The sequence below is a fragment of the Acidovorax sp. T1 genome, assembly GCF_002176815.1.
Taxonomy (GTDB): domain Bacteria; phylum Pseudomonadota; class Gammaproteobacteria; order Burkholderiales; family Burkholderiaceae_C; genus Acidovorax.
Genome location: NZ_CP021648.1, coordinates 1,367,672 through 1,481,965, shown reverse-complemented (window position 1 = coordinate 1,481,965; position 114,294 = coordinate 1,367,672). Strand labels below are relative to the sequence as shown.

The following is a 114,294-nucleotide window of genomic DNA, read 5'->3' as shown; positions in this document are numbered from 1 at the left end:
GGCTTGTGGCCCAACCAGTAGGCCAACTCTGCAGCCTCCCCCACGGGCCACAGCACAAAATTGGCGGGTCGGCCCGACGCAATGAGCCCCTGCGAATCCTGCAGCCCCAATGCGCGCGCGGCATGGGTGGTGATGCCTGCCAGCGCCTCGGGCACCGTCAGGCGGAACAGCGTGCAGGCCATGTTGGCCATGAGCAGCAGGCTCAGTGCAGGCGAGGTGCCCGGGTTGTGGTCGGTGGAGACGGCCATGGGCACGCCCGCTTCGCGCAACTGCGCGATGGGGGGCAGCTGCGTGTCGCGCAGCGTGTAGTAGGCGCCCGGCAGCAGCACGGCCACGGTGCCGCCCGCCTTCATGGCGGCGATGCCGTCGGCCGATAAGTGTTCGATGTGATCACACGACAGCGCGCCATAGCGCGCGGCCATCACTGCGCCGCCCATGTCCGACAGTTGCTCGGCGTGCAGCTTGACGGGGATGCCAAGCTTTTGTGCCGCCTGAAACACTTGCTCCGTTTCCGCCAAGGTGAAGGCGATGCGTTCGCAAAACACGTCCACTGCATCCACCAGGCCCTCGGCCGCCAGCGCGGGCAGCATCTCGTGGCAGACGAGGTCGGTGTACGCCTGGCTGCGGCCCGCGTACTCCGGTGGCAACGCATGCGCGCCGAGAAAGGTGGTGCGTACCGTCACGCCGAACGCCTCGCCCAGGCGGCGCGCCACGCGCAGCTGCTTGCGCTCATGGGCCAAAGCCAGCCCATAGCCAGACTTGATCTCGATGGCGCACACGCCCTCTGCCAGCAAGGCCTGCAGGCGCGGCAAGGCCAGCGCGAACAGCTCGTCCTCCGACGCCTCGCGCGTGGCCTTGACCGACGACACGATGCCCCCGCCCGCCTTGGCCACCTCTTCATAGGTGGCGCCGGCCAGGCGCATGGCGAATTCGTTGGCGCGCTGGCCGCCGTAGACCAAATGGGTGTGGCAATCGACCAGGCCGGGCGTGGCGATGGCGCCCTGGCCGTCAAACCGGGGCAAAGCGCTGAAGGCCGATGGCAACTGCGCGTGCGGCCCCACCCAGCGCACCATGCCACTTTGCACCACCACGCTGGCGGGTTGCCCCTCAGGCACCGCCACATCGGCCACCCACAAAGGGGCAACGGGTCGCAGGCCCGACCAGACGCCGTCCGCCATGGGGGCCGATGAAAGCCGGGAGAGCTCGCCCTGAATCTGCGGGTTTGCAAACGTGTTCATGGATGTAATTGCTACTCAATTAATAGCTGCTTACGCTTATAAATAAAGCGCTAGCGGCCATTTTTAATCATATTTCTGTCGAAATGAAAGGCTGCAGCGCCACAAAAGCCAGAACGGGGTCTGCACCTTGCTGCCGCACACCGCTCGTGTCACCGAGGGGTTCGAGGCGGGTGCTCGCAACCCCGCCGTCGCCCACCTGCGCGCCATTGCCATTGGCTTCGGCAGGTCCATTGACCCACCAGGCCCCCTGCCCCGCCATCAGCGAACGCGGGTTACCACCGTCGCCGCAAAAAACCCAGGTGCCCTGCAGCACCATACAAAGGCCAGCAGGGGCGTGGGCAAGCTGCTGCGCGTCACGCACCACTTGCAGCGTGCCGCGCCAGGCGCCCCGGCGCAGCATGAGATTGAAGTCGGTCGAGGCGCCACCCCGCATGCGGCAATCCACGGGCTCATCGCCCGAGAAGGCAAACGGGTGCCAACGCTGGTCCAGCGTATGCTCCCAACGGCCACCAGCACCCTGCAGATGCACACCATCGCCCCCCAGCAGCATGATCTGCCGATCCACCCCGGGGAAAGCCGAGAAAGGCCCGGGGGTGGCAATGGTGGCCACACTCACACGCCATTCAAAGCCGTCCATGCCGGCACCGGGTGGCCAGCAAACCAGCTCCTGCGTGCTACCGCCACCGTTCTTCCAGGGCACAGAAGATAGGTCGGCCAGGTCAAAAAACGCCATCATGCGACGTTACCCCGCTGCGTCGGCGCACCATCCACCAGCAGCGGGAACAGCGGGTGATTCATCTCGGCCCCGGCGGGCAGCTCATCGGCCAGGCCAGGAAACTCGGGCGATGTCTTCCACGGGCGGGGCGCATGGCGCGTGTCGTCACCGAGGAATCGCACCGAGAACACGCGGCGGCGGTTGGTGCCTTCCACCCCACCCGCCGCATGCAGCGTGAGCATGTGGAAACACACCACGTCGCCGGGCTCGATCTCCCAGCCCACGATGGGGAAGGCGTCGCGGTCGGCCTCGACATTGGGCAAGTCCTGCAGGCTGCCTTCGGGGAACCACTTGGCCTGGTTGTCCATGAAGGTGCGCGGCATGAGCCAGGGGCCCTTGTGTGAACCGGCCACGAATTCAAGCGTGGCAGCGCGGGACACCGGATCGACCGGAATCCACATGCTCACGTTCTGTTTGCCGTCGATGTTGTAGTAGGGCTGGTCCTGGTGCCACGGTGTGCGCTGGCGCGTGCCCGGCTCTTTCACCAACACATGGTCGTGGTACAGCCGCACGGTGCGCGATTGCATAAGCCGCTGCGCGACCAGGGCCAGCGGCGTCTCGTGCACGAAGCGGCCAAATTGCGGGATGTCTTGCCAGTTGCAGAAGTCCTCGAAGAAGCGGCCCGGGTCATCGGGGCGGCTGGCCACCTTGGCGCGCAGGCTGGGTGCGGCCAGGTTGGCATCGATGCCGTCGCGCAGCAGCGCTACCTCTTCGGGCGTGAGCAGCTGCTTGATGCAGATGGCGCCGTCGCGGGCGAAGTCTGCCACCTGCGCGTCGCTCAGTCGCTCCTGCAGGCGTTGTGCAAAGCTGGCCATTCACTTCACCATCGGCAGCTTCAGCCCCTGCTTCTTGGCCGTCTCCACCGCCAGTTCATAACCCGCGTCGGCATGGCGCATCACACCGCTGCCGCAGTCGTTGACCAGCACATTGGCAAGGCGCTGAGCCGCTGCTTCGGTGCCATCGGCCACGATGACCATGCCCGAGTGCTGCGAGTAGCCCATGCCCACGCCGCCGCCGTGGTGCAGGCTGACCCAGGTGGCGCCGCCCGAAGTGTTGAGCAGCGCATTGAGCAGCGGCCAGTCGCTCACGGCGTCGGTGCCGTCCTTCATGCCTTCGGTCTCGCGGTTGGGGCTGGCCACGCTGCCAGTGTCCAGGTGGTCGCGGCCGATGACGATGGGCGCCTTGAGCTCGCCGCTCTTGACCATCTCGTTGAAGGCCAGGCCCGCGATGTGGCGCTCGCCCAGGCCCAGCCAGCAGATGCGCGCGGGCAAGCCCTGGAAGGCGATGCGCTCGCCCGCCATGTCGAGCCAGCGGTGCACGTGTTTGTTCTCGGGGAACAGCTCCTTGATCTTGGCGTCGGTCTTGCGGATGTCCTCCGGGTCCCCCGACAGCGCCACCCAACGGAACGGCCCTTTGCCTTCGCAGAACAGCGGGCGGATGTAGGCAGGCACGAAGCCAGGGAAGTCGAACGCGTTCTTAACGCCTTCATCAAATGCCACTTGGCGGATGTTGTTGCCATAGTCCACCACCGGGATGCCCATCGACTGGAAGTCGAGCATGGCCTGCACATGCACGGCGCAGGATTTGGCGGCGGCTTTCTTCAGCGCTTCGTGCTGCGTCACGTCCTGCTGCGCGGCGCGCCACTGCGCCACGGTCCAGCCTGCGGGCAGGTAGCCGTTGACGAGGTCGTGGGCCGAGGTCTGGTCGGTTACCAAATCGGGCTTCAAGCCACCTGCCTGGGCACGCTTCACCAGTTCAGGCAGCACGTCGGCCGCATTGCCCAGTAGCGCGATGGAGATAGCTTCCTTGGCCGCCGTGTGCTGCTGGATGAGTTCAAACGCATGGTCGATGTCACGCGCCTGCTTGTCCACGTAGCGTGTGCGCAGGCGAAAGTCGATGCTGCTTTGCTGGCACTCGATGTTGAGCGACACCGCACCCGCAAAGGTGGCGGCCAGTGGCTGCGCGCCGCCCATGCCGCCCAGGCCCGCAGTCAGGATCCACTTGCCCTCCAGCGAGCCGCCGTAGTGCTTGCGGCCTGCCTCGGCAAAGGTCTCGTAGGTGCCCTGCACGATGCCCTGCGTGCCGATGTAGATCCAGCTGCCCGCCGTCATCTGGCCGTACATGAACAGGCCCTTCTGGTCCAGCTCGCTGAAGTGCTCCCAGTTGGCCCACTTGGGCACCAGGTTGGAGTTGGCCAGCAGCACGCGGGGCGCGTTGGCGTGGGTCTTGAACACGCCCACGGGCTTGCCGGACTGGATGAGCAGGGTTTCGTCGTCGTTCAGGTCCTTGAGCGAGGCGAGGATCTGGTCATAGCACTCCCAGTTGCGCGCGGCGCGGCCGATGCCGCCGTACACCACCAGGTCTTGTGGGCGCTCGGCCACTTCGGCGTCCAGGTTGTTCTGGATCATGCGGTAGGCGGCCTCGGTGAGCCAGCTCTTGCAGGTGAGCTGGTTGCCGCGCGGCGCGCGGATCACGCGGCTGGCGTCGTGGCGCGGGTCGGTGCTGGGGATGGAGGAAGCTGCGGCAGCGATGATGGCGTCGTTGGCGTTCATGGTGGGCTCCTGGGAATCGATGGGTGTGAATGGAAGGAAATCAGGCGTGGCTGGGCAGGCACTGCAGCAGCGGCGCAGGCCACGGCGTGTGCATCGCCCACTCGCGCATCGCTTCGATGTCGGTGGCGAGGTAGCGGTCCTGCTCCAGATACGCCACGCGCTGGCGGATGGCGGCGAACTGGTCTTCCACCAAAGGCGATGACTTCAAGGCACGGTCGAACTCCATGCCCTGGGCAGCGGCCATGGCTTCGATGCCCACCATCACCGCCGCATTGCGCACCATGTCGCCCAGGCGCCGCGCGCCGTAGGTGGCCATGGAGACATGGTCTTCCTGGTTGGCCGATGTGGGCAGGCTGGTCACGCTGCTGGGGTTGGCCAGGCATTGGTTCTCGGCCGCCAGCGCTGCAGCGGTGACCTGGGCGATCATGAAGCCTGAATTGACGCCGCTGTCGCGGATCAGGAAGGCGGGCAGGCCTGAGAGACCTGGGTCCAGCAGCAGCGACAGGCGGCGCTCGGAGATGGCGCCAATCTCGGCCACGGCCAGTGCGATGATGTCTGCCACGAAGGCCACGGGCTCGGCGTGGAAGTTGCCGCCGGAGATCACGTCGCCGTTGTCAAAAACGAGCGGATTGTCAGACGCCGCATTCGCCTCGATGGTGAGCACGCGTGCGGCATGGTGCAGGTTATCGAGGCACGCGCCCATCACCTGCGGCACGCAGCGGATGGAATACGGGTCTTGCACGCGGCCGCAGTTGGGGTGCGAGGTATCGATGGCGCTGCCATCGAGCAGCGCGCGCACGGCAGCGGCCACGGCGATCTGCCCGGTCTGGCCGCGTGCCTCGTGGATGCGTGCATCAAACGGCTTGACCGAACCCTTGATGGCTTCGAGCGACAGACAGCCTGCCACCAGCGCGGCAGCGAACACGCTCTCGGCACCAAACAGCCCGGCCAGCGCGAGCGAGGTGGACACCTGCGTGCCGTTGAGCAGCGCCAGCCCTTCCTTGGGACCCAGCACGAACGGTGCAAGGCCGATAGAGCGCATGGCCTCGGCCCCCGACACCACCGTGCCATTCACCTTGGCCTGCCCTTCACCGATTAGCACACAGGCCAGGTGGGCGAGCGGCGCCAGGTCACCCGACGCGCCGACCGAGCCCTTGGCCGGAATAACAGGAAGCACATTGGCGTTCGCCATGGCCAGCAGCGCATCCACGATTTCAGGCCGGATGCCGGAGTGGCCGCGCGCCAGGCTGATGGCCTTGGTCGCAAGGATGAGGCGCACCACATCGTCCGCCAGCGCATCGCCCGTGCCCACGCTGTGCGACAGCACCAGGTTGCGCTGCAACTCGGCCAGGCGCGCGTGGGCGATCTTGGTGCTGGCGAGCTTTCCAAAGCCGGTGTTGATGCCATAGACCACCTGGTCTTCGTCCACGATGCGCTGCACCGTGGCCAGCGACGCCTGCATGAGGGCGCGCGCGGACGGGTCCAGCGACAATTGCACGGGCGCGGCATAGATGCTGCGCAGAGCGGCCAACGACACATGGCCGGGGAGCAGGGTCAGGGAGGAAGTGGTGGCTTTTGTCATGGTGTTGATCCTGTATATACAAGTAGGTACAAGCGAAAGAAATTCTGGGGCTTTTGACCAACAGCCATCAACCAGCGACGGGGTTGCCGTCGGCCCGGAAGCGGCTGCCCAAACGGTAGCGGGTGGCGGGGTGCAAACACCGCACCACGGTGATGGGCACCCCGCGCGACCAGGTGCGGCGGGTGAGCAGCAGGCAGGGCTCCTGCGGAGACATCTCCAGCAGCGCGGCCTGCTCGGCGGTGGGCATGACGGCATCGACCACATGCTCGATCTGGTCGAACGGCACGTTGCGCACCAGGTATTCGGAGGGTTGCAGTTGCGTGAAGTCCTGCGCGGCGAACTGGGGCACCTGGCGCGGGTTCACGTGGCGGTCTTCCAGTTGGACGGGCAGGCCATCCTCGCGGTGGACGCACAGCGAGTGGAACACCGACTCGCCCGTGCGCAGGTCCAGCGCTGCCGCCACTTCGAGCGTGGCCGAGATGCGCTCCACGGCCAGCACGTCGCATCGGTAGTCGTGCCCCCGCTGGCGGATTTCGCTCGCGAGGTTGGCGATCTGCAGCAGCGTGGACTGGGGCTTGTCTTCCGCCACGAAGCTGCCCACACCTGCCACGCGCACGATGCGGCCCTGCTCCACCAGTTCGCGCAGCGCGCGGTTCACCGTCATGCGCGAGATGCCGAACTGGGTGACCAGCTCGTTTTCGGACGGCAGGCGGTCGCCCGCGCGCCAGATGCCTTCCTGGATCTTGCGCGAGATGTGGTCCTTGATCTGCTCGTACAGCGCCATCGCCGGTGCGGGCGCAGCCACGGCTGCCACGGCCTTGGCAGGCGAGGCTCTGCGGGGTGCAGTGGCTACGGTGCTGCGGGAAAGACGGGCGCTCATGGGATGTGCGTTTTCAGATCAATGCAGATCCGCCGCCATGGATTCGGCGCGGATCTCTTCCGTGAGGCGCGCCTTGAGGTCCATGAACTCAGGGCTGGTCTTGATTGTGTAATGGCGCGGGTGCGGCAAGTCCACCGCCAGCTCGGTCTTGATGCGGCCAGGCCGGGCGCTGAACACGGCCACGCGGTTGGCCATGAAGATGGCTTCGTCGATGTCGTGGGTGACGAAGAGCACGGTCTTGCGCTCCGCTTCCCAGATGCCGAGCAGCAACTCTTGCATCAGCACGCGGGTCTGGTTGTCGAGCGCGCCAAAGGGCTCGTCCATCAGCAAAATCTTGGGGACGTTGGCCAGCGCGCGTGCAATGGCGGTGCGCTGCTGCATGCCGCCCGACAGCTGCTTGGGGAAATGCTGCTCGAAGCCGCGAAGGCCGACCTTAGCAATGAAGTACGCCGCGCGCTCCTTTTGCAGGGCCTCGGGCATGCCCCGCTCGCGCAGGCCAAAACGGATGTTCTGCTCAATGGTGAGCCAGGGGAACAGCGTATAGCTCTGGAACACCATGCCGCGCTCTGCGCCAGGGCCCTTCACTGGCATGCCGTCGAGCAGCACACGGCCGCTGGTGGCGTGGTCCAGCCCCGCCACGATGCGCAGCAACGTGGACTTGCCGCAGCCCGAGGGGCCGAGGATGGTCACGAAGTCGTTGTCACGCACTTCAAAATCCACCGGCTGCAGCGCCTGTGTGCGCTGGCCTTTGGCGGTCTCGAAGACGCGCGAGACGGCTTGAATAGATACGCGGCTCATCGCACAAAACTCCAGGCAAACAGACGGTGGTTGAGCGCCTTGAAGGCGAAGTCGGACACCAGCCCGATGAGGCCGATGATGATGATGCCGAAGATGATCTGGCCGGTGTTGAGCAGCGACTGGCTGTCGGTGATCATGTGACCGATGCCGCTGGATGAGCCGATCAGCTCGGCCACGATCACATAGGTCCAGGCCCAGCCCAGCACCAGGCGCAGGGTCTCGGCGATCTCGGGCGCAGCGCCAGGGATGAGCACGCGCGTGACGATGCCCTTGTGGCCCGCGCCCAGGGTGTAAGCAGCTTCCACCAGGTCGCGCCGCGCCCCCCCCACGGTGACGGCCACCATCAGCGTGATCTGAAAGACCGAGCCGATGAAGATGACGAGGATCTTCTGTGCCTCGCCAATGCCCGCCCACAGGATCAACAGCGGGATGAAGGCCGATGCAGGCAGGTAGCGGCAGAACGAAACGAAGGGCTCAAAGAAGGCCTCAATGCCCTTGTAGGCACCCATCGCGATGCCCAGCGGCACGGCGATGACAGCGGCCAGGATGAAGCCGCCGAACACGCGCCACACCGTCATGCCGATGTCTTTGTGAAAGCCGTATTCGCTGAACAGTAGCCAGCCCTCCTTGGCCATGGTGACGGGGCTGGCCAGGAAGGTGGGTGACACGAAGCCGCCCAGCGTGAAGAACGCCCACACCAGCACGAACAACACAAAAAAACCAAAGCCCAGCAGCCAGCGGGCACGGGCGCTCACAGGCTCCAGAGGGGCCAGTGAGCGTCGGCGCCCGGGGGCCTTTGGCGTGGTCACAGACAGGGGTTGCACAGCAGACATGGCGCGTTCTTCTTCCTGCTCTTATTTGATGAAGCTCGCGTCGAAGGTCACTGCCAAATCTTCATTCGCCTTGCGGATGATGCCCGCCTCCAACAAGATGGCCGTGGCGTCCTTCATGAAGGTGGTCAGCTCGCCCGCAAAGAACTTCTGGTTGGCAGCCTTGTCCTGCCAGCGCAGGAAGGACGACGACTTGGCGAACTGCTCGCCCGTCTGCTTGACGGCAGCACCCATGATCTCGTTGGACTTGGCAGGGTCGGCCTTGATCATGTCCAGCGCCTGGAAGTACGAGTTGGCCAGCGCCTGCGCGGCCTTGCCGTTGGCCTTGAGCCAGGTAGGGTCGCAGCCCACGGTGTCCATCACCATGGGGTAGTCAAGCGTGGTGGCCAAAATCTTGCCCGCAGCAGGGTTGTCGCGCACGGTGGAGAGGTACGGCTCGTAGGTCATGGCGGCATCGTTCTGGCCCGCCACAAAGGCTTGTGCAGCCGCCTGGGGCGACAGCGTGGTGGTCTTCACGTCCTTGAGGCTCATGCCGTTCTTGCTCAGCATCCAGGCCAGGCCAAAGTACGGGGCGGTGCCGGGCGCATCCACGCCGATGGTCTTGCCCTTGAGGTCGGCAAAGCTCTTGATGTCGCCGCGCACCGCGATGCCGTCAGCGCCATAGGACTTATCCATCTGGAAGATCTGCACGATGGGCACGCCATTAGCGTTCCAGGCCACATGCGTTTCGACCGTGGTGGCGGCGCACTGGATGGACTTGGATGCCAGGGCGAGGTGGCGGTCCTTTTGCGGAATCATCTTGATCTCCACGTCCAGCCCATTCTTCTTGAAGATGCCCGCTTTGTCGGCCAGGGTGAGCGGCGCAAAGCCCGTCCAGCCGGACATGCCCAGCACGATTTTGGTGTCCTGCGCCTGGGCCGGTGCGGCCAGGGCCATCATGCATGCCGTTGCCGCTGCCAGCGACGTCCATTTCACAACCGATCGAGTCATCATCTGCTCCTGTTTGAAGAAAGTACCTTGCCCCACTCCAGCCGGTGCACCCGTGCACATCGGCCGCCATCATGGCACCCTGGTATACCTGTCTATACAGGGTAAACACCAAAAACAGCTGAAAGTGATGCTGCCAATACACAGCAAGAAAAGGGCCAACCTGTGGCAACGGCTATTGGGTGGGGTTTTCAACACAATCAACTATCAAATTTATAGCTGCTTGCGCTTGTGCAACAAGCGTAAGAACCCAATTTGATATAAAAAGCGCCGCTGCAGACCCCCTGCATGGTTCGGTGACGACAAACCAAAACGCACCAGCGGTGTGCAGACAAAGCGCCCCTCAGCCTTAGCCCCCCTTTCAAGGTGTTACCCGCGGTGACCTTGCCCCTGAAAAGTGGGATTCTTAGCCCTATCGACCGTCAAAAAAGCAGGGGTTGGACAAAGGTCTGAAACCGAATTTCAACGGGCATGCCATTGAGGCGCCTGGTTTTTCAGGTGATCGCTGACAAAGTCCATGAGTGCTTTCGTTGCAAGGGTGGGATAGCGATTGGACGTTGTCAGCATGTAAATACTGTCGCCCACACCGACAGCTTCACAATTTTCGAAAACTTCCCTCCCCGATGGCCAGGTCAAATTCCCCCACCCTTGGCCACCCCAAATTCCCCCAGGCAGGACGGTCGGATTATGACGACTCGGGTGTGATGGCGATGCGTGCAGCGGCCTCCTTGAGGCGGTAGCTCTTGCCCTCGAACTCCAGCATCGCGCAGCGGTGCATGAGGCGATCCAGGATGGTGCTGGCCATGGTGGCGTCGCCGAGGTATTTGCCCCAGTCCTGCACCACGCGGTTGGACGTGATGAGAACAGCGCGGCGCAGCTTGTAGCGCTGGTGCACGATGGCCTGTAGGACTTCAGCGGCATGCTCGCTGATGCGTCTGGCCAGGAACAGGTCATCGAGGACGAGCAGGTCCGGCGCGACCCAGTCCTTGAGCAGCTCGGTGCGCTCTGCCGTAGTGGCCAGCGCGTAACGGGCGAACTCGGTGTCGGCTTCCAGGTAACGCACGTCATAGCCCTGCAGCGTGGCCTGGTAGGCCACGGCCTTGGCCACATGGCTCTTGCCGGTGCCCGGCTTGCCGATGATCAGCGCGTTGGCCCCCTCGCCGATGAACTTCAGGGTGTGCAACTCGAAGCAGGCGCTGCGCGGCAGCTTCGGGTTGAAACGCCAGTCGAAGTCAGCCAGCGAGGGGCGCTCATCCAGACCCGAGCGCTTGAAGCGGCGCTCGGTCAGGCGAGAGCGCCGGCGGTCCAGCTCGTCTTGCAGCATGGCGGCGAAGGTCTCCAGGAAAGGCTGCTGGGCGGCCTGGGCCTGCATCACGCGGGTGGACAGGGTCTCGGCGATGCCGGACAGGCGCAGCTCGCGCAGCGCGCGTTCGATCTCGATCATGTTCATGGCTGAACTCCCGGTGCGTTGGTTGGTGTTGTTGGTTGGTGGTGGTGGTGGTGGTGGTGGTGGTGTTTGCCGTGGCGGCGGCGAGCGCGAAGAGATCGCTGTACTCCTCAGCGTCTCGGATGAGCTCATGCTGCTGCGTCAGCGCGTGGGCACCGGCGGCGGGTGCTTCGCCGCAGGTAGCCTCGATGGCCGCCATCGCCTGGGCAAAGAGGGCTTCGGTCAGCGCCAGCACGCGCTTGTAGCTGTAGACCCCTTGCTCCAGGGCCTGGGCGCAGGCGGCATTGATGCAGTGCGCCGGGTAACGGCGCATGAGTCCCACAATGCCCCAGAGCTTGCGCTGCCCGACACGACCCTCGATGGCAAAGAGCAGCTCACACAGCCGGCTGGCGTGCTCACCAATCTCGCCGGCCTGACGCAGGATCAGGCGGGTCTCGCGAGACGGATTGAACACCCGCTCCTCCATGGGCAGAATCACCGTGCCGGGACGCTCGGCCTTGGCGTGGGTGCGCAGCAAGGCACGGGTGTGCATGTCACGAATCTCGATGCGCTGGGCGTAGATGCGCACCAACACCTTGGAGCCGATGTTCGCCGGGCGAGCGGCGTAGCTGCTGTGATCCACCCGCACACAGCTGTCGTCGCAGACGGTGCGCACCGCCTCGTCGAAATACTGCATTCCCAGCACTGGCAGGGGTTTGAGGTGGCTGCGCTCTTCCTCGAACATGGCCTGCACCTGGCGTCGCTCGGTGCCGTGGATGCGCTTGGATGCCCAGCTCTTCTCCCAGTGCGCCAGGAACTCGTTCTGGGCCTCGATGGACTCAAAGCGCCGGCCCTTCAAGGCCGTGGCCTGGGTATGGCCGATGGCATGCTCCACCGTGCCCTTGCGGTTGGGGTCTCGCACCCGCGCCGGGTCGGCCACCACGCCGTAGTGCGCCAGGGCGGCGGCGTACACCGGGTTGAGATCGGGCTCGTACAGGTCGGGCTTGAGGACGCCTTCCTTCAGATTGTCCAGCACCACGTACTGGGGGCAGCCCCCGAAGTACCGCAGGGCCCGCTCGTGCAGCTCGGCCCAGATCTGCTGGCTGGACTTCCAGACCACGCACCGGAAACTGGCACGGGAATACCGCAAGGTGGCCACGAACAGGCGGGGCTTGCGGTACCGGTCGCTGCCGGGCACGCGGGTGGGCGCGCCCTCGCCGTAGTCCACCTGCATCTCCTCGCCGGGCAGGAAGGACAGGCGATCGAACTGCTCGGGCTCCTTGTGCCGCAACTTTGCACAGAAGCGTTTGACCGAGTTGTACTGGCCATCAAAGCCGTGCTGGTCGACCAGGTCCTGGTAGATGGCCGTGGCGTTTCGCTTCAGCCGCAGCTGGGCTTCGATGAACTCGCGCCAGGGTTCGCACAGGGAGGTGGCCACCGGCCCAGGAGCCGGTGGCCAGGGTGGGGGAATTTGACCTGCCGAGCCGGTGGCCACCCCGGGGGAATTTGACTGCAGTTGCTCCAGCCAGCGCTGGTGGTAGCTCCTGACCGTCTTGCGGTCGATGCCCGTGATGCGGGCGATCTCGCGTTGCGATGTGTTGCGCTCCAGCAGTGTCTCTATGGTGGCGCGTTGGTTGGACTTCAAGACATTCACTCCTTGGCCTTCCCTCGGGGAAGACTGGATCAATGTCCTGCCAACAGGTGCCGACGACGCCGGCGTTAAACCCCTATCCCCGATCAGTTCAGGTGGGGGAGTTTGAGGTGGCCATAGACGGGGGAATTTGGGTGGCCATCAGGGCCCTCGCCCCGCCCGCTTGAATCGCCCGCCAGACCGCATACCGAGGCAGAAGGGCAACGCCGAGCCCCGCCATCATGGACTCGAACAAGAAAGGATAGTCTCCAGACTGGATTCTCGGATTTGCCCGAAGGGTGTGAGACACGCCGTCTATCCGCAGTTTCATGTTGAACCGACGGCCCAGGGATTGGGGTGTTATCAGGTCGCATCCTTCCAGGTCTGCCAGTTGTGTGATTGGAGGCCGGGCATTCAAAAAAGCGGTGGATGCGCACAGGCACCAACTGACGTCGCAAATCCGTTTTGCGACATGGTCTTCCGGCGGCTGCGAGGTTACCTTGAGGGCGACATCGACTTCCGCCGAGATAAGGTCGCCGATACTGTCGTTAATCGCGACCCGCAAGGAAATCTGCCGGTGGCTTTTGGCGAATTCGAGGAGGACTGGGGTGAGATACAGATGCGCCAGCCCTGTCGGCACACGTATTCGGACATCGCCTCTCAATGTCTGCCCGAGGCTATCGATCGAACTCCTGGCCGCGTCCAACTCTTCCTGCATTCGCAGGGCGTGCGTGTAAAGAAATTGTCCTGCCTCGGTCAATTCCACATGGCGGGTGGTACGCCGCATCAACTGCGCCCCGACCGCGTTCTCCAATAGCTTCAAACGTCGCGACGCGTTGGATCGCGTCATGCCGCTGGCTGCGGCCGCTGCTGTCAGCGACGGCGACTCCACCATCGTGATGAACAGCCGCAGCAGGTTCAGGTCCAGCTGATTGTCAATCATGGGTCAACATATGTGGCACAAATTGCGAGATTGTCGCCGACGCGATGCACGAATAAGATTTGCGCTGCAAATGGGCCATCGCGCATCCGCCACCGGCGGCGGGCGACGGGCGGCCATGACCAAGGAGACAAACATGAACGATTTATTGAATGGCCTTTCCCGGCGCCGTGCGTGGATTACGCTGCCCCTGCTGAGCGCTCTTGGCGCATTGCCGTTATCGAGCCACGCGCAGGATTACCCCCGTCAATCGATCCGCCTGGTATTGCCCTTCCCGCCGGGCGGCCCCACCGACCTTCTGACCCGGCTTGTCGCCGTGAAGATGGGCGCTGCGATGGGCCAGACCTTCGTCATAGACAACAAGCCGGGCGCAAGCGGAATGATCGGGGCCGAAGCAGTGGCACGCGCCACTCCAAATGGCTACACCCTTCTCTCGAACGCTTCGCTGCACATCATCACGCCGATCGTCCAGACGAAGATGCGATACGACGCCGTGAAAGACTTTGAGCCCATCACGCAACTGGCCGAGGTGCCGCTGGTCCTGGTGGTCAACATCAACTCGCCGATCAAGACGGTCGCCGACCTGATCGCGCTGGCCAAGTCCGGACGCGAGCGCTTGAATTTCGGATCTCCAGGCAATGCTTCCTCGCAGCATCTGGCGGGCGAATCCTTCAAGCTCGCCGCCAAGGTGGCCATGCAGCACGTGCCATACAAGGGCAGTGCCCCGGCCTTGACCGACCTGATGGGCGGGCAGATCCAGCTGATGTTCGACTCGATGCCTTCGGCGATGCCGTTCATCAAATCGGGCAAGCTGCGCGCCATTGCCGTGACTACCGCCAAGCGCTCCTCCGCCTTGCCGGACGTGCCCACCGTGGCCGAGTCGGGCCTGCCCGGTTTCAACATCAGCACCTGGTATGGCCTGTGGGCGCCCCACGGCACTCCGGGCCCGATCGTCGCCCAACTGTCGAAACAGGCCGCCCTGGCCCTCAAGCAGCCCGACATTCACAAGCAATACGTCGAGATGGGAGCCGAGCCGGTGGGCTCCACGCCGGAAGAATTCGCCAGGTACATCCTGGCGGAGCGGGCCAAGTGGGAAGACGTGGTCCGCCGTGCGGATGTAAAGGTCGGCGAATGAACGCCGAACTGACAAGCGGCACCGGGAATTCGGTCGTCCGCACGGAAATCTGCGCGTTAGCTTCAGCAAGGCGGGTTGCGGCCATGCTGGATCAGGACCCAGACCTCCTGCGCGAAGGCGCCTCGCTGCCACGGGGCTGGCAATTCATCCTGATGGGTGCGGATACGCAGCGCAGCGCACTGCGCGGCGACGGTTTTCCAGGCTTGGGGGTCCCTCTTCCTGACCTGGGCCTGCCGCGCTTGATGATCGTCGGGCGCGCCGTGAGCTGCGTCTCGGACATCCCAATCGGCGCCGTTGTACAGCGGCTCAGTTCGGTAGAGAAGATTGTGGAAAAGGAGGGCGCTGGCGGACGCATGGCGCTCGTCACCATCGGGCATCGGCTCATGCGCGAGGGAGTGCTCGCCTTGAGCGAAACGCAGACTTATGCCCTCCTGGGGGCTGCACCCGCAACGGCCGCTGCGGCCACCAAAAGCATTCCGGCGTCACCGGTTCCGGGCGAAGTGTTGGCGAAGAAGACCTTGGTCGCCGACGAAACCCTGCTGTTCCAATACTCTGCCTTGGGCTTCAACTCGCACAAGATCCACCTCGACAGGCAGTACGCAAGGGACGTCGAAGGTCTGCCCGACCTGGTGGTCAACGGTGGCCTGACGAACCTGCTGATGACCGAGTTCGCATTGCGCGAAATGCAGTTGGCGCCCCGCCACTGGAAGACGCGGCATGTCGCGCCGCTGTTTTGCAATCGTCCACTGAACCTGGTCGGAGCGAAGGTTGCCGACCATTTCGAGGTCCATGTGCTGGACGACGACGGGCGCCTTTGCGCGGTGATGGAGGTGCAAACATCATGAGTTTCGAACCACTCAAAGGCATCCGCATACTGGACCTGACCAGCGTGGTGGTCGGGCCGGTATGCACCTGGCGATTGGGCCAGTACGGTGCGGAAGTCATCAAGGTCGAAAGCCCGGGCGGAGACCTGATGCGTGGCCTCGGCGGACTTTCGCCCACCGGCGAACACTCCGGCACTTACCTCCACCTCAACCGTGGCAAGCGGAACGTCTGTCTCGACCTGAAGGCGAAGGAGGCACGCGCGGCGCTCAACCAGCTGTTGGAAACAGCCGATGTCATCGTCGCGAACATGCGGCCGGACGCGCTGGCCCGGCTGGGCCTGGACGCCGAGACCGTGCGGGCGCGCCACCCCGACAAGATCCATTGCCTGATCACGGGGTACGGAACGGATGGGCCATATGCCGGCCTGCCGACATACGACAGCGTCATTCAGGGCGCCACCGGCATGGCGGGCCTGGCACTGCGCCGCGACGGCGCACCGGCCTATGTCCCCATGCTGATCTGTGACCATGTCGCTGGAGAAATCGCTGCAGGCGCGATCCTCTCTGCGCTCGTCCAGCGCGGCGTGAGTGGCGAAGGCTGCAGCATCGAAGTCCCGATGTTCGAGACGATGGCCGCGTTTGTCATGCAGGAGCACCTGGCGCAGCACAGCTTCGACCCGCCGGTCGGACCGGCCGGCGATCTGCGATTGCTCAGTCCGCACAACAGGCCGGTCGCCACCGCGGACGGCTGGATCTCCTTTACCGTCAACACGGACTCGCAAGTACGGGCATTCCTGACCGCCACCGGGCGAGACGACCTGCTGGACGACCCCCGGTTCAACACCGTCGCGGCACGGGCCCGCAATGTATCGGAGTGGTTCGAGATCCGGGGCGCGCCGCTTGTTGCAAAGACGAGCGCTGAATGGCTGGCGCTTTTCCGTGCCGCCGACATCGCAGTCCAGCCCTGCAACACCCTGGAGTCGCTGCCAGAGGATCCGCACCTCGTCGCCGTGGGTCTTCTGCGGGAAGAAAACCATCCCACGGAAGGCAAGACAAAGGTCATCCGCGCATCGATCCGTTTCGACGGCGACTACCCATCGACCCGGGGCGCCGCACAGCCCCGCGGCTGGGAAACGTCGAAGGTCCTCGCCGAGCTCGGTGTCGAAGGCGAAGCAGTCGAGCGGATGCTCACGAGCGGCGCGGCGATCCAGGCCGCCAACAAAAGCCAGACCGCCGGGTTTTCGCTGGAGGAATCGGGCAAGGCCACCGATCCAACATAGCGGGCAACTTGCGTTCGTCGTCGTTGGCGGAGAAGCCTCAGCTTCAAGTGTCGGCATCGAAGCAACCTCGAAACCGCCCCCTACGATTCGGGACTCAACAACCACCGGCTAAAGCCGGTGGGTTGAGACCCAGGCGCTGAAAGTGCACCGCCCACGCGTCGACTTCAGAAAACGTCAGACCCAGGTGGCTCTGCCCTGAAGTTGTCATTTGGGCTCGGCTCAAAGTGATGCTCCAGGTATGCAATGGAGCGCCGCCGTTTAAGAAAGGTGCCGTGCAGGAGGTGCGTCGCATAAACGTTTAGCTACATGATTCCGGGCGAGCTTATGTGCTCGCCCTTTTTTTGGGACCAGCTACGCTGGAGGTTAGGGAGAGTCAGACGCTGAACGGACCGCGCTTGACCGGTTTCGAGCGCTTGGCCCTTACATTCGCGAAGCAGTTTGCATCAAACCCCATGCGTTGGGTCAGCCACGTCGTCACGGCGCTTTCCGCGCCGCTTGTTCTGTCGGCCTGCCCTCTCCCAGGGTCCTGCCGGTGTCCCATGGGACACTGGTAGGACACTAACCAGCGAAAAACTACAACAATCAGCAATCATTCGCAAAAACCGGTCCCATAAAACAGTAGCAAACTTACTATACAATCAGGGCTTCAACGTGTGTTGAACAGCATATTCCTCGATAGCTCAGTTGGTAGAGCGCCGGACTGTTAATCCGTAGGTCCCTGGTTCGAGCCCAGGTCGAGGAGCCATCTATTGGCAGCTAAAGGCTACCCTTACGGGTGGCCTTTTTGCTTTGCGGCACCGGGTGTTGACGCCGACGGAGAACTGAGCCACTTTTTGAGCCTGATACCAACGCAAAACTGAGCCAGGTGTTTTACCTACTCCCCTGACACGTAGCAATATGCCCCCTCAACTGCCCTGGCTGGAGCCAGAGGATTCTTTGCCAGATCCTTCCACCGCATGGGGAGCGGACAGCCCTGCTCCTGGCCTCTTGGCAGCGGGCGGGACCCTCGACGCAGCGCATCTACGCGCTGCCTACACTCAGGGCACATTTCCATGGTTCAGCACCGGCCAGCCCATTCTCTGGTGGGCACCGGATCCTCGCATGGTGCTGGAGGCGGCAGCATTCCGATTGCATCGTTCCCTGCGAAAAACCCTGCAGAGATTTCGCACAAACGCAGCCTGTGAAATCCGTATCGACTCCGCCTTTGGCAAGGTCATCCGGGCATGCTCCAGCACCCCACGGGACGGACAGAACAGCACCTGGATCGTCCCCGACATGGTGGCTGCCTACGAAGCGCTGCACGCACAAGGAATGGCGCACAGCGTCGAAACATGGGTGGAAGGAAAGCTGGCGGGTGGGCTGTATTGCGTGGCAATCGGCCACGCCGTATTTGGCGAATCGATGTTTGCCCATGCCACGGACGCCTCCAAGATCGCGCTGGCCGCGCTGGTGTGCATGTGCCGTCGCAATGGCATCGAACTGATTGACTGCCAGCAAAACACATCGCACCTGGCATCCCTCGGCGCTCGCGAAATGCCACGCGCGGAGTTCGTGCGACATGTCCAAAGACAGTGCAGTCGGCCACCCATTCCTTGGCATTTTGAACCCGTATACTGGAACGAGCTGTTGTAATCCCCGGTGCCCACGGCATGACGCAACTCAACGACCTCCCGCTGCAAACGCTTCAGTTCTACGCAACAGCCCCCTATCCGTGCAGTTATCTGCCTGACAGGCAGGCGCGGTCACAGGTCGCCACGCCCAGCCATCTGATTCAAACCGATGTCTATTCGGCCTTGGTGGCCCAGGGATTCCGGCGCAGCGGCATGTTCACATACCGCCCCTACTGCGACGGTTGCCAGGCTTGTGTGCCCCTGCGCATCAAGGTCCACGATTTCAAGCCCGATCGCAGCCAGCGCCGCGCTTTTGCCCGCCATGGGCACCTGCAGGCCAGGGTACTGAGGTTGTGCTTTGTTCCCGAGCATTACCAGCTGTACCGGCTGTACCAGAATGCCCGCCACCCCGGCGGTGGCATGGACCATGACAGCATCGACCAATACACACAGTTTCTGCTGCAAAGCCGCGTGAACTCCCGTCTCGTCGAATTTCGTGAGCTCGATGCGTCTGGCGAGGTGGGGGCACTCAAGATGGTGTCCATCCTGGACATCCTGGAAGATGGTCTCTCGGCCGTCTACACGTTCTATGCGCCAGACGCACAGTGCAGCTATGGCACCTACAACGTGATGTGGCAGATTGACCAGGCCAGGTCCTTGGGCCTGCCCCATGTGTACCTGGGTTACTGGATCCAGGAAAGCGCAAAGATGAACTACAAAGCCCGGTTCATTCCCCATGAAATCCGGGTGGCAAATACATGGATCTGCCCGCCAGATCAGCGCGTGTCCGGGGCTCTGTAGCGCCCATCAAATTTCACAAGATAAAATGCACAGACACCCCTTTCATCGCACCCCATGAAGAAAAAAGATCCAGGCATTCCCGTGAAACCCAGCGTTCAGGTGCTCGAACGCATGTTCACGCTGATCGATGTCCTGGCATCTCGCGAAGAAGCCATTTCGCTCAAGGAAATCAGCGAGAAAACCGGCTTGCATCCTTCCACCACCCATCGCATCCTGAACGATCTGACCATTGGCCGATTCGTTGACCGGCCAGAATCGGGCAGCTACCGGTTGGGCATGCGGCTGCTGGAGCTGGGCAATCTCGTCAAGGCCCGCCTGAGTGTGCGCGACGCGGCACTTGCGCCCATGCGCAATCTGCACAAGCTGATTCAGCAGCCGGTGAACCTGAGCATGCGCCAGGGCGATGAAATTGTGTACGTCGAACGCGCCTACAGCGAGCGATCTGGAATGCAGGTGGTACGTGCCATCGGCGGGCGGGCGCCGCTGCACCTCACATCCACCGGCAAGCTGTTTCTGGCGCTCGATGATCCGCAACGTGTGCGCGCCTACGCCACACGCACCGGGCTGGCAGGGCACACCCGCAACAGCATCACCCAGCTGCCGATCCTCGAACGTGAATTGGCCAAAGCCCGCCAGTATGGCGTTGCCCGTGACAATGAAGAATTAGAACTTGGCGTGCGCTGCATGGCAGCAGGCGTCTTTGATGACCAGGGCAAGCTGGTGGCAGGCCTGTCCATATCGGCCCCGGCCGATCGCCTTGATGAGGGCTGGCTGCCCAAGCTGCAAGCCACGGCACACGAAATTTCTCTGGCGCTGGGCTACCTCTCCACCAAAGACACGACCGGCGGCAACGTTTCCGAAGCCTGAAATATGCCGCAAGCCCTGGCTGACACCGCCAGGCCCGGGCAATGCCGCACCGATCAGCCCGCGCGGGCGCCCTGCAGTTTGGGCCCGAGCGCCGGCAAAGACTCTACCCACTGGCGCACACGCTGCGCATCCCCCAGACGACTGAACTTGCCCGCCGAGTCCAGAAAAACCATGATGAGCTTGCGTCCGGCGATGTGCGTCTGCATCACCAGGCATCGGCCCGCCTCAGAGATATAACCGGTCTTCTGCAACCCGATGTTCCACTCCGGGTTTTTTACCAGCCCATTGGTGTTGTTGTACTGCAGGGTTTTTTGCCCCACCGCGACCTCATAACCCGGAGAGGTGGAAAACTCCCGCATCACCGGATCCCCGTGGGCCACATTCACCAGTCGGGCCAAATCGCGCGCACTCGATTGGTTGCGGCTTGAAAGCCCCGTGGGCTCGACATAGATCGTGTCGGTCATTCCAATGGATCGTGCCTTGCTGTTCATCAGTGCCACAAAAGCATTCAGTCCACCGGGATAGGTGCGGCCCAATGCGTGGGCTGCGCGGTTTTCACTGGACATCAGCGCCAGATGCAGCAATTCGCCACGGGTCAAAGTGGTACCCACGCTCAGACGCGAGCGGCTCCCCTTTTCGGTATCCACATCATCCTGGGTAATGGTCAGGGGTTCATCCATGGGCAGGCGGGCCTGGGTGATGATGAGGCCCGTCATGAGCTTGGTCAGCGATGCAATGGGCAGCACCGCATGGTCGTTCTTGCTGACCAGAACCTCGTGCGTGTCCTGATCAATCACGAAAGCCACACTGGACTTGAGATCGAGGGGATCGGTGACTTGATGCAGTCCCGCCATCTGGCCAAAGGACTGCTTGGCGGGCTCAAAGGCAACCCGTGTAGGGGCCTTTGCGGTGCGTGCCGTAGCGCGCAACGCCCTGCCCGCGCCTGCAGACTTGCGCGTTACCGCAGCACGCTTTGCGCTGACGGACTGGGCTTGCTGCTTTTTGACGGAGGCTTTCTTGCGTTCGCTCGCCTGGGCGGCTGGAGACAGCAGCGCGACGCTCACCACGAACAACCCAATAGTCTGGAAAAAACGATTCAATGCGGTGGGGCGGCGATGGTGCATCAAAGTGCTCCAAACGGTAAAAAGTGTGGGCAGTGTACAGAATCGAAAAAAGTCGCGCAAGATCAACACCTTGCACGACTTTTCAATAAAGTGAGTGAATTATAGATTCACATCTCAACCTTGAGCGGCCACACGGTCGGCTTTACTTTGCAGTTTGTTCAATGCACTCAGGTAGGCTTTGGCGGACGCCACAACGATATCCGGGTCTGATCCCACGCCGTTCACCACACGACCGCTGTTTTGCAGTCGCACGGTGACCTCCCCCTGGCTCTCGGTCGAACCGCTGATGGCGTTCACCGAGTACAAAACCATCTCGGCACCACTCTGGACATGCGACTCGATGGCTTTGAGTGATGCATCCACCGGTCCATTGCCATCGGATTGCCCCTGAACCTCCTTGCCGTCCACGGTGAACACGATCGAGGCCTGAGGTCGCTCGCCCGTCTCGCTGTGCTGAGAAAGCGAAACAAATCCAAATTGTTCCTTTTCGCTGGTCACGCTTTCATCGCTCACCAGCGCCAGGATGTCTTCGTCAAAGATCTCGCTCTTGCGGTCGGCCAGTTCTTTGAACTTGGCAAAAGCATTGTTGACGTCGGTTTCGCTTTCCAGCTGCACACCCAGCTCCTGCAAGCGCTGCTTGAAGGCGTTGCGCCCGCTGAGCTTGCCCAAAACAATTTTGTTAGCGCTCCAGCCCACGTCTTCGGCGCGCATGATTTCATAGGTATCACGGGCCTTCAGGACGCCGTCCTGGTGGATGCCGCTGGCGTGGGCAAATGCATTGGCACCCACCACAGCCTTGTTGGGTTGCACCACAAAGCCCGTGGTCTGGCTGACCATGCGGCTCGCAGCCACGATGTGCTTGGTGTCGATGCCCACATCCAAGCCAAAGTAGTCGCGGCGTGTCTTGACCGCCATGACCACCTCCTCAAGCGAGCAGTTGCCCGCGCGCTCGCCCAGGCCGTTGATGGTGCACTCCACCTGGCGTGCACCGCCAATCTTTACACCCGCGAGCGAATTGGCCACCGCCATGCCCAGATCGTTATGGCAGTGCACCGACCAGATGGCCTTGTCGCTGTTGGGCACCCGTTCGCGCAAGTTCTTGATGAAGTGGCCATACAGCTCGGGCACGGCATAACCCACGGTATCGGGCACATTGATGGTGGTGGCACCCTCGGCAATCACGGCCTCGATCACGCGGCACAGAAAGTCCGGATCGCTGCGGTAGCCATCTTCCGGGCTGAATTCGATATCGCCCACCAGATTGCGCGCAAAACGCACCGACTGCCGGGCCTGCTCCAGCACCTGCTCTGGCGTCATGCGCAGCTTCTTTTCCATGTGCAGCGCCGACGTCGCGATGAAGGTGTGGATGCGCGCGCTGGCGGCGCCTTGAAGGGCCTCGGCGGCTCGCGAAATATCGCGGTCGTTGGCGCGCGAGAGCGAGCAGATGGTGGACTCCCGGATGGCATTGGCGATGGCCTGCACCGCCTCGAAATCCCCGTTGGAGCTGGCAGCAAAGCCGGCTTCGATCACGTCCACCTTCAGGCGTTCGAGCTGACGGGCAATGCGCAGCTTTTCGTCCTTGGTCATCGACGCGCCTGGGGACTGCTCGCCATCGCGCAAGGTGGTGTCAAAAATGATGAGTTTGTCGGCCATGTGGTTTCTCCTGATACTGGTGGGTTGTTGCCCGCAACGTCAAAATTCTGGCGCCCAAAACAAAAGGCCCGTTGCGGGTGCATACGGGCCTTTGTAGAAAAAGTGTGCGCGTGCGCCTACTGTCTCCGCCCGTGGGGAGATAGCAGTAGTGCCAGTGCAAACGTGTTCATGCGTTCCAATGTAGCACAGTTTTCTGCGCCCTGCTGCCGTCACCTGTGCAGTCCACGTTCATCGGGTTCATCGGTAGATATGCTGATCACACTGCTGTGCTGCCCCTTCGCCTTGCGCCACGCATACACGGCATAGCCGCTCAGGCCATAAAACACGAAGACGCCAAACAGAACGATGGGCGGATGGATGTTGATAATGGCAATTCCCAGGGCAATCAGCACGATAACCGCGAAGGGCACGCTTCTTTTCATCTGCACGTCCTTGAAGCTGTAGAACGGCACATTGGTCACCATGGTCAGCCCCGCATACAGCGTGAAGGTAAACATCACCCAACTCACTTGCGACCAGGTGAGCCACGCGTCTTCGCCCCGATGCACTCCCAGCTCGGTCATCAGCCAGATGAAGCCCGCCACCAGGGCCGCGGCGGCGGGCGACGGCAGCCCCTGGAAATAACGCTTGTCCACCACGCCGGTGTTGACGTTAAACCGAGCCAGGCGCAGCGCTGCGCACGCGCAATAGACAAACGCGGCTATCCAGCCCCAGCGGCCCAGTCCCCTGAGCGCCCATTCATAGGCAATCAGGGCCGGCGCCGCACCAAACGACACCATGTCGGACAGTGAATCCATCTGTTCGCCAAAAGCGCTCTGGGTATTGGTCATGCGGGCCACCCGGCCATCAAGGCTGTCCAGCACCATGGCGCAAAACACGCCCACGGCGGCCATGTCGAAACGCCCGTTCATGGCCATCACGATGGAATAGAACCCACCAAACAATGCCGCCAGCGTGAACAGGTTGGGCAGAATGTAGATGCCCTTGCGACGCTTGCGCACCACCACACCCGGGTTGTCGGTGGATTCATTGCCGTCATGCATCAAGTAGACCTCCAGCGCTTGCCCATCCAGTGCAAGCAGCTCTCAAATTTATAGTGTTTTGTTCTCGCCCGCAGATCGGCCATACCGCCGTACGGGTACAAGGCGAAGGCAGCAGTGTAGCGCCAGCCAACACCATTGGCCGTCAACAAAAAAGGCCACCGAAGTGGCCTTTTGGTGCTCGTGATGCTTCAGGGAAGCCGCATCAATTGCGGGTCTGGTCGACCAATTTGTTCTTGGCGATCCAGGGCATCATCGCGCGCAACTGGCCGCCCACCTTTTCGATGGAGTGGTCGGCCGTGTTGCGGCGGCGTGCGGTCATGCTGGGGTAGCCCGTGCGGCCTTCCAGGATGAACATCTTGGCGTATTCGCCGTTCTGGATGCGCTTCAGGGCATTGCGCATGGCTTCGCGCGACTGCGTGTTGATCACTTCAGGGCCGGTCACGTACTCGCCATATTCGGCGTTGTTCGAGATCGAGTAGTTCATGTTGGCAATGCCGCCTTCGTAGATCAGGTCCACGATGAGCTTGAGCTCGTGCAAGCATTCGAAGTAGGCCATTTCAGGCGCGTAGCCGGCTTCGACCAGGGTTTCGTAACCCATCTTGATCAGCTCGACGGCGCCGCCGCACAGCACGGCCTGCTCGCCGAACAGGTCGGTCTCGGTTTCTTCCTTGAAGTTGGTCTCGATGATGCCGGCCTTGCCGCCACCATTGGCCATGGCATAGCTCAGTGCCAGGTCACGGGCCTTGCCCGTCTTGTCCTGGTGCACGGCCACCAGGTGGGGCACGCCGCCGCCCTGGGTGTAGGTGTTGCGCACGGTGTGGCCAGGTGCCTTGGGGGCGACCATCCACACATCGAGGTCGGCGCGGGGCACGACCTGGTTGTAGTGCACGTTGAAGCCATGGGCGAAGGCCAGCGATGCGCCTTGCTTGATATTGGGCTCGACGTTGTTCTTGTAGACGCCAGCGATGTCTTCGTCGGGCAGCAAGATCATGACCACGTCAGCGGCCTTCACGGCGTCGTTGACTTCCATCACCGTGAGACCGGCCTTGCCGACCTTGTCCCACGAGGCGCCGCCCTTGCGCAGGCCGACCACGACCTTCACGCCGCTGTCGTTCAGGTTTTGTGCATGGGCGTGGCCTTGCGAGCCGTAGCCGATGATGGCCACGGTCTTGCCCTTGATCAGGCTCAGGTCACAGTCTTTGTCGTAGAAAACTTTCATGGGTCGCTCCGGTTGAAATACGTTGTTGGGGGTTGAAAACTAAACAGTCAATTGTCTTACATCGGATTGAAATTCGGCCGGATGGCTAGGCGGGGAGCCGCAGACAGTGCTGTACCACTGCAAGACTCCCCCACGACGCTAGCCGGTCGAAAGCCCATCCGTCACACGCGCAGAATGCGCTCACCGCGGCCGATGCCGCTGGCACCCGTGCGCACGGTTTCCAGGATGGCCGTGCGGTCAATGGCCTGCAGGAAGGCGTCGTTCTTGGACTGGTCACCGGTGAGCTCTATGGTGTAGCTCTTCTCGGTCACGTCAATGATGCGGCCACGAAAGATGTCAGCCATGCGCTTCATCTCCTCGCGCTCCTTGCCCACGGCGCGCACCTTCACCATCATGAGCTCGCGCTCGGTGTAGGCGCCTTCGGTCAGGTCAACCACCTTGACCACCTCGATGAGACGATTCAGGTGCTTGGTGATCTGCTCGATCATGTCGTCGGAGCCCGTGGTCTGGATCGTCATGCGCGACAGCGATGCATCCTCGGTGGGCGCCACGGTGAGCGATTCGATGTTGTAGCCACGGGCCGAGAACAGGCCCACGACGCGGGAAAGAGCACCAGGCTCGTTTTCCAGCAAGACAGCAATGATGTGTTTCATGATGAAGAGATTCCTCTTTTTGCTGCCCTCCCCCGTGCACGGTAATGCACGGGCTTGGCAGGCAATAGATTCGTCAAAAAGTGATAGCTATCAAATTAATAGCTGCTTGCGCTTGATGAGCAAGCGCTTGGGGCCGATTTGGCTTAAAGATCTTCCGACCCCAGCAACATTTCGGTAATGCCCTTGCCGGCCTGCACCATCGGGAACACGTTCTCTGTGGGGTCGGTGCGGAAGTCCATGAACACCGTGCGGTCCTTGAGCTTGCGGGCCTCGCGCAGTGCGGGTTCGACGTCCTTGGGGTGCTCGATCAGCATGCCTACATGGCCATAGGCCTCGGCCAGCTTCACGAAGTTGGGCAGCGCGTCCATGTAGCTGTGGCTGTAGCGGCCGGAGTATTCGATCTCCTGCCACTGGCGCACCATGCCCAGATAACGGTTGTTCAGCGAGCAGATCTTGATCGGCGTGTTGTACTGCAGGCAGGTGGACAGCTCCTGGATGTTCATCTGCACCGAGCCTTCGCCGGTGATGCAGAACACCTCGGATTGTGGCTTGGCCAGCTTGATGCCCATGGCGTAGGGAATGCCCACGCCCATGGTGCCCAGGCCACCGGAGTTGATCCAGCGGCGCGGCTCGTCAAAACGGTAATACTGCGCGGCCCACATCTGGTGCTGGCCCACATCGGACGTGATGTAGGTGTCCGCGTCACGGGTCATGTTCCACAGCGTCTCGACCACGTACTGCGGCTTGATCACATCGCCGCTGCCCATGCTGTATTTGAGGCAGTCGCGCTTGCGCCAGCCCTCGATGGTGTCCCACCACGCTGCGAGTGCGCCGGCGTCGGGGCGGGTGCTGCTTTCACGGATCATGGAGATCAACTCGGTGAGCACATCCTTCACATCGCCGACGATCGGAATATCGACCTTGACGCGCTTGGAGATGCTCGACGGGTCGATGTCCACATGGATGATCTTGCGCTCGTTCTGCGCGAAATGCTTGGTGTTGCCGATCACGCGATCGTCAAAACGGGCGCCCACGGCCAACAGCACATCGCAGTTTTGCATGGCGTTGTTGGCCTCGATGGTGCCGTGCATCCCCAGCATGCCCAGGAACTTGCGATCCGACGCGGGATAGGCGCCCAGGCCCATCAACGTGTTGGTCACTGGGTAGCCCAGCATGTCCACCAGCGTGCGCAGTTCGTTGGAGGCATTGCCCAGCAGCACGCCGCCGCCGGTGTAGATATAGGGGCGCTTGGCCGCCAGCAGCAGTTGCAGCGCCTTGCGAATCTGGCCGCCGTGGCCCTTTCTCACCGGGTTGTACGAGCGCATTTCCACGCTCTCGGGATAACCGGTGTAGGGCACCTTCTTGAACGACACATCTTTCGGAATATCGACCACCACGGGGCCAGGACGGCCGGTGCGGGCGATGTGGAAGGCCTTTTTCAGCGTCATGGCCAGATCGCGCGGGTCCTTGACGAGGAAGTTGTGTTTGACGATGGGGCGCGTGATACCCACCGTATCGCATTCCTGGAACGCATCCAGCCCGATGGCCGCCGTGGGCACCTGGCCGGAGATGATCACCATGGGAATGCTGTCCATGTAGGCCGTGGCGATGCCGGTGACGGCGTTGGTCAGCCCAGGGCCAGATGTGACAAGTGCCACTCCCACCTCGCCGGTGGCGCGCGCGTAGCCATCGGCGGCATGCACCGCAGCCTGCTCATGGCGCACCAGCACATGTTGAATGGTGTCTTGCTTGTAGAGCGCGTCGTAAATATAGAGAACCGCGCCGCCGGGGTAGCCCCAGATGTACTGCACGTTCTCGGCCTGCAACGCCTTGACGAGGATTTCAGAACCCATGAGGTCCTGCGCGCCAGAGGCGGGAGAGTTGCCGTGGGAGGCAGCAGCTGCTGAAGTGAGTTCAGCCTTGGAGATTTCCATGATCGATCAACCTTTGTGAATTTCTCTGACGAAAAACCTTGGGTGCTCCTTGCATGGACTCTTGTGAAGCCAGCTCGGAACTTGAGGCCAAGGACATGGGCGGGATGATTGCCGCGCCGGACCGTGACCCGTTTGCCTTTTGAATTGCAGCTTGGATTATCGCACTGCAACATCCGCATAACCAGCCATTTCCAGAAAATTCAATACTCAATGCGATAATTGTCCGATTCTGCGTGCTGCACCGCGCTTTTTCGCATGACAGCATCGACCCCTCCCGGGCTGACTCCTCTTGGCAACTGAACAAGAACTCTCCGAATTCCTCAAAAGTGTAGAAAAGCGCGCTTTCAAGCGCTCGGTCTACCACGTCCGCAATGAGGAAGCGGCCCTGGATATCGTTCAGGACAGCATGCTCAAACTGGCCGAGCACTACGGCGACAAGCCCCCGGGCGAACTGCCCATGCTGTTTCAACGCATTCTGTCGAACTGCACGCTGGACTGGTTTCGCCGCCAGAAGACCCGCAACGCACTGTTTTCGAGCATGAGCGACTTCGATGGGCCAGGAGACGATGGCACGGAATTTGATCTGCTCGAAGCCTATGCCGGCCCGGACAACGGAGAGCGGGCCGAGAGCGCGGAAGATCTGGCACGGCGTGCGCAGATCTTCAAGGGCATCGAAGAAGAAATCGAGGAGCTGCCTGCACGTCAACGGGAAGCGTTTCTCATGCGTTACTGGGAAGAAATGGATGTCGCAGAAACAGCAGCCGCCATGGGCTGCTCCGAAGGCAGCGTCAAAACGCACTGTTTTCGTGCAGTACAGACCCTCAGCAAGGCACTGAAGGCAAAAGGAATCGAACCATGAACACCGCAAACACCCCCCCCTCTGAATTGGCGGCGGATCGTTTCGCACGCCGCGTTACTGCGCGGCTGACCAGTGGAACGGACGACCTGCCCTACGATATTTCCGAGCGGCTGCGCGCCGCGCGCATGCAAGCGCTGGCCAAGCGCAAAGTGGTTGTGCCAGTGCGTCGCGCCGCGCCTGCGGTCATGCACACTGGCAACACCGCAGTGCTCGGTGGTGGTAACGAGCGGGGTGGCTGGTGGAGTGCACTGGTTTCGGCGGTTCCCGTGATGGCCCTGCTGGTGGGCCTAGTGGTGATCAATATGGCCGAGGACGAGCAGGGTAACAATGAAGTGGCGGAAGTTGATGCCGCCCTGCTGACCGACGAGTTGCCCCCAGCGGCTTACTCCGACCCAGGTTTTGTACAGTTCCTAAAAACCACCCACACCAGCAACTGATTGCATTCGCTTTTACTGCATGTACGCAAGTCCACCTGAAGCCCGCCCCACCATGCCAGCCTTTGTGCTGGCTTTGGTGCTTTTAGGTGCGTTCGCAGCAGGTGGCATGGCGGTGCTCAATCAGGTGCGCATGGCCCCCGGCACCGTCCTGCCAGCTGCTGCGTTGGCACCCAAATCCAGCGGCAAAGGCACATCCGGCAGGGTGGTCGATCCGTCCACGCTCACTCCTGCCGGCCCGGGCTGGGAAGTCCTGAACACACCCCAGAAACTGGCGCTTTACCCACTGGCGGAACGCTGGGCTCTGCTCAGCGAGGTGCAAAAAAAACGCTGGCTCGCTTTGGCCCATACCTTCTCGACACTGCCAGAACAAGAACAGGAAAAACTGCACAACCGCATGACGGAATGGGCCAGCCTGAGTGCCCAACAACGCAATCAGGCACGGCTCAATTACGCCGATTCCAATCGCCTGGCGCGTGACAACAAACTCGCCCAATGGCAGGCCTACCAGGCACTGAGCGACGAAGAAAAGCGCAAGCTGGCTGCGCGCGCAGCCCCCAAGCCCCAAGGAGCAGCCACTGCGCTCAAACCAGTGTCTCCCCGCAAGCTGGCGCAGATTCCAGCAGCCTCGGAAGCCAACCCCAATCGCGCCAATCAGCCCAAGATTCCACCCATCCAGAATCTGTCTCCGCGCGTTGCGATGCCTTTGCCAACGGCTCCTGCGGCGGGTGCGGGCGCCCATGGCTCCCCCGCTCCATCCCCTGCTGGCGTGGTGGAGACCGCCCCCGTCAACGTGCCTGTGGCCGTGCCCATCACACTGCCGCCACTGTCGGGCACGCCCGCAACCAACGACCATGCGGCCCCTGTGGCGCCCGATGTGCCCCTCCTCACTCCCCAGTAATCTGCATGCCCGCCTTGTCTTCGCCTGACGTGCAGACTTCCACTGTCGCCGCACCCTCGAACCTGCATGCCCCCAGCCTGGTGCGCCGCATGGCCTGCTGGATGTACGAAGGCATCCTGATGTTTGGCGTGGTCTTCATCGCCGGCTACCTGTTTGGAACCCTGAGCCAGACCCGCAATGCCATGGACAACCGGCACGCCCTGCAGGCCTTCCTGTTCGTGGTGTTTGGCATCTACTTCACCTGGTTCTGGGCCAAGGGCCAGACGCTGGCCATGAAAACCTGGAACGTCCGCGTGGTGGACCACGCTGGCCGTCCGCTCACCCAGCGGCGCGCACTGCTGCGCTACGTTCTTTCCTGGCTGTGGTTTCTGCCGCCACTGGCCGCCGTAGCGCCCTTTTCGCTGCCGGGCGGCGAGTCCGCGGTGATTGTGTTGGGCTGGGTCGCGGTGTGGGCGCTGCTGAGCCGCTTTCACCCGCAGCAACAGTTCTGGCACGACGCACTCGCGGGTACCCGCCTGGTGCACCATGAACCCACCAAAAAATAAGCCCTGGCCGGACATGTGCTTGCCAGACACATCCGCGCCTGACAATCGCCGCATGCAATCACTCGACCCATCGCCCCAAGCGCCCGCCAACCCGCACAAGGCACGCTCCGGGCTGAACCGGATCTGGCATGCCACCGGCTACTCGCTCGAAGGCCTGCGTGCCGGCTGGGGCGAGAAAGCGTTTCGCCAGGAAGCCATTGCAGCAGTGGTGCTGGTTCCGCTGTCGTTCTGGCTGGGCCACCGCTGGGTGGAAGTGGCGCTGCTGGCCGGCTCAGTGGTGATCGTGATGATCGTGGAGTTGCTCAACACCGGCATCGAAACCGCCATCGACCGCATCGGCCCCGAGTGGCACGACCTTTCCAAGCGTGCCAAGGACATGGGCAGTGCTGCGGTGCTGCTGTCGCTGCTGCTGTGCGTTGGCATCTGGTCTGCAGCTCTTTTTCAGAGGTTTTTCCATGGCTGAGCCAACTTTTTCCATCTGCGTGTACTGTGGTTCCCGCCCTGGCGAGAACGCGGCGTTTGCCCAGGCGGCAACCGCCGTGGGCCATTGGATCGGATCGCATGGCGGCCAGCTCGTGTATGGCGGCGGGCGCAGCGGCCTCATGGGCATCGTGGCCGAGGCCACGCGCCTGGCCGGCGGCCGGGTGGTGGGCGTGATACCGCAGACCTTGGTCGACAAAGAGCAGGCCAACCGCCAGTGCGACGAGTTGCACATCGTGCAGACCATGCACGAGCGCAAAGCCATGATGGCCGAGCGCAGCGACGCCTTCGTGGCCCTGCCCGGCGGCATCGGCACCTTTGAGGAACTGTTTGAAGTGTGGACCTGGCGCCAGCTGGGCTACCACGACAAGCCGGTGGGCCTGCTCAATGTGGCTGGCTACTACGACGGCCTGCTGGCCTTCTTGCAGACCAGTGTGGCCAGCGGCTTCATGGGGCCCTGGCAAATGGACCTGCTGCATACCGCAACCGACAGCAATGCGCTGCTTCGCACGCTGGTGCAGTCGGCCGGCCACCCCCAGGAACAGGTGCCGCTGCGCTCCGTCATCTGAAGCGCAACCGGGACGGCTGGAACAACGGGCCACTGACCCATCGGCCCCGGCCTGCGCCCGCCGGCTGAGGCACCCAGGAAGTCGCTCAGACTGCCGCGTCGTCCAGGTCGCCCGTGCGAATGCGCACCACGCGCTCCACGGCGGTCACGAAAATCTTGCCGTCACCAATCTTGCCCGTGCGCGCCACATTGACGATGGCGTCCACGCAGCGCTCCAGATCTTCGGACTTGACCACCACCTCGACCTTCACTTTGGGCAGAAAATCGACCACGTATTCCGCCCCCCGGTACAGCTCGGTATGGCCCTTCTGGCGGCCAAAGCCCTTTACCTCGGTCACGGTGAGACCGGTCACACCGCATTCGGCCAGGGCTTCGCGGACTTCTTCGAGCTTGAACGGCTTGATGATGGCGGTGATCATTTTCATGGGGGAGTCTCCTGGAGGATATAAAAAAAGGGCGGTAAGGCTGGCGGATGCCCGTCAGGCCCTGAATTGGCTGGTGATAGGGTAGCGCCAGTCCTTGCCGAAGCTGCGGCGCGTGACGCGCACGCCCACGGGGGCCTGGCGGCGCTTGTACTCGTTGATCTTGATCAGCCGGGTGACGCGCTCGACATCGGCGCGCTCGAACCCGGCGGCAATGATGGACTCTATCGGCTCGTCATTTTCCATGTAACGCGCCACGATCGCATCCAGCACCTCGTAGGCCGGCAAACTGTCCTGGTCTTTCTGGTCGGGGCGCAACTCGGCACTGGGCGGGCGCGTGATGATGCGCTCGGGGATGGGGTTGGCGCCGGTGCCATAGGGGTCGTGCGCATTGCGCCAGCGGGCCAGATCGAACACCCTGGTTTTGGCCACGTCCTTGATGGGCGCAAAGCCGCCGGCCATGTCGCCGTAGAGCGTGCAGTAGCCCGTGGCCATCTCGCTCTTGTTGCCGGTGGTCAGCACGATGGCGCCAAACTTGTTCGACAACGCCATCAGCAGCGTGCCGCGGATGCGGGCCTGCAGGTTTTCTTCGGTCGTGTCCTCGGGCAGGCCGGCAAATTGGCTGGCCAGCGCGGCCTTGAAGGCCTTGAACTGGGGCGCAATCGCGATTTCGTCATAGCGCACGCCCATGCGCTCGGCCATGTCGCGCGCGTCGATCCAGCTGATGTCCGCCGTGTAGGGCGACGGCATCATCACGGTGTGCACCTTGTCGGCGCCCAGGGCATCCACCGCAATCGCCAGCACCAGCGCCGAATCAATGCCGCCCGACAAGCCCAGCAGCGCGCCCGGAAAGCCGTTCTTGCCCACATAGTCGCGCACGCCCAGCACCAGCGCGTCCCACAGATCAGCCTCCAGGCTGCGCTCGGGCACCACCTCTGCTTCTAATTTGATAGCTGCTTGCGCTTGATGTATCTGCGCAAAAACCAGTTTTTCCTTGAAACCGGGGGCGCGCCCCGCCACTGCGCCGTCGGCATTCAGGGCAAACGAGCGGCCCTCGAAAACCACCTCGTCTTGCCCGCCCACCAGGTGGGCATAGACCAGCGGCAGGCCGGTTTCGGCCACGCGCTCGCGCATGGTCTGCTCGCGCTCGGCGCTCTTGCCCAGGTGAAAGGGCGATGCATTGATCACCGCCAGCAATTGCGCCCCCGCCTGCGCTGCGGCGCGCGCGGGCGCTGCAAACCATGCGTCTTCGCAGATCAGCAGCCCGACCTTCACACCCTCCACCTCGAACACGCAGGGCGAATGGCCTGCGACGAAATAGCGGCGCTCGTCAAACACCTGGTAGTTGGGCAGCTCGCGCTTGGCATAGGTCTGCTCGATCTGGCCATGGCGCAGAACGCTGGCCGCATTCAGGCAGGGGCTGAACGCCGGGTCGCCAGCAGCCAGCTTTTGCGGATGGCCCAGCACGATCGCCAGGCCATTCAACCCCGCGGTCTCGCGGGCCACGGTTTTCACGGCATCATCACAGGCCGCAAGAAACGCGGGGCGCAGGAACAGGTCTTCTGCCGCGTAGCCACAGATGGCCAGTTCGGGCGTCAGCAACAGGCGCGCGCCCTGTGCATGGGCTTCACGCGCGGCAGCAATGATTTTCTGCGCATTGCCGGGCATGTCGCCCACGACAAAATTGAGCTGAGCGGTGCAAATGGAGAGCGTCATGGAACTGGAATCGGCCCCTGCGGCCAGGTGGAACACCGCCACAACCACCCCTCGGGGCCCCGCGCGAAGCGGCGGCCCGCGGAGGCAGCATGGCTGAAGGCGCCATTATCGCGCGCGTACTGGCATCGCCGCTGGAGGTGGACGCCAGTGCCTGGAACGCCCTGCTGGCGCAGCAATCGCACGCCACCCCCTTCATGCGCCACGAATACCTGGCCGCCCTGCACGAAAGCCAGAGCGCCGTCCCTCGCACCGGCTGGACGCCCCGCTTCATGACGCTGTGGCAAGGTGATGCACTGGTGGCCGCCTGCCCGCTGTACCTCAAGAGCCATTCCTACGGCGAATACGTGTTCGACTGGGCCTGGGCCAGTGCCTACGAGCAACACGGCGTACCCTACTACCCCAAGGCCGTGGTGGCCGTGCCTTTCACGCCCGTGCCCGGCACAAGGCTGCTGGCGCGCGACGAGCCCACGCGCCAGTTGCTGGTGCAGGCGCTGTGCCAGTGGTGCGAGGACGAGGGCATCTCGTCTTTGCATGTGCTGTTCGCCAGCGACGACGATGTGCTGACCAGCGCCCGGCAAGGTCTGATGCTGCGGCACACAGTGCAGTTTCACTGGCAGAACGGTACCTCTGCGCCAGCCACCGGCGCGCCTTCGCAGCCCCCCGAAGGACACGTCCTCCCCGCGCCCGATACGCGCATCCCGGTGCCGTTCGCAGAAGGTGCAACTGTCGCCGCGGCGCCGGCCGACGAAGCAATCCATGGCTATCGTGATTTCGATGATTTTCTGGCCCATCTCAGCCAGGAAAAGCGCAAGAAGATCCGCCAGGAACGCCGGCGCGTGGTCGAGGCCGGTGTCACATTCCGCTGGGCGCTGGGGGCCGACATCTCATCGTCCGACTGGGATTTTTTCTACCGTTGCTACGAGCGCACCTATCTTGAGCATGGCAACCCGCCCTACCTCACACGGGCGTTCTTCCAGCAGATGGCCGACCGCATGCCGGAGCATTGGCTGCTGTTCATTGCCGAGCGCGAGGGCCGGCAAATTGCTAGCAGTTTGATAGCTATTGACGCTTGTCGCACAAGCGCTACTGACATAAATCATTCAAAAAACCCACCGCGCACTGCGTACGGCCGCTACTGGGGCGCGCTGGAACGCGTGGACTGCCTGCATTTCGAGGCCTGCTACTACCAGCCACTGGCGTGGTGCATCGCGCATGGCGTGCAGCGCTTTGAAGGCGGCGCGCAAGGCGAACACAAGATGGCCCGCGCCCTGCTGCCCGTGCAGGCCACCAGCCTGCACTGGCTGGCACACCCGGCATTTGCCGACGCGGTGGAACGCTTTCTTGCGCGCGAGGGCGCTGGCGTGGAAGACTATCTGGACCACCTGCAGGCGCGCAGCCCGTTTCGGACGGCATAACGCCCTTCCGCCAAACCCGGCGCACCACCCCGACAACGGCATGGTGCTGGCGTGGCCGATTACTGCGCGACCTGGGCCACCAGGCCCATTTCGGCGCTGCTCAGCAAGGATTCGATGTCCATCATGATGAGCATGCGGTCGCCCAGCGTGGCGATGCCGGTGACAAAAGCGGAATCCACCTGGCTTTCGAACTGCGGCGCCGGCTTGATGGCATCGGCCGTGAGGGCCACCACATCGGCCACGGCATCCACCACCGCGCCCAGCACGGTGCCACCCACATTCAGGATGATGACCACGGTGAAATCGGTGTATTCGGCCGTGGGGCAGTGCAGTTTCAGGCGCAGATCCACGATGGGAACGATGCGCCCGCGCAGATCGACCACACCCTTGATGAAATCAGGCGCATGGGCCATGCGCGTGGGCTGCTCATACGAGCGAATTTCCTGCACCCGCAGGATGTCGATGCCGTACTCCTCCTCCCCCAGGCGAAAGGTCAGGTATTCGGCCGCGCGGGCTGTGGCAGCGGTGCGCGACGACGACTCAGAACGGGTTGCAGTGGGGGCAGAAATCATGTGCGCATCCTTCAAAACAGCGGGTCGGGCAGGCTAGTGGCCACGCCGGGCCTGCGCATATCGACGGAGCATAGCAGCCTTTGGTTGCATTTACTCACAATTAGCGACGCAACCCGATGGCGCGTCCGGTGTCCATGGCGGTGCAGCAAGCCTGCCCGCATGCGGGACATGCCTGGCACGACCACCGGCGCGGGCGCAGCATCCACCCCGACACACGGGCACGGCTGCAGACCGGTTTTCCCGCCTGCAAGCGCCCGCCGGAAATGTTCTGGTTTGCTCCGTTTTTGATAGCTACCAGCGCTTTTCCTGCAAGCGCTTAGAGCGATTTTCGCTTGAACATTGTGCGGGCAACTCAAAAGCTTTCCCAATCGTCCTCGGCGCCAGCCGCGGCCTTTGCCACTGGCGCATCGGACTTGGGCGCTGCGCCCGCAGGTGCTGCCAGGCGGGTGGATGCCTTGGTGGCGGCGGCCTGGCCCTTGCCGGCCGCACGAACGGCGCCCGTGGCCCGCAGTGCGGACGGGGCGGGCATCGCCGCAGGACGGGGCCGCGCCGCAACCTGGGCCGCGCCGCCTGCGAAGCGGGCGTCCAGCCGGAAAACCGACACCGACTGCACCAGTTCGCCGGCCTGGGCATTGAGGCTGCTGGCGGCAGCGGCCATTTCCTCGACCAGGGCCGCGTTTTGCTGCGTGGCCTGGTCCATCTGCATGACGGCTTCGCCGATTTGCGCAACGCCCGCGCTTTGCTCGCTGCTGGCAGCGCTGATCTCGCCCATGATGTCGGTCACGCGGCGGATGGAGGCCACCACATCGGTCATGGTGGCCCCGGCCTTGTCCACCAGCAGTGTGCCTTGTTCCACCCGCTCCACGCTGGCGGTGATCAGGCCCTTGATTTCCTTGGCGGCCTCGGCGCTGCGGCCGGCCAGGCTGCGCACCTCGCTCGCCACCACGGCAAAACCGCGGCCCTGCTCGCCGGCCCGGGCGGCTTCTACCGCCGCGTTCAGCGCCAGGATGTTGGTCTGAAAGGCGATGCCGTCAATCACGCTGATGATGTCGGCAATCTTGTTGCTGCTGGCGTTGATGCCCTTCATGGTCTCGACCACTTCGGCCACCACCTCGCCACCCTGCACGGCCACGGTGGAGGCGGTCATGGCCAGCTGGTTGGCCTGGCGGGCGTTGTCGGCGTTCTGGCGCACGGTAGAGGCCAGTTCTTCCATCGAAGCGGCGGTTTCTTCCAGGGCCGAAGCCTGCTCTTCGGTGCGGCTGGACAGGTCGTTGTTGCCCGACGCAATCTGCGCACTTGCCGACGCCACGCCATCGGCGTTGGTGCGCACAGCGCTCACCGTGTTCACCAGGCTTTGCTGCATGCGCTGCAATGCGCTGAGCAGGTAGCCGGTTTCGTCTTTGGACTGCACGACGATCTGGCCGCTGAGATCACCCCCGGCCACGCGGTCGGCGGCTTCCACCGCCTGGGCCAGGGGGCGGGTGATGGAGCGGATGATGGTGATGGCCAGAAAGATGGCCAGCCCGATGGCCAGCACGCCGGCAATCAGCACGCCCCGCTGCAATGCGGCGGCGGCCGATTCGGCGCGTTGGCCGGCAGTCGCCGTGGTTTGGGCCTGGAGCTCGACCTGCTCCTGGAGGATGGCCTGGTAGGCCAGCTGCGCAGGGCGCAGTTGCTCTTCAAGCAGTTTCAGCGCTTCCTCTTTCTGGCCTTGCTGGACCATGGCAAGGTATTGGTCAGCTAGCTTGAGGAACTCTGCGCGTGACTGCTGGATGCGCCCCATGGCCTCCTTGCCCCTTTCAGAGAGGACGAGGGTCTCAAGGATCTTCATTTGCTCCGAAATCACGGCCCGCGCAGAGGTCACCTGATCCAGCGACGACCTGGTGATGCTTTCAGAGTTGAAAATGGCCAGGTTACGGAACTGGATGGCCTGCACATTCACCCGATCTACCACTATGCCCAAGGCTTTGGTAATTGGAATACGAACCTCAATCACGTCTTTGAGTTCGGTGCGCTGGCTGGCAGACAAGATCAGGCTGACCGCGCCCAGCGTGATCAGCAAAGCGACCATCACGGCAAACGCCACCGTGAGCCGGGTTGAAATTTTGAGTTGATTCATGGATTTTCTGCGGTTGATTGCAAGCAGCCGATGAGCGCAGGCAAAGCCCGCGTGGGTGCCAATCCAGCATAGCAGCGGATCGTTTCATTTTTTTACAGACCGCCACTTGGCCCCGCGCTGCTCTCATGCATTAAGGGTTTACCCTGATATTCTAAATACCAGACATGAGCGGAGCGCCAACGCAATGCAATGCGCAAGCCATGAAAAAAGCATGCAACCCGCCATGGTTGCATGCTTTAGTTTTGATAGCTGCCAGCGCTTGATAGCAAAGCGCTGGGCCACTATTTCACTGAAGAACTGACTACTGCAACTCAGGCAGCGCTCTTCTTGAAGTTTTCGATGCCGTCGGTGATTTCCTTCTTGGCGGAGTCAATGCCTTCCCAGCCCAGCACCTTGACCCACTTGCCCTTTTCCAGGTCCTTGTAGTGCTCGAAGAAATGGGCGATGGCGTTGCGGCGCATGGCGTTCACGTCGTCGATGGTCTTCCAGTGGTCGTACATGGGCAGGATCTTGGACGTGGGCACGGCAATCACCTTGCCATCCACACCGGCCTCGTCTTCCATCATCAGGATGCCCAGGGGGCGGCAGGTCACGACCACGCCGGGGTGCAGGGGGTAAGGCGTGATCACCAGCACGTCCACCGGGTCGCCGTCGCCCGACAGCGTCTGCGGCACATAGCCGTAGTTGGTGGGGTAGTGCATGGCCGTGGTCATGAAACGGTCCACAAAGATGGCGCCCGATTCCTTGTCCACTTCGTACTTGATCGGATCGGCGTTCATCGGGATCTCGATGACGACGTTGAAACTGTCGGGAACGTTCTTGCCTGGGGGGACGTTATTGAGGGACATGTCTTGTAGAAGAAGTTGATTGACGACAATCCACGCAGCCTGCCGCGTCGGGATTAACCCTGATTTTAGGCGCAGCCCCCTTTCTGCCTGCTTGCAAATTGGCGTTTGGCTGTAAATTGGGCTTGTTGGCCAATCGACTCCCCCCACGGGAGCACGAGGAAGCAACGCAGCGGAAGCACGCCGATGCGTTGTGTTTCCTTCCGTGCGACTGATTACTTCAAGGAGTGACGAATGGCTGGAAATACAGCGCTGACTGCCCCTCTGATACTGGCTGTGGTTTGTGGATTGATTGCGGTGGCCTATGGCATCTGGGCCCGCGGATGGATCCTTGCCAAAGACCCCGGCAACGCCCGCATGCAGGAGATCGCCGCGGCCATCCAGGCCGGGGCTGCTGCCTACCTCGCCCGCCAATACAAGACCATTGCCATCGTCGGCGTGGTGCTGGCGGTTCTCATCGGCATCTTTCTCGACGGCACCACGGCTGTGGGCTTTGTGGTGGGCGCGGTGCTCTCGGGCGCCTGCGGCTTCATTGGCATGAACGTGTCGGTGCGCGCCAATGTGCGCACGGCGCAGGCCGCCACGCACGGCATCGGCCCGGCGCTCGATGTGGCGTTTCGCGGTGGCGCCATCACCGGCATGCTGGTGGTGGGGCTGGGCCTGTTGGGCGTCACGGGCTTTTACTGGTTTCTGGCGGGCAATGGCAACCTCACGCCCACGGCCAACCTGGCCAATCTGCTCAACCCGCTGATCGGCTTTGCGTTCGGCTCGTCGCTGATCTCGATCTTTGCGCGCCTGGGCGGCGGCATCTTCACCAAGGGCGCCGATGTGGGCGCCGACCTGGTGGGCAAGGTCGAGGCGGGCATCCCTGAAGACGACCCGCGCAACCCCGCGGTGATTGCCGACAACGTGGGCGACAACGTGGGCGACTGCGCCGGCATGGCGGCCGACCTGTTCGAGACCTACGCCGTGACGCTGATCGCCACCATGGTGCTGGGCGCCCTGCTGGTGGTGAGCGCCCCGGTCAATGCCGTGGTGTACCCGCTGGCGCTGGGGGCCGTGTCCATCGTGGCAAGCATCATCGGCTGCTTTTTTGTGAAGGCCTCGCCCGGCATGAAAAACGTGATGCCTGCGCTGTACAAGGGCCTGGCGATTGCGGGCGTGCTGTCGCTCATCGCGTTCTACTTTGTCACCGTCTGGATCATGCCGGACAACGCCATCACCGCCAGTGGCAGCCAGATCAAGCTATTTGGCGCCTGTGCCACCGGGCTGGTGCTGACGGCCGCGCTGGTGTGGATCACCGAGTTCTATACCGGCACGCAATATTCACCCGTGCAGCACATCGCGCAGGCATCGACCACCGGGCACGGCACCAACATCATTGCGGGCCTGGGCGTGTCGATGCGCTCCACCGCCTGGCCGGTGATCTTTGTATGCTTGGCCATCCTCTCGGCCTACCAGCTCGCGGGCTTGTACGGCATTGCGGTGGCGGCCATGTCGATGCTCAGCATGGCAGGCATCGTGGTGGCGCTGGATGCCTATGGCCCCATCACCGACAACGCGGGCGGCATTGCCGAAATGGCCGAGCTGCCCAGCAGCGTGCGCGACATCACCGACCCGCTGGACGCCGTGGGCAACACCACCAAGGCCGTCACCAAGGGCTACGCGATTGGCTCGGCCGGCCTGGCCGCGCTGGTGCTGTTTGCCGACTACACCCACAAGCTCGAAAGCTATGGCCGCGCCATCAGCTTTGACCTGAGCGATCCGCTGGTGATCGTGGGGCTGTTCATCGGCGGGCTCATCCCCTACCTGTTTGGCGCCATGGCCATGGAGGCCGTGGGCCGCGCCGCTGGCGCCGTGGTGGTGGAAGTGCGCCGCCAGTTCCGTGACATCCCCGGCATCATGGAAGGCACGGCCAAGCCCGAATACGGCAAGGCCGTGGACATGCTGACCACCGCCGCCATCAAGGAGATGGTGATCCCCAGCCTGCTGCCCGTGGTGGTGCCCATCGTGGTGGGCCTGGCGCTTGGCCCCAAGGCGCTGGGCGGCCTGCTGATGGGCACCATCGTCACGGGCCTCTTCGTGGCCATCAGCATGTGCACGGGCGGCGGCGCGTGGGACAACGCCAAAAAATACATCGAAGACGGCCACCACGGCGGCAAGGGCAGCGAGGCGCACAAGGCCGCCGTCACGGGCGACACCGTGGGCGACCCCTACAAGGACACCGCCGGCCCCGCCATCAACCCGCTGATCAAGATCATCAACATCGTGGCGCTGCTGATCGTGCCGCTGGTGGTCAAATTTCACGGCGGCTGATTGCGCCCCACGGATCTCCAAAGGCTCGCTGCGGCGGGCCTTTTTTCTGCCCCTCCGGGCGTCAACCCGCCGATTGGTGCCACCCGCCATGCGGTTCCGTCACGCCGCAAAATGCTATTAAACTAATAGCTACTACCGCTTTACGGAAAAGCGCTACAGCCCACTTTTGCATGCAAAACGCACGGCCCCACTGCTTTTGCCGCACAATTTGGCCATGCAACTGCACTTCATCGCCAACGCCCCCGTTCCGTCCACGTCCGGCCGCACCATCCCGGTGATCGACCCGTCGGACGGCCAGCCGTTTGACGACATCCAGCGCGGCACGGCCGATGACATCGACGCAGCGGTGCACGCCGCGCGCCAGTGCTACCACGCCGTGTGGCAAAAGCTGGCGCCAGTCGAGCGGGGCCGCCTGCTGCAAAAGCTCTCGGCCAAGATCCTGGAGCATGCCGACGAACTGACCACCCTGGAGCAGCGCGACTGCGGCAAGCCCACCCGCCAGGCACGGGCCGATGCGCTGGCGCTGGCGCGCTACTTCGAGTTCTACGCGGGCGCCTGCGACAAGTTGCACGGCGAGACCATTCCCTACGCCGACGGCTACAGCGTGCTCACCTGGCGCGAACCCCATGGCGTGACGGGCCACATCATTCCGTGGAACTACCCCATGCAGATTTTTGGCCGCAGCGTGGGCGGCGCGCTGGCGGCGGGCAATGTGTGCGTGGTCAAGCCCGCCGAAGACGCCTGCCTGAGCCTGATCCGTGTGGCGCAGTTGGCGGCCGAGGTGGGCTTTCCGGCAGGCGCCATCAACATCGTTACCGGCTACGGACACGAGGTGGGCGACGCGCTGGCCCGCCACCCGGGCATTGCCCACATCAGCTTCACCGGCAGCCCCAAGATCGGCACGCTGATCCAGCAGGTGGCCGCCGAGCGCCACTGCCCGGTCACGCTGGAACTGGGCGGCAAAAGCCCGCAGATCATCTTCGCCGATGCCGACCTGGACGCTGCCGTCCCCGTGGTCATCAACGCCATCGTGCAAAACGCGGGGCAGACCTGCTCGGCCGGCTCGCGCGTGCTGATCGACTCGCTGATTTACGAGCCCCTGCTGGAGCGGCTGGGCCGCGCCTTTGAAGCGCTGCGCGTGGGCCCCGCCGCCATGGACCTGGACGTGGGCCCGCTGATCCGTCAGTCGCAGCAGCAGCGCGTGTGGGATTTTTTGTCGGATGCGCAGGTCGCAGGCATCCCCATGGTGGCCCAGGGCGTGGTGGTGGACGAGGCCTCCGAAACTGGCTTTTACCAGGCCCCCACCCTGCTGCGCGATGTGCCGGTTCAGCATCGCCTGGCGCAGGAAGAGGTGTTCGGCCCCGTGCTGTCGGCCATGGCCTTCCAGGATGAAGACCACGCCGTAGAACTGGCCAACGCCACGCAGTTCGGCCTGGTGGCCGGCATCTGGACGCGTGACGGCAGCCGCCAGTTCCGCATGGCCCGGCGCGTGCACAGCGGCCAGGTGTTCATCAACAACTACGGCGCCGCGGGCGGTGTGGAGCTGCCATTTGGCGGCGTCAAGTCCAGCGGCTACGGGCGCGAAAAGGGCCTGGAGGCGCTGTACGGCTTTACCACGCTCAAAACCGTGGCCATCCGGCACGGCTGATTGCGGCAGCGCTGTCACGCCCGCGCACGACGGCGCGGCGGCGCGGCGGCGCGCCGGTAGCATGTGCCCTCCTCCCCGTTTTTCCTCCTCAGTTTGCCCGACGGTTTTTTTCTCCATGCCCCTGAGCCCCCCCGCCCCCCGCACCGCCCGGCACTTGCGCCGCGTCACTTACCAAGGCTTTGAACGCGATGACGGGCTGTGGGACATCGAAGGCGAGTTGCACGACAGCAAGACGCACGATGCGCCCTCGTTCCGCGATACCGGCCTGCGCCGTGCCGGCGAGCCCATCCACCACATGTGGCTGCGCGTCACCGTCAACCCCCAGTTGGTGGTTCAGGCCATTGAAGTGGCCATGGACACCCATCCACTCAAGGACTGCCCCCAGGCCCAGCCCGCGCTGCAATCCATGGTGGGCTGCAGCATGGCGCGAGGCTGGCGCCAGGCCATCCAGAAGAATCTGGGCGGCGTGGCCAGCTGCACCCACCTGCGCGAGCTGCTGTTCAACCTGGCCACCGCCGCCTTCCAGTCGGTGCCCGAGGTGTTTGCGTCCGACAACGAACTTGAGCCGCCCCGCCACCTGGGCCAGTGCACCGGGTGGGACTTCCACGGCAGCGGCGTGAAGGAATACTTTCCGCAGTTCTACCGCCGCGGCCCCGACGGTTTGGCCGTGCCCGTGGGCCAGCTCGAGTCGGCAGGCCCGGCCGCCGATGCACGCGCCGAGCTGCAGCCATAGGCTGGCCACGCGGGAGGCAAAAAACAAACAAAAACACCTGATTAGCGACTTATCTCAGATGTCTCACCCCCATCATCCGTTCGGGCTGAGCCTGTCGAAGCCAGGACACTGCTTTGGTGCGGCCCTTCGACAGGCTCAGGGCGAACGGGGTCTGAGATATGTCGCCAATCAGGCGAAAACAGCCTCTAGCCATTGCCCAGCAAGCGCAAGCTGCTATGAAATTTAAACAGCCAGGAGACAACACCATGCGCGTGCAGCACAAATCCATCATCGTCACCGGCGCCGGCAACGGCATTGGCGAAGGCATCGCCAAGCGCCTGGCGGCCGAGGGCGGCCGGGTCATCGTCAACGACATCACCGAGGCCGGCGGCCAGCGCGTGGTGGCCGAAATCATTGCCGCCGGCGGCGCAGCCACATTCTTCCAGGCCGACGTAACAAAGTCCGCCGACGTCAAGGCCCTGGTCGACGAGGCCGTGCGCCTGCATGGCCGGCTGGACGTGGTGGTGAACAACGCCGGCTGGACGCACCGCAACCGCCCCATGCTCGAAGTGAGCGAGGAAGAGTTCGACAAGGTCTATGCCATCAACGTCAAAAGCATCTACCTCTCGGCCATCCACGCCGTGCCCGCCATGCGTCGGGGCGGTGGCGGCAGCTTCATCAACATTGCCTCCACCGCCGGCCTGCGCCCGCGCCCGGGCCTGACCTGGTACAACGGTTCCAAGGGCGCCGTCATCATCACCAGCAAGTCGATGGCGGCCGAGCTGGGCCCCGACAACATCCGCGTCAACTGCATCAACCCGGTGTTCAATCCCGACACGGGCCTGGCGGCCGAGTTTGCCGGCGGCCCGGTGGACGAAGCACGCCGCGCCAAGTTCCTTGCCACCATCCCCCTGGGCCGCTTCTCCACCGCGCTCGACGTAGCCAACGCCGCGCTGTACCTGGCCAGCGACGAGGCGGCGTTTGTCAGCGGCGCGTGCATTGAAGTGGACGGCGGGCGCTGCGTATAGGCGGGCTCTACGGCCTGCCGTTGCTGGCGCAGATTGCCAGCCAGGCATCAGGTGAAGAGTGCGGACCGAGCCAACGAATGTGGGCGCGAGAAAACAATGCTTCGATAAAACACGGGCAGTACAGGAAGTTCGGACACCCTTACACGCTGCTGCACGGGGTCGTGAAGGGCACCCTCACCGTCTGCAACGTAACATGGTCGATGTCGCAGCAGTCGTGCAGTTGCTGGGTGGCGTGTTGAAGAAATGCGTCGTCTGGCGGCCCTGATGGCATGACCAGGTGGGCTGTCAGCGCCACATCCGCCGTGCCCATGGCCCAGACATGCAGATCGTGTACACGGTCCACACCGGGCAGGGCCAGCAGACAATCGCGCACGGCCACAAGGTCAATGCCATCGGGAACGCCATCGAACATCAGATGCAGCGACTGCCGGAACAGGCTCCATGTGCCAGCCAGGATGACCAGCGCAATCAGTAGGCTCACCACCGGGTCGATCCATGTCCATTCGTGCCATAAATACAGTGCGCCGGCCAGCACAACGCCCAGCGACACCAGGGCGTCGGCAGCCATGTGCACAAACGCACCGCGAATGTTCAGGTCTTTTTTGCGCCCCCGCATGAAAAGCAACGCGGTCGCTGTGTTCACCACAATTCCCACGGCGGCCACGGCTATGATCACCACGCCTTCCACGGGCTCTGGGCTGCTCAGGCGATGCAGCGCCTCCCACGCCAGCGAACCCATCGCAACCAGCAACAACAGCGCGTTGGCAAAGGCGGCAAGTATGGTCGCGCGTTTCCAGCCATAGGTGTGGCGCAAGTCGGGGCGCAGCCGTCCAGCCAGGGCCCCGCCCCAGGCCAGCACCAACCCTGCCACATCACTGAGGTTGTGTCCCGCATCTGCAAGCAGCGCCAGCGAATTGATCTTCCAGCCGTAGAAACCTTCGATGGCGACAAATGCCAGGTTCAACCCGACACCGATGGCAAATGCGCTGTTGAAGTTGGCCGGGGCGTCGCTGTGGTCGTGTCTGGTTTCAGCGCTCATGGGATTCGTACTTCGATGTATTCACGGCGGTCCTTCCTTTTGAATGGGCGGCAACAGCTCGCCGACAGGTCAGCGCCGGTGCGTTCGCGTGGGCGCAGATCAGGCCGCAGCAGCGGCGGCAAACCACTGCTCCACCTTGTCACGGCTGGGCACTCCCCCAGCATGCACCACCTTGCCATCGATCACCACACCCGGCGTGCTCATGATTCCGTAGCCCATGATGTCGCGCAAGTCTTCGACCTTTTGCAGCGTGACACTGACGCCATGGCTTTGGGAAACCTGGTCGATCAGCGCGATCGTGTTTTTGCAGTTGGCACAGCCTGTGCCCAGTACCTTGATGTCCATGATGGGTTGCTCCTTGAAAAGTTGAAAAGAAAGGGATGGAATTGATCAGCGGCGTGGCCGGTGTCACAGCACTGCGTTGAACACGAACCCCACCAGCAAGATGCCACTGGCCACCACCGCCACGAAGGTTGCGATCAACCGCACCTTCAGCACCTTGCGCAGGATGATCATCTCGGGCAACGACAGGGCAATCACGCTCATCATGAAAGCCAGCACCGTGCCCAGTGCAGCGCCCTTGGCCAGCAGCGCCTGAACGATGGGAATCACGCCGGCAGCATTGGTGTACATGGGCACACCCATCATCACCGCCAGCGGCACCGACCACCAGGCCTCCTTGCCCATGAAGCTGGCCATGAAGTCCTCTGGCACGTAGCCATGGATGAGCGCGCCCAGCGCAATGCCCGCAAGAATGTACGGCCACACCTTGCCCACAATTTCGCGCACGGCGTCAAAGCCGCCTTGAACGCGGTCCGCCAGCGTCATGCCCGACGCCTCGAAGGCGGCCGATGTGCGGGGCATGTCACGCACCCAGTCCTCCAGGTGGGCCTCCATCTGCAGCCGGCCTATCACCCAACCGGCAACAATGGCCACGGACAACCCCAGCCCCAGGTAAAGCAAAGCCACCTTCCAGCCAAACAGGCCGAAAAGCAAAGTCAGCGCGACCTCGTTCACCATGGGGGCCGAGATCAGGAAGGAAAACGTCACCCCCAGCGGCACCCCCGCCTGCACGAACCCAATGAAAAGCGGAACGGCAGAGCAGGAGCAAAACGGTGTTACGACCCCCAAGCTGGCCGCCATGACGTTGGCCACGCCCTCCGTGCGGCCTGCCAGCAATGCGCGCGTGCGCTCGGGGGTGAAATAGCTGTTGATCATCCCCATGACGAACACCACCCCTGTCAGCAGCATCAATACCTTGGGAGTGTCGTAGAAGAAAAACTGCAATGCGCCGCCCAAATGGCTGGCGCGATCCACCGGCAAAGAGGCCACCAACGCTTCAGATGCCGGGATCAGCAACTGGTAGAGGCCGAGCCACGCCACCACAGCCAGGGCCAAGAAGGTGATCGGACGGCGCAATGGCCAGGACTTGACGGGCGTGGACAGCGTGTTCATGCCAGTGAAGACGGAACGCGCGCCGAAAAGACGCACAAGGCATCAAAAACTATTTGACGGGATCCCTGGGCACGAAATCTTCGACGTGCCCGCGCATGTCGAGGGTCACCTGGCATGCCAGCGTCATCCGCGCCTTCAAGCGCTGCCGCGCACGCTGCACTCTAGATTTGGCCGCGCTCAGCCCCAACCCGGCCTTTTCCGCAAAGTCGGCCTGGCTCATGCCCTGCAAATCGCACAGCACGATGGCTTCGCGGTCCTCGGACTGGAGTTCTGAAAGCACACGCGGAAGGCACGCGGTGAGGCTATCCACGCTGTCAGACACCTCATCGGGAGCCACCAGATCGTCGGGAAGCTCCACCATGGTGCGCGCGACCCGCAAGCGGTCGGCCAGCATGTTGCGCGCCACTTCAAACAGCCAGGCACGCGCGTTGTGCACCGAGCAAAACCGCTCGCCCTGGCGCAATACCCGCAGAAACAGATCCTGCATCAGGTCATCGACTTCGGCAGGGTCACTCATCCGATGGTGCGCCCAATGGCGCAGTTCGGGCCCATGTGCGGCCCAGGCCTTGTTGATGCAGTTCATGTGGACCCCATTGTCTGTCTTCTCTCACATTACACCACCAGCGCTTTGCGCAGTGACTGCGGGTCGACAGTCAGCCAGGCCACAGTGTCGACCCCGGCGAAGGGCCAATTACCTCAGCATGCGCGCGCTGCGCCAAACCCTGACACACTGCGCCGCTCAGGAGACAAACATGTTGATACAACTGACTTACGCCAGCCGCACCGCACGCAGCCTCGGGCCTGCGGACATCAAGGACATTCTGGGCGCATCGCAACGCAACAATGCCCGCGCAGGCATTACCGGCGCGCTGTGTCTGAACCATGGCATCTTTTTGCAGCAACTCGAAGGTGACCGCGCAGCCGTGAATGCGCTGTACCACCGCCTGCTCAAGGACACGCGCCACCGCGACACGGCCGTGCTGGACTTTGGCGAAATCCCGTACCGGCGCTTTAGCAGTTGGTCGATGGGGCTGCTGGGGTCTGTGGAGGCCAACCGGCAACTGTTTCTCAAATACTCCAGCAGCTCGGAATTCGACCCGTTCAGCATGAACACCTTGACCCTGCGCAGCTTCTTTGACGAAATCTTGCAGAACGTACGCTGGCTGGAGTGAGAAAATGCGGCGAATGCGCCCACCTGCCTTGTTGAACAAGTCCTGCGATGACTGAACGTGTCATTCCATTGATCGATGAGCGCCTGGCCTCGCTGGCGCCCAAGGTGCCCGCGCAGGCCACCGCACCCACTGGTCTGCTGGCCGACACCCGGGGCCGCACCCTGCGCGACCTGCGCATCAGCGTGACCGACCGCTGCAACTTCCGCTGCAACTACTGCATGCCCAAGGAAGTGTTCGACAAGGACCATGCCTACCTGCCGCACAACGCCCTGTTGAGCTTTGAAGAGATCACGCGGCTGGCGCGGCTGTTTCTGGCGCATGGCGTGCGCAAGATCCGCCTGACCGGGGGCGAGCCCCTGCTGCGCAAGAACCTCGAAGAACTGGTGACGCAACTGGCCCAATTGCGCACGGTCGATGGCCTGCCGCCCGACCTCACACTCACCACCAACGGCTCGCTGCTGGCGCGCAAGGCCCGGGCGCTGAAAGATGCGGGCCTGAACCGCGTCACCGTGAGCCTGGATGGCCTGGACGACGCGGTGTTTCGCCGCATGAACGATGTGGATTTTCCGGTGGCCGATGTGCTGGACGGCATCGAGGCGGCGCACGCGGCGGGTCTGTCGCACATCAAGGTCAACATGGTGGTCAAGCGCGGCACCAACGACCACGAAATTTTGCCCATGGCGCGGCATTTTCGCGGCACGGGCACCACGCTGCGCTTCATTGAATACATGGACGTGGGCGCCACCAACGGCTGGCGCATGGACGAGGTGCTGCCTTCGGCCGAACTGATTGCTCGCCTGCGCGCCGAACTGCCCCTGGTGCCGCTGGACCCGAGCAGCCCCGGCGAAACCGCTGCACGCTGGGGCTATGCCGATGCCGCTGGCCAGCACGACCCGGCGCTGGGCGAGGTGGGTGTGATCAGCAGCGTGACCCAGGCTTTTTGCCACGACTGCAACCGCGCGCGCCTGTCCACCGAAGGCAAGCTCTACCTGTGCCTGTTTGCCACCCAAGGCCATGACCTGCGCACGCTGCTGCGCGGCGGCGCCACCGACGAAGCCATTGCATCGGCTATCGCCCCCATCTGGCAGCAGCGCAATGACCGCTACTCGGAGCTGCGCAGCAGCCTGCCTGCCGATACAGCCCAAGGCGCACGCCGCGTCGAAATGAGCTACATCGGCGGATAACGATTGAACGAATGATTGACACCCAAGACATCACCGGCCTGGTCCTCGCCGGTGGCCGCGGCTCCCGCATGGGCGGGGTCGATAAAGGCCTGCAGAACTTTCGCAGCCTGCCGCTGGCGCTGCATACGCTGATGCGGCTGCAGGTGCAGACCGGAGCCACCATGGTCAATGCCAACCGCAACCTGGCGGCCTACGAGGCCTTTGGCGCGCCGGTCTGGCCCGACGTGTTGGCCGACTATGCCGGTCCGCTGGCCGGTTTTCTGACCGGGCTGGAACGCTGCGAGACGCCCTGGCTGCTCACCGTGCCCTGCGACACGCCGCTGTTTCCGCTGGACCTGGCCACGCGGCTGGCCGCTGCCGCCGACCAGGCGGGCGCCGACATTGCCATGGCCGCTGCCCCCGAGGACGATGGCGCGGGCGGCACCGTCGTGCGCCCCCAGCCCGTGTTCTGCCTGCTGCGCGTGGACCTGCTCGAAAGCCTGGTGGCCTTCACCCAGGCGGGCGGCCGCAAGATCGACGCCTGGACCGCGCAGCACCATCAGGTGGTGGTGCCGTTCGACCAGCCAGGCGACGACCCGCTGGCGTTTTTCAACGCCAACACGCTGGCCGAACTGCACCGACTTGAAAGCGCCGGCATTCCCTGACCGAGTGCACCGGTTGCAACCCCTCTCGCACTGCGCGCATTTCCCCATGAAAACCATTGCCCAGATTGCCGCCGAGCTGCAAGGCTACGACCCGCAGGCGCTCAGTGCCGACCAGGTGTCGGCCTTTCTCGAACGGCTCATTCAGCCCGTCACGGCCACCGAAGAGGTCGGCATTTTTGAAGGGCTGGGCCGGGTGCTGGCCCGCGACGTGGTCTCGCCCCTGAGCGTGCCGCCCCACGACAACTCGGCCATGGATGGCTATGCGTTTGCCGGCGCGCAACTGGCGGCGGACCAGCCGCTCACGCTGCGCGTGGTGGGCACCGCGCTGGCCGGCAAGGCCTGGACCGGCACCGTGGGGGACGGCGAATGCCTGAAGATCATGACCGGCGCCATCATGCCCCCGGGCCTGGACACGGTGGTGCCGCAAGAGTTCACCACCAGCGCCGCCGACGGGCACATCACCATCGCCGCCAACGCGCTGCGCCTGGGCGACAACCGCCGCTTCAAGGGCGAAGACCTGATGGAAGGCGGCGTGGCGCTCTCAAAAGGTGAGCTGCTGACGCCTGCTGCGCTGGGCCTGGTGGCCAGTCTGGGCCTGAAAGCCGTGACGGTGTACCGCCGCCTGCGCGTGGCGTATTTCTCCACCGGCGACGAAATTTTGAGCCTGGGCGAGCCGCCCCGCGAAGGCGCGGTGTACGACAGCAACCGCTACACCGTGTTCGGCCTGCTCACCCGGCTGGGCGTGGAGGTGATCGACCTGGGCGTGGTGCGCGATGAACCCGCCCTGTTGGAGGCCGCCTTTCGCGATGCCGCGCAACGGGCCGACGCCATCATCACCAGCGGCGGCGTGAGCGTGGGCGAGGCCGACCACACGCGCACCATGATGAAACAACTGGGCGATGTGGCCTTCTGGCGCATCGCCATGCGCCCCGGCCGGCCCATGGCCGTGGGTCGCATCACAGCCTCCGACTTACAAGCAAAAGAGGCCTCTCGCGCTGATACAGCAAGCGCAGGCAGCTATCAAAAAGATACTGCACAGGCAAGCAACGGTGCCATCCTCTTCGGCCTGCCCGGCAACCCCGTGGCGGTCATGGTGACCTTTCTCGCGTTTGTGCGCCCCGCCCTGCTGCGCATGATGGGCAGCACCCGCCCCGCCCCGCCGCTGCTGCGCGCCGTGAGCACCGAGGCCATCCGCAAGAAGCCCGGCCGCACCGAATACCAGCGCGGCAGCGTGACCACGGCACCCGACGGCACGCTGCAGGTCTGCACCACGGGCAACCAGGGCTCGGGCGTGCTCAGCTCCATGGTGCAGGCCAACGGCCTGATCGTGCTGCACCACGGCCAAGGGAATGTGGCGCCGGGCGACGCTGTGGATGTGATGGTGTTTGACGGTGTGATTTGAGCCCCGGAGCGCCCGCACAATCAATCTCCTGTTGCACTCCTGTGGAAGTCTTCGCCGCATGCCCTACATTGCCCAACACCTCGCCCAAGCCCCCACCCGCGCCGAGGTGGATAGCCTGCCCGGCGCCACCGTGCTCGAATTCGGCACCCCGTGGTGCGGCCATTGCCAGCGCGCCCAGCCGCTCATCGCGCAGGCCCTGCACGACCGGGCGGACGTGGCCCACCTCAAGGTGGAAGACGGCCCCGGCCAGCGCCTGGGACGCAGCTTTGGCGTGAAACTCTGGCCCACGCTGGTGTTCCTGCGCGATGGGAAGGAAGTGGCGCGCGTGGTGCGGCCGCAAGACGCACGGGCGATGGCCCAACTGCTCGGCGCAGCCACAGCGGGCTGACCGGCCCCTGCATCAGGCCTGTTCAATCACCGGGGTGCGGCGGGCCAGCCAGGCCAGCGCGCCGGTCAACAGTGCCATCGCGCCGCAGAAAATCACGATGGCCACCGGCAGGCCCAGGTGGTCCGACAGCCAACCCACACCCAGGATGGGCAGGATGGTGCCCAGGTAGCCCACCACCAGATAAGTGGACAGCAGGCCAGACCGGTTCTGCGGGCCCGCTACCTTGTTCACGATGGCAATGCCCGCCAGGTTCACCAGGCCATGGCCCGCGGCGGTGCACAGCACGCTCAGCACAAACAGCAGCGGCAGGTTGGTGTAGGTGGTGGCAATCAACAGCAGGTTGCAGGCCGCCAGCAGCCCCAGGCCCACGATGGCACAGGTCTTGGTGTGCACCGGCCGGGCCAGCCACTGAAAGCCGGCAGAGAGAAACAAAATCATGGCGATCGACAGGCCGCTCACGGCCGGGCCATGCCAGGGCACCATGTGCGCCATGAAGCTCGGCGCCAGCGATGCATAAAGGCCAAAGATGCTGAAGGTGCTGAACGCCCCCAGGCTGGCAATCAGAAACGGGCGGCGCAGGGCAGGTTGCGGCAGCGTGATGCGCGGCAGCCAGTCATGCAAGGCAAACGGCGCTGGCGCGGCGGCCGAGGCTGCAGGCGCCAGCTGCACTTGATATAGCGCATAGATCGCCAGCACCCCCAGCACCACGCTGGGCGCATAGGCTGTCACCAGCGGCAGGGGCACCCACTGGGCCATCAGCCCACCCACCAGCGGCCCCAGGCCAAAGCCCAACGCCATGGCAAAACTCGTCATGGCCGAGGCGCGCATCACGTTGCCGCTGCGGTTCAGTTGTGTGAGACCAATCGACGCCGAGGTGGTGATCATTCCCGAGGCAATGCCGATCAGCACGCGGCTGGCGACAAACGACGCGACGCTCCAGGCCAGCGCCGACAGCAGCACGCCGGACGTGACCAGCACCAGGCCATTGCGCAGCACCGGCAAGAAACCAAACCGGTCGCTCAGCCGCCCCAGAAACAGCAGGCTGGCCAGCGCCCCGAACATATAGGCCACATAAATGCCCGTGATGTGGCTGGGCTGCAGACCCCAGTGGGCCTGGTACAGCGGATACAGCGGGCTGGCCAGGGCTGTGCCCATGACGCCCACGCACATGGCAAAACAGACCCAGGCAAACGGAGGCCAATGACGTTGCATAAACGGTAGTCAGACAGACCGCGAGAGGGCTGTGCTCGTGAAAGGAAAAGGATGGGGAAAAACGGCAAAAGCCGCATGCGGCCCGGGGGTGCACACGGCTTTCTCAGGTTCCGGGGCTTCATCCGCTGCGTTGCAAGACGCGTCACGGCGATGAATTTCCCGTGACCCATTTTACGAAGAACACCCCGATACGCCCGAGCTGCCCCTGCGCGACCCTGCCTGTTGTCGTGCCATTGCGCATATTTCGATAGAAATCAGGCTCTACCCCTTACAAATAAAGCGCCAAAAGCTATTGATTCAAGAGCAAATCAAGCAGCGCAGGCCACAATGCGGCAGGCCTTGCCGCTGCGCCCGCGGGGCACGGGACGGCCCAGCTCCTGCAGCACACGCAGCCGGAGCACGCCCTGGGCCTTGGCAAATGCCTTGAGCGCGGTGCAGCAGCGCACCATGGCCGCCTGCCCTGCCTCGCCCGTTGCAGGCAGGCGGAGCACCAGCGTGTGGTCGTCCTGCTGGCGCAGATGAAAATCGAACACGCCCGCCTCATCCTCCAGCACGGTGGACAAGGCCATGGGCAGCAGCGCCACCACCCGACCCTCGTGCCCCGCCATGTGCAAGAGGTCGTCGTGGCGCCCCTGCACCACCATCACCGGCAACGGCGAGCCACAGCCGCAGCGCCCGGGCTGCAGCGTGATCTGGTCGCCCAGGTCGTAACGGATGAGCGGCTGAACGGTGTTGGCCAGGTTGGTCAGCAGCACGCTGCGGGCCGGCTGGCCTGCGGGCACGGTGCGGTGGTGTTCGTCCACCGGCTCCAGGATCACCCAGTCGGCGTTCAGGTGCATGTGGCCGTGGGCGCATTCCCAGCCCATGGTGAGGAATTCTGACGCGCCATAGCTGTTGCGCACGGGGCAGTCGAGCCCCCGCTCGATGTAGGCGCGCACGGCGGGGCTCAGCGTTTCACCGCCGGTCCACACCTCTTGCGGCGCTATGCGCAAGGCGCCAGAGCCTGCCTCGTCGGCCAGCAACGCGGCGGCGGTGGGGTACGTGGCGAGCACCGTGGGCGCGAAGTCGTTGAGGGCGGCCACCAGTTCCGGCGTGGGCACCTGGATGGAAAAACTGCGCGTGCTGCCCGCCAGCCAGGGGTTGAGCGCCCGCATCCGCTGCACCGAGACATAGCTGGCGAAATGCCCGCTGGTTGCCCCCACGAAGGCAATGCGCTCGGTCAGGCACAGCGGGTCCAGCCAGCGCAGCATCGGGCGCGGTGCGCAGCGGCGCAGTGCCTCCAGCGCGTCGTACACGGCCATGGCCTGCGCGTCCTGCACAAAGATGCCCGGCTGACCGCTGGTGCCCGAGCTTTCCCACACCATGTAGCGGCCCTGCCAGGGCTCGGCGATGCGCGCGGGGTCGGCAGTGAAGGCGCGCAACCCGTCGAGCGTGAGGCACGGGTCGGTCACCCAGTCGTCAAAGCGCTCCATCAGCTGGCAGCGCGTCACCACCGGCAACGACTGCAGCGGCGTGCGGGCCGAAATGTCTGGGCCCAGCAGTTCGCGGTAAAGGCGCGAGCCCTTCAGCGCAGCCCCCAGCAGCAGCGCCAGCCGCGCCTGCTGGCGCCGCAGCAGGCCCTGCGGCGTATCGCGGTTGGCGGCCATGACATCCATCGACACCGTCGACAGACGCAGCGGGTCGAATACGGTGCTCATGGCGGCGCCTTTCCGGCCGGCCAGCCTACGGTCTGCGCCAGCAGCACCTGCTGGTTGGTTCCCAGCCCCATGGCCTGCGCCAGCGCGGTGCGGTCCAGCCAGGCCCGGATGACGGCGGCCAGCCCGGTGGATGCGGCCTGCAGATAGACGTTTTGCGCCATGGCGCCCGCAGCGGCTGCGGCGTAGGCGCTGCGCTGCTCGGCGGGCACCAGCTTCATGCGCCCATGGTCGGCCACATAGACGAGATCAAGCGGTGCGCTGTCCACGAAATCCTGGTAGCCCGTGACGCGCCGCACATCGGCAACCACCGTGCGCTGCAGCGCGTGGGCAGGGGGGTCGTAAAGGTACAGGCCTTCGGGCAGCGCCACATACACATCCACCTCTTGGGCGTTCATGGCGCTGGGCGCCGTGCGCCCGCCGCTGTCAGGCCGGTTGACGCCCGCCGCAGCCCACAGCAGGTTCGACAGCACCGGAAGCTGCAGGGCAACGGGATCGAATTCGCGCTGCGATTGCCGCCGGGCCAACGCCTGCATCAGCGACATGCCAGCTTCGCGCAGCGGCGGTGGCAAGGCCAGCACCGGGCTGCCGTCGCCCGTGGGGGGCTCGGGGCGCAATTGGCCCATCAGCCCCAGCGCCATCTTGGTCAGCGGGTTCATGTTCACTCCTGCGCAGAGTTCAACCAGCTGCCATCAGACCACAGCGCCGCTCCCCTGCCTACTGGCATGGCGCAGGCTTGCGCCGCCAGTGGACGATTCACGCGCCAAGGTTTTTAGATAAAAGTAGCCCTGGCCCTTTAACCATAAGCGCAAGCAGCTATCAATATAGTAGTGTTTGACGCGGCGCAGGCAGCGCATAACCGCAGGAACGGGTCGAGAACTTCAGCCGCGCCCCAGGGCTTTTTCCACACCGCGGTTGGCCAGGGCATCAGCGCGCTCGTTGCCCGGATCACCCGAATGCCCCCGCACCCAGCGCCAGTCGATGCGGTGCCCGGCGTTGGTGACCAGCGCATCCAGGCGCTGCCACAGCTCGACGTTTTTCACCGGCTGTTTGGCGGCGGTGCGCCAGCCGCGCGCCTTCCAGCCGTGGATCCATTCGGTGATGCCCTTGCGCACATATTCGCTGTCGAGGTACAGCGTCACCGCGCAAGGCCGCTTGAGCGCGGACAGTGCCTCGATGACGGCGGTCAGTTCCATGCGGTTGTTGGTGGTGCCGAGTTCGCCGCCAAAGAGCTCTTTTTCGGTGGCGCCGGAGCGCAGCAACACGCCCCAGCCGCCAGGGCCCGGATTGCCCTTGCAGGCGCCATCGGTGTATATCTCAATCTGATTCAAACTTTTTTCCTGTCTGTGGTGCCCGACGCAGCGGTGGGCACCCGGCTGGTGCGGTGGGAGGGTGTTCCGGCGGCACCGCGGTTGGCCACGGGCACCGACGCGGCGGCACGCTGCGGGGCTGTGCGCCAGGCGGGTTCGAGCAGGCGCATGCCATGCACGCGCTTGACGGCCACCAAAAAATACGCGGCCCCGAGTATCGGCCACCATTGCTCGCCCAAACGGTCCATCCAGGCAAATCTTTCCAGCCAGTGGCTGCTGCGCACGGCGGGCCGATAGCAGCCAAACTGGGCCGATTCGACCTCGAAGCTCAGCAGCCGCAGCCAATCACGCAGCCGCCGGTAGCCGATGAATTCGCCCGCGTCCGGCAAAAACAGCCGGCCCCGCCCCAGGCGCTGGTAAAGCCGCGCCCGGTGCTGGCGCAAGGCCCACAGGCTGACAGGATTCAGCCCGCAAATCACCACCCGCCCCTCGGGCACCAGCACCCGCTCGACCTCGCGCAGCGCGGCATGCGGGTCCACGCTCTGCTCGAGCGTGTGGGGCAGCAAGATGAGGTCCAGGCTGTTGTCCGCAAAGGGCAGCGCCACCGGGTCGGCCAGCAGGGCCAGCAGGCGCAGGGCATCGGGCCCGGCGGCGCCCGTGGTTGGCTGGGGGGTGGCGGCGCGGGCGCCGGGTAGCAGGGCCATGCCCTCTTCGCCCAGTGCCAGCCACTGGTGGGGTATGCGGTTGGCGCGCAGGCCGTCGAGCATCGGGATGCCGATCTGCAGGCCGTGGTAGCCAAAAATGTCCGCCACCGCCTCGTCACAGCGCTCTTGCTCCCAGGCCAGCAGGTAACGGCCGGGGGGGGAGTCGAACCAGTGGTGCAAACTTATAATTGGATGGATCATGAACCTGCTTGCGCTGCCCGCCTTTGCCGACAACTACATCTGGATGCTGCACGACGGTCGGCAGGCGATTGTGGTGGACCCCGGCGACGCTACGCCCGTATTGCAAACCCTGCAAGCACAGGGACTGCAATTGCAGGCCATTCTAGTCACGCACCACCACGCCGATCATGTGGGCGGCGTCGATGCCTTGCGCGCAGCCACCGGCGCACAGGTGTACGGCCCCGCGCGCGAGCGCATCCCCGAGCCGCTGGTGCGCCTGGCGCAGGATGACACCGTGGACCTGCTGGGCCTGCGGTTTTCGGTGCTCGATGTTCCGGGCCACACAGCCGGCCACATCGCCTATTACTGCCCCGACATGGAGGGCGCCCCGCTGCTCTTTTGCGGAGACACCCTTTTCTCGGGCGGCTGCGGGCGCCTTTTTGAAGGCACGCCCGCGCAAATGCTGGCCTCGCTCGACCAACTGGCCGCCTTGCCTGGCAGCACCCGCGTATGCTGCACCCACGAATACACCCTCTCCAACCTGCGCTTCGCGCGCGCGGTGGAGCCCGCCAACCAGGCGCTGCGCGACTACAGCAGCCATTGCGAAAGCCTGCGTGCCCAGCAACAGCCCACGCTGCCATCGCGCATTGCGCTGGAACGTGACATCAACCCTTTTCTGCGGGTCCGCGAAGCAGCGGTTGCCGCAGCCGCCCAGGGCTTCGATGCCCGGGTCCAACCACAAGACGCCGTGGCGGTGTTTGCCGCCCTGCGCCAATGGAAAAACGACTTCTGATGAAAATTCTGCGCTTCGCCTGCCTTGCGGGCCTGCTCTGGCTGACCGGCTGCGCCACCAATGGCACCACCTCCAGCGGCCCCTTCAACACCGGTTCGTCGTCGGGCACCGCCAGCCACACCCCTGTCATCCCCAACGGGCCGTTGAGCCCGATCACGGCCAGCCGGGCCGCCAGCAGCGAAGTGGCATCGCTGTTCACGCCCGTCGACCTGTGGGAGCGCATTCGCCGCGGCTTTGCCATGCCCGACCTGCAGCACGAACTGGTGCAGGACCGCGAGCAGTGGTACGCCAGCCGCCCCGACTACATGCAGCGCATGACCGAGCGCTCCAGCAAATACCTGTTCCACATTGTCGAAGAGCTGGAACGCCGGGGCATGCCCACCGAGCTGGCACTGCTGCCCTACATTGAGAGCGCCTTCAATCCGCAGGCCGTGTCCAGCGCCAAGGCCGCCGGCATGTGGCAGTTCATGCCCGCCACCGGCAATTATTTTGACCTCAAGCAAAACGCCTTTCGCGACGACCGCCGCGATGTGCTGGCATCGACCCGCGCCGCCCTTGACTACCTGCAAAAGCTGCACGGCATGTTTGGCGACTGGCACCTGGCCCTGGCCGCCTACAACTGGGGCGAAGGCAGCGTGGGCCGCGCCATTGCCAAGAACCAGAAGGCAGGCCTGGGCACCGGCTACACCGACCTGAACATGCCCGCCGAGACGCGGCTGTATGTGCCCAAGCTGCAGGCCGTCAAGAACATCGTGGCCAACCCCGAGGCGTTTCGCACCGAGTTGCCGCTGATCGAAAACCACCCTTATTTCCAGACGGTGGACATCACCAACGACATCGATGTAGCCGTGGTGGCCCAGCTGGCCGGGATCCGCGAAGCAGATTTTCGGGCCCTGAACCCGGCGTTCCACCGCCCCACCATTTTTGCCGCTGGAACCCCCCAGATCCTGCTGCCCTGGGACAACGCGCGCGTGTTCCAGCGCAACCTGGAGGCCAAGAACCAGGGGCAATACGCCAGCTGGACGGTGTGGTCGGTGCCCACCACCATGAGCGTGGCCGAGGCCGCCCAGCGCACCGGCATGGGCGAAGCCGACCTGCGCAGCCTCAACAACATCCCGCCGCGCATGCTGATCAAGGCGGGCTCGGCACTGATGGTGCCCCGCACCACCACCACCCGCCAGGACGTGTCGGCCCACCTGGCAGACAACGGCCAGCTGGCCCTCACCCCCGAAATCGTCACCCGTCGCACCACGGTGCGTGCCGGCAAGCGCGACACCGTGCGCAGCATTGCACAGCGCTACCGCGTCAGCGCCGACCATGTGGCGGACTGGAACGATGTGAAGGCCAGCGCCGCCTTCAAGGCCGGCCAGCAGGTCGTCATGTTCTTGCCCGTGCGCATGGGCCAGGGCGCCTCGACAAGCCGCAGCGCCAGCCGCAAGCCCAACCTGAAAGCCACCGCTTCCGCTCCCACGCGCAAGGGTGGCAAGCCCGCCAGGAAGCGGCGCTGAGAGAACATGTTGACGATCGTCCATGAGCCCCTGCGAAATCGTCAACAGGCTCTGAAGTGCGAGCACAGTGCGAGGACGCGGGCTGTGCTGCGATGGGCTCAAACCCCGAATTTCTCCCGCGCCTTGCGGGCCAGGTCGTTGGTATAGCTGCGCTGCAGGCTGGCCCGTGGGCCGGCCATGCCCGGATAGATCTTGGCAAGCGCCCGCAAGGCCGTTGCCGGGCCGTCCTCGGGCATGAGTCCATGGGGCGAAAACGTCTCGCGCACCCGGTTGAATGCCGCCAGATAGACGGCCCTGTTACCCAGCAGGTCACTGGCGGGCACCGCCCTGACCAGATCCGCCGGCGCAGCGGTTTGCAGCCATTTAAGTGCGTGCACCATGGCGTTGGCCAGCGCTTGCGCCACCAGCGGCTCCTTTTGCAGAAATGCCTGGGGGGCATACAGGCAACTGGCTGGCATGGCACCGCCAAACACCTCCTGCGCGGCATTGAGCGTGCGCAGGTCACTGACCAGGCGCACCTCGCCCCGCTGCTCCAGCAGTGCCATGATCGGATCGGCATGGCACAACGCATGGATGTGACCCGAGCGCAGAGCCGCCAGGGCGGTAGCACCGGCGCCCACGCCCACAAAAGACACCTCGCGCACATCCACACCCGCACGCGCCAACAGCACGCTTGCCATCACCTGGGTGGATGAGCCCGGGGCCGAGACACCGATGCGCCGCCCCCGCAGATCGGCTGGCCCGCGGTAGCCCGGCAGCGCCCGCACAGACACGCCCAGCGCCTGCTGCGGCGCCCGCCCTTGCAGCACGAAAGCGCGGTAATCCTGGCCCCGGCTTTGCTGGCGCAGGGTGTGCTCATAAGCCCCCGAGCAGACCTGGGCCGTACCGTTGCGCACCGCCTGCAAAGCCAGGGCGCCACCGGCGAAGTCCTGCACCACGACATCCAGCCCCTCGGCCTGGAAAAAACCCAGCCGGTCCGCAATGGTCAGGGGCAGGTGGTACAGCACGGCCTGCCCGCCCACGGCAATAGTGATACGCCCCGCCGCAGTGCCTGGCGCCTGCGCCCAGGATGCCGGCGCGCACGCCGCCACTGCCGACAATGCGGACAGGGCACCAAAGGCGCGACGGCTGACAGGAGGAACGGGCATGGAAAAAAGAAAAGAGCAGACATTGCTGCAACGCAACAATCGTGCCGCAGCGTCTGCATGGACGCATCAGGGCATCCCCTGAGGATTTCTACGTATTGCCGTGCAGGCCGCAGCCCGCAGGCGTCACCGGTAGCCGATGAAGAAAATGGCGACGTTCACCAGGAAAGCCGCGCCCCACACCGCACTGCGGGCCCTGGGCATGTCGGCGACATACATCATGATGTAGAAAACGCGCAGCATGACGAACAGGAAGGCGAGGATATCGAGCAAGGTCTGCCCTGCCCCCAATTGGTGCGCAATGAGGACGGCGCCCACAAAGAAGGGCAGCGCTTCGAAACTGTTCGCCTGCGCTGCGTTGGCGCGGGCATGCCAGTCGGACTGGCGGGCCATCCAGGCACGCGGGTCGTGGTTGTCGTAGCCACCCTCGCGGCGCGGCTTGCTGAAGCCGCCGTTCTTGGCCAGCCAGGCGCACACCAGGGGCAGCAGCACGGCCATGAAAACGCACCAGTAGGCCACCGTGAAACGCGCCGCATGCAAAGAGTTCATTTTTACTCTCGAACAGTTCTAGCGCAGCACCGACAAGCGCTGTACGCTATTAATTCGGGAGTATTCTAGCGACGAAGCGTGACCGGCGTTATCGGCGGTCCACCAGCGCATGCGCGATGGTGCCCAGGTCCACATATTCCAGCTCGCTGCCCACGGGCACCCCCCGCGCCAGCCGCGTCACATGCAGGCCCCGGCTCTTGAGCGCCTCGCTGATCACATGGGCCGTGGCCTCGCCCTCGGCGTTGAAGTTGGTGGCCAGAATCACCTCCTGCACCACGCCGTTGGTAGCACGCTCCATGAGTTTTTGCAGGCCGATTTCCTTGGGCCCGATGCCGTCGAGCGGGCTGAGCCGCCCCATCAGCACAAAATACAACCCCTTGAAAGCGCCTGTGCGCTCCAGCGCCGACTGGTCCGCCGGTGTTTCGACCACGCACAGCCGCGTGGCGTCACGCTCGGGGTCCAGGCAGGTGCTGCACACCTCGGCCTCGGTGAAGGTGTGGCACAGCGTGCAGTGGTGCACCGACCCCACGGCCTCCTGCAGCGCCCGCGAAAGCGCCAGCGCGCCGTCGCGGTCGTGCTGCAACAGATGAAACGCCATGCGCTGCGCAGACTTCACCCCCACCCCCGGCAAGCGGCGCAGGGCCTGGATCAAGACTTCGAGGGAGTTGGTGGTGGACATGGGCGGAGGGGCAATTCGGGTGACAGTGTGGGAGGTGTGCGGAGCCAGGCTTCGACAAGCCTGTCCTGAGCCCGTCGAAGGGCTCAGCCCGAACGGCAGTTGGGGTACGCGGCTCAGCTTGTATCCCCTCAATAACCCCGCCCTCAAGGGCGTAGCGAGCGGGATGAGCTGCTAGGCGGACGGAGCACAGGAACCGGAACGTACTTCCTGTACGTGAGGATTCCGAGCACCGCCCAACGACGCAGATCGCCCGCTCGGTAGCCACCCTCAAAAAGGGAATTTCATGCCGCCGGGGAGGCCTGGCATCCCTTGCGTGAGCTTGCCCATCTTCTCCGCCGAAGTTTCTTCCGCCTTGCGCACCGCGGCATTGAACGCCGCCGCCACCAGGTCTTCCAGCATGTCCTTGTCTTCGGCCAGCAGGCTGGGGTCGATGGTGATGCGCTTGACGTCGTGCTTGCAGGTCATCAGCACCTTCACCAGGCCTGCGCCCGATTCGCCTTCCACCTCGATGAAAGCCAGCTCATCCTGGGCCTTTTTCAGGTTGTCCTGCATGGCCTGGGCTTGCTTCATGAGGCCGGCGAGTTGTCCCTTGTTGAACATGGTGTGGTTTCCTTTTCAGTTTCTGTGGAATGGTGGTTATCGGTCATGCAGGCTTGATGCTGCCCGGCACGATTTTCGCGCCGTAGTCGCGCACCAGCGACTGCACATAGGGGTCGTTCATCACGATGTCTTCGGCCACGCGCTGGCGCTCGGCGGCGGCGGCGGCATTGCGGCGGGCGGGGCTGTCAATCACCACGCCCAGTTCCACGCTGATCTGGCTGGCATGGCCTGCGGCCTCCAGCGCGGCGCGCAGGCGCTCGCGCGCCTGGGGCTGGTTGAGCGATTCACGCTCGACGCGCAACAGCCAGTGCCCCGCATCGCGCGCCACGAGTTGCGACTGCAAGGCCAGCTCGCGCACCAAAGCGGTAATGGCTTCGGCCGCCACCAGCTGCTGCACGGTGCTGTGCCACACATCACCTTCTTCGGTGGGGGTGTAGCGGGCCGAGGCCGGCACTGGCGTGGAATGCGCTGGGGGTTGCAGGCGTACGCCGGGCTCCGGCGCCACGCGCACCGGAATTGCTACAAATTCAGGAGCTGTCTGCGCTTTCTGCGATGGGGCTGCAGGCTGTTTTTCGTCAAAATTGGCGCCGCTGCGCACGGGCAAGGCGGTGGTGGCAATGGGCATGGCTGCGACCGCTGCGGGTGCCTGCGGGGACTGCACGACAGGTTGCTTGGCAGGTTCAGCTATCGAATAAGTAGCTGACTGCGCTTGCTGGGCGGGCGCTAGCGCCCTATTTTCCTCATAAAAAGGCGGCGCTGATGCCGCTTGCCGCGGCGCCTGGGGCGGCGTTGCCGCAGGGACTGCGGCCACTGCCAGGGCCGCGCGCGGGGGCGATTCAGGTGCGCGGGGCGCCGCTTCGGGCCGCGTCAGAGTTTTTTTTTCAGCCGTTTCACCAACGCCGCCTTCTGGCTTGAAGGCCAGCAGGCGCAGCAGCACCATGGTCAGCGCCGCGTATTCGTCCGGCGCCAGGCCCAGTTCGCCGCGCCCGTGCAGGCACAGGCTGTAAAGCAGCTGGGTTTCATCGGCGGGCATCAGCGCGGCCAGGCGGGCGGTCTCCAGCGCCTCGGGGTCGTCGGCATCCACGGCGCCCGCCATCTGCGGCACCGCCTGGAACACGGCCATGCGCTGCAGGACGGCACTCATTTCTTCCAGCGTGGAGGCGGCGGACAGGCCGTTGAGGCGCAGCGTGTCCGAGGTTTCCACCACGGTCTTGCCATCGCCCTGGGCCAGCGCATCGATGAGGCGGAACACGTAAGAACGGTCCACCGCGCCCAGCATCTGGCGTACAGCGGCTTCCTGCAGCTGGCCGCTGCCAAAGGCGATGGCCTGGTCGGTGAGCGACAGCGCATCGCGCATCGAGCCCCGCGCCGCGCGCGACAGCAGGCGCAGGGCCTGCGGCTCGGCCGACACGTTCTCGGCCGCCAGCACCTGCGTGAGGTGGCCAAGCACGGTCTCAGGCGCCATGGGGCGCAGGTTGAACTGCAGGCAACGGCTCAGCACCGTGACTGGCACCTTTTGCGGGTCGGTCGTGGCCAGCACGAATTTGAGGTATTCAGGCGGCTCTTCCAGCGTCTTGAGCATGGCGTTGAACGCCGTGTTCGTGAGCATGTGCACTTCGTCGATCATGAAGACCTTGAAGCGGCCCTGCACCGGCTTGTACACCGCCTGCTCCAGCAGGCTCTGCACCTCGTCCACGCCCCGGTTGGAGGCGGCGTCGAGCTCGGTGTAGTCGGGGAAACGGCCACTGTCGATGTCGGTGCACGCCGAGCACACGCCACAGGGCGTGGCGGTGATGCCGCCAGTGCCATCCGGCCCCTGGCAATTGAGCGACTTGGCCAGGATGCGCGACACCGTCGTCTTGCCCACGCCGCGCGTACCGGTGAACAGGTAGGCATGGTGCAGGCGCTGTGTGTTGAGCGCATTGGTAAGGGCCTGCACCACATGCTCCTGCCCCACCATTTCGGTGAAATTGCGGGGGCGGTACTTGCGGGCGAGCACGAGATAGGACATCCGGCAGATTCTACGGGCTGTGCCGCTTGTCCTTTCGGCGCCCACGGCCACGGGACTGCTCAGAAAAGCGCGTCCGCATCCGTCGTACAATCGCGGGTGACGGGCCTCCCCGCATGGTGAAGCGGCCAACCGGGTCAGGTGGGGAACCAAGCAGCCCTAACTGTGGAGCCAGTGCCGGGGGTAAGGCTCGTCAACTTCTTCTTTCTTTTTGCGCTGTCGCGCAAAAAATCCCCTCCCAAGCATCTCTTTCGCCTTGTTTGCGGTGAGCCGCTTGGCTCGCACAAAGTCCGCGCACTCAGAGGCTGAGAGTTTTTTGCGCGGGTCCGAGCAGCGTGCCACAACGCAGCCGATCTAGGCGCAAAGCACAGCCATAGCTCGGGCTATGGCGCGCATTTGCAACGACGAGCGGGTGCGTTTTGGCGTGATGAGCGGGCATGCGCAAAAAACTCTCAGCCTCTCAGGCGCCAGGCTCCCCCAACGCCTTCTCATGCCCCTGCGGGCTACTCCTGTCCCAGCCAGCGCAGCGCGCCCTCGCCCGCCACACGACCGCTGGCCAGGCTGGCCGTGAGCAGGTAGCCCCCTGTGGGCGCCTCCCAATCCAGCATCTCGCCCGCGCAGAACACGCCGGGCGCGGCGCTTGCCATGAGGTGCTCGTCCAGCGCTTCGAACACCACGCCGCCCGCGCTGCTGATGGCCTCGTCCAGCGGGCGGATTGCCACCACGGTGATGGGCAGCGCCTTGATGGCGTGGGCCAAGGCCACGGGGTCGTTCATGCCGTCCTTGCCCAGGTGTTCGTACAGGATGCCGGCCTTGATGCCGTCCAGGCCGAGGCGGCTCTTAAGGTGGCTCGACAGCGACCGCGATCCGCGTGGGTGGCGCACCTCGACCAGCACGCGCTCGGGCGCATGGTCGGGCAGCAGATCGAGGTGGAACGTGGCATGGCCATGGGCCTCGACCTCGTCGCGCAGCAGCTGCGAGGCGGCATAGACCAGGCTGCCCTCCACCCCGGTGGCCGTGACGACAAACTCGCCCCGGCGGTCAAAGCTGCGGCCCTGGCTGTCGGTGAAGGACAGCTGCACGGTCTTGAACGGCTGGCCCGCAAAACGCTCGGCAAAATGCGGCGTCCAGCCCACGGCCGGCGTGGGCGTGCGGCCGATCAGCTCCTGCAAAAACGCACGGCGGGTTTCGCCCACGGGCGCATCGGCACGCAACACATCAAAGCCGCAATTGGCCGGCCGCAGCGGCGCCACGGCCACGCCGCGCTGCGTCAGCAGCGGCACCCAGGCGCCATCGGACCCCAGGCGCGCCCAGCTGCCGCCGCCCAGCGCCAGCACTACCGCGCGGGCCGCGACCCGCACCTCGCCTGAGGGCGCGGCAAAACGCAGTGCGCCGCCATCGGCCCAGCCCAGCCAGCGGTGGCGCATGTGAAACTGCACGCCCAGCCCGCGCAGGCGCTGCAACCAGGCGCGCAGCAAGGGCGCGGCTTTCATGTCGGCCGGGAACACCCGGCCCGACGTGCCCACGAAGGTTTCCACACCCAGCCCCTGCGCCCAGGCGCGCACCTCGGGCCCGCCAAAGGCCTGGATCAGCGGCTCGATCTGCGGCTGGCGCCCGGCGTAGCGGCTGGCAAAAGGCCCGTACGGCTCGGAATGCGTGAGGTTGAGCCCGCCCTTGCCAGCCAGCAGAAATTTGCGTCCCACCGAGGGCATGGCGTCAAACAGATGCACCACCACCCCTGCCTGCGCCAGCACCTCGGCCGCCATCAGCCCGGCGGGGCCGCCGCCCACGATGGCGACATCGCAGTGCAAAGGCGTGGCCGCCTCGGTTGCCAGGGGGGTGGGTGCATTCATGGGGAAAACCTTTGGATCCATCGAAAACAGTCAATTCAGAACAGGGAGCCTTGGACAAAACCCTGAGGGGGCCCTGCGGCAGCCTCGTGCGCCCCCGTGGCGGCGGCCGGCGCGTAAGCGGATGTGGACAAGGCGGCAGGCGCCGGCGGTGCCGATGGCGCGGGGGCGAGAGTATGCCGCACGGCAGCGGCCTCCTGAGCCAGATCGGGCACCGAGGCGCCTGCGATAGCGGGTTCGCCCAGGGAAGGCCCATCCACAAGCACCATGCGCCCGTCACCCGTCAAGAAGGCCGCCCGCACGCGCTCGCCCGGTGCCTGCCCCTGCACCGCCGCGCGGTAGCGCTGCAGTTGCGCTATCAAAGCAGGCTGGCGCTCGGGCTCGGCGGCGCTTTTGTAGTCGAGCACCCACCAGCCCGCGCGCTCGGGCGGCTGGTGGCAATGCACCAGCCGGTCGATGCGCAGGCTCTGGCCCTGGTGGCGCAGCGGCGCTTCGTTGATGGTGGTGTCCACCACCGTGGCGTCCCAGGCCCAGGCGCCCTCGCCCGCCAGGATGCGCTGTGCGGTCTGCGCGGCCATGCGCGCCGCGCCCACGGTGATGTCAAAGTCCTGCGCCAGCCGGGCTACGCGGGCCGCGGGCCAGCCCTGGGCGCGCAGGTCGGCCAGCGGCGCGCCCGCCACGCCCGCCTGCTCCAGCAGCTGGTGCATGGCCTCGCCCAGGCGCGATGCGGGGGTGGACAGCGATGCCTGCGGGTCGGCAGAATCAGCGCCTTCTTGCACCGCCGGGGTCATGGCACGCCATTCGGCGGGAAGCGCAGGCAACTCGGCCAGGGTGAATGGGTCGTGCACGCCGTCCGTCGTCGCGGCAACCCCCTTTCCATCGGCTTCAACCGCCTCGTCCAACCCTTGCGCATCCGCCAGCAAGGGCGCCAGCCGGTTCCACCAGCTGCCCGGCGCGGAAACGCTGGGCAGCACGGACGACAGCGCCAGGCAGTGCTTGGCGCGCGTCATGGCCACGTAGAGCATGTTGAGTTCTTCGCGCTGGCGGGCCTGTTGCTCGGCGGCCAGGGCGGTTTCGGCGCTGGGCGGCGGGCTGGATTCGCTGGCCAGGAAGACGAAGCCTGCGGGCTCGGTCTTTTCGCCGGGCCAGTCCACCAGCACGCCCATGGTCTCGGCCTTTTGCGGGCGGGTGTCGGTGTCCAGCAGCAGCACGCAGCGCGCCTCCAGCCCCTTGGCGCCGTGCACGGTGAGCAGGCGAATGGCCTGCGCATCCACCCGGCCGGGTGCGCGCACGCCGCCTTTTTTCATGGCGCGCACAAAGGCATAGGGCGTGAGGTAGCGGCCGCCGTCGTGCTGCAGCGCGGCCGAAAGCAGCGCGCGCAGATTGGCCTGCACCGCCATGCGCTGCGCGGCGGGGGCTGCTGCCGCAAAGCGGGCCAGCACGTCGCCATGCTGGTAGATGGCGTGCAGCGCGTCGTGCGGCGGCAAGGCGTCCACCCAGGCCTTGTATTGGGTCAAATGGGCCGCTAGCGCTTGCAGATCAAGCGGTAGTAGCTCACTTTTTTGCAGCAAATCAAACCAGCTGCTGGCCGCATGCTCGGGCTGGCGGCGCAGCACGGCCAGCGCGACCAGGGCGTCATCCTCCAGACCGAACAGCGGCGACTTGAGCGCGCGCGCCAACGACAGGTCGTGCCCGGTGGACACCAGTGCATCGAGCAGCGCCACGATGTCCTGCACTTCGGGCGCGTCGAACAGGTCGGCTTTTTCGGGTTGCACGCAGGGCAGGTGCAGGGCGCGCAGGGCTTCTTGCATGGCCGCGAGCCGGTCGCGCTTGCGGGCCAGCACCAGCACTTCGTTGGGCGGCGTGCCTGCAGCGATCTGTGCCGCCACCCAGGCGGCAGCCTGCGTGCATTCGCGCATGCGCTGGGTTTCTTCGGCCTCGTGGCGTGGCTCGGTCAGGCTGTCGCGCCAGGCGAACGGGTCGGTGCCCCCGCCACCGTTGGCATCTGGCGGCAGGATGGCCGGCAGGCGCAGCAGCACGCCGGGGTCTGTGGATTCGGTGGTGTGGTCGCGAAAACCGAAGGTTTCACCAAAACCGCTGGTTTCCTGCTGCGCTTGCGCGCTGCCCATGACATGGTTCACGGCCGCGATCACGCCCGTGGCGTTGCGGCGCGTGTGGTCGCAACTGAGCAGATCGCCCCCCAGGCCGTCGCGCACAAAGGCCTGCGCGGCGATGAACACCTGCGGCTCGGCGCGGCGAAAGCGGTAGATGCTCTGCTTGGGGTCGCCCACGATGAACACGCTGGGCGGCTTCTGGCCACTGGCGCCGCCGCCCGAGCCCGCGTAGCCCGACAGCCAGGCGTGCAGCGCCTGCCACTGCAGCGGGTTGGTGTCCTGGAACTCATCGACCAGCAGGTGGCGGATGCGCGCATCCAGGCGCTCCTGCACCCAGCCCGACAGGATGGGGTCGGCCAGCATGACCAGCGCCGTGCGCTCCACATCGTTCATGTCCACCCAGCCGTGCTGGTGCTTGACCGCCGCAAACTGGGCAATCAGGCAACGCGCCAGGCGGGCCATGCGCTGCTGGTGCTGCCAGGCGTCGTGCTGGCGGCGGGCGGTGAGCAGGCGCTGCAGTTCGGGCTCGGCCTCTTGCGCGGCGGCGAATTTTTCGAGGTTCTTTGACAGCCGGTCTTCCTTGGCGACGAACATGGCACGGCGCAATTGGTCCAGCCGCTGGTTCAGGTCGTCACAGGCCAGCGCGTCGATGATCGCGTCGGCCGCCTTTTGCGGCGTCTTGTTGGCCTCGGCCCCCAAGGCCTTGGCGCGGGCCAGCCAGCGCTGGTGGCAGGCGTCGCCCTGCAGCGCGTCGGCGGGTTCGTGGAAAGCGGCCAGCTCCGGGTATTGCGCCTGGAACGGCGGCACCGAGGCATCGACCACACCCGCCGCGTCGGCCAGGTCAAACTCGACTCGCTTGGACAGCGCCGCCGCCAGCGCCTTGTGGGTTTGCGAGCGGCCATGGCGAGCGACTACCGCCTCGTAGTCGGCCCGCAGGCTGGCGTTGGTGGCCACGGTCTGCAGGAACGGCCCCCACACCTCGCGCACGGCCTCGGCGTCGTCTTCGAGCAGCTCAAAATTGGCGGGCAAACCCTGCGCCTGCAGCAGCGCCAACGGGGCCGTGCCGAGCAGCGCGGCAAACCAGCTGTGGAAGGTGCGGATCTGCACCGGGCGGCCGCTGGCCAGCATCTGGCGGTATAGATTTTGTAGCGCATCGCGCTTATCCAGAGCGCGCTGGGGGCTGATTCCCCTTGCAACCAGCTCGCGCGTCAAATCCGCAAGCGGCGCATCGGCAAACGCCTCCAGCCATTCCTGCAGCCGCTGGCGCATTTCGCCCGCCGCCTTCTTGGTGAAGGTGATGGCCAGGATCTCGTGCGGCGCGGCGCCGTCGAGCAGGGCCCGCAGCATGCGCGACACCAGCATCCAGGTCTTGCCCGCGCCCGCGCAGGCCTCCACAGCCACGCTGCGCGCGGGGTCGCAGGCGATGGCGTAGAAGGCCTCGCGCGAGACGGGGTGGCCGTTGTGTTCGTAGGCCGCAGTCGTGTGGGTCAGTTCGGTCACCGGCGGGGCCTCAGTCATTCCAGAAGTCTTTTCGGCACAGGCCGCGCGCAGCGCAGTAGTCGCACACAGCGCCCTCGCCCAGGGCGGGCATCGGTGCGCCTGCGGCGATGCGGGCGAAGTCGTGCTGGATGCCTTCGACCAGCAGGTCGCGCAGGTGCACCACCTCTTGCTGTTCGTGCATCTGCGTATCGCCGCGCTCGCCCACGTTCACGTAGGCGGCGCGCAGCGTGTCATGGCTCAGCAAGGCGGCGTAGAACGCGAGCTGGGTGTCTTCGGCGCCGGCGCCAATGCGTTTGCGCGTGACGGTGTCGTTCTCGGTCTTGTAATCGATGACCAGGGCCGTGGGCTCGCCGGTGGACGACACGGCATCGATGCGGTCGATGGTGCCCACTAGTTGCAGCGCGCCCAGCGGTTGGGTGGTCTGCACCTCGGCCTGCCGGAAGTGGCCCCCGGCCTGTTCGTGCTGAGCGAGCCAGCGCAGATAGCCATCGCGCACCTGCGGCCAGCCTGCGGCGAACGGCAGGAAGTCGCCCTCGCCCAGGCCTTGTTGCAGCGTGACGGCCTGCGCGGCGCTGTCCATGCGGGCCACGCGCTGGTCTGCGTCGGCCGTCGGGTCGGCCAGCAACGCCTCATGAAAGTGCTGCAGCACTGCGTGCAGCCAGTTGCCAAAATCGCGTTTGTCCACTTCGGCGGCCAGTTCGTCGGCCTCTTGCAGGCCCAACTGGCGCAGCGCAAAAAAGCGGTACGGGCAATGCCGCAAGTCGGAATAGGCGGTGGATGACAGACGCACCACTGGCAGCGCGCTGCCATCGGGCAAGGGCCGCGCCGTGGGTGTGGCCGCCACGGTGCGCAGGCTGCGGTCGTCGGCGCCTTGGGTGGCTATGCCATCGAGGTGCAGCGCCAGCACCAGCGCGCTGGCCAGCAAGGGCTCGCCGCCTTCGTCGCCTGTGCGCCAGAGCACATCCACTGCGGGCGTCTGCAGCGCGTATTGCCAGGCGGCGCGCTGGGCCACCTCCAGCGATTCGCGCGTGGGCAGGCCCCAGGCCTGGCGCTGCGCCGCGGTCCAGTCGCCCACGGGTTCCGGCGAGGGCTGCAGGCGCTTTTCATCGCAGCCGGGCAGCACCAGCGCGGCAAACGGCCTCGCCAGCAACTGGGGCATGGGTAAAACGATCACGGGCGCATTGCCCGTCTGCGGGGGCACATAGCGCGCGGCTTCCAGCACTTCGTTGGCCCAGCGCGTGAACTCGGCCAGGGCCATGCGGCGGCCGGCGCTGGCCCAGCCCTCCAGCTCGGCCTCCTGGCCGGCCTGCAGGCGCAGCGCGGTCAGCACGCGGGCGCCGGCGGCATCCGCTTCGAGCACCGGCCATTGGCCGCTGGCCACGAGCAAAGTGCGCAAGGCCTGCAGCCACTGCGCGAGCGGGCGCGGTGTGCGCAGGGCTTCGCGCCAGTCCTGCACCTGGGCCACGCAGGCCGCCAGGGCGGGCTTGTCCGACCAGTCGCGTGCAACCGCACCCGACCAGGCGGCTACCGAGGCCTTGCGCAATGCCCGCTCCAGGGCATTGAGCGCAGCGGGCTCGATGACCGGCGCGTGTTTGAGCCAGTCCAGCACCTCATCGGCGGATGCATTCCAGGCGCTGGCCTTGAGCGCGGCCATCAGTTGCGCGGCAGCCCGGGTGGTGGAAAGTGTCCAGCCGTTTTCATCGCGCACCGCCACACCGCTGCTGGCCAGGTGCGCGCCAATGCGGCGCGTGAGGGCGCGGTCGTTGGCCGCCAGCGCCACCGGGGTGCGGCCGGCCACCACATGGGCCAGCACACAGGCGGCGGCGCGCTGGGCTTCGTCCTCGGCATCCTGCGCGGCGTGCAGGGCAATTGAGCCGCGAGGGCTGGCATCTGTGGATGCAGGCGGCAGGACCAGCGCCACCGCCTTGTCGCCCCAATGGTCCTGCAAGGCCTGCACCAAGGGCTCGACCTGAAAGCCTTGCAACACCACCAGGGCATCGACCGACTGGCGCACGCCAGGCTCGAACAACACATCGGTGGCGTGGCGCGAGGCCAGCACCCATTCGAGTGCAATGCGGGCCACCACGGCTTCAAAACGCAGGGACGAGCCTTCGTCGGCCTCGGGCAAAAGGCTGCGCGCCTGGGCGCCCCAGGCCTCGCGCTGCGCCGGCGCAATGGCCGCCACCACCGCCGCCAGCTGCGTGGCAGCCTCTTGCAAAGGCGCGGCCAGCACATCACGTTGCGCGGCCAGGCCAGCGCGGTCGAGCAAGGTGCGCGCAGTGAGCGTGTCGCGCGCCACATCGCCGGCCAGGTCATCGCCCTGCGGCACAAAGGCCGCCAGCTGGCGGGCCCAGTTGCGCGTGGTTTCGAAACGGGGGGCGAATCCATCGGCATGCTGCAAGGCCCAGTAGCGCTGGGCCCAAGGCATGAGCTGCGCATAGGGCACAAGCACCACCGTGCGCGCCGGATGGGCGGCCAACGCTTGCATGTGCGCCTCCACCTGGGCGAGCACCTGCTGCCAAAGGGCCGCGCACTGATCGCTTTTCGCTATGACTGTCATAGCGTCATAAGACCCGGCCACACCGGTGAACGTGGGATTGGTTTCTGTCACAATGCCCAGACTTTAAACGTACACCGGTCCCAACCCGCTCAAAATCAAGGAATCCGCCATGGCCAGCGAACTCATCAAACATGTCTCTGACGCCAGCTTTGAAGCCGACGTGCTGAAAACCGGCACCACGGTGCTGGTGGACTACTGGGCCGAATGGTGCGGCCCCTGCAAAATGATCGCCCCCATCCTGGACGAAGTCGCAGGCACCTACCAGGGCAAGCTGCAGATCGCCAAGATGAACGTGGACGAGAACCGAGAGATCCCGGCCAAGTTCGGCATTCGCGGCATTCCCACGCTGATGCTGTTCAAGGACGGCCAGCTGGCCGCCACCAAGGTCGGCGCCATGAGCAAGGCGCAACTGACCGCCTTCATTGATCAGCAACTGGCCTGATTTTTCGCCTCGTGCCAGCGCCCTGATCCCCGGGGCTGCTGGAACGGCAAAAGTGTGGATGGCTTTGCGCATGACGCGCCCCTCACTGCGCGATCCGGCCAGCACAGATTTTTTCCTGTCATAATTTCGCCAGATCACCGGCTTGCACGCATTGGCAACCGGTTCGAGATCCCCAGGCAAGCCGGGGCCGCAAACAACGGTTCTCCCAGCTACCGCCTCTCCCCCAAGATTCACACCAGCTCCGCCAAGGAGTCACCCCATGCACTTAAATGAACTCAAGGCACTGCATGTGTCTGAAGTCCTGAAGCAGGCCGAAGAGCTTGAAATTGAAAACACTGGCCGCATGCGCAAGCAGGAGTTGATGTTTGCCATCATCAAGAAACGCGCCAAGACCGGTGAACAGATCATTGCGGATGGCGTGCTGGAGATATTGCCCGACGGCTTCGGCTTCCTGCGCAGCCCCGACACGAGCTTCACGGCCAGCACGGACGACATCTACATCAGTCCGAGCCAAGTACGTCGCTTCAACCTGCACACCGGCGACATGATTGAAGGGGAGGTCCGCACACCCAAAGATGGTGAACGGTACTTTGCGCTGAACAAACTTGACTCCGTCAATGGCGGCCCGCCCGAGCAGAACAAGCACAAGGCGATGTTCGAAAACCTGACGCCCCTGTTCCCCAAGGAGCAGATGCGTCTGGAGCGCGACGTCAAGAGCGAGGAGAACATCACCGGCCGCATCATTGACATCATCGCGCCCATCGGCCGTGGCCAGCGCGCGCTGATCGTCGCCCCGCCCAAGAGCGGCAAGACGGTGATGATGCAGCACATCGCCCACGCCATCACGGCCAACAACCCCGACGTGCACCTGATGGTGCTGCTGGTGGACGAGCGCCCTGAAGAAGTGACCGAAATGCAGCGCACGGTGAAGGGCGAAATCATCGCCTCCACCTTCGATGAGCCCGCCGCCCGCCACGTGCACGTGGCCGAGATGGTGATCGAGCGCGCCAAGCGCCTGGTCGAGCTCAAGAAGGACGTGGTGATCCTGCTCGATTCGATCACCCGCCTCGCCCGCGCCTACAACAACGTCGTGCCGTCGAGCGGCAAGGTGCTGTCGGGTGGTGTGGACGCCGCCGCACTGCAGCGCCCCAAGCGCTTCTTTGGCGCCGCGCGCAAGGTCGAGGAAGGTGGTTCGCTCACCATCATCGCCACCGCGCTGGTCGATACCGGCAGCCGCATGGACGAAGTGATCTTTGAAGAATTCAAGGGCACCGGCAACTGCGAAATCCACCTGAACCGCCGCCTGTACGAAAAGCGCGTGTTCCCCGCCATCGAACTCAACAAGAGCGGCACGCGCCGCGAAGAACTGCTGCTGGCGCCCGAAATCCTGCAAAAAACCCGGATCCTGCGCCAGTTCATGTACAACATGGATGAAATCGAATCCATGGAGCTCATGATCAAGAACATGAAGGCCACCAAGAGCAATGTCGAGTTCTTCGACATGATGCGACGGGGCGGGTAAACAACGCACCACAGCCAACATGGCCCCTTGCCCACTCCGGGCTATAATCGTGGGCTTTTTCTGCGGAAAGTACGCTGGATGTTTCACGAGGCAAAGGTTGCTTCGGGTCCCGCACGGCTCCCGCACTTGACAAGGATTGATCATGAAAGAAGGCATTCACCCCAACTACCGCGAAGTTCTGTTCGTGGACCTGTCCAACGGTTTCAAGTTTGTGACCCGCTCGTGCGTGAACACCAAGGAAATGGGCAAGACCGACGACGGCCGTGAGCTTCCCATGTTCAAGCTGGACACCTCCAGCGAATCGCATCCTTTCTATACCGGCACGCAAAAATCCGTGGACAACATGGGCGGCCGCGTGGAACGTTTCCGCAACCGTTTCGGCAAGACTGCAGCCAAGTAATTCGCCGCATCTCCGCCAACAAGGCAGCACGGGCAACCGCGCTGCCTTTTTGTTTGGTTTTGCCCTTATTCTCGGCAGTCAGCCATTGCCATCCTCCTGACGCGTGAACTCTCCCACCCCCGCCATCGTTACCCAAAAAGCTGCGCGCCCGCTTCCTCGCTGGGCCTTGCTGCTGCTGTGCCTGGCTTACGTCGTGCCCGGCTTCGTAGGCCGGGGGCCCTGGAAGAAAGCCGATGTGACTGCGTTCGGCTACATGATGGAACTGGCCAACGGACACACCGCGTGGCTGAGACCACAGCTGGGGGGCATGCCCCCCGAAACCGATGGCTTGCTGCCCTACTGGCTGGGTGCCTGGGCCATCCAGATCACGCCCGACTGGCTGATGGCACCTGAAATGGCGGCGCGCCTGCCGTTCATGGCGCTGCTGGTGCTGACGCTGGCAGCCACCTGGTACGGTGTTTACTACCTGGCGCGCAGTCCGGGCGCCCAGCCTGTCGCGTTTGCCTTTGGCGGCGAGGCCAATCCTTTGGATTACGCGCGTGCCATCGCCGATGGCGCCTTGCTGGCGCTGATTGCCTGCCTGGGTCTGGCGCAGCTGTCGCACGAAGCCACGGGCTACCTTGCACAGCTTGCGTGCGCGGCGCTGATCTTCTTTTCCGTGGCTACTTTGCCCTACCGCACGGTGACGCCCGCCGTGGCGCTGGTGGCGGGCATGATAGGACTCACACTGGCCGGCGCGCCTACGATCGCGGCATTGCTGGGCGTGGGCTGCATCGTGCTGGTGGTTTTGGCACCAGCAGCCCCGTCGGATCGGCGCGTGCGCTGGGCCTTGGGGCTGGGTGTCGTCACTGTGCTGGCGGCCCTGCTGGCATGGCAACTGGATCTTTGGCGATGGCGCCTGCTCAATGCGGCCACGGAAGGCAAGGAACTCAGAAGCCTGCTGCGGCTGCTGCTGTGGTTCGGCTGGCCCGCCTGGCCCATGGCCTCCTGGACCCTGTGGCGCTGGCGCAAGCAGCTGTTCAACCGCCAGCCGCATCGCCACCTTTGGTTGCCCCTGTGGTTTTCGCTCGTTTCGGTTGGGGCCACTTTCACTACCCAACCGGCAGACCGGGCGCTGCTCTTGGGTTTGCCTGCCATTGCCACGCTGGCAGCGTTTGCGCTGCCCACCTTCCGCCGCAGCATGGCGGCGCTGATTGACTGGTTCACCTTGCTGTTCTTCAGCGTCTCGGCCGTGGCTATCTGGGTGATCTGGTTTGCCATGCAGACGGGCGTGCCGGCCCAGCCCGCGGCCAACGTGGCCAAGTTGGCCCCTGGGTTCATACCCACCTTCTCGTGGCTGGCGCTGGTGGTGGCACTGGTCGCATCTGCGGCCTGGTGCAGGCTAGTGTGGTGGCGCGCGGCACGCAACCGTGCAGCCATCTGGAAAAGCCTGGTATTGCCGGCCAGCGGTGCAGCACTGTGCTGGCTGTTGCTGACCACCCTATGGCTCCCGCTGCTGGACTACGCCCGCAGCTATGCACCGCAGGCGAGCAAACTGGCCGCCGCACTGGGCCCGAACCCTGGATGCGTACAAATGGTTGGCCTGAGCCGGGCACAGATGGCCGCGCTGCAGTACCACGCCCAACTGCGCCTGCAATCGGCCAGCCCTTCAACCCAATGCCCCTGGCTGGTCGCAGACAACAGTGCCTGGCCAGCGCCTGAAAACCGGGTGAACCCAGACCACTGGACGAGGCAGGCCACCATCGGCCGCCCCACCGACAAAAACGAGTTCATCCTGCTGTTCCGGAGAACGGCAACGCCCGACTGATGTCGGAGTCGTCCACCATCTCCCGCCACGCCCTGACCGTGCTGACAGGGCAACTGGCTGTGATGGCCTTTGGCGTGACCGACACCATCGTGGCCGGGCGCCACGGCGAAACCTCCCTGGCGGCGCTGTCAGTGGGCTCGGCGATCTTCATCAGTGTCTATGTTGCGCTGATGGGTATCTTCCAGGCGCTTTTGCCCGTCTGGGCCGAACAGCGGGGCGCACGCAACCCTGGTGCCATTGGCACGTCGCTGCGCCAGGCCGTTTATCTGTGCGCCGCGGCATCGGCAGCGGGCATGCTCATCCTGCTATCACCCGGCCCGCTGCTGCGCTGGACCGAGGTGCCGCAGGCTCTGCGCACCGAGGTCGAGCAATACCTGGCCGTACTGGCCCTGGCGCTTCCGCCCGCCCTGCTCTTTCGCCTGTACAGCACGCTGAACCAAGCCATTGGCCGTCCACAACTGGTGAGCTGGCTGCAGGTGGGCTCGCTGTTCGTCAAATTGCCGCTGTCCGTCTGGTTCACGTTTGGCGGCGCGGGCCTGCCAGCGCAAGGCGCCGTAGGCTGCGCCTGGGCTACCCTGGTGGTGAATGCCAGCATGCTGGCCCTGGCTTTCTGGCTGTTGCGCACCCAGGATCTGTACACGCCGCTACGCATCTGGCAGCGCATGGAGCGCCCCCACTGGCCCACCATCCTCGGCTTCGCCCGGCTGGGCGTGCCGGCGGGGCTGGCCATCCTGGTGGAAGTGACTTCATTCACGCTGATGGCGCTGTTCATTGCGCGCCAGGGCACTGTGGCCACGGCAGCGCACCAGATCGCGGCCAACGTGGCCGCCGTGCTGTACATGGTGCCCCTGTCTCTGGCCATTGCCACCAGTGCGCGGGTGAGCTACTGGCTGGGGGCGGGCAACCCCATCCGGGCACGCAGCGTTGTTTTTATAGGTTTTAGGCTCTCCGCGCTTATGGGTATTGCGCTAGCAGCTATATTATTAATAGCAAACAAAGCATTGCCCACCCTGTATTCCAGCAGCACTGCCGTGGTGTCCGTCACCAGCGGGCTGCTGCTGTGGGTTGCGGCCTACCATGCCGCCGACGCCGTGCAGACCCTGTGCGTCTTTGTGCTGCGCAGCTACCGCATCACGATCGCGCCGCTGGCGGTGTACTGTCTTTTGCTGTGGGGCGCGGGGCTAGGCGGGGGCTATGTGCTGGCCTACCACGGGCTGGGATCTTGGGCGCCCGTGGCGTCACCAGCGCCGTTCTGGGCGGCCAGCGCGCTGGCACTGGCCATCACGGCAGGGCTGTTTGTGCTGATGCTGTGGCTTGCAATCCGTCCGGCAGCGCGGGGCGGCGCAGCCGGTTGGCGGGAAAGGTGACAGAGAACACCGATCCCTTGCCCAGCACGCTGGCGATATCGAGCGTGGCGCCATGGCGCTGCACCGCGTGCTTGACGATGGCGAGCCCCAGGCCTGTACCCCCAGTTTCCCGCGACCGGCTGCGGTCCACGCGGTAAAAGCGCTCGGTGACGCGCGGAATATGCTCTGGCGCTATCCCTGGCCCGGTGTCACTGACGCTAAAAGTGGCGGTTCCATCATTCGTGTGCTGCCACCGCACGGTGATGGTGCCGCCTGCGGGCGTATAGCGCACGGCATTGCTGATGAGGTTGGACAGCGCGCTTTGCAGTTCGGACGGCACGCCAGCAATCTCACCCTGGGCACGCAAATCCTGCGCGGCCGGAAACTGCAGCACATGGTGTCGATGGTGGTTTTGCGTCAACACGGCAGACAAGGCCCGCCCCTCGTCTTCACACCGCTGCATCAGGACCTGCACCGGCGTCCATTCAGACATGCCGGGCAATGGGCTGCCTTCCAGGCGCGAGAGCGTCAGCAGGTCGTGCACCACGCTTTGCATGCGCGCCGCCTGCTGGGCCATCATGGCCAGATACCGCGCCCGCTCCTCGGCGTCCAGTGGCAAGGTCTGCAGGGTTTCGACAAAACCGGTCAGCACCGTTAGCGGCGTGCGGATCTCATGCGAGACATTGGCCACAAAATCGCGCCGCATCGCGTCAGCCTGCTCCAGCGCCGTGACGTCGCGGGTCAATAACAGCTTGCGCCCGTCGCCATAAGGATGCAGGTGCGCCGAAATGCGCACGGGCCGCGACGGCGTGCTGTCCCGGCCCTGCAGCACCACGTCGTGGGTGAAATTCTGGGCGGCATAGTAAGCGCCGAAATCGGGGTCCCGCACCAGGTTGCCGATGGACTGCATGACATCCCGCTGGGCATCAAAACCGAGATGGGCAGCCGCGATCTGGTTACACCATTCAATGCGCCCCTCGGCGTCGAGCAGCACCACACCGTTGGGGGTCGCCTGGAGCGCCGCCAGAATCTCCTGCACGCGGTCTTCGCTGTCCTTGACCAGCATCTGGCGCTGGCGCAACAAGCGTCGCGCGCGTTCGGCGGCTTCGCCCCACATGCCGAATATGGACGGTGCTGCAGACAGGTCACCCGAACGCAACCACCGCAGCACGCGTGCGCCCCGCCACAAATCACCACCAAACCACAACCATGCAGCCACCGCGGCACCCACCACGGCACCCCAGGAGCCCGTCAGCCACCAGCCAAGCGCACCCCCGGCAAGCTGCCAGGCAAGAAAATATCCAAAACGCCAGAGCATGCGGACTACACAACTTTCTCGGTAGACGCGGAGGCCTTGGTGCCCCCGACTGAAACAATCAGAGACAGAGAGTTTTTTGCGCGGGTCCGAGCCGCGCGCCAAAACGCACTCGATCTAGGCGCAAAGCACAGCCATAGCTTGGACTATGGCGCGCATTTGCAACGACGAGCAGGTGCGTTTTGGCGTGATGAGCGGGCATGAGCAAAAAATTCTCAGTCTCAGGCCTGCATCAGCGCAGGCGGCTGCCCCGTGAGCCTGTAGCCCGCGCCGCGCACGGTTTCGACCATCACGCCAGCGATGCCCAGGGCCTCACGCAACCTCTTCACATGCACGTCTACAGTCCGCTCCTCAATGAACACATGGTCGCCCCATACCTTGTCAAGCAGTTGCGAACGACTGTGCACGCGCTCTGCATGCTTCATGAAGAAATGCAGCAACTTGAACTCGGTCGGCCCCACCTTCAGCGGTTGCCCCTGGAACGTCACCCGGTAGGTACCCGCATCCAGCACCAGGTCGCCGATGGTCACGCTGTCGCTCACCTGCTCAGGCGCACGGCGCCGCAGCACCGCGCGGATGCGTGCCAGCAGTTCCTGGGTGGAAAACGGCTTGGTGATGTAGTCGTCCGCCCCGGCATCCAGCCCCGCCACCTTGTCAGGCTCGTCGCCTCGCGCGGTGAGCATCAAGATGGGAATGGGCTTGGTTCGGCTGTCCGCACGCCACTTGCGCGCCAACACTAGGCCGCTTTGACCTGGCAGCATCCAATCCAGCAAGATGACATCGGGCAAAACGGCATCCAGCTCACGCTGAGCCGACTCGCCATCTTCTGCCCAGATAGGCTGAAAACCGTTGTGGCGCAGATTGACGGCGATCAACTCGGCAATTGCCGGTTCGTCCTCCACAATCAATACGCGGGGAAGCTTTTTCATGTCAACGCCAATCGGTCACTGCGCCACAGCGGATTCAATTTCATCAAGCGTGGTGTGCCGCACGTCCTTGCCCTTGACGAGATAAATAACGAGTTCGGCCACGTTCTTCGAATGATCGCCAATGCGCTCGATAGCCTTGGCCAGGAACAGCAGGTCCAGGCTGGCAGAGATGGTGCGGGGGTCTTCCACCATATAGGTGATGAGCTTGCGCACAAAGCCGTCGAACTCCTTGTCGATAAGGTCATCCTCCTTGAGGATGGCCACCGCCGCCTTGACGTCCAGGCGCGCAAAGGCATCAAGCGCCTTGCGCAGCATGCCCGATGCCAGCTCGGTCGCCACGCGCAGATCGCTCGTCGGCAGTGAACGGGAGGAACCGCTTTCGATGATCGACTTCACCATGCGCGCCATCTTGTTGGCTTCATCCCCCATGCGCTCCAGATTGGCAGTCGCCTTGGAAATGGACAACAGCAGACGCAGGTCACGGGCTGTGGGCTGGCGTCGGCCAATGATGGACGCGAGTTCGTGGTCGATCTCGACTTCCATGGCATTGACACGCTGCTCCATCAAACCCACCTGTTCCACCGCTTCCAGGCTGAACTGAGACAGGGCGAAAATAGCCTGGCGAATTTGCGACTCCACCAGCCCGCCCAACTCCATGACGCGGGCAGAGACGCCGTTAAGTTCACTGTCGAACTGCGATGAAAGATGTTTGTCAGCCATCAAAATGTCTCCTCAGCCGAAACGGCCGGTAATGTAGTCTTCGGTTTCCTTGCGCTGGGGCTTGAAGAACATCTGTTCTGTTTCCCCAAACTCAACCAGATCGCCCAGGTACATGTAGGCGGTGTAGTCGCTGCAACGCGCTGCCTGCTGCATGTTGTGCGTGACGATGACCACTGTGTAGTCCTCCTTCAGCTCCGCAATCAATTCTTCGATCTTGGCGGTAGAGATCGGGTCGAGGGCCGAGCACGGTTCGTCGAGCAACAACACCTCCGGCTTGATGGCAATACCACGCGCAATGCACAGACGCTGCTGCTGCCCACCCGACAAGCTTGCACCACTCTGGTTGAGCTTGTCCTTGACCTCGTTCCACAGCGCTGCCTTGCGCAAGGCCCACTCCACGCGGTCATCCATATCCGTGGCACTGAGACTTTCAAACAGCTTCACACCAAAGGCAACGTTGTCATAGATGGACATGGGGAACGGCGTAGGCTTCTGAAACACCATGCCGATCTTGGCCCGAACCAGCGCCACATCCTGCTTTGTCGTCAGCAGATTCTCGCCATCGAGCACGATCTGCCCTTCCGCCCGCTGCTCGGGGTACAGCTCGAACATGCGGTTGAACGTGCGCAGCAACGTGGATTTGCCGCAGCCCGAGGGGCCGATGAAGGCCGTCACCTTGTTCTCGGGAATATCCAGGTTGATGTTCTTGAGGGCATGAAACTTGCCGTAATAGAAGTTCAGGTCACGGACCGTGAGCTTGGACGCCGCTGCTGGCGAATTCTTGGGTATGGAGGCCATGAAAGTCTTCCTTGCTTATTTCTGCCGGGTCAGAACCCGCGCGAGGATGTTGAGTCCGAGAACGGCCACGGTGATCAGGAAAACTCCCGCCCAGGCCAGTTGCTGCCAGTTTTCGTAGGGGCTCATGGCGAACTTGAAAATCGTCACCGGCAGGCTGGCAATCGGCTTGGACAAGTCCGAGTTCCAGAACTGGTTGTTCAAAGCCGTGAACAACAAGGGCGCCGTTTCACCCGCAATGCGAGCCACCGCCAGCAAAATCCCCGTAATCACACCAGCCCGCGCCGCCCGCAGGGTGATCATGGTGATCACGCGCCACTTAGGCGTGCCCAGGGCATAGGCCGCCTCGCGCAGGCTGGCAGGCACCAGGATCAGCATGTTTTCGGTGGTCCGGATGACCACCGGTATCACGATCAACGCCAGGGCAAGAATGCCAGCGTAGGCTGAAAAACTCTTGAAACGGGCCACCACGACAGCGTAGACAAAGAGGCCAATCACGATGCTGGGTGCCGACAACAGAACGTCGTTGACAAAGCGTGTGGTCGATGCCAGCCAGCTGCGAACGTCGTACTCAGCCAGGTAGACCCCGGCCATGATGCCGATGGGGGTGCCAACAAACGTGGCCAACACCACCATCACCAACGAACCAAAGATCGCGTTAGAGATACCCCCAGCCTCATTGGGTGGCGGCGTCATTTCGGTGAACAGGGCCAGGCTCAGCCCTCCCACGCCCAGACGCACGGTCTCCCACAAGATCCATACCAGCCAGAACAAGCCAAACAACATGGCCGCCAGCGACAAGGTCAAGGCAATCTGATTGACGCGCTTGCGACCGTTGAAGCGGGCCTGTCGGGCCTGCACGGCATCAGCCGCAGAGATAAGATGTTGCGAGGTGGTCATGTGCGGGATCCTTCATTCTTCTGAAGGCGTGACAGCAGAATCTTGGACAAGGTCAGCACCACAAAGGTGATAAAGAAAAGCACCAGCCCCAGATAGATGAGGGACGCTTGGTGAAGGCCTTCACCCGCTTCTGCAAATTCATTCGCCAGGGCCGATGTGATGCTGTTGGCCGCCTCGAAAAGCGACAGCGAGTCGAGCTGATTCATGTTGCCGATCACGAAAGTCACCGCCATGGTTTCGCCCAACGCACGCCCCAGACCCAACATGATGCCGCCGATCACACCCGTCTTCGTGTAGGGCAGCACAACCTTCCACATAACTTCCCAGGTGGTGGAGCCCAGGCCGTAAGCCGACTCTTTGAGCAGCGCAGGTGTGACATCAAAAACATCCCGCATCACCGACGCGATGAACGGAATGATCATGATGGCCAAAATGATGCCGGCAGACAAAATACCAATGCCGACCGGCGGACCCGAGACAAATGCACCCAAGTAGGGAACACCATCGAACAGCGCCTGCAAAGGCTGCTGCACAAAACGCGCCAGGATGGGGCCAAACACCATCAAGCCCCACATGCCATACACAATGGATGGCACGGCGGCCAGCAATTCAATGGCGGTACCCAAGGGCCGTTTCAGCCAGGCGGGCGACAATTCGGTAAGGAACAAGGCAATGCCAAAGCTCACGGGCACGGCGATCAGCAACGCGATGAACGACGTGGCGAGCGTGCCATAAATCATGACCAGGCCACCGTACTCGTCTTGAACCGGGTCCCAGACGCTGTTGGTGAGAAAGCTGAGGCCATATTTGGAAATGGAAGGCCAGGCCCCCACCACCAAGGACGCCATGATGCCAAACAGCAACAACAGCGTGATGATGGCTGCGCCACGCGCCAGCCATCCAAAAATTCGGTCTGCCAACATGCCTGATATGAATGATTTATTGGGAGGGGGTGTGGTCCGTTTGATGCCAGAGGCCGACTCGGCGGTCGTACTCTGGCGAACCGGCATCATAGTGGACACGTTGGTAGCCTTGAGAAGTTAAATCAAAAGGCCGGCTTGTGGCCGGCCCCGAGGATTACTTGAACGAAACAGCCTTGCCGGAGGTGTCCTTGATGTCACCCCAGGACTTCAGGATATTGCTCTTCACGACATCAGGCATGGGCACATAGTCCAGGTCCGAAGCCGTCTTGTCACCGGACTTGAAGGCCCAGTCAAAGAACTTCAGCGCTGCAGCGGCATCCGCTGGCTTCTCTTGAACCTTGTGCATCAGGATGAAAGTAGGGTTGGTGATAGGCCAAGTGGCATCACCAGGCTGGTTCGTCAAAATCAGATAGAAGCTCTTGGGCCAGACAGCGCCAGCAGCTGCAGCCTTGAAGCCAACGTCGTCCGGAGTAGCGAACTTGCCCGCTGCGTTTTGCACCTGCGTGTAAGTCATCTTGTTTTGCTTGACGTAGGCGTACTCGACGTAACCAATGGAGTTGGGCAGGCGACCCACAAAGGCGGCCACGCCTTCGTTGCCCTTGCCACCTGCACCCACAGGCCAGTTCACTGCCGTGCCTTCACCAACCTTGGCTTTCCATTCGGCATTGACCTTGCTCAGGTAATTGGTGAAGACGAAAGTAGTGCCCGAACCGTCAGCGCGGCGCACAGGCGCAATGGTGGCATCCGGCAGCGGCACGGAAGGATTCATAGCCGTGATAGCAGGATCGTTCCACTTGGTGATCTTGCCCAGGTAGATATCACCCAGCACCTGGCCCGTCAGCTTGATCTGACCTGGGGCAATACCCTTGATGTTGACAACCGGCACCACGCCACCGATCACGGTAGGGAACTGCACCAGGCCCTTCTTTTCGAGATCCTCATCCTTCAGAGGCATGTCCGAGGCGCCAAACGCCACAGTTTTGGCATCGATCTGGCGCAGACCAGCACCCGAACCCACCGACTGGTAGTTAACTTTTACGCCAGTGGCCTTGTTGTACTCGGAAGCCCACTTGGAATACAGCGGTGCCGGAAACGAGGCGCCAGCGCCCGTAACTTCTTGCTGCGCCATGGCGCCAGAAAACGCTCCAGCCGAAGCCACACCAGCCACCAGAACTCGAATCACGGACATTTTCATGAAGATACCTTTAGGGTTGAAGGAGTTGAGATGCCGCGACTGTAGGTTTCAAATATGACAATACCGTGACTTTTATCCCCAGCTGTCATACGCTTAATCTCCTTCCCGGCAATTAAAGGCCGAATCAACTTGTCACAACTATGTCACAACTGATGCGTAGTCTGCGGCGACCGACATGCGTCGGCCATTTACTTACTGGAGAATCCCATGTTTCGCCGCTATGCACTTCAATCTGCACTCGCCCTGGTGGCAGTGACCACCCTGGGCGCCTGCGCCACCAACGCATCCGCACCCCAGACTTTGGCCGACACGATCGCCAAGACCTCGTCATTGAAGACCTTCAACGCCCTGGTTGCAGAAGCCGGCATGACGGAAACACTCAAGGCGGCAGGCCCCTACACCGTTTTTGCACCCTCTGACGCTGCCTTCAAGGCAGTTCCAGCAAAGACCCTGGATGCACTCAAGGCTGACAAGGCACTGCTCAAGTCCGTGATCAGCTACCACATCGTGCCATCGCGCGTGGCATCCAAAGACGTGAAGCCAGGCAATGTCAAGACCTTGCAGGGTGCTAACGTCGCATTGGCACGTGCAGGCACGTTCGTGACCGTCGAGGAATCGATGGTAGAGCAAGCGGACCTCTCCGCCAGCAATGGCGTTGTCCATGTAGTCGACCGCGTGATGATGCCACCCAAGAAGTAACACCTCTCTGAGTATTTGATGGCCATGTATCTTCCCAATTGCCCAGCGGTTTCGCTGAATCGCCGCCACTGGATTCGTTGGACCGCTGCTGCAGGTGCCGCAATGGCAGGCGAAGTCATGGCCCAGCCACTGCCAGCAGGCACACCTCGCAATGCCGATGTGGAACGCCCGCTGGTGGTGGCCCAAGTAGTTGACTTGACTTTTGACCAGCAAGATATCAGCCGCGACTTTTTGGTTGGCTCCCGATCCGCCTGGCAGGACCTCAACGCGCGTGGCGGGCTTCGTGGCCGCGCTGTGCAGCACGTCACCATCGAAACCGATGGCACGCCCGCAAGTCTGAAAGCCGCATGGGAAGCTGCCCATGGGCAAGCCGGGTGCGTGGCAGTGGCTGGCTGCGTGGGCAATACCGCGGCCGCGGGGCTTGTGGCCTTGCAGTCTTCGGCGCGCTCTGCGTCTCCCCTGGCACTTGTGGCCCCCTGGTTGCACGACGCTGTAACCGACAACGAGGCCGAGACGGTGTTCGAGGTGTTCCCGGACCACCAAACCCAGATAGCGCATGCCATCAAGACACATGCGTCCCTGGGTGTGAAGCAGATCGGTGTGGTCTTCGCCACCGCAGAGGTACAGCAGCAGTCGGAAGCCTATGTTCTGCAGGTCGCCAAAAACCTGGATTTGCAAGCACAGATATTGCCGCTTCCGGGCACAACAGGCCCGGCTGCCAGGCAGCTGACAACTCCAACACAAACCATTATTTTGTTTGTTGGGGGAACACCAGAGTTGCACGCATTTGCCAGCAAGCTGGTCGCCCCACCAGGCCGACAATGCTTTGTCGTGGCGCTGGCCGATGTGAACTTGCAGTCGCTCGCCCAGATGGGGGGCACGCCCAAGGGCACCTCCATCATCGCCACCCAGGCGGTGCCACTGGTCACATCCGGCCTGCCCGTGGTGCGCGCTTATCGCACTGCGCTGGCCCGGTTCTTTGACGAAGCCCCCTCTCCGCAGGGTCTCGCTGGGTTCATTGCTGCGCGCTATACCGCCGAGGTGATGGGCGGTATTTCCGGGCCCATCACGCGCGCCAGCGTGCTCTCGGCTTTGCAGCGGCGTGCCAACGTGAATGTCGGCGGCTATGTGGTTGCTTACCAGGGAAAAAAGCGGTTGAACGCTTATGTGACGCAAAGCATGCTGACCCAGGACGGTCGCATCATCGGCTGACACCAGCCTGGACACAGCAACGCGGGTGCTATGCTTCGCGCTGGAGATCAAGCGCATCACGCGCAGAAACATGCACAACGGAACATTGCTTGCGGCTGTAGATCTTGGGTCTAACAGCTTTCGCCTTGAAATTGGCCGCTTCGAGCACGGCCACATCCAACGGATGGAATATCTCAAGGAAACCGTTCGCTTGGGCAATGGCCTTGACGAGGAATTCAATCTGACGCGTGAGGCCATGCAACGCGGCTGGGATTGCCTGGCGCGCTTTGGCGAGCGGCTTGCTGGTTTTGAGCGAGCCCAGGTGCGTGCAGTGGCAACCCAGACTTTGCGCGAAGCCCGCAATCGTGAAGTATTTCTGGCGCGTGGCGGTGAGATTCTGGGCTACCCCATCGATGTGGTGTCGGGCCCCGAAGAAGCTCGACTGATCTACCAGGGAGTTGCGCGCCTGCTTCCGCAGTCGGACGAACGCCGGCTGGTGGTGGACATTGGCGGTCGCTCCACCGAATTCATCCTTGGCCAGCAATTCCGGCCCCACACCGTGGCGTCTTTCAGGGTGGGCAGTGTGGCCTGGTCCACGCGCTATTTTGCCGATGGCCAATTCACACGGCAGGCCTTCCTGGCCGCAGAAATTGCCGCCAAAGCAGTGCTGGACGAGGCCCTTGGCACATTCCGGCCCGACACCTGGGATATTGCCTATGGATCTTCAGGCACCGCTGGTGCGGTTGGCGACATCCTCGCTGCTGCAGGCGGCCCCGAGGGTCTCATCACAGCGGAGGGACTGAACTGGCTGCAGGACCGCCTGCTGCGCTCACACCATGCAGACCGCGTTCGACTGGAAGGACTCAAGGAAGACCGGCGGGCCGTGATTGGCGGTGGCATCAGTGTGTTGCGGGCGGTTTTCGATCTGCTCGAAATTGGGCAGATGCATGTCGCCCAGGGCGCGCTGCGTCAGGGCGCTCTCTACGACCTGCTTGACCGCGAGCAGCCCGAGACCGACTTAAGAACCACCACGGTGAATGGCCTCATGCAGCGCTTCTCGGTGGACACCGCCCAAGCCGAGCGGGTTGCGCGTGTTGCATCTGCCCTCTTCACCCAGGCTGCCCCCCTGAACAGCGAGCGTGCCGCACGCAAGCTCGAATGGGCAGCACGCCTACATGAGATTGGCGGCATCATTTCGCACAGCGAATACCACCGCCATGGCGCCTACATCCTGGATCACACCGATGCCGCCGGGTTCGCCGTGTCCGAACTACACAGGCTCAGCGCTCTGGTGCTGGGACAGCGGGGCAAAGTCCGCAAACTGGAAATCGAACTGATCAACGACGCTGGTTTTTCCCTGCAATTGCTGAGTTTGCGCATAGCGGTTGCGCTCTGCCATGCCCGTCGCGACCCAGACGTGGAAGGCCTGTCTATGCGCGCCGTGGGCACGCGCCACACCATCAGCACCAGGCCGGGATGGGCTGCAGCCTACCCGCAATCAGCCTACCTGCTACGCGAAGAGGTGATAGCCTGGCAAAAAACCCCCTGGGAACTGGAACTCAATCTGGGGTGACTGGAGGCAATAAACGGTATAAACTGTTTATACCGTTTATTTATTCATTCACTATGACCACTTCCAGCACCACTCCGAGCCAAAACCCCGCCCTAACTGCTGCTCAACCGTCAGCCAAGCCAGCGGTAGCGGGCACGACCCCAGCGGCAACTGCTTCCAAGGTTAAAAAAGCGGCGGCAGCCGAACCCAAGGTGGTTGCCAAAGCCGCAGCCAAGTCCGTCAAACGTGCCGTTGCCCCCACCACGGCAAAGGCAAAACCCGCTACAGCACCGGCATTGCCAGCCAAGGAAGCACGCGCCAAAAAGCCCAAACTGGTTCGCGACAGTTTCACCATCCCCAAAGATGAGTACGCTGTCATCGAAACACTCAAACAACGCGCGGACGCACTCGCCCAACCAACCAAGAAAAGCGAGTTGCTACGCGCCGGATTGAAGCTGCTGGCCGGACTGTCAGATACGGCTTTACGCACTGCCCTGCAGGCGATACCGTCCATCAAGACGGGGCGCCCAAAGGCCGATGTTCCCGCCACAAAGACCCCTGCCAAGGCAGTCCGCAAGTAACGGGACTTAGCCAGAGCTAAAAATGGCCCGTGGATTGCAGATCAGAGGAAGTCGGGGGACTGCACCGTCATGAGCACGGTCTGGCAATGGTCCAGCCGCTGGCGCTGGCGCTGGCGAAGCCACCAGACGGCCCCCTTGCGTACGGCGCACTCGGGGGCCTGCAAACTCAGCAGGTGAGCAATCGTCTGCCCAAGCACAGGCTGATGGCCAATGATCAGCACGGCCCCGCGCGCACGCGGCCATTGGGCCAGTTCCAGTAAGTCCTCTACGGTTCCGCCGGGCAGCAGTTCGGCACGCATCTTGAACTTACGCCCCAAAGCGCTGGCCGTCTGCTCGGTTCGGCGAGCCGGGCTTGCAAGTACTCGCAACCCATCAGGCAGTTGCCGGTCCAACCACGCTGCCATGCGTGCTGCCTGTTTCTCCCCCCGCTGGGTGAGGGGACGGGCCGTATCGTCCATCCCATCAGCCGCTTCCTCGGCTTCCGCGTGACGCCAGAGGATGAGGTCCATCATGCCATTCCCTGATCGGGGCGCGCTGCTGGCGCTGAAGCGCTGTAGCGCACCATTAGTGCGTTCTGGGCCCCCCTGCCGGCGACGGGGTGGCGAGCGCGTTCATAAGCTCCATCCGCCTTGAGCGTCCAGGCGTCCTTATCATCGTGAAGATAGGCCACCAGGCATTCGTCCACGATCTGCTGACGCAAAACGGGATCAGTGACGGGCCAGGCAAGCTCCACCCGGCGCATCATGTTGCGGTTCATCCAGTCGGCACTAGACAGGTACAAGTCTTCCTGGCCACCTGAGCGGAAATAGAACACCCGTGTGTGCTCCAGAAAACGGCCGATCACCGAACGCACGCGGATGTTGTCGGTGACCCCGGGCAGTTGAGCCGGCAACATACAGGCGCCCCGCACGATGAGGTCAATCCGAGCCCCTCGCTGCCCGGCAAGGATCAGCGCACGGATCAATCCTTCGTCCGTCAGGGCATTCATCTTGGCAACAATGCGCGCGTCTTCTCCGCGACTGGCCGCCAGCCCCACCTGCTCAATCTTATCCAGCATGCGACGGTGCAGATGAAACGGCGCCAGCAACAACCTGCGCAATTTAGGGGGGCGATTCTGACTGGCCAGATGGTTGAAAACACCGTCCATGTCTGCGGTGGTTTCCTCATCCGCAGTGAGATAGCTCAGGTCGGTATACAGGCGCGCCGTACGCATGTTGTAGTTGCCTGTGGACAGATGCCCATAGCGGCGAAGCTGGCGACCTTCTCTTCGGGTGACCAGCAGCATCTTGGCATGTGTCTTGAGCCCCACCACACCGTAAACCACCTGAGCACCAATGGATTCGAGCGCCTCGGCCCAGTTGATGTTGGCCTCTTCGTCAAAGCGCGCCTTAAGCTCCACCACGGCCATGACTTCCTTGCCGCGACGCACTGCCTCGGTCAATAGATCCATGAGTTCGGAGTCTGAGCCGGTGCGGTAAATGGTCTGCTTGATAACCAGAACCTGAGGGTCATTGACTGCCTCGCGCAGAAAGGCCAGCAAACCATCAAAACTCTCGAACGGCTGGTGCATCAGTATGTCACGATGACGCAATTGTTCAAGAATGGAAACACCCGGCTGCATCTGACGCGGCCAGACGGAACGCCAAGGAGGGAACAGCAGCGCAGGGTCGTTGACCAGATCTACCAACTGTGTCAGCCGCACCAGGTTGACAGGCCCTCTAACACGGTAGAGCGCGGCGCCAGGCAATTCAAACTGCTCCAGCAGGAAATCCGAAAGAAACACCGAACAGCCTGCCGACACTTCCAGCCGCACGGCCTGGCCATAGTGGCGGTGCTGCAAACCCTGGCGCAGGGCAGTTCTCAGGTTGCGGACATCTTCTTCATCGAGTGCTAGATCGGAGTGGCGGGTCACGCGAAACTGCGAAAACTCGGTGACCTCCCGCCCAGGAAACAGGTCGTGCAGGTGCGCCCGCACGATGCTGGAGAGGCTGACGAACAAAGCTTCTTTGGGCGCAACCTTGGTCGGCATGCGGATCAACCGCGGCAAGGCACGCGGGACCTTGACGATGGCAATTTCGTTTTCGCGTCCAAACGCATCGCGGCCCTTCAGACGCACGATGAAATTCAATGATTTATTGGCGACCTGCGGAAATGGATGGGCCGGATCCAACCCCACGGGAATAAGCAGCGGTCGCACCTCACGCATGAAGTAGTCGTTTACCCAGCGCTTTTGCACATCCGACCGCTCACCATGCGCAACAATGCGAATGCCATGCGCTGCAAAAGCAGGAACCAGTGAATCGTTGTACAGCGCGTACTGCCGCGCCACTAGATCATGCGCCTTAGCTGACAGGGCTTCAAAGGATGCTTCGGTGTAAAGGCCTTTTGTCTCACCGTTTTTCGCTGCTGTGATGTGCGGCGCAGCCCTTACCTCAAAGAATTCATCCAAATTCGAAGAGACAATGCAAAGATAACGCAACCGCTCAAGCAGCGGAACATCGGTCCGAACCGCCCAGTCAAATACCCGCTCATTGAACGCCAGAATACTGTGATCTCTGTCCAGGAGCACCACGTCAGTTTGCCCCACGGTCTGTGCGGCGATCTGCCGATCTGGCGTGTCAGTTGCGCCGGCGCCCTCCACTACGACAGACATATTGGCGCTCGGTGAGGCCACGGCAGCTTCATGGGACGGTGGAGACATGGGCACGCAATAGGTGATTGTATATAAGCGCCCCAGTATTTAACACATACATGACATTATTGTGACACATCATGTGACAGCCACAATGCGTTTCGAACTGTCTGACCGGGTGGGCACCAGATGCTGAACAAAGAGCTTGGTCGCCCTGGCCCACGTGAAGTCCAACGCACGGCGACGGGCCTCGTGGCGCGGCACAGCCAATGCAGCTTGGCACGCCGAGAGCAGATCCGTGTGCAAGACACCGCCCCGTACTCCCTGTGACTCCAACGCCCCAAGAACTTCCAAAGGACCATCCACCGGAAATGCCGCCACAGGGGTACCACAGGACATGGCCTCGAGCATGACCAGTCCAAAGGTTTCAGATCGGCTGGGGAACACGAATACATCCGCAGCCGCATAAAGTGCTGCGAGGGATTGCCGATCCAGCAACCCCATCCAGCGCACCTCTGGGTAGCGCTCCTTTAACCGCTGCTCCAGCGGACCCACGCCACACACAATCTTGGTGCCAGGCATCTTTGTCTGCAAGAAGGATTCAATGTTCTTTTCATACGATATTCGCCCTACATACAGACTCACTGGATGCGCCAATGCGCCAACCAGAGAGCTGAGAGTAGCCTCCCCCTGAAAGGGGAACGCCTGCGTATCCACACCATGGGTCCACTGGCGCAAATTTCGAAAGCCGCGGTGCTCCAACATTTGCAGAACCCCTTGCGTGGGCACCATGATTCCCGAGGATGGGCGATGGAAGTGCCGGAACAACGCATAGCCCCACGCCAGCGGGATACGCAAGGCGGCATTCAGTATTTCAGGAAATCGCGTGTGAAATGCCGTGGTGAAAGCCAGCTTGTGACGCAAGCAATAACGACGGGCGGCCCAGCCAAGAGGCCCCTCTGTAGCAAGATGGATGGCGTCCGGCTGAATGGCGTCCATGGCGCGGCCCAAGGACCCTGCCGGTCGCACGGCCAAGTCGATACCCGGATAACCCGGGCACGGGCGAGTTCGAAACTGGCCGGGGTGGATGACATGGACATCATGCCCGAGTCGCTCCAGTTGCTGCACCAACTCCGTGAGTGTCGTCACCACCCCATTCACTTGTGGATGCCACGCATCCGTCACCAGCGCAATCTTCATGCCGTCATTTCCGAAACCAGGGCAGGAGACGGAACCTCGCGCCGAGCTGGCCATTGCAACAGTTCCAATCGACCATCCAGATGCTCGACCAACGCAGTACGGCTCTCAACCCAGTCACCATCGTTGCAATACAAAATGCCGTCGATCTCCCGCATTTCGGCGCGATGGATATGTCCGCAGACCACGCCCTGGTGACCACGCCGGCGGGCCTCCGCCGCAACGGCCACCTCGAAATCCGTCACGTAGTTGAGGGCCTTTTTGACTTTGCCTTTGAGGTAAGCAGACAAGGACCAATACGGCAAGCCCATACGTGCACGCAAGGAATTGAGGTACCTATTGAGCTTGAGAGTGAACTCGTAAAGGTTATCCCCCAGATAGGCCAGCCACTTGGCACACTGAATAACACCATCAAAGTAATCACCATGGGTCACCCAAAGCTGTCGACCATCGGCCGTCAGGTGCACCGCTTCTTCAACCACCTCGATGCCGCCAAACGAATGCCCCACGAACCCACGGGCGAATTCGTCGTGGTTACCCGGCACAAACACCACGCGGCACCCCTTGCGGGCGCTGCGCAACAATTTTTGCACGACATCGTTATGCGCTTGTGGCCAGAACCATCTGCGACGCAGCTGCCACCCGTCCACGATATCCCCCACGAGGTAAAGTGTTTCGCAAGGGTGGCGCTTCAAGAAATCCAGCAGTGCCGTAGCCTGGCAGCCCGGTGTTCCGAGGTGCAGATCGGAAATGAACACTGCCCGAAAACGATACGGCTCGGACACATGCAAATCACCTGCATTACTGGCGATATCCGCCGCCCCCAGGACATTACCCCAGGACCCCAAGGCGTCGAACGCCGCACGCATCAGGCCCCCAGAAAGTGCTTGCGGTAGCGGGAGGGCAGGTCTGCAATGCGCATCAGCATCGGGAGATCGGCGGTATTGAAATCCGGATCCCAGGCCGGCGCCCCCAGAACCCGAGCACCTAGGCGCAAGTAGCCCTTGATCAGGGCGGGCGGCTCGATCAACAAGGATCCGTCGAGCTGCTCTACCGGCAATGGCAATCGGGGTCGTACATGAAAATCAATGGGCGCCATATGGGTCTGGCGCAATTGCTCCCAAATGCTGGCCGCGGCATCGCCACTCACCACGCCGTTGTGCAGCATCGGAATGCTGGCACAGCCAATCATGGTGTCGAGCTGATTGCGGACCATGAAGTCTGCCAGCGCCCCCCATAACGCCAGAATAACACCGCCGTGGCGGTGATCCGGATGCACGCAACTGCGGCCCAACTCGACCATACGGGGCCGCAAACTGCGCAACCGAGTCAGATCAAATTCATTGTCGCTGTAGGTACCCCCTACCCGCTTGGCTTGCGCCGGTGTGAGCACTCGATAGGTGCCGATCACTTGCTGGCTTGGCACATCACGCACCAAGAGATGCTCACAGTAGTCGTCAAACAGATCGACATCGTGACCCGGTATGGTCGTTGCCAGCCGCGCGCCCATCTCAGCCGCAAAGACATCGAATCGCAGCCGCTGCGCCTGACGAACTTCATCTAGATGGCGCGCCCAACCTACCTGAACATTGCCCTGCACCTGCATCTGTGCCAACGGGGCAACACCGCTACCCCCACCGTCTGTACGACCATGCGCCCGGTTAGGGAGTGAAGCGGATAACAGCGGCAGATTAGGCAACTCATTCATGGGACGACTCCTAGGGCAGGAAGGTGGCTCTCTCCGGAAATCGCTACCCGTTGGCAGGCACCGCTTCCTTTCCAGGCAGTGTGGAAGCATTCCGTGACAGCGCCATGTCGCCGTCATGTCGGATTCATGACTCACCACACCAGAGATCAATGGCTGCGCCAAAAGACTCTGTCGGCAAGGCCGCGTCCGATGGCAAGGGTGTCTTTCACCACCTCTGGGCACAGCAGTACACGGCGATGCCTTGCGCACCGTTCGGCGCTGCAGCATCAACCTGCAATGAAGGACAAATGCACGATGTTCGTGATTTCGCCGTCAGGCGAGCATTTCCCTTCGAGAAATCGCCTCAAGGCTTTCCCGCCATGCCGAGCAGCAAGAACTCAGCCCGCGCGCGCCGCATCGGCCAACCGCTGTGCGCAGCCACTGGCCATTTGCGCATCCCGCGCCTCCACCATCACCCGCAGCAGGGGCTCCGTACCGCTGGCGCGGATCAAGACGCGCCCCGTGGAACCGAGCTCCTGTTCCACAGCTTGGGTCGTTTGCGCCAGCACCTTGTTGGATTTCCAATCCTGCCCCGGCGCGAGGCGGACATTGAGCAGCACCTGCGGATAGAGCACAACGTCTGCCAGCAGTTGTGCCATGGTTTGTCCACTGCGCACGCAGGCCTGCAGTACCTGCAAGGCACTGACGATACCGTCGCCCGTGGTGTGGCGGTCCAGCGCCAGCAGATGCCCCGAACCCTCGCCACCCAGCACCCAATGGTGGCGCGCCAGTTCCTCCAACACGTAGCGGTCGCCCACGCGTGCCCGCACCAGCTTCACGCCGCGTGCCTGCAGTGCGACCTCTACAGCCATATTGGTCATCAGGGTACCCACCACGCCGGGCACATGCTCGTCGCGTCCCATGCGATCAGCCGCCATGAGGTACAGCAACTCGTCACCGTTGTAAAGGCGCCCTGTGGCATCCACCATCTGCAGGCGGTCGGCATCGCCATCCAGCGCAATGCCATAGTCGGCATGGTTGGCGCGCACCGCCCGGACCAGTGCGTCGGGATGGGTGGCCCCGACCTCATGGTTGATATTGAGCCCGTCGGGTGCACACCCAATGGCCAGAACCTCGGCCCCGAGTTCGTGGAACACCTTGGGCGCGACCTGGTAGGCGGCACCATGGGCCGCGTCCACCACGATCTTGACACCACGCAAAGACATGGCATGAGGCACAGTGCTCTTGCAAAACTCGATGTAACGGCCTGCTGCATCATCGAGCCGGCGGGCCTTGCCCAGCGTGGCGGAATCAGCCCACTTCGCCGGCTCATCCAACGCAGCCTCTACCGCAAGCTCCCATGCATCCGGCAGCTTGGTGCCCTGTGCGCTGAAGAATTTGATGCCGTTATCCGGGTACGCGTTGTGGCTGGCACTGATGACCACCCCCAGGCTGGCGCGCTGCGCTCGGGTCAGGTAAGCCACGCCCGGTGTGGGCAGTGGCCCCAGCAGCACGACATCCACGCCTGCCGAGTTGAAACCCGACTCCAGCGCGCTTTCCAGCATGTAGCCTGAAATGCGTGTGTCCTTGCCGATCAATACCGTGGGCCGCTCTTCGGTCTGTTTCAGTACACGACCGACTGCATGCGCCAGCCGCAACACAAAGTCAGGGGTGATGGGTGCCTGTCCAACGGTGCCGCGAATGCCGTCGGTACCAAAGTATTTTTGAGTCATGGAAATCGGCTTTTCGCTGTTGTTTTGTGCAGATTTGAGTCTAGCGCACTCGATAGCGGCCGCTTTGTAAGGTCTGCAAGATCTAAAAAGCCCCGCGAGACCATTGCCGGCACCGCGGGGCTATCAGCAAGCCAATGGATCGGCTCAGGGCTTTGCGTTCTTGAGCAAGAAGTCCAGCACCAGCTTGCGCTCGCCTTCATCCAGACCAGCCCGCGGGAACATGCTTTGCGTAATGCCCAGCCACTGCGTGCTGTTGAACTGGCCAGGGTCGCGCGGGCCGTGGCAGACCGTGCAGCGCTGGTAGAAGATTTTCTCGCCCGGGCTCAGCGATGCCATGGACTTTTCCTTGAGCGCATGTGCGCGGTCCAGGCCGTAGAACTTTTCTTCAAACGTGACCGCCCGCTTCACCGATTTGGATGGCTCAAAGGCGCGCGTCGGGCTTTCCGGATCGTTGCATTTGCGCAGCTTGGCCAGACAGGTGTCAGCCGTGGTGGCCTGGCTGAGGGCGCTGGCGCGCCGGCTGCTGGTCAAGAAGTTGACCAGCCCGTTGTTGCAGCGTCCCTTGCTGTCCAGTTGTGGCCAGCCGCCTTCGTAAATACTGACCACGCCTGGCATGATCTTGTCGGACAACACCGCCCCCACAATGATGGAGCCGCGGTCGTTGTACAGCTCAACCAGGTCGCCATTCTTGATGCCGCGCTCGCGTGCATCCTGTGCATTGACCACCAGCGGCTCGCGGCCCTGCACCGCATAAAGCTTGCGCAGCGGCTCAGCGTTGGCCATCTGTGAGTGCAGGCGATAAAAGGGATGCGGGCTCACCACATGCAGCTCGCCCTTTTTGGCATTGCCCAGATACTCGGCTGGCTCCAGGAACTTGGGCATCGGCGGGCAGTCGTCGAGCTTGAGCTTGTCGATGGTGGCGGAATACATCTCGATCTTGCCGGTGGGGGTGTGCAGCGCGTTCTTCACCGGATCGGCGCGGAAATCACCATGGCGCACCCATTTACGCGCCTCCTCGGGCACCTTGATCTCGGCCACGCCGGTTTCCCAGAATTTCTCCCACGGCACCTGCGCCGCCGCCGAGCTGCCCTCATAGGCGAGCTTGACGTAATCGAGCGCGGTGAGGCCCTCTGTGAATGCATATTCGACACCGCACAGTGCCGAAAGGCGGCGGAAGATTTCAAAGTCGTCAAGCGCATCGCCCACCGGCGCAATCACCTTCTTCATGGCGAAGACCTTGTCGATGCCGTAGGTGCCGCCCGAGGAGATGTCGTTGCGCTCGAGCGTGGTGGTGGCTGGCAGCACAATGTCGGCCCAGCGCGTCGAGGCCGTCCACCAGCAGTCTTGCACCACGATGGTGTCCACCATCTTGAAAGCGCGGATCAGTTCGTTGAGGTCCTGCTGGTGCGAGAGGAAGTTGTTGCCTGCGTTGTAGATCATCCCGACATGGTCGGGATAACTATATGTCGTGCCGTTGTAGGTGAACGATTTGCCAGGATTGTTCAGCATCTCGCTGATGCGCGAAGCCGGGCAGATCTTCTTGACCGGGTTGCGCCCCTGCGACATCCCACGCGGACCCGCACCACCCGACTGCGGCATGCCGCCGCCACCGTAATGCCAGCTAAACCCCACGCCCTGCCCCGGCAGCCCGATGTTGCCAAGCATGCAGGCAAAGTTGACGATGGCCCAGTAAGGCATTTCGCCATGGTGCGCACGCTGGATGGCCCACGAGCCCGCGAACTGCGTGCGCTTGGTGGCAAACAGGTCGGCCAGTTCGCGGATCTTGGCTGCAGGAATACCTGTGATGGCCGCGGCCCACTCGGGCGTCTTGGGCGGCGTGCCGTCGGCGTCCTTGCCCAGCAGGTAGGCCAGGAAACGGTCAAAACCCAACGTGTACTTGTCAATAAAAGCCTGCTTGTGCTTGCCCGTCGTGTAGACGTGGTGGCTCATGGCCAGAAACAGCGCCGTGTCTGTGTTGGGAATGATCTTGACCCACTCCGAGCCCATTTTTTCATCTGTGGTGGTGACCTGCGGGTTGATGGAGACAAAGCGCACACCGGCTTTCTTGATCTCGTCCCAATGGTTGTACATCTCGTGGTCCGCCACGGTGTACTCGATGCGGTTGTTCTTGTTCGGGTCGCAGCCGATGAACACGAAAACCTCTGTGTTGTCGCGCACCTGCTCCCAGGCGGTCTGGGCCGAATACACCTCCATGTCACCAATCACATACGGCATGATGATTTGCGCCGCACCGCCCGAATAATCGCCCGTGGTCACCGAACAACCGCCCAGCAAATTGAAAAACCGGCCCTGCAACACATTGGGACGGAAGATGCCGGCATGCGACCAGCCGCCGTAAGAGCTGCTGAAAACGCCCTCGTTCCCGTACTTTTCAATGGTGTCCAGGATGGCCTTGGCGGTCAGGCCCAGCGCCACATCCCAGCCCACCTCGACAAATTCTTCCTTGCCGCGCAACTCGGGCTTGCGGTTGCTCTGCAATCCGTCCAGATAAGACTTGCGCACCATGGGTGCCTTGATGCGCGTCTTGTCATAGGTACGCGCCAGCACCCCGAGCGTGAGCATCTCAGTCGGGCGGGCATCCGCACGCGTGGGAGCCACTTTCTCCAAGCGACCGTTTTTGACCGAGGCGATGAACGGGCCATAGTGGGTGGCATGGGCCACCGTGCCGGTCCAGTTCGCGTAAGCAATGCCAGGCGCCGCAGCGGTCGGCGTTTGGGCAATGGCCCGCGAGAAAGGCCCCAAGGGAAACAGGCTGGCAGCCAATCCTGCCGAGCCGACCGCGCCAGCAGCGCCGAGTAAATTGCGCCGAGTCAATGTCATGTGCGACTTTCATCAATGTCATTAAGGTAAACCAAGGGTAATCCCCAGTAAACCTAATGACAAGGGTCAAGAGCCGACCACCGGCAAGCTCTCAATCGATGAGGTCTGCTCTATGTCAAAAACACATCAGCTGGCACGCTGAAAACCCATCGACGTCCTGGAAAGCCAGAATAGATGTGTACATGATTTTGAACACCCAACGAGGTAGCAGCGCCCACCAAGATCTGGCGTTGAGCAGCGCGCTGCCACGCGAGTGCTGCTGAATAATCGCTCCAGGTCGTTGGCTCGCATCACGGGCCCGATCAGTGCCTACACAGCCATTGCCGGGCCCGACTCCATGGCGCGCCAGACCGTGAGGGCCAGCGCGGTTTCACGGACGTCATGCACGCGCACAATGCGCGCACCTCGCTCCACGGCAAGCAGGGCAGCGGCCACACTGGGCTGCAGCCGCTGCTCCACATCCAGCCCCGTGACGGCGCCCAGCGATGACTTGCGCGACCAGCCTGCCAACACGGGATAGCCCAGCGCCAGCAGTTCGCGCTGGCGCGCCAGCAGGGCAAAGTTCTGCGCCACGGTTTTGCCAAAGCCAATGCCCGGGTCCAAAACAATTCGAGCCTTTTCGACCCCTAGCGCTTGCAGGGATTGCGCTGATAGCTCTAGAAACGATAGCACTTGCGGCAATACATCGCCCGCCATGGGCGCTACCTGCATGGTCTGCGGGTCGCCGTGCATGTGCATCAGGCACACACCGCAGCGCGGGTGCCGCTCCACCACCTGCACCGCACCGGGCTGACGCAAGGCCCATATATCGTTGACGATGTCGGCCCCCAGGTCGAGCACGGCCTGCATGACCTCGGGCTTGTAGGTATCCACGGAAATCGGCACGCCCAGGCCCACAGCACCGCGCACCAGGGGCAGCACGCGGGCCAGCTCCTCTTCCAGGCCCACGGCCGGGCTGCCGGGGCGGGTGGATTCGCCGCCGATGTCGAGAATGTCAGCACCGTCTTTCAGAAGCTGCTCGCAGTGGCGCAGCGCACCTGCGGTCGAGCCGTGTCGCCCCCCATCGGAGAAAGAGTCCGGCGTCACGTTGACAATGCCCATGACCTGCGGTCGTGCCAGGTCGATGGTGAAGCGGGTGGTTTGCCAGAGCATGGGCCTCCAGGAAAAAAAAGGGGGAAAAACGAAAACGGGGCTGCAGCCCCGTTTTGGTGGTGAACGCGCGCCGGCGTCAGGCGACGGTCGGGGCAGGCTCCGTGGCTACGGCCGGCGAGCCACCGCTGGGGCCATCGCCCGAGGACGGCGGCGTGCGCGGCGTCCAGTCTTTGGGCGGGCGCGGTGCCTTGCCGGCCATGATGTCGTCGAGTTGGTCGGTGTCGATGGTTTCCCATTCCAGCAATGCCTTGGCCATGGCGTGCATCTTGTCGCTGTTTTCTTCGATCAGGCGCCGTGCCAGGTTGTACTGCTCGTCAATAATGCGGCGCACTTCCATGTCCACCTTTTCCATGGTCTGCTCGCTCATGGTGGTGGTCTTGGTGACGGACCGCCCCAGGAACACTTCGCCTTCGTTCTCGGCATAGACCATGGGGCCCAGGGCATCGGTCATGCCATAGCGCGTAACCATGTCGCGGGCAATGTGCGTGGCGCGCTCAAAGTCGTTGCTGGCACCGGTGGTCATCTGGTTCATGAACACTTCTTCGGCGATGCGGCCACCAAACAGCATGCTGATCTGGTTGAGCATGTATTCACGGTCGTAGCTGTAGCGGTCCTGCGCGGGCAGGCTCATCGTCACGCCCAGGGCACGACCGCGGGGAATGATGGTGACCTTGTGCACCGGGTCGCACTTTGGCAGCAGCTTGCCGATCAGGGCGTGGCCCGACTCGTGGTAGGCCGTGTTGCGGCGCTCTTCCTCGGGCATGACCATGCTCTTGCGCTCGGGCCCCATCAGGATCTTGTCCTTGGCCTTCTCGAAGTCCTGCATCTCCACGGTGCGCGCGTTGCGGCGGGCAGCCATCAGGGCGGCTTCATTGCACAGGTTGGCCAGATCGGCACCGCTCATGCCGGGCGTGCCACGGGCGATGATGCCGGGGGCCACGTCCTGACCGATCGGGATCTTGCGCATGTGCACGTTCAGGATCTGCTCGCGGCCACGGATGTCGGGCAGCGTCACATAAACCTGGCGGTCAAAGCGGCCAGGGCGCAGCAGGGCGGCGTCCAGAATGTCGGGGCGGTTGGTGGCAGCCACCACGATCACACCCAGGTTGGTCTCGAAGCCATCCATCTCGACCAGCATCTGGTTGAGGGTTTGTTCACGCTCGTCGTTGCCACCGCCCAGGCCTGCGCCACGCTGGCGGCCCACGGCGTCGATTTCGTCGATGAAGATGATGCAGGGGGCGTTCTTCTTGGCGTTGTCGAACATGTCGCGCACGCGGGCCGCGCCCACGCCAACGAACATTTCCACAAAGTCGGAACCCGAAATGCTGAAGAACGGCACCTTGGCTTCGCCCGCGATCGACTTGGCCAGCAAGGTCTTGCCGGTGCCAGGAGGGCCGACCAGCAGCAGGCCGCGCGGAATGCGGCCGCCGAGCTTCTGAAACTTCTGCGGGTCTTTCAGGAAATCCACGACTTCCTTGACTTCTTCCTTGGCTTCATCGCAGCCAGCCACATCGGCGAAAGTGACCTGGTTGGTGTTTTCATCCAACATGCGCGCCTTGCTCTTGCCGAAGCTGAAGGCGCCACCCTTGCCGCCACCCTGCATCTGGCGCATGAAATACACCCACACGCCAATCAACAGCAGCATGGGACCCCAGCTGACCAGCAGGGTCATGAGCAAAGAGCCTTCTTCGCGGGGCTTGACGTCGAACTTGACGTTGTTGTTGATCAGATCGCCCACGAGCCCACGGTCGAGGTAGGTGGCGGTGGTGCGGATCTTGCGGTCATCGTTGGTGACCGCAACGATCTCGGTACCGCCCTGGCCTTCCTGGATGGTGGCGCTCTTGATGCGATTGCTTCGGACTTCCTCCAGGAACTCCGAATAGCCAACATGGCCAGCACTGGCGCCGGTGCGGGTGTCGAACTGTTTGAACACAGTGAACAGCACCATGGCGATGACGAGCCACACGGCAATTTTTGAAAACCACTGATTGTTCAAGCGGGACTCCAGTCGCGGGAAAAAACGGTCACAAAGCCGTCATGGCTTATGTGTGGACCATTTTAGGTGTTTCAAGCCTTGGGGGGCGGCTTATTCCCCCTCCCAGCCATGGGATCAGCACGGACTTTTGCGCCAGATTGTGCAGATCATGGCCCAAAGCCATGCCTTTCAGGCAGTTTTCTTGAGACCCATGCCCACCAGAAAAGTTTCGGAGGACTTGTCGCGCGATGCCTTGGGCTTGAGCGGTTTCACGGTTTTGAAGCGGCTCTTGAACAGTGCCACCAGCTCGCCATAGCCGCTGCCATGGAACAGCTTGACCACCAGCGCGCCCTCGGGCTTGAGGTGCTGGCAGGCAAAGTCCACGGCCAGTTCCACCAGATGCGCAATGCGCGCCGTATCGGCCGACTCGATGCCCGACAGGTTCGGCGCCATGTCGGACACCACCACATCCACCGCCCGGCCCTGCAACGCATCTTCCAGTTGCTGCAACACCTCGGGCTCCCGGAAATCGCCCAGCAGGAAGGTCACGCCCTCGATCGGCTCCATCGGCAAGATGTCCAGCGCAATGATGCAGCCATTGAGCTGCCCGGCCGCCGCGCCCGTGGGCGACAGGCGCCGGCGCACATACTGGCTCCAGGCGCCGGGGGTGGAACCCAGATCCACCACCGTATGGCCCGGCTTGATCAGCCCCAGCTGCTCGTCGATTTCCTTGAGTTTGTAGGCCGCGCGCGCCCGGTAGCCCTCTTTGTGGGCCAGTTTGACGTAGGTGTCATTGACATGGTCGTTCAACCAGGCCTTGTTGACCTTCTTGCTTTGGGTTTTAACTTTCATTGATTTTTCATCCTGCCTCGATAATACGGCCATGTCCCAAATTCAACTGACTCCCGCAGAGCGCCGGGAACACCGCGCCAATGCCCACCACCTCGACCCCGTGGTCCTCGTGGGTGGAGATGGCCTGACCCCCGCCGTGCAAAAAGAAATTGATGCCGCCCTGAACGCCCACGGGCTGATCAAGGTGCGCATCTTCAACGACGACCGCACCGCCCGCGAACTGATGTACCAGCAGCTCGCCGCAGACCTGAACGCCGCGCCCATCCAGCACATCGGCAAACTGCTGGTGCTCTGGCGCCCCCAGCCCGTCAAGGAACGCACACCGGACGAAGACCGCATGCCCGGCCCGCGCGATGTCAAGGTGCTCAAATACAGCAAGCGCGGCGGCCAGCGGCCTGAAATCAAGCAGCTGCGCGTGCTGGGCAACCAGCGCCTCACGCCCGGCGGGCAGATCAAGCGCGCGAAAAAGCCCAAGCTGAAGTCGATCAAGAAAAGCCAGTCCAACTGACACGATGCAAAGCACCCCGGCATCGGCGCCTCAACGCCACATCCTCTGCATGAAGTGGGGCACGAAATATGGCCCCGAATATGTCAACCGTCTCTACGCGATGGTGCGGCGCCACCTGCGTGGCGACTTTCGCTTCATCTGCCTGACCGACCGCAGCGATGGCATCCGCCCCGAGGTGGAATGCCAGCCCATTCCCCCGCTCAACCTTCAGCTGGCCCCCGGGCAGCGCGATGGCGCCTGGAAGAAACTGACCACGTTCGAGGTCGATCTGCACGGCCTGCGCGGCACGGCACTGTTTCTGGACCTGGATGTGGTGGTCGTGGGCAGCCTGGATGCTTTTTTTGAGCAACCGGGCGAGTTCCTGATCATTCATGACTACCCCAGAATGTGGCGCTTTGGCCAGCGCATCACGGGCAACTCCTCGGTGTACCGGTTTGAACTGGGCGCGCATGCCGATGTGCTTGCGCACTTTCGCTCCCACATGGACGAGGTGCAACGCCAGTTCCGCAACGAGCAGGCTTTCCTCTCCGACTTTTTGCACCGCCAGGGCAAACTGAGCTACTGGCCAGCAGACTGGTGCCCGAGCTTCAAGTACCACGGCATTCCCGCCTGGCCCACCAATTACTGGACCGAACCCGGCATTCCGGACGGTGCGCGCATCGTGATCTTCCACGGTGAATGCAATCCGCCCGACGCATTGGCCGGGCTGCGCAATCGACGCTTTCGTTACATTCGCCCGGCCCGCTGGATCGGGCAGCATTGGCGCGAATAAAGCCGCGCACCGACAGGCGACAGGCCCACATCCCAGGATGGAGGGCCCGTCGGAACCAGGCGCAGGCCTAGAGTTGCTGCGCAGCGCCGTAAGAAACGCCCTGCAACGGCCGCCCCACGATCCGCGTCAGGATGGACAGGGGACTGGACGCAGGGTCGTATTCCTGACCGGGCGCCAGGTGCAGCGTCTGCTCCATCATGTACTGACCCGACATCACCGCGTGCGAGGCCTGATCCGAGAAGCACACCCAGCTTGAGCCAGCGGGAAACTCCACGGGTTCCTGCTCACACCGAGATTGGTATTGCAGATCGCCCTTCATGCCGTCGTGCAGTTGCAGCATCAGATGATCGTATTCGCTGCGCAAGGACTTGGTCACATGCAGCAGGTGCAACGCCTTGGCCTGCCAGCGCGAATAGGCCTTGGCGCGCGGCAAAAAGGTGCGGGCCACCTGCTCGAACGGCTCACCGACCCGCCAGACACGCGGCTGGCCCTCGGGGTTGAGGTTGGTGAAGACCCGAAGGATCCGCTCACCATAATTGGGCCGCGACGGAAAGGCGTCAACATGCAAACGCCGGTCATCCGCGCGCCAGGATTGGGCGCGCGTCTCTACTTTGGCGGGGCGGTAACTGGTAGGCGCCATGCGCAGGTGCGGCAGGTATCCGGGTAGCAGACCAGCGATCAAGGCGTTGGCGTCCTCCCGAAAACGCGCAATCGCCTGGGTCAGCAGCGCTTGCGTTGGCGCATCTCCGGCAGCCCCCTTGAGGCGACCGGTGGCATCCAGGCTAATGTTTCGCGACCTCTCGTCACGGATATCGGGGCGCAGCAGCGATGACTCACCGGGTTGCAGCGCGAACTTCAAATGCGGAAAGAAAAGAACCTTGCCGGCTTCCAGGGCAGCAACCCACTCGGGACGCCCTTGAACACTGCGCCAATCCGACGCATCGATCGAGACTATCTGAGATTCCACGGTGTACCCCCACAACATGCAGACACCCGGCCTAGGCCGACGGGTGCACGCGAGAAAATTTCCACAACAGGCTTGCGGCCAGCAGCCACTGCAGCCCGTAAAGCCCGGTACCCACCGCGTGCCACCAACGCAAATTGTCACGCGCCACGATCCGGGGCGCCACGACAAACTCGGCCAGCAGAGCACACAGCATGGCTGCTATCACCAGTGCCATGAGAGAGGCCGACCAATCCAGCCGCTCATCCACCCAGCGCGAGCGCGAGTACATCAGCAGCAGCAGGCCGCAGCACAGACCGATCCAGGTCTGCGCCGTGAACAAGCGTGCCGCCATGTTGCCTGCCAGAGCCGGGGTTGGCAAATGAGCGAACAGCAGGGGAACCACCACGAAGCCGATGGTCGTCAGGCTCCCCCACCACAGCGCGGACAGCCAGACAGGCAGGCGTTTCATCGTCACAGCCCCATCACAAATAGCGGACCGCCACGACTTCGTAGCGGCGCACACCGCCCGGTGCCTGCACTTCCGCCGTGTCGCCCTCTTCCTTGCCAATCAAGGCGCGGGCAATCGGGCTGGAGATATTGATCAGGCCGTGCTTCAGATCGGCCTCGTCCTCGCCCACGATCTGGTATTTCACCGTGTCGCCAGACTCTTCGTCTTCGAGCTCGACCGTGGCCCCAAAGACCACCTTACCGCCGCCGTCCACGCCACTCGGATCAATGACCTGCGCCACCGAGAGCTTGCCTTCGATTTCCTGGATGCGGCCCTCGATGAACCCCTGGCGGTCCTTGGCTGCGTCGTAGTCGGCGTTTTCGCTCAGATCACCCTGCGCGCGCGCCTCGGCAATCGCCGTGATCACAGCAGGCCGTTCTATGGTCTTGAGGCGATGCAACTCCGCCTTGAGCATTTCAGCGCCGCGCTTGGTAATGGGAATGGTGGCCATGGTGTTGAAACTCCATCAATCAAAACGGTGGGGGTACGACGCCGCCCCACCGGTCAGTCACCACAGGTTGCCATGGAATTTCCATGCCAATGCCATTGGCGACCCTACAAAAGGAAACCGCCGCACGTTGCCGCGCGGCGGTGTCTGGTCAGCGGCAGATTATGCCGCGTTTGCCGGGGGCTCAGGCCACCAGCTGGGCGTGCAGTTCCTGCACCGAATACACATCCAGGTTGTCGAGGTGCTTCATGCCTTCGACGGCCGCTTCGGCACCAAAGATGGTGGTGAACGTGGTGACCCGTGCCAGCAGCGACGAGGTGCGGATGGCCCGCGAGTCGGCGATGGCGTTGCGGCGCTCTTCCACCGTGTTGATAACCATGGCGATCTCGTTGTTCTTGATCATGTCCACGATGTGCGGGCGGCCCTCGGTCACCTTGTTGACCACTGCGACGGGCACACCAGCCTCGGCAATGGCAGCCGCCGTTCCCTTGGTCGCCACGAGTTCAAAACCCATGGCCACCAGATCGCGAGCGATCGCCACGGCGCGTGCCTTGTCGCTGTTCTTCACGGTAAGAAACACCTTGCCCGAGGTGGGCAGCTTGGTGCCCGCGCCCATCTGGCTCTTCACGAAGGCCTCGCCAAAGGTCTTGCCCACGCCCATGACTTCACCGGTGGATTTCATCTCGGGGCCAAGGATGGTATCCACGCCCGGGAACTTGACGAACGGGAACACGGCCTCCTTCACACTGAAGTACGGTGGCGTCACTTCCTTGGTGATGCCTTGCGAGGCCAGCGTCTGGCCGGCCATGCAGCGCGCGGCCACCTTGGCCAGCTGGATGCCGGTGGCCTTGCTGACGAAAGGCACCGTGCGCGAGGCGCGCGGGTTCACTTCGAGCACATAGATGATGTCCTTGCCATCGGCCTCCTGGATGGCGAACTGCACGTTCATCAGGCCGACCACGTTCAGGCCTTCGGCCATGGCGGCCGTCTGGCGCTTGATTTCATCGACCGTGGCCTTGGACAGGTAGTACGGGGGCAGCGAGCAGGCCGAGTCGCCGCTGTGCACGCCGGCTTGCTCGATGTGCTCCATCACGCCGCCAATGAAGGTCACGCCGGTCGAGTCGCGCACGCAATCCACATCGCACTCGATGGCGTTGGAGAGGAAGCGGTCGAGCAGCACGGGTGAGTCGTGGCTCACCTTCACGGCTTCGCGCATGTAGCGCTCCAGGTCGCGCTGCTCGTGCACGATTTCCATGGCGCGGCCACCCAGCACGTAGCTCGGGCGCACCACCAGCGGGTAGCCCAGGGCTGCGGCCTTTTCCAAGGCCTCGGCTTCGGTGCGCGCCGTGGCGTTGGGCGGCTGGCGCAATTGCAGCTTGTGCAGCAGCGCCTGGAAGCGCTCGCGGTCTTCAGCGGCATCGATCATGTCGGGGCTGGTGCCGATGATGGGCACGCCTGCGGCTTCCAGGTCGAGCGCCAGCTTCAGCGGCGTCTGGCCGCCGTATTGCACGATCACGCCGACCGGCTTTTCCTTGTCGACGATTTCCAGCACGTCTTCGAGCGTGACGGGCTCGAAATACAGGCGGTCCGAGGTGTCGTAGTCAGTGGACACGGTCTCGGGGTTGCAGTTGACCATGATGGTTTCATAACCATCCTCGCGCATGGCAAGGGCTGCGTGCACGCAGCAATAGTCGAACTCGATGCCCTGGCCGATGCGGTTGGGGCCACCGCCCAGCACCATGATCTTCTTGGCGTTGGTCGGCTCGGCTTCGCATTCCGCAACGCCGCCGTAGGGTGCGACCTCGTAGGTCGAATACAGGTAGGCGGTGTCGGTAGCGAACTCGGCCGCGCAGGTGTCCACGCGCTTGTACACGGGGCGCACCTTGAGTGCGCGGCGCTGGTCGCGCACGGCCTTTTCCGTGGTCTTGAGCAGCTTGGCCAGGCGGCGGTCGGAAAAGCCCTTTTGCTTAAGCGTGTGCAGCGTGGCGGCATCGAGCGCAGCCAGCGCGGCATCGCCCTTGTCCACGGCCAACTGGTCCAGCTCCAGCTCGATCTTCACGATCTGCTCGATCTGCACCAGGAACCACTTGTCGATCTTGGTGAGGTCGAACACCTCGTCCACCGACAAGCCCATGGCAAACGCATCGCCCACGTACCAGATGCGCTCGGGGCCGGGCGCGCCCAGTTCCTTCTCGAGCACTTCACGGTCCTGGGTCTTTTCGTTCATGCCGTCCACGCCCACTTCCAGGCCGCGCAGGGCTTTCTGGAAGGATTCCTGGAAGGTGCGGCCCATGGCCATCACTTCGCCGACCGACTTCATCTGCGTGGTCAGGCGGCTGTCGGCCGTGGGGAATTTTTCGAACGCAAAACGCGGGATCTTGGTGACCACATAGTCGATCGAAGGCTCGAACGACGCGGGCGTGGCACCGCCCGTGATTTCGTTCTTGAGCTCGTCGAGCGTGTAGCCCACGGCCAGCTTGGCGGCGACCTTGGCAATCGGGAAACCCGTGGCCTTGGAGGCCAGCGCCGACGAACGCGACACGCGCGGATTCATCTCGATGACGATCATGCGGCCGTCCTTCGGGTTCACCGAGAACTGCACGTTGGAGCCGCCCGTGTCCACACCGATCTCGCGCAACACTGCCAGCGAGGCGTTGCGCATGATCTGGTATTCCTTGTCGGTCAGCGTCTGCGCAGGGGCCACGGTGATCGAGTCGCCGGTGTGCACGCCCATGGGGTCGAGGTTCTCGATCGAGCAGATGATGATGCAGTTGTCCGCCTTGTCGCGCACCACTTCCATCTCGTACTCTTTCCAGCCCAGCAACGATTCTTCGATCAGCAGCTCGTTGGTAGGCGAGGCTTCCAGGCCGCGCTTGCAGATGGTCTCGAACTCTTCGGGGTTGTAGGCAATGCCGCCGCCCGTGCCGCCCAGCGTGAAGCTGGGGCGGATCACCGTGGGGAAGCCCACGCTTTTTTGCACCGCCCAGGCTTCGTCCATGCTGTGGGCGATGCCGGAGCGCGCGGAGCCCAGACCGATCTTGGTCATGGCGTCCTTGAACTTCAGGCGGTCTTCGGCCTTGTCGATGGCCTCGGGCGTGGCGCCGATGAGTTCGACCTGGTACTTGTCGAGCACGCCGTGGTGCCACAGGTCGAGTGCGCAGTTCAGCGCGGTCTGGCCGCCCATGGTGGGCAGGATGGCGTCGGGGCGCTCCTTGGCGATGATCTTCTCGACCGTCTGCCAGGTGATGGGCTCGATGTAGGTCACGTCGGCCGTGGCCGGGTCGGTCATGATCGTGGCAGGATTGCTGTTGATCAGGATGACCTTGTAGCCCTCTTCGCGCAGGGCCTTGCAGGCCTGTACGCCGGAGTAGTCAAATTCGCAGGCCTGGCCAATGATGATCGGGCCGGCGCCGATGATGAGGACGCTTTGGATGTCGGTGCGCTTTGGCATTATTTTTTCTCCTGGGCCGTGGCCATCAATGCCGTGAAGCGGTCGAACAGGTAGGCAATATCGTGCGGACCGGGCGATGCTTCGGGGTGCCCCTGAAAGCAAAACGCCGGCTTGTCGGTGCGCACCAGGCCTTGCAGCGTGCCGTCGAAAAGGCTGATGTGCGTGGCACGCAGGTTGGCGGGCAGCGATTCCATCTCCACCGCGAAGCCGTGGTTCTGGCTGGTGATGCTGACGCGGCCCGTGTCCAGGTCTTTCACCGGATGGTTGGCGCCATGGTGGCTGTTGTCCATCTTGAACGTCTTGGCGCCTGACGCCAGGGCCATGATCTGGTGCCCCAGGCAGATGCCGAAGGTGGGAACGCCGCTGTCGATGATCTGCCGCACCGCCGTGATGGCGTAGTCGCAGGGCGCCGGGTCGCCGGGACCGTTCGACAAGAACACGCCATCGGGGTTCATGGCCAGCACTTCGGCGGCTGGCGTTTGGGCAGGCACCACCGTCAGTTTGCAACCGCGCTCGGCCAGCATGCGCAGGATGTTCAGCTTCACACCAAAGTCGTAGGCCACCACATGAAAGCGGGGTGACTCCTGCTTGCCGTAGCCCGAGCCCAGCTTCCACTCGGTCTGGATCCAGGGGTACGAGGTGGGAGTGGTCACGACCTTGGCCAGATCCAGGCCCTTCATGCTGGGCGCGGCCTTGGCTGCGGCCAGCGCGGCGTCGATGCGCGCCTGCGTCACGGTCTCACCGGCCGCCAGGCCGACGATGGCGCCGTTTTGCGCGCCCTTGCTGCGCAGCAGTCGGGTGAGCTTGCGGGTGTCGATGTTGGCAATGGCCACCGTCTTCTGGCGCACGAGGTACTGCGACAGCGTTTCGGTGGATCGGAAATTGCTGGCCAGCAGGGGCAGGTCCTTGATGATGAGGCCTGCGGCATGGACCTTGTCAGCTTCGATGTCCTCGGTGTTGACGCCATAGTTGCCGATGTGCGGATACGTGAGCGTCACGATCTGCTGGCAATAGCTGGGGTCGGTGAGGATTTCCTGGTAGCCGGTGATGGCGGTGTTGAACACCACTTCGCCGACGGTGGTGCCCACCTCTGCCGATGAAGCACCGATCGAATTGCCGATAAAGACCGTGCCGTCTGCGAGCGCCAAGATGGCGGGCGGGAAGTTTCCCTGTAGAGACAAAAGCACTGGATTCTCCGGATGGTTACGGTCGCCCGGCGCCTGCAGGCCGCTCGCGCAACGAATGCCGGCGGCTGCTCTCAGATGGGTTGTTGCTTTGGGTGCGATCGGGCGACGCTGTTGCGAGAAAAGCCCCCGATTATACCCAGCTGCACCCGGCGCAAGTTGCCGTCCGGCAAATCCCACCCCGCCGTGAAGGCCAGCTTTCAGCGCATGGCGCCGCTGGCATGCAGGCAGATGGCGGCGGCGGCGGCCACGTTCAGCGACTCCTCCCCGCCCGGCTGCGCAATGCGGATGCGCTGGGCGGCCTGCACCTCCAGCGCGGACGAAACCCCCTGCCCTTCATGGCCCAGCACCCAGGCGCAGGGCCAGGGCAAAGCTGCGCGGTGCAAATAATCGCCGGCGTGCGAACTGGTGACCAGCAGCGGCACATTGAGCGCCTGCAAATCTTCCAGCGCGAGCCCTTCGACCAGGTCGAGCGCAAAGTGCGCGCCCATGCCCGCGCGCAGCACCTTGGGCGCCCACAGCGCCGCGCTGCCCTTGAGCGCCGCCACCTGCCGAAAGCCAAATGCCGATGCGCTGCGCAGGATGGAACCCACGTTGCCCGCGTCCTGCACCCGGTCCAGCACCACCGTGGCCACACCCGCCTGCAGAACCCTGGGCGCGGCGGCATCCACCACAAAACCCATGGGCGCCGGCGACTCCAGGCCGCTGATGTCGGCAAACAAGGCATCGGCAATCACTATTACTTTAATAGCTGCTTGCGCATATACAGCGGGCGCCAGAGGCCAAAAAGACTCTGAAAATACGGCAATGGCGGGGTGCACGCCACGCTGCAGCGCGGCGCTGCACAGGTGGTCGCCCTCCAGCCAGACGCGGCCTTGTTTGCGGTAGGCCGTGCTGTCCTGCGCCAGCCGGCGCAGGTCTTTGACAAAGGCGTTGTCACGCGAGTGGATGACGGTCAGGGGGGCGGAGGTCATGCGTTGTCCCGGGCGGGCCATGTAAAAGCGAGTGGGGCCAGGCGACTCAGAGGCTGAGCGTTTTTCGGCCGTGCCCGAAAGGCGCGTCAAAACGCGCCGGGTCTAGGCGCAAAACACAGCCATAGCTCGGGCTATGGCGAGTATTTGCAACGACGAGCCGGTGTGTTTTGGCGTGCAAGGCGGGCATGGATGAAAGACTCTCAGCCTCTCAGGTCAGCACCCTGGCCACGGGCGCGAAGCTGCGCCGATGGTGGATGCAGGCGCCGTGCTCGCGCAGGGCAGCCATGTGCACGGCTGTGCCGTAGCCCTTGTGCCCGGCAAAACCATATTGCGGAAATTGCGCATCCACCTGCACACACCAGCGGTCGCGGTGCACCTTGGCCAAAATGGATGCGGCCGAAATGGCAGGCACCAGCGCATCGCCTTTGACAATGGCCTCGGCCGGCATGTCCAGCGTGGGCAGGCGATTGCCATCCACCAGCACCATTTTTGGCTTGAGCCGCAGGCCCAGCACGGCGCGGCGCATGGCCAGCAGCGTGGCCTGCAGGATGTTCAGGCGGTCAATCTCTTCGACACTGGCTTCGGCAATGCTGCAACACAGCGCCTTGGCGCGGATTTCGTCAAACAGGGCCTCGCGCCGCGCGGCCGTGAGCTTCTTGGAGTCGGCCAGTCCGGCAATGGGGTGCAGGTCGTCGAGGATGACCGCAGCGGCCACCACCGGCCCGGCCAGCGGGCCCCGGCCGGCCTCGTCCACCCCGGCCACCAGGCCGGGCACATGCCAGGGCAGGCGGGCCTGTTCAGGCGGCAAGGATTTTCTGGATCGCATCGGCGGCCAGTCGGGGGGTGTCGCGCTGCAGGCTTTCGTGCAGCGCGGTGAAGCGCTGTTCGAGCGCGGTGATTTTTTCACGCTGGTGCGCGCGGGCGTCGAACCACTGCAGCGTGGCCGCGCTGAGCGCCTGCGGCGTAGCAGCGTTCTGGATCAGTTCGGGCACGACAAAATCGCGGCACAGAATATTGGGCAGGCCCACCCAGGGCTGCAGCTGCTTGCGCCGCATGAGCCACCAGCTCACGGGATGCATGCGGTAGCCAATGACCATGGGGCGCTTGAACAGCGCGGCCTCCAGCGTGGCGGTGCCGCTGGCGATCAGCGTGACATCGCAGGCGGCGAGCACGGTGTGGGATTGGCCGGGGACGATCTGCAGGGCATGGCCCAGACCGCTGGCCTGCGCCAGCTGCTCGATGCGCCCCTGCAGGGCAGGCACGGCAGGCACTATCAACTTAATAGCTGGTCGCGCTTGAAGGATAAGCACTGCAGCCTGAAAGAAGGGTGCAGCGATGTAATCCACCTCCGCAGACCGGCTGCCCGGCAAGATGGCCAGCACCTCGTCGGCGTCGTGCAGCCCCAGCTGCGCCCTGGCGGCGCGGCGGTCGGGCACCATGGGAATGACATTCGCCAGCGGATGCCCCACATAGGTCGCGGCAATGCCATGCTGCGCCAGCAATGGCGGCTCGAACGGAAAGATGCACAGCACATGGCCGGCACTGCGGCGGATTTTTTCGACCCGATCCGCACGCCAGGCCCAGATCGAAGGGCACACAAAATGCACAGTCTGGATGCCGGCAGCGCGCAAATCGGCCTCCAGGCCCAGGTTGAAATCGGGCGCATCCACGCCGATGAACACATCGGGGCGGTCTTGCAGCAAGCGCGCACGCAACTGCTTGCGAATGCCCAGGATGTCGCGCAGCCGGCGCAGCACTTCCATGCTGTAACCATGCACCGCCAGCCGCTCGCTGGGCCACCAGGCCTTGAAGCCCCGGCGCGCCATCTGCGGCCCGCCAATGCCCTGCGCCTGCAACCCGGGCCACTGGGCCTGCAGGCCATCGAGCAGCAGCCCCGCCAGCAGGTCGCCCGATGTTTCGCCCGCCACCATGGCGACGCGGGGGGAGGCACTCATCACCAGCCCCTCAGCGCGCAATGCCGCGCGCGGCGTCGGCCAGGAACTGCTCCATCATCGCCACGTCGCCACCGGCCTCGGGCACCGACTGCACCAGGTCAGCGATGGCCGCGCGCGCGGCTTCCAGCGTGAGGCCCTGGCGATAGAGCAGCTTGTGCATCTGCTTGACGGCGGCAATGCGCTCGGGCGAAAAGCCGCGGCGACGCAGGCCCACCACGTTGTAGCCGCGCACAGCCAGCGGGTTGCCGTCCACCAGCATGAAAGGAGGCACGTCTTGCGCCACGGCGCTGGCAAAGCCCACCATGGCATGCGCCCCGATCTTCACGAACTGGTGGATGCCGGTGAGCCCGCCCACCGTCACCCAGTCGCCCAGGTGCACATGGCCGGCCAGCGTGGTGTTGTTAGCCAGCGTGGTGTGGTTGCCCACATGGCAATCGTGGGCGATGTGGGTGTAGGCCATGATCCAGTTGTCATCGCCCACCGTGGTGATGCCGCCGGCCTGGGGCACCCCGAGGTTCAGCGTGCAGAACTCGCGGATGGTGTTGCGGTCGCCAATCACCAGCTCGGTGGGTTCGCCCGCATACTTTTTGTCCTGGGGGATCGCACCAATCGAGTTGAACTGGAAGATGCGGTTGTCCCGGCCCAACGTGGTGCGCCCGTCGATCACGCAGTGCGCGCCCACCGTGGTGCCCGCCCCGATGACCACATGGGCACCGATCACGCTGTAAGGCCCGATGCTGGCCGTTGCGTCGATTTGAGCGCGCGGATCGACGATGGCGGTGGGATGGATGTTGCTCACGGCTTGCAAAGGCGCACTCAGCCAACGTTGCGCATGGTGCACATGAGTTCGGCCTCGCAGGCCACTTCCTCGCCCACACGCGCCACGGCCTTGAACTTCCAGATGCCGCCACGCACCCGGTCAATCATGATGTCCAGGATCAACTGGTCACCGGGCTCCACCGGGCGCTTGAAGCGGGCGCCATCGATGCCGACAAAATAGTAGATGTTGTTTTCATCGGGCACCTTGCCCATGGCATCGAACGCCAGCAGGCCCGCCGCCTGGGCCAGCGCTTCCAGGATCAGCACGCCTGGCATCACGGGGTGTCCGGGA

Annotated in this window: 101 protein-coding genes, 1 tRNA gene, 1 other RNA gene and 1 pseudogene (2 of these 104 only partly in view); 37 read left to right on the top strand and 67 right to left on the bottom strand. The window is 63.5% G+C overall.

What is annotated here, in order from left to right:
• The 12 genes and pseudogenes from hutI to CCX87_RS06970 form a co-directional block, all read right to left on the bottom strand.
• Window positions 1–1,238: the 5' portion of an imidazolonepropionase gene (hutI, locus tag CCX87_RS07025; RefSeq protein WP_087745002.1), read on the bottom strand. It extends 85 nt beyond the left edge of the window; only the first 1,238 of its 1,323 coding nucleotides appear in the window; the start codon lies at window positions 1,236–1,238; its stop codon lies beyond the left edge, outside the window.
• Window positions 1,239–1,305: 67 nt separating this feature from the next.
• A complete protein-coding gene (locus tag CCX87_RS07020; RefSeq protein WP_087748226.1) occupies window positions 1,306–1,971 on the bottom strand; it encodes a HutD/Ves family protein in 666 nt (221 codons plus the stop codon).
• Entirely contained in the window at window positions 1,971–2,828 is an 858-nt protein-coding gene (locus CCX87_RS07015; RefSeq protein ID WP_087744999.1) for a phytanoyl-CoA dioxygenase family protein, read from the bottom strand. The genes CCX87_RS07020 and CCX87_RS07015 overlap by 1 nt, the downstream gene beginning before the upstream one ends.
• Window positions 2,829–4,565: a urocanate hydratase gene (hutU, locus tag CCX87_RS07010; protein WP_087744997.1), complete on the bottom strand. Its 1,737-nt coding sequence runs from the start codon at window positions 4,563–4,565 to the stop codon at window positions 2,829–2,831.
• A 40-nt stretch (window positions 4,566–4,605) separates the two neighbouring features.
• Window positions 4,606–6,147: a histidine ammonia-lyase gene (gene hutH / locus CCX87_RS07005; protein ID WP_087744995.1), complete on the bottom strand. Its 1,542-nt coding sequence runs from the start codon at window positions 6,145–6,147 to the stop codon at window positions 4,606–4,608.
• Window positions 6,148–6,214: 67 nt separating this feature from the next.
• Window positions 6,215–7,027, bottom strand: coding sequence for a histidine utilization repressor (gene hutC / locus CCX87_RS07000; protein WP_087744994.1), 813 nt, complete (start codon window positions 7,025–7,027; stop codon window positions 6,215–6,217).
• An 18-nt stretch (window positions 7,028–7,045) separates the two neighbouring features.
• A complete protein-coding gene (locus tag CCX87_RS06995; protein ID WP_087744991.1) occupies window positions 7,046–7,825 on the bottom strand; it encodes an ABC transporter ATP-binding protein in 780 nt (259 codons plus the stop codon).
• The gene (locus tag CCX87_RS06990) at window positions 7,822–8,658 is read right to left on the bottom strand and encodes an ABC transporter permease (protein WP_087744989.1); all 837 of its coding nucleotides are present in this window, start codon (window positions 8,656–8,658) and stop codon (window positions 7,822–7,824) included. The genes CCX87_RS06995 and CCX87_RS06990 overlap by 4 nt, the downstream gene beginning before the upstream one ends.
• Before the next feature lie 21 nt (window positions 8,659–8,679).
• Window positions 8,680–9,645 carry an ABC transporter substrate-binding protein gene (locus CCX87_RS06985; protein WP_087748225.1) on the bottom strand — a complete coding sequence of 322 codons (966 nt, stop codon included), beginning with the start codon at window positions 9,643–9,645 and terminating at the stop codon, window positions 8,680–8,682.
• 682 nt (window positions 9,646–10,327) lie between these two features.
• Window positions 10,328–11,092: an IS21-like element helper ATPase IstB gene (gene istB / locus CCX87_RS06980; protein ID WP_056269326.1), complete on the bottom strand. Its 765-nt coding sequence runs from the start codon at window positions 11,090–11,092 to the stop codon at window positions 10,328–10,330.
• Between the two features lie 79 nt (window positions 11,093–11,171).
• A pseudogene (istA, locus tag CCX87_RS06975) lies at window positions 11,172–12,755 on the bottom strand (IS21 family transposase); the annotation flags it as partial.
• Between the two features lie 55 nt (window positions 12,756–12,810).
• Window positions 12,811–13,641, bottom strand: a complete 831-nt coding sequence (locus CCX87_RS06970) for a LysR family transcriptional regulator (protein WP_087744987.1) — start codon at window positions 13,639–13,641, stop codon at window positions 12,811–12,813.
• Between the two features lie 133 nt (window positions 13,642–13,774).
• Here CCX87_RS06970 and CCX87_RS06965 point away from each other — a divergent pair, with 133 nt between their 5' ends.
• The 7 genes from CCX87_RS06965 to CCX87_RS06935 all read left to right on the top strand — a co-directional run bounded on the left by CCX87_RS06965 (window position 13,775) and on the right by CCX87_RS06935 (window position 20,155).
• Window positions 13,775–14,773: a Bug family tripartite tricarboxylate transporter substrate binding protein gene (locus CCX87_RS06965; RefSeq protein ID WP_087748224.1), complete on the top strand. Its 999-nt coding sequence runs from the start codon at window positions 13,775–13,777 to the stop codon at window positions 14,771–14,773.
• On the top strand, window positions 14,770–15,618 hold the full coding sequence (locus CCX87_RS06960; RefSeq protein ID WP_087744985.1) for a hypothetical protein: 849 nt from the start codon (window positions 14,770–14,772) through the stop codon (window positions 15,616–15,618). Before CCX87_RS06965 ends, CCX87_RS06960 begins: the two co-directional genes overlap by 4 nt.
• Window positions 15,615–16,877: a CaiB/BaiF CoA transferase family protein gene (locus CCX87_RS06955; RefSeq protein ID WP_087744984.1), complete on the top strand. Its 1,263-nt coding sequence runs from the start codon at window positions 15,615–15,617 to the stop codon at window positions 16,875–16,877. Before CCX87_RS06960 ends, CCX87_RS06955 begins: the two co-directional genes overlap by 4 nt.
• Window positions 16,878–17,546: 669 nt before the next feature.
• Window positions 17,547–17,622 (top strand) — tRNA-Asn (locus CCX87_RS06950).
• 152 nt (window positions 17,623–17,774) lie between these two features.
• A complete protein-coding gene (gene aat / locus CCX87_RS06945) occupies window positions 17,775–18,509 on the top strand; it encodes a leucyl/phenylalanyl-tRNA--protein transferase (RefSeq protein ID WP_087744982.1) in 735 nt (244 codons plus the stop codon).
• 17 nt (window positions 18,510–18,526) lie between these two features.
• Complete coding sequence (locus CCX87_RS06940; RefSeq protein ID WP_087744980.1) at window positions 18,527–19,288, top strand: arginyltransferase; 762 nt, start codon at window positions 18,527–18,529, stop codon at window positions 19,286–19,288.
• A 54-nt stretch (window positions 19,289–19,342) separates the two neighbouring features.
• Complete coding sequence (locus CCX87_RS06935; RefSeq protein ID WP_087744978.1) at window positions 19,343–20,155, top strand: IclR family transcriptional regulator; 813 nt, start codon at window positions 19,343–19,345, stop codon at window positions 20,153–20,155.
• Between the two features lie 53 nt (window positions 20,156–20,208).
• Here the strand turns inward: CCX87_RS06935 and CCX87_RS06930 are convergent, their stop codons facing one another.
• The 6 genes from CCX87_RS06930 to CCX87_RS06905 all read right to left on the bottom strand — a co-directional run bounded on the left by CCX87_RS06930 (window position 20,209) and on the right by CCX87_RS06905 (window position 27,781).
• A complete protein-coding gene (locus tag CCX87_RS06930) occupies window positions 20,209–21,279 on the bottom strand; it encodes a serine hydrolase (RefSeq protein WP_087744976.1) in 1,071 nt (356 codons plus the stop codon).
• Between the two features lie 114 nt (window positions 21,280–21,393).
• A complete protein-coding gene (locus CCX87_RS06925; RefSeq protein ID WP_087744973.1) occupies window positions 21,394–22,932 on the bottom strand; it encodes a 2-isopropylmalate synthase in 1,539 nt (512 codons plus the stop codon).
• A 209-nt stretch (window positions 22,933–23,141) separates the two neighbouring features.
• On the bottom strand, window positions 23,142–23,975 hold the full coding sequence (gene pssA / locus CCX87_RS06920) for a CDP-diacylglycerol--serine O-phosphatidyltransferase (protein WP_087744971.1): 834 nt from the start codon (window positions 23,973–23,975) through the stop codon (window positions 23,142–23,144).
• Window positions 23,976–24,177: 202 nt separating this feature from the next.
• A complete protein-coding gene (gene ilvC, locus CCX87_RS06915; protein WP_087744969.1) occupies window positions 24,178–25,194 on the bottom strand; it encodes a ketol-acid reductoisomerase in 1,017 nt (338 codons plus the stop codon).
• 161 nt (window positions 25,195–25,355) lie between these two features.
• Window positions 25,356–25,847 carry an acetolactate synthase small subunit gene (gene ilvN, locus CCX87_RS06910; protein WP_087744967.1) on the bottom strand — a complete coding sequence of 164 codons (492 nt, stop codon included), beginning with the start codon at window positions 25,845–25,847 and terminating at the stop codon, window positions 25,356–25,358.
• Between the two features lie 143 nt (window positions 25,848–25,990).
• Complete coding sequence (locus CCX87_RS06905; protein ID WP_087744965.1) at window positions 25,991–27,781, bottom strand: acetolactate synthase 3 catalytic subunit; 1,791 nt, start codon at window positions 27,779–27,781, stop codon at window positions 25,991–25,993.
• 289 nt (window positions 27,782–28,070) lie between these two features.
• Here CCX87_RS06905 and CCX87_RS06900 point away from each other — a divergent pair, with 289 nt between their 5' ends.
• From CCX87_RS06900 to CCX87_RS06875, 6 genes are read left to right on the top strand one after another with little or no spacing between them, the layout of a single operon-like run.
• Window positions 28,071–28,640 (top strand): RNA polymerase sigma factor, encoded by a 570-nt coding sequence (locus CCX87_RS06900; protein ID WP_087744963.1) that lies wholly within the window; start codon window positions 28,071–28,073, stop codon window positions 28,638–28,640.
• Window positions 28,637–29,077, top strand: a complete 441-nt coding sequence (locus CCX87_RS06895; protein ID WP_087744961.1) for a DUF3619 family protein — start codon at window positions 28,637–28,639, stop codon at window positions 29,075–29,077. The genes CCX87_RS06900 and CCX87_RS06895 overlap by 4 nt, the downstream gene beginning before the upstream one ends.
• A 52-nt stretch (window positions 29,078–29,129) precedes the next feature.
• Window positions 29,130–29,975, top strand: coding sequence for a DUF3106 domain-containing protein (locus CCX87_RS06890; RefSeq protein ID WP_232476499.1), 846 nt, complete (start codon window positions 29,130–29,132; stop codon window positions 29,973–29,975).
• 5 nt (window positions 29,976–29,980) lie between these two features.
• A complete protein-coding gene (locus tag CCX87_RS06885) occupies window positions 29,981–30,520 on the top strand; it encodes an RDD family protein (protein WP_087744957.1) in 540 nt (179 codons plus the stop codon).
• A gap of 52 nt (window positions 30,521–30,572) precedes the next feature.
• Window positions 30,573–30,983: a diacylglycerol kinase gene (locus CCX87_RS06880; protein ID WP_198314769.1), complete on the top strand. Its 411-nt coding sequence runs from the start codon at window positions 30,573–30,575 to the stop codon at window positions 30,981–30,983.
• A complete protein-coding gene (locus tag CCX87_RS06875; RefSeq protein ID WP_087744953.1) occupies window positions 30,976–31,569 on the top strand; it encodes a TIGR00730 family Rossman fold protein in 594 nt (197 codons plus the stop codon). Before CCX87_RS06880 ends, CCX87_RS06875 begins: the two co-directional genes overlap by 8 nt.
• 85 nt (window positions 31,570–31,654) lie before the next feature.
• On the opposite strand, the gene CCX87_RS06870 is transcribed toward CCX87_RS06875, so the two are convergent.
• Complete coding sequence (locus tag CCX87_RS06870; protein ID WP_086912767.1) at window positions 31,655–31,993, bottom strand: P-II family nitrogen regulator; 339 nt, start codon at window positions 31,991–31,993, stop codon at window positions 31,655–31,657.
• A gap of 54 nt (window positions 31,994–32,047) precedes the next feature.
• A complete protein-coding gene (locus CCX87_RS06865) occupies window positions 32,048–33,706 on the bottom strand; it encodes an NAD+ synthase (protein WP_087748223.1) in 1,659 nt (552 codons plus the stop codon).
• Between the two features lie 89 nt (window positions 33,707–33,795).
• On the opposite strand from CCX87_RS06865, the gene CCX87_RS06860 reads away from it, so the two are divergent.
• A complete protein-coding gene (locus CCX87_RS06860) occupies window positions 33,796–35,121 on the top strand; it encodes a GNAT family N-acetyltransferase (protein ID WP_087744951.1) in 1,326 nt (441 codons plus the stop codon).
• Window positions 35,122–35,180: 59 nt separating this feature from the next.
• Here the strand turns inward: CCX87_RS06860 and CCX87_RS06855 are convergent, their stop codons facing one another.
• The 3 genes from CCX87_RS06855 to ppa form a co-directional block, all read right to left on the bottom strand.
• A complete protein-coding gene (locus CCX87_RS06855) occupies window positions 35,181–35,693 on the bottom strand; it encodes a chemotaxis protein CheW (protein ID WP_086912769.1) in 513 nt (170 codons plus the stop codon).
• A gap of 352 nt (window positions 35,694–36,045) precedes the next feature.
• The gene (locus tag CCX87_RS06845; RefSeq protein ID WP_087744947.1) at window positions 36,046–37,812 is read right to left on the bottom strand and encodes a methyl-accepting chemotaxis protein; all 1,767 of its coding nucleotides are present in this window, start codon (window positions 37,810–37,812) and stop codon (window positions 36,046–36,048) included.
• A 311-nt stretch (window positions 37,813–38,123) separates the two neighbouring features.
• Window positions 38,124–38,660 (bottom strand): inorganic diphosphatase, encoded by a 537-nt coding sequence (ppa, locus tag CCX87_RS06840; RefSeq protein WP_087744945.1) that lies wholly within the window; start codon window positions 38,658–38,660, stop codon window positions 38,124–38,126.
• A gap of 231 nt (window positions 38,661–38,891) precedes the next feature.
• Between ppa and CCX87_RS06835 the strand changes: the two genes are divergently transcribed.
• From CCX87_RS06835 to CCX87_RS06820, 4 genes are all read left to right on the top strand, one after another.
• Window positions 38,892–40,973 carry a sodium-translocating pyrophosphatase gene (locus tag CCX87_RS06835; RefSeq protein WP_087744944.1) on the top strand — a complete coding sequence of 694 codons (2,082 nt, stop codon included), beginning with the start codon at window positions 38,892–38,894 and terminating at the stop codon, window positions 40,971–40,973.
• Window positions 40,974–41,187: 214 nt separating this feature from the next.
• The gene (locus CCX87_RS06830; protein ID WP_087748222.1) at window positions 41,188–42,621 is read left to right on the top strand and encodes an aldehyde dehydrogenase family protein; all 1,434 of its coding nucleotides are present in this window, start codon (window positions 41,188–41,190) and stop codon (window positions 42,619–42,621) included.
• A 115-nt stretch (window positions 42,622–42,736) separates the two neighbouring features.
• A complete protein-coding gene (locus CCX87_RS06825) occupies window positions 42,737–43,354 on the top strand; it encodes a DUF2889 domain-containing protein (RefSeq protein ID WP_087744942.1) in 618 nt (205 codons plus the stop codon).
• Window positions 43,355–43,599: 245 nt separating this feature from the next.
• Window positions 43,600–44,361, top strand: a complete 762-nt coding sequence (locus tag CCX87_RS06820; protein ID WP_087744940.1) for an SDR family oxidoreductase — start codon at window positions 43,600–43,602, stop codon at window positions 44,359–44,361.
• 139 nt (window positions 44,362–44,500) lie between these two features.
• On the opposite strand, the gene CCX87_RS06815 is transcribed toward CCX87_RS06820, so the two are convergent.
• The 4 genes from CCX87_RS06815 to CCX87_RS06800 all read right to left on the bottom strand — a co-directional run bounded on the left by CCX87_RS06815 (window position 44,501) and on the right by CCX87_RS06800 (window position 47,438).
• Window positions 44,501–45,400, bottom strand: coding sequence for a cation diffusion facilitator family transporter (locus CCX87_RS06815; RefSeq protein ID WP_087744937.1), 900 nt, complete (start codon window positions 45,398–45,400; stop codon window positions 44,501–44,503).
• Between the two features lie 99 nt (window positions 45,401–45,499).
• On the bottom strand, window positions 45,500–45,745 hold the full coding sequence (locus tag CCX87_RS06810) for a thioredoxin family protein (protein ID WP_198314768.1): 246 nt from the start codon (window positions 45,743–45,745) through the stop codon (window positions 45,500–45,502).
• A 63-nt stretch (window positions 45,746–45,808) separates the two neighbouring features.
• Complete coding sequence (locus tag CCX87_RS06805) at window positions 45,809–46,855, bottom strand: permease (RefSeq protein WP_087744933.1); 1,047 nt, start codon at window positions 46,853–46,855, stop codon at window positions 45,809–45,811.
• A gap of 49 nt (window positions 46,856–46,904) precedes the next feature.
• The gene (locus CCX87_RS06800; RefSeq protein ID WP_087744931.1) at window positions 46,905–47,438 is read right to left on the bottom strand and encodes a sigma-70 family RNA polymerase sigma factor; all 534 of its coding nucleotides are present in this window, start codon (window positions 47,436–47,438) and stop codon (window positions 46,905–46,907) included.
• 169 nt (window positions 47,439–47,607) lie between these two features.
• Between CCX87_RS06800 and CCX87_RS06795 the strand changes: the two genes are divergently transcribed.
• The 5 genes from CCX87_RS06795 to CCX87_RS06775 are packed head-to-tail and all read left to right on the top strand — an operon-like array spanning window position 47,608 to window position 51,645.
• Window positions 47,608–48,027, top strand: coding sequence for a BLUF domain-containing protein (locus CCX87_RS06795; RefSeq protein WP_087748221.1), 420 nt, complete (start codon window positions 47,608–47,610; stop codon window positions 48,025–48,027).
• 47 nt (window positions 48,028–48,074) lie between these two features.
• Window positions 48,075–49,211: a GTP 3',8-cyclase MoaA gene (moaA, locus tag CCX87_RS06790; RefSeq protein WP_087744929.1), complete on the top strand. Its 1,137-nt coding sequence runs from the start codon at window positions 48,075–48,077 to the stop codon at window positions 49,209–49,211.
• An 11-nt stretch (window positions 49,212–49,222) separates the two neighbouring features.
• Complete coding sequence (gene mobA / locus CCX87_RS06785; protein ID WP_087744927.1) at window positions 49,223–49,855, top strand: molybdenum cofactor guanylyltransferase MobA; 633 nt, start codon at window positions 49,223–49,225, stop codon at window positions 49,853–49,855.
• A 46-nt stretch (window positions 49,856–49,901) separates the two neighbouring features.
• Window positions 49,902–51,257: a molybdopterin molybdotransferase MoeA gene (gene moeA, locus CCX87_RS06780; RefSeq protein ID WP_087744925.1), complete on the top strand. Its 1,356-nt coding sequence runs from the start codon at window positions 49,902–49,904 to the stop codon at window positions 51,255–51,257.
• Between the two features lie 58 nt (window positions 51,258–51,315).
• Window positions 51,316–51,645 carry a thioredoxin family protein gene (locus CCX87_RS06775; protein WP_087744923.1) on the top strand — a complete coding sequence of 110 codons (330 nt, stop codon included), beginning with the start codon at window positions 51,316–51,318 and terminating at the stop codon, window positions 51,643–51,645.
• A 12-nt stretch (window positions 51,646–51,657) separates the two neighbouring features.
• On the opposite strand, the gene CCX87_RS06770 is transcribed toward CCX87_RS06775, so the two are convergent.
• From CCX87_RS06770 to CCX87_RS06750, 5 genes are all read right to left on the bottom strand, one after another.
• Window positions 51,658–52,857, bottom strand: coding sequence for an MFS transporter (locus tag CCX87_RS06770; RefSeq protein WP_442857479.1), 1,200 nt, complete (start codon window positions 52,855–52,857; stop codon window positions 51,658–51,660).
• Between the two features lie 308 nt (window positions 52,858–53,165).
• Entirely contained in the window at window positions 53,166–54,554 is a 1,389-nt protein-coding gene (locus CCX87_RS06765) for a phenylacetate--CoA ligase family protein (protein WP_087744919.1), read from the bottom strand.
• A complete protein-coding gene (locus CCX87_RS06760; RefSeq protein ID WP_087744917.1) occupies window positions 54,551–55,210 on the bottom strand; it encodes a SagB/ThcOx family dehydrogenase in 660 nt (219 codons plus the stop codon). Before CCX87_RS06760 ends, CCX87_RS06765 begins: the two co-directional genes overlap by 4 nt.
• A gap of 222 nt (window positions 55,211–55,432) precedes the next feature.
• Window positions 55,433–55,882, bottom strand: coding sequence for a ribonuclease HI (gene rnhA / locus CCX87_RS06755; protein WP_087744915.1), 450 nt, complete (start codon window positions 55,880–55,882; stop codon window positions 55,433–55,435).
• Window positions 55,879–56,766 (bottom strand): class I SAM-dependent methyltransferase, encoded by an 888-nt coding sequence (locus CCX87_RS06750; protein WP_087744911.1) that lies wholly within the window; start codon window positions 56,764–56,766, stop codon window positions 55,879–55,881. Before CCX87_RS06750 ends, rnhA begins: the two co-directional genes overlap by 4 nt.
• Here CCX87_RS06750 and gloB point away from each other — a divergent pair.
• A complete protein-coding gene (gloB, locus tag CCX87_RS06745) occupies window positions 56,765–57,538 on the top strand; it encodes a hydroxyacylglutathione hydrolase (protein ID WP_087744909.1) in 774 nt (257 codons plus the stop codon). The genes CCX87_RS06750 and gloB overlap by 2 nt on opposite strands.
• Window positions 57,538–59,046 carry a transglycosylase SLT domain-containing protein gene (locus CCX87_RS06740; protein WP_087744907.1) on the top strand — a complete coding sequence of 503 codons (1,509 nt, stop codon included), beginning with the start codon at window positions 57,538–57,540 and terminating at the stop codon, window positions 59,044–59,046. The genes gloB and CCX87_RS06740 overlap by 1 nt, the downstream gene beginning before the upstream one ends.
• A gap of 98 nt (window positions 59,047–59,144) precedes the next feature.
• Here the strand turns inward: CCX87_RS06740 and CCX87_RS06735 are convergent, their stop codons facing one another.
• From CCX87_RS06735 to dnaX, 5 genes are all read right to left on the bottom strand, one after another.
• On the bottom strand, window positions 59,145–60,194 hold the full coding sequence (locus CCX87_RS06735) for an ABC transporter substrate-binding protein (RefSeq protein ID WP_087744905.1): 1,050 nt from the start codon (window positions 60,192–60,194) through the stop codon (window positions 59,145–59,147).
• 123 nt (window positions 60,195–60,317) lie between these two features.
• Window positions 60,318–60,740 carry an MAPEG family protein gene (locus CCX87_RS06730; RefSeq protein WP_087744903.1) on the bottom strand — a complete coding sequence of 141 codons (423 nt, stop codon included), beginning with the start codon at window positions 60,738–60,740 and terminating at the stop codon, window positions 60,318–60,320.
• An 88-nt stretch (window positions 60,741–60,828) separates the two neighbouring features.
• On the bottom strand, window positions 60,829–61,419 hold the full coding sequence (gene recR, locus CCX87_RS06725; RefSeq protein ID WP_087744901.1) for a recombination mediator RecR: 591 nt from the start codon (window positions 61,417–61,419) through the stop codon (window positions 60,829–60,831).
• Between the two features lie 267 nt (window positions 61,420–61,686).
• Entirely contained in the window at window positions 61,687–62,019 is a 333-nt protein-coding gene (locus tag CCX87_RS06720) for a YbaB/EbfC family nucleoid-associated protein (RefSeq protein ID WP_010457931.1), read from the bottom strand.
• A 43-nt stretch (window positions 62,020–62,062) separates the two neighbouring features.
• The gene (dnaX, locus tag CCX87_RS06715) at window positions 62,063–64,030 is read right to left on the bottom strand and encodes a DNA polymerase III subunit gamma/tau (protein ID WP_087744899.1); all 1,968 of its coding nucleotides are present in this window, start codon (window positions 64,028–64,030) and stop codon (window positions 62,063–62,065) included.
• A 98-nt stretch (window positions 64,031–64,128) separates the two neighbouring features.
• Between dnaX and ffs the strand changes: the two genes are divergently transcribed.
• Window positions 64,129–64,225: signal recognition particle sRNA small type (ffs, locus tag CCX87_RS06710), an RNA gene on the top strand.
• Window positions 64,226–64,530: 305 nt separating this feature from the next.
• Here ffs and CCX87_RS06705 read toward each other — a convergent pair.
• The 3 genes from CCX87_RS06705 to CCX87_RS06695 are packed head-to-tail and all read right to left on the bottom strand — an operon-like array spanning window position 64,531 to window position 72,051.
• Window positions 64,531–65,880, bottom strand: coding sequence for a TIGR03862 family flavoprotein (locus tag CCX87_RS06705; protein ID WP_087744897.1), 1,350 nt, complete (start codon window positions 65,878–65,880; stop codon window positions 64,531–64,533).
• Between the two features lie 35 nt (window positions 65,881–65,915).
• Window positions 65,916–69,509, bottom strand: coding sequence for a UvrD-helicase domain-containing protein (locus CCX87_RS06700; RefSeq protein WP_087744895.1), 3,594 nt, complete (start codon window positions 69,507–69,509; stop codon window positions 65,916–65,918).
• Complete coding sequence (locus tag CCX87_RS06695; RefSeq protein ID WP_087744893.1) at window positions 69,502–72,051, bottom strand: PD-(D/E)XK nuclease family protein; 2,550 nt, start codon at window positions 72,049–72,051, stop codon at window positions 69,502–69,504. The genes CCX87_RS06700 and CCX87_RS06695 overlap by 8 nt, the downstream gene beginning before the upstream one ends.
• 109 nt (window positions 72,052–72,160) lie before the next feature.
• Between CCX87_RS06695 and trxA the strand changes: the two genes are divergently transcribed.
• The 5 genes from trxA to CCX87_RS06670 all read left to right on the top strand — a co-directional run bounded on the left by trxA (window position 72,161) and on the right by CCX87_RS06670 (window position 77,589).
• Window positions 72,161–72,493, top strand: a complete 333-nt coding sequence (trxA, locus tag CCX87_RS06690; RefSeq protein WP_086912798.1) for a thioredoxin TrxA — start codon at window positions 72,161–72,163, stop codon at window positions 72,491–72,493.
• A gap of 259 nt (window positions 72,494–72,752) precedes the next feature.
• Entirely contained in the window at window positions 72,753–74,015 is a 1,263-nt protein-coding gene (gene rho / locus CCX87_RS06685; RefSeq protein WP_087744891.1) for a transcription termination factor Rho, read from the top strand.
• A gap of 142 nt (window positions 74,016–74,157) precedes the next feature.
• Window positions 74,158–74,415, top strand: a complete 258-nt coding sequence (locus CCX87_RS06680) for a type B 50S ribosomal protein L31 (RefSeq protein ID WP_005799836.1) — start codon at window positions 74,158–74,160, stop codon at window positions 74,413–74,415.
• Between the two features lie 103 nt (window positions 74,416–74,518).
• Window positions 74,519–76,222, top strand: coding sequence for a hypothetical protein (locus CCX87_RS06675; RefSeq protein ID WP_087744889.1), 1,704 nt, complete (start codon window positions 74,519–74,521; stop codon window positions 76,220–76,222).
• On the top strand, window positions 76,222–77,589 hold the full coding sequence (locus CCX87_RS06670; RefSeq protein WP_087744888.1) for an MATE family efflux transporter: 1,368 nt from the start codon (window positions 76,222–76,224) through the stop codon (window positions 77,587–77,589). The genes CCX87_RS06675 and CCX87_RS06670 overlap by 1 nt, the downstream gene beginning before the upstream one ends.
• Here CCX87_RS06670 and phoR read toward each other — a convergent pair.
• The 7 genes from phoR to pstS all read right to left on the bottom strand — a co-directional run bounded on the left by phoR (window position 77,504) and on the right by pstS (window position 84,345).
• Window positions 77,504–78,886 carry a phosphate regulon sensor histidine kinase PhoR gene (gene phoR / locus CCX87_RS06665; RefSeq protein WP_087744886.1) on the bottom strand — a complete coding sequence of 461 codons (1,383 nt, stop codon included), beginning with the start codon at window positions 78,884–78,886 and terminating at the stop codon, window positions 77,504–77,506. The genes CCX87_RS06670 and phoR overlap by 86 nt on opposite strands.
• A gap of 218 nt (window positions 78,887–79,104) precedes the next feature.
• Window positions 79,105–79,812, bottom strand: coding sequence for a phosphate regulon transcriptional regulator PhoB (phoB, locus tag CCX87_RS06660; RefSeq protein ID WP_087744884.1), 708 nt, complete (start codon window positions 79,810–79,812; stop codon window positions 79,105–79,107).
• 15 nt (window positions 79,813–79,827) lie between these two features.
• Window positions 79,828–80,532 (bottom strand): phosphate signaling complex protein PhoU, encoded by a 705-nt coding sequence (gene phoU, locus CCX87_RS06655; RefSeq protein ID WP_087744882.1) that lies wholly within the window; start codon window positions 80,530–80,532, stop codon window positions 79,828–79,830.
• A gap of 12 nt (window positions 80,533–80,544) precedes the next feature.
• Window positions 80,545–81,330, bottom strand: a complete 786-nt coding sequence (gene pstB / locus CCX87_RS06650) for a phosphate ABC transporter ATP-binding protein PstB (protein ID WP_087744880.1) — start codon at window positions 81,328–81,330, stop codon at window positions 80,545–80,547.
• Between the two features lie 15 nt (window positions 81,331–81,345).
• Complete coding sequence (gene pstA / locus CCX87_RS06645; protein ID WP_087744878.1) at window positions 81,346–82,227, bottom strand: phosphate ABC transporter permease PstA; 882 nt, start codon at window positions 82,225–82,227, stop codon at window positions 81,346–81,348.
• Window positions 82,224–83,237 carry a phosphate ABC transporter permease PstC gene (pstC, locus tag CCX87_RS06640; RefSeq protein WP_087748220.1) on the bottom strand — a complete coding sequence of 338 codons (1,014 nt, stop codon included), beginning with the start codon at window positions 83,235–83,237 and terminating at the stop codon, window positions 82,224–82,226. Before pstC ends, pstA begins: the two co-directional genes overlap by 4 nt.
• A 67-nt stretch (window positions 83,238–83,304) precedes the next feature.
• Window positions 83,305–84,345: a phosphate ABC transporter substrate-binding protein PstS gene (gene pstS / locus CCX87_RS06635; protein ID WP_087744876.1), complete on the bottom strand. Its 1,041-nt coding sequence runs from the start codon at window positions 84,343–84,345 to the stop codon at window positions 83,305–83,307.
• Between the two features lie 207 nt (window positions 84,346–84,552).
• On the opposite strand from pstS, the gene CCX87_RS06630 reads away from it, so the two are divergent.
• From CCX87_RS06630 to CCX87_RS06615, 4 genes are all read left to right on the top strand, one after another.
• Window positions 84,553–85,044, top strand: a complete 492-nt coding sequence (locus CCX87_RS06630) for a fasciclin domain-containing protein (protein WP_087744874.1) — start codon at window positions 84,553–84,555, stop codon at window positions 85,042–85,044.
• An 18-nt stretch (window positions 85,045–85,062) separates the two neighbouring features.
• On the top strand, window positions 85,063–86,256 hold the full coding sequence (locus tag CCX87_RS06625; protein WP_335622386.1) for an ABC transporter substrate-binding protein: 1,194 nt from the start codon (window positions 85,063–85,065) through the stop codon (window positions 86,254–86,256).
• 70 nt (window positions 86,257–86,326) lie between these two features.
• Window positions 86,327–87,808 (top strand): Ppx/GppA phosphatase family protein, encoded by a 1,482-nt coding sequence (locus tag CCX87_RS06620; RefSeq protein WP_087748218.1) that lies wholly within the window; start codon window positions 86,327–86,329, stop codon window positions 87,806–87,808.
• A gap of 53 nt (window positions 87,809–87,861) precedes the next feature.
• Window positions 87,862–88,368, top strand: coding sequence for a hypothetical protein (locus tag CCX87_RS06615; RefSeq protein WP_087744872.1), 507 nt, complete (start codon window positions 87,862–87,864; stop codon window positions 88,366–88,368).
• Between the two features lie 41 nt (window positions 88,369–88,409).
• Here CCX87_RS06615 and sixA read toward each other — a convergent pair whose 3' ends face one another.
• The 10 genes from sixA to CCX87_RS06565 all read right to left on the bottom strand — a co-directional run bounded on the left by sixA (window position 88,410) and on the right by CCX87_RS06565 (window position 102,437).
• Entirely contained in the window at window positions 88,410–88,880 is a 471-nt protein-coding gene (gene sixA, locus CCX87_RS06610) for a phosphohistidine phosphatase SixA (protein WP_087744870.1), read from the bottom strand.
• Window positions 88,877–91,069, bottom strand: a complete 2,193-nt coding sequence (ppk1, locus tag CCX87_RS06605; protein ID WP_257789737.1) for a polyphosphate kinase 1 — start codon at window positions 91,067–91,069, stop codon at window positions 88,877–88,879. Before ppk1 ends, sixA begins: the two co-directional genes overlap by 4 nt.
• A 69-nt stretch (window positions 91,070–91,138) precedes the next feature.
• Window positions 91,139–92,200: a glycosyltransferase family 4 protein gene (locus tag CCX87_RS06600; RefSeq protein ID WP_087744868.1), complete on the bottom strand. Its 1,062-nt coding sequence runs from the start codon at window positions 92,198–92,200 to the stop codon at window positions 91,139–91,141.
• On the bottom strand, window positions 92,197–93,066 hold the full coding sequence (locus CCX87_RS06595; RefSeq protein ID WP_087744864.1) for a UDP-2,3-diacylglucosamine diphosphatase: 870 nt from the start codon (window positions 93,064–93,066) through the stop codon (window positions 92,197–92,199). The genes CCX87_RS06600 and CCX87_RS06595 overlap by 4 nt, the downstream gene beginning before the upstream one ends.
• The gene (locus CCX87_RS06590; RefSeq protein WP_087744860.1) at window positions 93,066–93,905 is read right to left on the bottom strand and encodes a GNAT family N-acetyltransferase; all 840 of its coding nucleotides are present in this window, start codon (window positions 93,903–93,905) and stop codon (window positions 93,066–93,068) included. The genes CCX87_RS06595 and CCX87_RS06590 overlap by 1 nt, the downstream gene beginning before the upstream one ends.
• 377 nt (window positions 93,906–94,282) lie before the next feature.
• On the bottom strand, window positions 94,283–95,617 hold the full coding sequence (gene glmM, locus CCX87_RS06585) for a phosphoglucosamine mutase (protein ID WP_087744857.1): 1,335 nt from the start codon (window positions 95,615–95,617) through the stop codon (window positions 94,283–94,285).
• 144 nt (window positions 95,618–95,761) lie between these two features.
• Entirely contained in the window at window positions 95,762–98,458 is a 2,697-nt protein-coding gene (locus tag CCX87_RS06580; protein WP_087744854.1) for a molybdopterin-dependent oxidoreductase, read from the bottom strand.
• 309 nt (window positions 98,459–98,767) lie between these two features.
• A complete protein-coding gene (gene folP, locus CCX87_RS06575; RefSeq protein WP_087744851.1) occupies window positions 98,768–99,610 on the bottom strand; it encodes a dihydropteroate synthase in 843 nt (280 codons plus the stop codon).
• A gap of 76 nt (window positions 99,611–99,686) precedes the next feature.
• Window positions 99,687–101,606: an ATP-dependent zinc metalloprotease FtsH gene (gene ftsH, locus CCX87_RS06570; protein ID WP_086912816.1), complete on the bottom strand. Its 1,920-nt coding sequence runs from the start codon at window positions 101,604–101,606 to the stop codon at window positions 99,687–99,689.
• 168 nt (window positions 101,607–101,774) lie between these two features.
• On the bottom strand, window positions 101,775–102,437 hold the full coding sequence (locus CCX87_RS06565) for an RlmE family RNA methyltransferase (RefSeq protein WP_087744848.1): 663 nt from the start codon (window positions 102,435–102,437) through the stop codon (window positions 101,775–101,777).
• A gap of 31 nt (window positions 102,438–102,468) precedes the next feature.
• On the opposite strand from CCX87_RS06565, the gene CCX87_RS06560 reads away from it, so the two are divergent.
• On the top strand, window positions 102,469–102,945 hold the full coding sequence (locus CCX87_RS06560) for a YhbY family RNA-binding protein (RefSeq protein ID WP_087744844.1): 477 nt from the start codon (window positions 102,469–102,471) through the stop codon (window positions 102,943–102,945).
• A gap of 49 nt (window positions 102,946–102,994) precedes the next feature.
• Window positions 102,995–103,717 carry a glycosyltransferase gene (locus CCX87_RS06555; protein ID WP_232476497.1) on the top strand — a complete coding sequence of 241 codons (723 nt, stop codon included), beginning with the start codon at window positions 102,995–102,997 and terminating at the stop codon, window positions 103,715–103,717.
• A gap of 67 nt (window positions 103,718–103,784) precedes the next feature.
• Here the strand turns inward: CCX87_RS06555 and CCX87_RS06550 are convergent, their stop codons facing one another.
• The 10 genes from CCX87_RS06550 to fabZ all read right to left on the bottom strand — a co-directional run.
• On the bottom strand, window positions 103,785–104,684 hold the full coding sequence (locus CCX87_RS06550; protein WP_087748216.1) for a Kdo hydroxylase family protein: 900 nt from the start codon (window positions 104,682–104,684) through the stop codon (window positions 103,785–103,787).
• 31 nt (window positions 104,685–104,715) lie between these two features.
• Entirely contained in the window at window positions 104,716–105,132 is a 417-nt protein-coding gene (locus CCX87_RS06545; protein WP_087744839.1) for a DUF4149 domain-containing protein, read from the bottom strand.
• Between the two features lie 13 nt (window positions 105,133–105,145).
• Complete coding sequence (gene greA, locus CCX87_RS06540) at window positions 105,146–105,622, bottom strand: transcription elongation factor GreA (RefSeq protein WP_087744835.1); 477 nt, start codon at window positions 105,620–105,622, stop codon at window positions 105,146–105,148.
• Between the two features lie 181 nt (window positions 105,623–105,803).
• Window positions 105,804–109,070: a carbamoyl-phosphate synthase large subunit gene (gene carB, locus CCX87_RS06535; RefSeq protein WP_087744832.1), complete on the bottom strand. Its 3,267-nt coding sequence runs from the start codon at window positions 109,068–109,070 to the stop codon at window positions 105,804–105,806.
• A complete protein-coding gene (carA, locus tag CCX87_RS06530; protein ID WP_087744829.1) occupies window positions 109,070–110,257 on the bottom strand; it encodes a glutamine-hydrolyzing carbamoyl-phosphate synthase small subunit in 1,188 nt (395 codons plus the stop codon). The genes carB and carA overlap by 1 nt, the downstream gene beginning before the upstream one ends.
• A gap of 197 nt (window positions 110,258–110,454) precedes the next feature.
• Window positions 110,455–111,228, bottom strand: coding sequence for a TrmH family RNA methyltransferase (locus CCX87_RS06525; protein ID WP_087744826.1), 774 nt, complete (start codon window positions 111,226–111,228; stop codon window positions 110,455–110,457).
• A 208-nt stretch (window positions 111,229–111,436) separates the two neighbouring features.
• A complete protein-coding gene (gene rnhB / locus CCX87_RS06520; RefSeq protein ID WP_087744824.1) occupies window positions 111,437–112,054 on the bottom strand; it encodes a ribonuclease HII in 618 nt (205 codons plus the stop codon).
• Window positions 112,026–113,183, bottom strand: coding sequence for a lipid-A-disaccharide synthase (gene lpxB / locus CCX87_RS06515; protein ID WP_087744820.1), 1,158 nt, complete (start codon window positions 113,181–113,183; stop codon window positions 112,026–112,028). The genes rnhB and lpxB overlap by 29 nt, the downstream gene beginning before the upstream one ends.
• 10 nt (window positions 113,184–113,193) lie before the next feature.
• Window positions 113,194–113,982, bottom strand: coding sequence for an acyl-ACP--UDP-N-acetylglucosamine O-acyltransferase (lpxA, locus tag CCX87_RS06510; protein WP_087748215.1), 789 nt, complete (start codon window positions 113,980–113,982; stop codon window positions 113,194–113,196).
• 17 nt (window positions 113,983–113,999) lie between these two features.
• Window positions 114,000–114,294: the 3' portion of a 3-hydroxyacyl-ACP dehydratase FabZ gene (gene fabZ / locus CCX87_RS06505; protein ID WP_087744817.1), read on the bottom strand. The gene runs 146 nt beyond the window's last position; the window shows 295 of its 441 coding nt (coding positions 147–441); its start codon lies off the right edge, out of view — the gene reads right to left on this strand; its stop codon occupies window positions 114,000–114,002.

What these genes read in the sequence shown, in the direction of transcription:
- ilvC (WP_087744969.1), bottom strand. Translation starts at nt 25,194, where the DNA reads ATGAAAGTTTTCTACGACAAAGACTGTGACCTGAGCCTGATCAAGGGC.
- CCX87_RS06560 (WP_087744844.1), top strand. Translation starts at nt 102,469, where the DNA reads ATGTCCCAAATTCAACTGACTCCCGCAGAGCGCCGGGAACACCGCGCC.
- CCX87_RS06930 (WP_087744976.1), bottom strand. Translation starts at nt 21,279, where the DNA reads ATGCACCATCGCCGCCCCACCGCATTGAATCGTTTTTTCCAGACTATT.
- CCX87_RS06890 (WP_232476499.1), top strand. Translation starts at nt 29,130, where the DNA reads ATGCCAGCCTTTGTGCTGGCTTTGGTGCTTTTAGGTGCGTTCGCAGCA.
- istB (WP_056269326.1), bottom strand. Translation starts at nt 11,092, where the DNA reads ATGAACATGATCGAGATCGAACGCGCGCTGCGCGAGCTGCGCCTGTCC.
- CCX87_RS06775 (WP_087744923.1), top strand. Translation starts at nt 51,316, where the DNA reads ATGCCCTACATTGCCCAACACCTCGCCCAAGCCCCCACCCGCGCCGAG.
- CCX87_RS06835 (WP_087744944.1), top strand. Translation starts at nt 38,892, where the DNA reads ATGGCTGGAAATACAGCGCTGACTGCCCCTCTGATACTGGCTGTGGTT.
- moeA (WP_087744925.1), top strand. Translation starts at nt 49,902, where the DNA reads ATGAAAACCATTGCCCAGATTGCCGCCGAGCTGCAAGGCTACGACCCG.
- CCX87_RS06630 (WP_087744874.1), top strand. Translation starts at nt 84,553, where the DNA reads ATGTTTCGCCGCTATGCACTTCAATCTGCACTCGCCCTGGTGGCAGTG.
- CCX87_RS06960 (WP_087744985.1), top strand. Translation starts at nt 14,770, where the DNA reads ATGAACGCCGAACTGACAAGCGGCACCGGGAATTCGGTCGTCCGCACG.
- sixA (WP_087744870.1), bottom strand. Translation starts at nt 88,880, where the DNA reads ATGATGGACCTCATCCTCTGGCGTCACGCGGAAGCCGAGGAAGCGGCT.
- CCX87_RS06815 (WP_087744937.1), bottom strand. Translation starts at nt 45,400, where the DNA reads ATGAGCGCTGAAACCAGACACGACCACAGCGACGCCCCGGCCAACTTC.
- carB (WP_087744832.1), bottom strand. Translation starts at nt 109,070, where the DNA reads ATGCCAAAGCGCACCGACATCCAAAGCGTCCTCATCATCGGCGCCGGC.
- phoB (WP_087744884.1), bottom strand. Translation starts at nt 79,812, where the DNA reads ATGAAAAAGCTTCCCCGCGTATTGATTGTGGAGGACGAACCGGCAATT.
- folP (WP_087744851.1), bottom strand. Translation starts at nt 99,610, where the DNA reads ATGCTCTGGCAAACCACCCGCTTCACCATCGACCTGGCACGACCGCAG.
- CCX87_RS06595 (WP_087744864.1), bottom strand. Translation starts at nt 93,066, where the DNA reads ATGCGTGCGGCGTTCGACGCCTTGGGGTCCTGGGGTAATGTCCTGGGG.
- hutH (WP_087744995.1), bottom strand. Translation starts at nt 6,147, where the DNA reads ATGACAAAAGCCACCACTTCCTCCCTGACCCTGCTCCCCGGCCATGTG.
- CCX87_RS06895 (WP_087744961.1), top strand. Translation starts at nt 28,637, where the DNA reads ATGAACACCGCAAACACCCCCCCCTCTGAATTGGCGGCGGATCGTTTC.
- CCX87_RS06805 (WP_087744933.1), bottom strand. Translation starts at nt 46,855, where the DNA reads ATGAACACGCTGTCCACGCCCGTCAAGTCCTGGCCATTGCGCCGTCCG.
- lpxB (WP_087744820.1), bottom strand. Translation starts at nt 113,183, where the DNA reads ATGAGTGCCTCCCCCCGCGTCGCCATGGTGGCGGGCGAAACATCGGGC.
- CCX87_RS06820 (WP_087744940.1), top strand. Translation starts at nt 43,600, where the DNA reads ATGCGCGTGCAGCACAAATCCATCATCGTCACCGGCGCCGGCAACGGC.
- CCX87_RS06800 (WP_087744931.1), bottom strand. Translation starts at nt 47,438, where the DNA reads ATGAACTGCATCAACAAGGCCTGGGCCGCACATGGGCCCGAACTGCGC.
- CCX87_RS06940 (WP_087744980.1), top strand. Translation starts at nt 18,527, where the DNA reads ATGACGCAACTCAACGACCTCCCGCTGCAAACGCTTCAGTTCTACGCA.
- rho (WP_087744891.1), top strand. Translation starts at nt 72,753, where the DNA reads ATGCACTTAAATGAACTCAAGGCACTGCATGTGTCTGAAGTCCTGAAG.
- CCX87_RS06600 (WP_087744868.1), bottom strand. Translation starts at nt 92,200, where the DNA reads ATGAAGATTGCGCTGGTGACGGATGCGTGGCATCCACAAGTGAATGGG.
- CCX87_RS06680 (WP_005799836.1), top strand. Translation starts at nt 74,158, where the DNA reads ATGAAAGAAGGCATTCACCCCAACTACCGCGAAGTTCTGTTCGTGGAC.
- CCX87_RS06720 (WP_010457931.1), bottom strand. Translation starts at nt 62,019, where the DNA reads ATGTTCAACAAGGGACAACTCGCCGGCCTCATGAAGCAAGCCCAGGCC.
- CCX87_RS06695 (WP_087744893.1), bottom strand. Translation starts at nt 72,051, where the DNA reads ATGACAGTCATAGCGAAAAGCGATCAGTGCGCGGCCCTTTGGCAGCAG.
- pstS (WP_087744876.1), bottom strand. Translation starts at nt 84,345, where the DNA reads ATGAAAATGTCCGTGATTCGAGTTCTGGTGGCTGGTGTGGCTTCGGCT.
- CCX87_RS06810 (WP_198314768.1), bottom strand. Translation starts at nt 45,745, where the DNA reads ATGGACATCAAGGTACTGGGCACAGGCTGTGCCAACTGCAAAAACACG.
- CCX87_RS06870 (WP_086912767.1), bottom strand. Translation starts at nt 31,993, where the DNA reads ATGAAAATGATCACCGCCATCATCAAGCCGTTCAAGCTCGAAGAAGTC.
- CCX87_RS06555 (WP_232476497.1), top strand. Translation starts at nt 102,995, where the DNA reads ATGAAGTGGGGCACGAAATATGGCCCCGAATATGTCAACCGTCTCTAC.
- CCX87_RS06995 (WP_087744991.1), bottom strand. Translation starts at nt 7,825, where the DNA reads ATGAGCCGCGTATCTATTCAAGCCGTCTCGCGCGTCTTCGAGACCGCC.
- CCX87_RS06590 (WP_087744860.1), bottom strand. Translation starts at nt 93,905, where the DNA reads ATGAATGAGTTGCCTAATCTGCCGCTGTTATCCGCTTCACTCCCTAAC.
- glmM (WP_087744857.1), bottom strand. Translation starts at nt 95,617, where the DNA reads ATGACTCAAAAATACTTTGGTACCGACGGCATTCGCGGCACCGTTGGA.
- CCX87_RS06885 (WP_087744957.1), top strand. Translation starts at nt 29,981, where the DNA reads ATGCCCGCCTTGTCTTCGCCTGACGTGCAGACTTCCACTGTCGCCGCA.
- aat (WP_087744982.1), top strand. Translation starts at nt 17,775, where the DNA reads ATGCCCCCTCAACTGCCCTGGCTGGAGCCAGAGGATTCTTTGCCAGAT.
- CCX87_RS06970 (WP_087744987.1), bottom strand. Translation starts at nt 13,641, where the DNA reads ATGATTGACAATCAGCTGGACCTGAACCTGCTGCGGCTGTTCATCACG.
- CCX87_RS06615 (WP_087744872.1), top strand. Translation starts at nt 87,862, where the DNA reads ATGACCACTTCCAGCACCACTCCGAGCCAAAACCCCGCCCTAACTGCT.
- CCX87_RS06830 (WP_087748222.1), top strand. Translation starts at nt 41,188, where the DNA reads ATGCAACTGCACTTCATCGCCAACGCCCCCGTTCCGTCCACGTCCGGC.
- trxA (WP_086912798.1), top strand. Translation starts at nt 72,161, where the DNA reads ATGGCCAGCGAACTCATCAAACATGTCTCTGACGCCAGCTTTGAAGCC.
- CCX87_RS06765 (WP_087744919.1), bottom strand. Translation starts at nt 54,554, where the DNA reads ATGAGCACCGTATTCGACCCGCTGCGTCTGTCGACGGTGTCGATGGAT.
- CCX87_RS06985 (WP_087748225.1), bottom strand. Translation starts at nt 9,645, where the DNA reads ATGACTCGATCGGTTGTGAAATGGACGTCGCTGGCAGCGGCAACGGCA.
- CCX87_RS07015 (WP_087744999.1), bottom strand. Translation starts at nt 2,828, where the DNA reads ATGGCCAGCTTTGCACAACGCCTGCAGGAGCGACTGAGCGACGCGCAG.
- CCX87_RS06925 (WP_087744973.1), bottom strand. Translation starts at nt 22,932, where the DNA reads ATGGCCGACAAACTCATCATTTTTGACACCACCTTGCGCGATGGCGAG.
- greA (WP_087744835.1), bottom strand. Translation starts at nt 105,622, where the DNA reads ATGGCCACCATTCCCATTACCAAGCGCGGCGCTGAAATGCTCAAGGCG.
- phoR (WP_087744886.1), bottom strand. Translation starts at nt 78,886, where the DNA reads ATGCTCTGGCGTTTTGGATATTTTCTTGCCTGGCAGCTTGCCGGGGGT.
- ppa (WP_087744945.1), bottom strand. Translation starts at nt 38,660, where the DNA reads ATGTCCCTCAATAACGTCCCCCCAGGCAAGAACGTTCCCGACAGTTTC.
- CCX87_RS06580 (WP_087744854.1), bottom strand. Translation starts at nt 98,458, where the DNA reads ATGACATTGACTCGGCGCAATTTACTCGGCGCTGCTGGCGCGGTCGGC.
- pstB (WP_087744880.1), bottom strand. Translation starts at nt 81,330, where the DNA reads ATGGCCTCCATACCCAAGAATTCGCCAGCAGCGGCGTCCAAGCTCACG.
- CCX87_RS06865 (WP_087748223.1), bottom strand. Translation starts at nt 33,706, where the DNA reads ATGACGCTCTCCATTTGCACCGCTCAGCTCAATTTTGTCGTGGGCGAC.
- CCX87_RS06525 (WP_087744826.1), bottom strand. Translation starts at nt 111,228, where the DNA reads ATGACCTCCGCCCCCCTGACCGTCATCCACTCGCGTGACAACGCCTTT.
- ppk1 (WP_257789737.1), bottom strand. Translation starts at nt 91,069, where the DNA reads ATGTCTCCACCGTCCCATGAAGCTGCCGTGGCCTCACCGAGCGCCAAT.
- hutC (WP_087744994.1), bottom strand. Translation starts at nt 7,027, where the DNA reads ATGAGCGCCCGTCTTTCCCGCAGCACCGTAGCCACTGCACCCCGCAGA.
- mobA (WP_087744927.1), top strand. Translation starts at nt 49,223, where the DNA reads ATGATTGACACCCAAGACATCACCGGCCTGGTCCTCGCCGGTGGCCGC.
- CCX87_RS06965 (WP_087748224.1), top strand. Translation starts at nt 13,775, where the DNA reads ATGAACGATTTATTGAATGGCCTTTCCCGGCGCCGTGCGTGGATTACG.
- CCX87_RS06855 (WP_086912769.1), bottom strand. Translation starts at nt 35,693, where the DNA reads ATGATTTCTGCCCCCACTGCAACCCGTTCTGAGTCGTCGTCGCGCACC.
- CCX87_RS06730 (WP_087744903.1), bottom strand. Translation starts at nt 60,740, where the DNA reads ATGAACTCTTTGCATGCGGCGCGTTTCACGGTGGCCTACTGGTGCGTT.
- CCX87_RS06740 (WP_087744907.1), top strand. Translation starts at nt 57,538, where the DNA reads ATGAAAATTCTGCGCTTCGCCTGCCTTGCGGGCCTGCTCTGGCTGACC.
- ilvN (WP_087744967.1), bottom strand. Translation starts at nt 25,847, where the DNA reads ATGAAACACATCATTGCTGTCTTGCTGGAAAACGAGCCTGGTGCTCTT.
- CCX87_RS06565 (WP_087744848.1), bottom strand. Translation starts at nt 102,437, where the DNA reads ATGAAAGTTAAAACCCAAAGCAAGAAGGTCAACAAGGCCTGGTTGAAC.
- rnhB (WP_087744824.1), bottom strand. Translation starts at nt 112,054, where the DNA reads ATGCGATCCAGAAAATCCTTGCCGCCTGAACAGGCCCGCCTGCCCTGG.
- pstA (WP_087744878.1), bottom strand. Translation starts at nt 82,227, where the DNA reads ATGACCACCTCGCAACATCTTATCTCTGCGGCTGATGCCGTGCAGGCC.
- CCX87_RS06990 (WP_087744989.1), bottom strand. Translation starts at nt 8,658, where the DNA reads ATGTCTGCTGTGCAACCCCTGTCTGTGACCACGCCAAAGGCCCCCGGG.
- CCX87_RS06545 (WP_087744839.1), bottom strand. Translation starts at nt 105,132, where the DNA reads ATGAAACGCCTGCCTGTCTGGCTGTCCGCGCTGTGGTGGGGGAGCCTG.
- pssA (WP_087744971.1), bottom strand. Translation starts at nt 23,975, where the DNA reads ATGCATGACGGCAATGAATCCACCGACAACCCGGGTGTGGTGGTGCGC.
- CCX87_RS06750 (WP_087744911.1), bottom strand. Translation starts at nt 56,766, where the DNA reads ATGATCCATCCAATTATAAGTTTGCACCACTGGTTCGACTCCCCCCCC.
- CCX87_RS06955 (WP_087744984.1), top strand. Translation starts at nt 15,615, where the DNA reads ATGAGTTTCGAACCACTCAAAGGCATCCGCATACTGGACCTGACCAGC.
- CCX87_RS06705 (WP_087744897.1), bottom strand. Translation starts at nt 65,880, where the DNA reads ATGAATGCACCCACCCCCCTGGCAACCGAGGCGGCCACGCCTTTGCAC.
- CCX87_RS06760 (WP_087744917.1), bottom strand. Translation starts at nt 55,210, where the DNA reads ATGAACCCGCTGACCAAGATGGCGCTGGGGCTGATGGGCCAATTGCGC.
- CCX87_RS06770 (WP_442857479.1), bottom strand. Translation starts at nt 52,857, where the DNA reads ATGCAACGTCATTGGCCTCCGTTTGCCTGGGTCTGTTTTGCCATGTGC.
- CCX87_RS06860 (WP_087744951.1), top strand. Translation starts at nt 33,796, where the DNA reads ATGGCTGAAGGCGCCATTATCGCGCGCGTACTGGCATCGCCGCTGGAG.
- CCX87_RS06935 (WP_087744978.1), top strand. Translation starts at nt 19,343, where the DNA reads ATGAAGAAAAAAGATCCAGGCATTCCCGTGAAACCCAGCGTTCAGGTG.
- CCX87_RS06905 (WP_087744965.1), bottom strand. Translation starts at nt 27,781, where the DNA reads ATGGAAATCTCCAAGGCTGAACTCACTTCAGCAGCTGCTGCCTCCCAC.
- CCX87_RS06625 (WP_335622386.1), top strand. Translation starts at nt 85,063, where the DNA reads ATGGCCATGTATCTTCCCAATTGCCCAGCGGTTTCGCTGAATCGCCGC.
- phoU (WP_087744882.1), bottom strand. Translation starts at nt 80,532, where the DNA reads ATGGCTGACAAACATCTTTCATCGCAGTTCGACAGTGAACTTAACGGC.
- CCX87_RS06700 (WP_087744895.1), bottom strand. Translation starts at nt 69,509, where the DNA reads ATGACTGAGGCCCCGCCGGTGACCGAACTGACCCACACGACTGCGGCC.
- CCX87_RS07020 (WP_087748226.1), bottom strand. Translation starts at nt 1,971, where the DNA reads ATGGCGTTTTTTGACCTGGCCGACCTATCTTCTGTGCCCTGGAAGAAC.
- gloB (WP_087744909.1), top strand. Translation starts at nt 56,765, where the DNA reads ATGAACCTGCTTGCGCTGCCCGCCTTTGCCGACAACTACATCTGGATG.
- CCX87_RS06670 (WP_087744888.1), top strand. Translation starts at nt 76,222, where the DNA reads ATGTCGGAGTCGTCCACCATCTCCCGCCACGCCCTGACCGTGCTGACA.
- CCX87_RS06825 (WP_087744942.1), top strand. Translation starts at nt 42,737, where the DNA reads ATGCCCCTGAGCCCCCCCGCCCCCCGCACCGCCCGGCACTTGCGCCGC.
- CCX87_RS06880 (WP_198314769.1), top strand. Translation starts at nt 30,573, where the DNA reads ATGCAATCACTCGACCCATCGCCCCAAGCGCCCGCCAACCCGCACAAG.
- CCX87_RS06620 (WP_087748218.1), top strand. Translation starts at nt 86,327, where the DNA reads ATGCACAACGGAACATTGCTTGCGGCTGTAGATCTTGGGTCTAACAGC.
- moaA (WP_087744929.1), top strand. Translation starts at nt 48,075, where the DNA reads ATGACTGAACGTGTCATTCCATTGATCGATGAGCGCCTGGCCTCGCTG.
- CCX87_RS06795 (WP_087748221.1), top strand. Translation starts at nt 47,608, where the DNA reads ATGTTGATACAACTGACTTACGCCAGCCGCACCGCACGCAGCCTCGGG.
- CCX87_RS06875 (WP_087744953.1), top strand. Translation starts at nt 30,976, where the DNA reads ATGGCTGAGCCAACTTTTTCCATCTGCGTGTACTGTGGTTCCCGCCCT.
- CCX87_RS06735 (WP_087744905.1), bottom strand. Translation starts at nt 60,194, where the DNA reads ATGCCCGTTCCTCCTGTCAGCCGTCGCGCCTTTGGTGCCCTGTCCGCA.
- CCX87_RS06845 (WP_087744947.1), bottom strand. Translation starts at nt 37,812, where the DNA reads ATGAATCAACTCAAAATTTCAACCCGGCTCACGGTGGCGTTTGCCGTG.
- hutU (WP_087744997.1), bottom strand. Translation starts at nt 4,565, where the DNA reads ATGAACGCCAACGACGCCATCATCGCTGCCGCAGCTTCCTCCATCCCC.
- dnaX (WP_087744899.1), bottom strand. Translation starts at nt 64,030, where the DNA reads ATGTCCTATCTCGTGCTCGCCCGCAAGTACCGCCCCCGCAATTTCACC.
- pstC (WP_087748220.1), bottom strand. Translation starts at nt 83,237, where the DNA reads ATGCCGGTTCGCCAGAGTACGACCGCCGAGTCGGCCTCTGGCATCAAA.
- recR (WP_087744901.1), bottom strand. Translation starts at nt 61,419, where the DNA reads ATGTCCACCACCAACTCCCTCGAAGTCTTGATCCAGGCCCTGCGCCGC.